Raw genomic sequence first — 103,543 nt, 5'->3', positions numbered from 1 at the left:
GAGATACAGAGTACTGCTGGACATGGAAGCCTCCTTTTTGAAATAGGCTAAACTTAATTTTAAAGTTTTCTTATAAATGGCTTTTGGTTGCGCTTGTAGAGTCCCGAGATTATAGTCTTCTGCATCAGTTCATATAAATTTACTTAAAAATTAATGGATACATCTAACTTCACAGGTAATTTTATGTAATTTACAATATTATATAAACTTATGCGGAATACTATATGTGATATGCAGACCTTATATTGCTTCCTGATCACATGTTCCAGCATCCGCGCACCAAATCGATATCTTGCATGGGCTGCTCTTACAATACCTGCCTCATTCTCGTCGTAAGGTTTGCAGGGACGACCAATATGCTCTCCCAGTAAAGGTTCCCGTCCAGACTCTCTGTATGACTTTATGATCTGTTGAACCCTCCTTTGTGACACCTTCATGTCCCTCGCAATCTCTTTCGTGGCCACACCTTTGCGGTTCTGGCGAAGAATACAGCGAACCTTCGCCTGGGTCAGCTTCATATTCCGGACTATTACGCCGGAGTTAGATGAGACGCGAAATAATTTCGGGACTCCACAGTTCAACATATGTGGATATGAAGTGAACCGCAAAGTATCTATTCCTTCAGATCAAGGAAATGGCGTGGATCGCATGTCACTACAATGGAATCTGAAAGATGTGCATGTCATGAGACATCTCTTTGCCATGTTTTCTGTGCTCATGCTGGTCCTGATATGTCTCAGCGTGTGCCCAGCATCCTGCGGAGGCAACCGCACCCTGACCCAGCACTCGTATCTCTTTGTCAACGGATACATGGACGAGACGAAGATATACGAGACAGACTACGGGTTCAAGGGACAGAAGCTTGTTGTTGGTACAAGGGGCAGCGGGACAGTCTCGAGGAGGCAGACGATCGACTTCTGGAGCAGCAACACATCAGATGAGAGCGAGATGTACTTCAACGAATGGGGTTACTTTGAATACCATCCGTACTCAGAGGGCCCATCTGAGAGCGATCTGAAGAACGCGCTCTGCGCAAAGAACTACGACATCGGCAGTGTGGTCTCGGAGAGCTATTCATCGATAAGGGATCTCGTCAAGGACACCACAATATACCAGAGCGAGAACGTCTCGCTCTACCAGATCAACTCATATCTCCACGGCACTGCCAGGATAGGGGCGAGGTTCGTCAACAAGACCGACAAGACGACAAACATGCTCATGGGCGGCCTCTATATTGGCGAGGTCAATATACGAGAGGAGATAGAGGTGGGCGAGAATCCACCGCTGACGCTTCCATGCGTCTGAGCTGTTGCCTCCGGCCCAGATCCCTATCCGGTGGCTGTATTTTTGCTGGAATTCGCTGACATGGGCGTCACGAATTCCACAGGCTTTTGATTTCGATGATGCTGACTGTGGAGGAGGGAGATGATCGTAGTCTACAGCAGGGGCTTTGAGGAGCGGTACCCCACAAATCCTGTTGAGCACCCTGACAGGGTCAGGCTTGCAGCTCAGGAGCTATCAGGGTATGAGTTTTTCGAGCCAGCTCCAGCGAGCCACGGGGAGATCGCAGCGGTCCATACCGCAGGCCACATCGAGCGCGTGAGGCTGAGAGGGCTCTACGAGGCTGCGGCTCTTGCAGCAGGTGGCGCTGTTGCAGCCGCGAGGATCTCTCTTAGAGAGCCGGCCTTCGGGCTGATCCGCCCGCCAGGACATCATGCATCCTCCGACCACTCATGGGGCATGTGCTTCTTCAACAACATCGCAATAGCTGTGAAGGCCATCAGGCAGCATGTCCAGAAAGTCCTGATCCTGGACATCGACCTGCACTTCGGCGATGGGACTGTGAGCATATTTCGATGGGATCCGGATGTCAGCGTCGTCAACATCGGCGCCATCGATGCGAACTTCGATTACATAAAGCTCGAGAGCGATGGATACATCGAGCAGGTGGAGAGAGCGCTCGAATCCCACGAGTACGATATCATAGGCGTATCAGCCGGATTTGACACATACCGGCTGGACTGGGGCGGCATACTCGATATGGACGACTACAGTAAGATCGGCTCCCTGATAAGAGACGCATCTGAGGAGAGATGTGGTGGGCGCAGATTCGCAGTTCTCGAGGGCGGGTACCACCAGGATCTGAGATACTGCGTCAGGAGCTTCGTTTCGGGATTTGAGTGATCTCTGAAGGATAGTGGTCTTCTGCCTGCGTTCCTATGGTTGAATGCAGAGCTGCGATCTGAACTGCACCCATCAGAAAAGGCTCAAATATCTTTGGCTCAGGTTTACTGTGAGGACAATCACATGCATGATTCAGAATATGTCGAGAGGCAGCTTCGTGAGCTAATGCTCACAGGCTATGATGAGAATGTTAGGGCAGAGCTTGAGTCCATCCTTGATGGCATAAACGAAAGGGACTGCAGGATCTCGGAGATGCTCGATGAGCTTCTTGAGGAGGTCGACAGGCTCCTGCTGCTGATGGATGAGCTCGGCCTTGATGAGGATTAGGGTGGAGTGTGTTGGACAGACTGCCGGACGTTCAGGCCTGTCACCCCGCATACCCGATCAACCTCACAAGGGTCGGGGTGACGGGAGTGAAGAAGCTCGTGAAGGTCGAGAGGAGCGGTGAGAGGCCCATCGTTCTCATATCGAACTTCGAGGTGTTTGTGGATCTCCCATCGAGCAGGAAGGGCGCGAACCTCTCGAGGAACACCGAGGCCATCGATGAGGTTCTGGAGGAGGAGATCTCGAGGCCTGTTTACGAGATAGAGGAGCTCTGCGGCAAGATCGCCCTGCGTCTGCTCGAGCGGCATGAGTACGCGACGAGGGCTGAGGTGAAGATGAAGAGCGAGTACATAGTGAAGCGTCAGACCCCTGCGACGATGGTGAACTGCCAGGAGGTGGTTGACATCTTCGCGGAGGCGAGGGCCACGACATTCCCCGATCCACACGTCAGAAAGCTCGTCGGCGCTGAGGTCATCGGCACCACAGCATGCCCCTGCGCCCAGGAGATAGTGAGGGAGCAGATGCGCAGGGATCTCCTCAACCTCGGCCTCAGTGCGGATGCGATCGAGGACTTTCTGGCAAGGGTTCCGGTGGCAACGCACAACCAGCGTGGACGCGGCAGCATATCGATAGAGGTCAGCGACAGGAAATGCGTCTCCATAGACCGCATAATAAGAATCATAGAGGAGTCGATGTCCTCGAAGGTATACGGCCTGCTGAAGCGCCCTGATGAGGCTCTTGTCGTATCGCGGGCACACATGAACCCGATGTTCGTGGAGGACTGCGTCCGGGAGATGGCCCAGAGGGTCGTCGCAGCGTTCACCGATCTCCCAGATGACGCGGTCGTCACGCTGAAGCAGATAAACGAGGAGAGCATACACAGACACAATGCGTTCGCCGAGCGGGTGGCAAAGATGGGAGAGCTGCGGGCGGAGCTCGCTGCGATCCAGGAAACGCAGCGCTGTGCTTCTCAGATCTAGAAGATCCCGCTCTTCCGCCGCTGTTATCAGATCGGATACGCAGCTTACAGGCAAAACGATAAAGGAGCCTTCGTCAACTACTCCGGCCTGAAGACCGGAGCTTGTAACTGATGCATATGCACCGCTACAATAGGCTGGTTGACAGCAGCCCTGGATGCGATATTGATCGCAGCGATGTGGTCAGCGAACCCAGCGAAGCCGCACGACTCACATCTAAAATCGTCTCTGGCAGGACGGTTGCTCTTGGAAACGTGTCCGCAGGAGGGACAGGTCTGCGACGTATGCTTCGGATCCACGAACACAACTGGCACGCCAAGCAGTTTTGCCTTGTAGAGGATGTATCTCTTCAGCATATCAAAACTCCAGGCGTGTTTGTCGCGACGCTGAGCCATCCCAACCGGTGCTCTCCGGATGCCCTTGAGGTTCTCAAGAGCGATCGCACGGAGAGTGTCTTTGGCCTTCACGACTATATGCCTGGAGATGCAGTGGTTGACATCTCTGGTGAACCGCTTCACCCTGCCGGAGAGCTTCTTGAGATGCCTTTTAGCAGACCTGGTACCCACACTCTGGAGTCTGGCTCTGAGCGAATCAAGTCGTTCTCTGGTCTCCAGAAGCTTCTCGCCGCTGTGTATCTCGCCATCGGAATCGACAGCGAGATACCTGATTCCGAGATCGACACCGAGCACACCCCTGGGCTCGTAGGGAGTCTCCTCTGGAGCTTCAACGACAGCGGCGAGGTAGAAGACACCGTTTCTGAGTATAAGATCTGCCTGGCCACGGACTCGATCCATCCGAGCTTTCTGGTAGTCACCGATCCTGACGGCGATGAGCTGTCTGCCTTCAAGCGTTGTCAGCGAGACCGCCTCAAGTCCCTTCCAGGAGAGTATTCGCTGATCGTAAACAATCGCGCCATCAGGCCGAAACTGTGGCTTAACAGATCGGTCTCGCTTGTATGCCTCAACAACCTTGGAGATCGCTCTGACTGTGAGCTGTGCGGAGAGACCGAATCGCTTCCTAACGTCGTAGTAAACTGCCTTATGGACCTCGATCTTGTTGGCCTTCCCGATGGAGTACGCTACTTCTGCGATGTAGTTACAGGCCTCGTTGAAGCGGTGCATCGTCTCCAGAAGGATCCTGTACTGCTCCTCGTCTGGATCGAGCCTGATCATCAGAGTCTGAAGCATTGTATTGAGAAATATGTTCAGTTTGTATTAAAATATTTCGGGGTATCTGTGTGGGGTACGCTCCTCCCCGCCCTGAATGGCGGGGTTTCTGCTACCCCTACACCCCAGGAGGTTCTATGAGATCATGACAGACAGGATAGGGCTAATAGGGGAGAGGATAAACACTCTCCTGAAAGAGAGGGGAATAATCGCGAGATGCGAGCTTCTTCACAGGATATACCAGGCGGTTCGCGAGGCGCGTCTGAGCGATGCCGAGATGGATGTACTGAAAAGAATGGTGGGGGAGAGGCCGGCGCCCGGGATATTCTCGAGCATAATGAGCGGGCATCCGGTCTTTCACGACACGCCAAAGCTTGACAGCTTCATAGTGATGCATGGCAGGATCTTCCACTTCCCGCTCTCGGGAAAGTACGACAAGCCGGACTTCGAGAGGGCATACGAGATATTTAAGGGATCAAGGAATGAGCTGCTGGATCTCGTTCGCTCCAACCTGGAGGACCTGACGGCAGATTTTCTCACACGTGCCGGGTACTCGCTATCTCTCAGAGGTCCGGGCAGGCTCACCTTCGTGAAGGGAGAGGACAGGCTGGAGGTTCTTGTCTATCCCAGGATAGGCATGCTCGATGTTGAGGAGTGCATACTCGCGTCTGAGCTTTACGACGGCATGGCCGCAATCGTGCCGCATGAGGAGAGCCTGGAGCCATTCATGTCGTTCTATCAGAAGCATGCGGGCCTTCTCGATGAGAAGGGTGTGCAGATATGGGTGGCCAACATGGAGGAGGGCACTGTCGATCCATTCATAGGGTTCACGACAGATCCTGAGATATACATGGGTTTCAAGAACCCAAAGCTCGCATCGATGGTCAGATCTAGATGGAGGTTCATCAGATGAAACACCCGGACCGTATCTTCTCCTTCATGGAGGTGGATAGCGAGGATGATCTCGTCAAGGCGATGACAGAGCACACATGGCCCCTATGCTACGGATTCTACCACGGCGATCTCCTGTATCTGGGGGACGGCGACAGCGAGGACGCCCAGGAGTATTCAGTGGTCAGGATCGAGAGGACCGAGGGACATCATGGCATTGTGGGCACAGAGATCGGCAGGATCACATCCCGGGATAGGGATGATGTGCGCAGGGTCATACGCAATATGAAAGCAGGTGTGCACAGCATGAGCAATCCTGTCAGAATACAGGTTGAGCCCAAGTGGCATCACAGCTGTCAGCTCTGCAGGCTGGAGGACTGAATCAGGATCATTCGTCTGATGGGAGCAGTGTGCTGACGTGTATCCTGCTATCCGGATCGTGCAGCAACGCACACGCTTCAGCTAACTGATAAGCATCCGCTGTTTCCCAGCCTGAAGGCGAGAATTTCAGATAATGTGGGGGTTTTAATGAGAGAGAGAACCGTTCTGCTTGTTGTGTGCATAACAATCTGCCAGCTTGCCGGCGTCGTTGGATCTTACTTCACAGATCTATCGGTCAACACATGGTACACGACGCTGGTCAAACCTCCTTACACACCGCCCGGATGGTTCATAGGAGTTGTCTGGGTGATTCTCTACACGCTAATGGGCATATCGCTGTTCCTAGTAGTTGACTCGAAGCCTGAGGCTGGAAGATTGAAAGGCGCCCTGGTACCATTTGGCGTTCAGCTTCTTCTGAACATCCTGTGGTCCGGAGCTTTCTTCGGACTGCGCTCGCCGTTGTACGCGCTTGTCGTCATAGCTGCACTCTGGCTCTCGATAATAGTAACCATGAGAAGATTCTTTGAGATCTCACAGAAGGCTGGCGCTCTTCTTGTGCCCTACATCTTATGGGTGAGCTTTGCAGCATTCCTCAACTACACGATCTGGAGGCTGAACTGAGCAGATAGCTGCGCCGATCTTTCGCCCTGCTGGGAAATTGCAGTCTACAGACAAATATAGCCCATCGAGATCGCTCAACGAAGGTAGACTGCTTAACGTACTGCTGGGGAATTATCTGGCACTGTCAGGGTCCCGGATTTGCGACACTGCCGGTAAAACAGTGCGGGGGAAGGGATTTGAACCCTTGAACTCCTGCGAGAATAGATCTTGAGTCTATCACCGTTGGCCTGGCTTGGTTACCCCCGCGCTGTGTATTCCGTAGCGGATTTGTTCGATATAAGGCTTTCTGGATCAGATGCCGGGCGCGCTGCTGTGCGATTCCATGCAGCCTTATGTGCTCATGTCTCAGGATCTGCTGCTCCACTGCCTGAAGAGCGTCTCCCAAGCTTCAGCAGCAGCGCTTCATCTCCACGAGCATATCGATCTCACGCTTGTAGCACTTTTCGCATATCCTTCTGGGCCCCAGCTCTTTGTGCATTACCTTGAGAAGGGGCATCCCCTCTGCACCGCATATCTCGCATCTCATACACCACGCTCTGTGCCACGTGCTCTTATGGTTGGCGGCTATAAGCCATCGAACCCCAATAACAGGAAAGATCCTCAAGCGTGCGCTAGCGGGCGAAACCTTGAAAAATTAAGAGTATCTTTCGTGCAGATAAAAATAGGCAGAACGCTCAGGTGCGCTCCCGATCCGTGAGACTCTAAGATCCTCAGACAATCGAATCACGGAGCATGGATTGCTACCGAAATTGAACCGCATCATACGACTGAGAACCACATCGAGATCGAAAGGTGTGCGCTGCTGGATACCCACCGTCACATCTGCAATGCATACACCTCCTCCGGAGCAGGGCGTTTTGCTGCATGGCTCAATATGCAAGGTGGTTGCAATGGCCATCCCTGATTATGAAACAATCATGCTGCCGCTGCTGGAGTTTGCCGCAGATCAGAAGGAGCACTCATTTAGTGAGGCCTTAGATGCGATGGCGAAGAGATTCAACCTGACGGATGAGGAGCGCAATAAATTGCTCCCTTCTGGGAAAAAGACCATTTTCGGTAACCGTATGTTCTATGCGCGAGTCTACCTTAAACAAGCAGGCTTACTCGAATACACTAAGCCAAAGCATTTTCGCATAACCCAGAAGGGCATCGATGTCCTGAAGAGTAACCCAGAGAAAATAGATTATAAATTTGTAAGCCAGTTTATAAAAACAAAGGATAAGGATCTTGGCCACGAAAGCGATGCAAAATTATGTGCTACATCAGTGTGCAGCCCCGAGGAGCTCCTGGATGATGCATACCAGCGGCTGCGTGAGGGCCTTGCTGCAGAGCTACTCAGTATGGTGAAGCAGTGCTCTCCGGAGTTCTTCGAGAAGCTTGTGATAGATGTTCTCGTGAAGATGGGATATGGGGGCACGCGCCAGGATGCGGGCCAGGCAATAGGCAGGGCCGGTGATGAGGGGATAGATGGCATCATCAAGGAGGACCGCCTCGGACTGGATTCCGTCTACATACAGGCCAAGCGCTGGGATGGCACAGTCGGGAGGCCGGAGATCCAGAAGTTCGCTGGAGCGCTGCAGGGAAAGCATGCACGCAAGGGCATATTCATAACCACAGGCCAATTCTCTGAGGAGGCATATGATTATGTGAAGGTGATCGATAGCAGGATCGTGCTCATCGATGGCGAGACGCTGGTCGAGCTGATGATCGATAATGATGTGGGGGTGAATACGGTCAGATCCATTCATATCAAGAAGATCGACCACGACTACTTCTCAGAAGATGAGTAATCCTCACAAGATAGCGCGCAGATCATGTGCTGCGAGCTCATGGCAGCGATCATCCGCCGCGGGTTCGAGACGCTGAGGTGATATCCGGACAACCAGCTCCGGACAAAAGCGCTTTATGCTTGAGAGATCTCTTTCCATCGATGCATGCTGATGTGGTCATCATCGGCAGGGTCCTGACACATGGTGGAGAGAAGAGCAAGATCTCCACACCCTACGGAAACGTCGGAGCGTTCTCCTCGAGGATCAGCGGGAGGGATATCGTTTTCATTTCAAGACATGGAGATGATCATCTTCCGCCCCACCGCGTCAACTACAGGGCGATAATATGCGCCGCGGCATTCACCGGCGCTGATAGGATCATAGCCATAAACACAGTCGGCTCGATGATCTCACCCCCGGGAAGCTTCGTGATACCGAACGACTTCATAGAGTTCACGAAATCCAGGGTCTCCACATTCTACGAGGATCGCGCGGTTCACGTGGACATGAGCGAGCCGTACTGCCCTGAGATAAGGGCTGCGCTGATGGAATCCTGCAGGGCTGAGGGGCATGAGCCCTACGAAGGGGTCTATGTGTGCACAGAGGGGCCGCACCTCGAGACGCGTGCTCAGATAAAAATGCTCAGATGCTTCGGAGATGTGGTCGGGATGACCGGATACCCTGAGGTTGTGCTTGCGAGGGAAAGGGCCCTGTGCTACGCATCGATCTGCCTGGTGACGAACACCGCAGGCGAGGGCCAGATCGATATCGACCAGATCGTGAGCGTCGAGAGAAAATCCAGGAGCGCTCTCGCCAGGATAATCGAGAGGGCGGTCTCGAGGATCCCCGGGCAGAGATCATGCAGATGCAGCAGGGCTCTCGAGAACGCGGAGCTTTAGCTTACCTCCTCAGCGTGTAGACCGGGGCTTCCTGTTCTCCTATAAGCACACTGTGTACCAGAATGGCAGGCACAATTCTGCGAGAGGCATAATCGATCATGGAGGCTCTTTTGTTATTGCTGTGCATCATCTCCAATATCAGAGTATGCCATCTTCCAGCAAATGGAGATCCAGGCCGGCAAGGCTTTTATCTCCGGTGATCCGCTTCTAACAGCCATGAGAGATTATGCCATGATCGTTCCATGCCTCGACGTCAAGGTCGTGGATGGTGTTCCCTCGGTTGTCAAGGGCGTGAAGTTCGTGGACCTGAAGCGCCAGGGCGACCCGGTCGCATTCGCACGCCGCTACCAGGAGCAGGGCGCTGACGAGCTTGTTTTCCTCGACATCACCGCATCCCATGAGGGGAGAAAGACAATGGTGGACGTCGCCAGGAGGGTTGCGGATGCTGTTGACATACCATTCACTGTGGGTGGTGGGATCAGCAGCATTCAGGGCATAAGGGAGATACTGGAGGCAGGCGCGGACAGGGTTGGGATCAACACAGCCGCGGTCAGGAATCCGGATCTCGTAAGGGACGCAGCCAGGACATTCGGCTCAGAGAGGATCACGGTCGCGGTTGACGCCAGGCGGAACACTGAGATCATCCCTGGCGTGAACGTCTACGAGCTGGAGGACGGCAGACGCGGCTGGTTCGAGGTCGTGATCTACGGGGGAAGAGAGCCGACCGGCATGGATGCCATAGAGTGGTGCAGGAGGGTGGAGCGTCTCGGAGCCGGAGAGATTCTGCCCACCAGCATGGACAGGGATGGGACGAACATCGGATACGATCTGCCTCTCACGAAGGCGATATGCGATGCGGTTGATGTTCCGGTTACCGCCAGCGGTGGAGCCTCCACGCCCCAGCACATACTGGAGGCGTTCACGATAGGAGGCGCGGACAAGGCCCTCGCTGCAGGCATGTTCCACCGCGGAGAGTACACCGTCGGCCAGGTCAAGGAGTACCTGAGAGCGAACGGGCTCCATGTGAGATAACGGGTCGTGTACATCATCGAAAATCGCAGCGCTCAACCCGTCCAGACGCATGGGATATCCTGCCCTGGATGTTGATTCAGGCCCACGTCCAGATAACGAATACGGATCGAAATATGCTGGTCGTGGGATCGAACACCTGGATAAGGCGAGAGAATCAACGGGAGTTCTTCAAAACTGGCGCAAACTCCGGTCTTAAGGCCGGAGAGAATGCACCGGTCGCACTTCCTGCAACACGCATTTTAATCGCATGGCCTAGAAAAAATATGTAAAACTGCATGATAATCAGCAAAAAAACAGAGGCTGCTTGGTTCGCAGAACCAGCAAACTCCTTTGTACAAAAGCTGAAGGTTTTCAGACCTTGTGGCCAATCGCGAAGCGGCGCATCACACGGTCGATCTGTATCCTTACCTGATCCCCAACCTGGGTATCCGGGACAAAGATAACGAAGCCTTCAACCCTTGCGATACCGTCCCCTTCACGGGCGATATCCTCGATCTTCACGTTGTACTCGCTGCCAACAGCCACCGGGGCAGAAGGAGCAGAGCCACGAGAAAATCCTTCCTCACTTCTAAACAATTCTTCACCGTCCTTAGCGAAAAACTACACAGAGTTTTTGCGCATTCATAACTCTGAAATACTCATATTAAAACCTTTTGCTCTGCTTGCTACGATGCGGATGTCACAGGTCTTGCAAAATAAGTGCCGGGGGCGGGATTCGAGCCCGCGACTTCCAGATGACCCAGGCGCCTTTGGCTTACCCTATGAGTCTGGCGCCCTAACCAGCTAGGCCACCCCGGCCCGGAGAGAGCCCTCGTTCGAGATCTTACATAAGGTTTGTGCTCAAGCATTAGCTTCAGAAGACTCGGCCCACGATCTCCGGTCGTGTCTCTAAGAGCCGAGCGAGATGGGCATCGAGAGCCTCTGCCGATACGTTCGTGATGCATGGCGCTGGCTCTCAGTGAGCGGGCATCTGGTCTCCCTGGGATAACTATTTCTTGATCGACTCAGAGCATCACGTGATGGAGCTTAGCATCTCTGGATCTGTCAGCGATACCCTCGCAGGAAGGACGGTAGCCCTGGGCGTCACAGGGAGCATCGCTGCCGTCAGGGTTGTCGATCTTGTGCGCGACCTCATCAGACGCGGCGCGGATGTGCACTGCGTGATGTCTGAGGCGGCGCAGGGGATACTGCATCCGCAAGCGCTTGAGTACGCCAGTGGCAACCCGGTCATCACCGAGATAACCGGTCGCGTCGAGCATGTGGAGCTCTGCGGCGTTGAGGGGCGCGCGGATATGCTTCTGATAGCCCCTGCCACCGCGAACACAATAGGAAAGATCGCATGCGGCATAGACGATACACCGGTCACGACCTTCGCGACCACCGCAATAGGAAGCGGAAAGCCGGTCGCTGTCGTGCCTGCAATGCACGAGGCGATGTACCGCCACCCTGCTGTCGTAGAGAACCTGAATAAGCTCAGATCAATGGGAGTTGTGTGCATAGATCCCCGGATCGAGGAGTCGAAGGCGAAGATCGCCGAAAACGCCAGGATAGTCGCTGAGGTCGAGCGGATTCTGGGGCCGGGGGATCTCAGATCCAGGCGGATCCTCGTGACCAGCGGCGCAACTGCTGAGAGCATCGATCCGATCAGGATAATAACGAACCGCGCCTCGGGAAGAACCGGCGTGGAGATTGCGCGCGAGGCCTACAGGCGCGGCGCTGATGTGACGATAATCCACAGGGCCAGGCTGGGGCTGCCCTTTAAGGAGATATATGTCGAGAGCGCTCAGGATATGCTCGACGCTGTCATGGATGAGCTCTCCAGCGGGTACGACGCCCTGATAGGAGCAGCAGCAGTCGGGGACTTCACCGTGGATATGGAGGAGAGAAAGATCAAATCTAGGGATGAGCTCCTCCTGAGGCTGAAGCCGGCCCCGAAGATACTGAGGTCCGTACGCTCGATGCATCCGGATCTCACGATGATAGGGTTCAAGGCGGAGACGTTCGTGAGCGATGAGGATCTGATCAGAAGCGCCCGCGAATCCATGGACGCATCGCGCCTGAATCTCGTGATCGCGAACGATGTGGGTGCAGGCGGGATGGGAACAGACGATAACAGGGTTCTGATTGTAAGAGAGAATGGCACATACGCAGAGGTCTCGGGGAAGAAGAGCATCATAGCGAGGAGGGTGATCGACGAGCTTGTGAGGATCCTGAATGAGAGAGATCGTGAATGAGGGGAAGCGCGCAAACAGCAGCAGTGAGCTGATAGAGAATAAACAGGGCGCAAGCTCCGGTCTTCAGGCCGGAGGGGAAGTCGCCTCACGGGGCGGCAGAAAGGTTGTGGGGACGGTGAGGGCCACGGTCCCCGGGCACGTGACCGGATTCTTCGCAGCAAGGCGCGAGGAGGATCCGCTTGCGTCTGGCTCCATAGGTTGCGGTTTCACCCTCGGGCTTCTCGCAAGGACCGCTGTGAGCAGAGCGGATTCTACCCAGATAATCATCAACGGGCGGCCATCAGATGCGCCGGTGAGCAGGCACGTCGTTGATTCGCTGGCGCCGTCGCCTGTCAGGGTCGAGACTGAGCTGGATATGGTGATGGGCGCGGGCTTCGGGGCGAGCGGCGCTGGAGCGCTGAGCTGCGCATACGCGCTGAACCAGCTATTCGACCTGGGGCTGACGTCGAACCAGGCCGCCTCGGTCGCGCATCGCGCAGAGGTCCTGAACGGCACAGGCCTCGGGGATGTCATAGCGCAGAACACCGGCGGGCTGGTCATACGCATAGCACATGGCGCTCCGGGGAGAGGAGTTGTTGACAGGATTCCCATACCGAGAACAAGGGTCTACGCGGTTGTGAGAGGTCCTATACCGACGAGAGATGTGCTCAGAGATGCGGGTGTTATGAAGAGAATCAATGATGCGGGTGAGAGGGCTGTGAAGGAGATCCTGCGCAGGCCGACTCTGGGGGAGTTCATGCGTCTTTCGAGGAGATTCACATACGAGACCGGGCTGGCGAGCTCATGGGCGATGGATGCCATAGAGGCTGTCGAATCTTCAGGTGGAATGGCGAGCATGATAATGCTTGGCGACTCGGTTTTCGCCGTAGGAGGAGACGAATGCAGGGAGGCGCTTCAAGACTTCGGAGATGTGATCGAGACGGAGATCGTTCAGAGGGGGCCTCTGCTTGACTGAGATACCCAAATCGCATCCAAGATATGCATCACTCATGACCCGCGAGAGGATAGCGGATGGTGTTAGAAACGGGATAACAAGCGTCCAGGGCCTGATCGCGCAGGGCAGGGGTGAGGCGTTCGATTACATCCTCGGGGAGAGGACTATGCGCTCCGCGGATCGGGCAACACTCGCAGCATCAGCAGCTCTTCTGCTCGCGGAGAGGCCGGCGATCAGTGTGAACGGGAACGTCGCAGCTCTGGTCCCCGCAGAGATGGTGGAGCTTGCATCTCTTCTGAACGCACCACTGGAGGTCAATCTCTTTCACAGGAGCGAGGATCGGGTGAGGAAAATCGCAGATCTCTTAAGATCTCACGGCGCGAGCATGGTGCTCGGAGAGAGGCCGGACTGCAGGATACCGGGGCTGGAGCACAGCCGCGCGCTGGCCACGAGAGGCGGCATATACGATGCAGATGTGGTGGTGATTCCACTTGAGGACGGGGACAGGTGCGAGGCTCTCGTGAGGATGGGGAAGACAGTGATAGCAGTGGACCTCAATCCTCTCTCAAGGACATCCATGATGGCCAGCATCTCGATAGTGGATAACATAACAAGAGCTGTTCCGAATCTCATTGGAAAGATAAGATCGCTATCAGGATCCACCAGAGAGGATCTCCAGGCGGTACTCAGTGATTACAGCAACAGGAGCACACTGAGAGATGCTATTCTCGAGATGCGGGAGTATCTAACCGCAAGAATGAATGAGCTTGATAGAGAATAGCAGGGCGCAAACTCCGGTCTTCAGGCCGGAGTAAGCCCGTACGCAATATAGAAGGAGCAACGATCGAGATGAGATCTGCTTACAGGTTCCGGTTGTATCCGACTGAGGCTCAGATCAAAAAGCTAGAGGATACGCTGGAGACCTGCAGGCAGCTCTACAACGATGCTCTGGCAGCGAAGAAGGAGGCATGGGAGGACGACCGCTACAATCTGACGTACTATGAGATGGCAAGGCAGCTATCAGCGAACCGCAAGAAACATCAAGCTCTCAAAGCTGTATACGCCCATGTTCTCCAAGACGTCCTCAGACGTGTTGACAAGGCGTTTCAGAACTTCTTCAGGCGGGTTAAGAACGGAGAGACACCAGGATATCCACGATTCAAGGGCAGGGGATGGTACAAGTCGTTCACTTATCCGGATGCCGGTATCGGCTACAAAATCGAAGGATCGAAGCTCATACTCTCCGGTATTGGCGCTATCCGGATATTCAAGCATCGAGAGATCGAGGGCAAAATCAAGACATGCACCATAAAGCGCGACACCACCGGTGCATGGTACGCGATATTCTCCGTCGATACAGAAGAGGAACCGCCCAGGGTGGAACCAAGAACCGCTGTAGGTGTTGATGTGGGTCTGAAGAATGCTGTGACGCTCTCGACTGGCGAGACGTTCAGCTACCCGCGATATCTCGTACAGATGGAGAAGAAGCTAGCAGCAGCACAACGGAGACTTTCCAGGAAGATCAAGGGCTCGAAGAACTGGATCAAGCAGAAGCTCAAGGTTGCCAGGATCCACAGAAAGATCAGGAACCTCAGAGACGAGTTTCTGCATCAGGTCTCGAAGAAGCTCGTGGATAAAGCGGATCTCATCATATTCGAGAACCTGAATATCAATAACATGGTAAAGAACCACAACCTCGCGAAACACATCTTAGATCACTCCTGGGGTCGATTAATCCAGTTCACCACTTACAAGGCTGCGAGGGCTGGTAAGTCCGTTGAGCTGGTCGATTCCAGGTACACGTCTCAGCGATGTTCAGGTTGTGGTATTCTTGTGCCTAAGACGCTGAAGGATCGAGTCCACGAATGCCCGCGATGTGGGCTCAGGCTGGATCGGGATCTCAACGCGGAGTGGCTACTGAAGGTAGCCACTGCTTCTACGTTAGTAGAAGCACGTTGAACATACTCACCCTCGGACTGAGGGGTAGAGCCTGTGGAGATGCTGGATAACCGGATCTGTGAATCAGGAAGCTCCGGCCTTCAGGCCGGAGAGGAAGTCACAGCGCAGATTGCTCAGCTGTTAAGCAAATCTAAGAGATCATGCGCGGGTCGTGGTCTCGATAACAAACATGCTGTCAGAAATAGGCGTGCGCTAGCACTGTGGTGCATGAATCCAGCAGGGTCGCAGCTGGATTGGAAATTACATGAGCACATGACCCACAAAAGAGTTCAGCTGCATCTCTGAGCGTCCGCAAACAATATCTCTGAGATCATCTTGTGATCACATCATGGACAGAAAGCAGCTGGAGATAATAACAAGCACCGGCATGGTTCTGGCACTGATAGCCATGCTGCTTGCAATACAGCTCGTGTTCCCCGAGAACATGAGGCCCACAGGTTTCGTCGGAGCTGTGGCTCTTTACATGATCCTGATGTCGCTGATCGGACTAAGGCTTGCCGGTGCAGGCCAGCAGATCTAAATATAATAATAATCATCACATCCCTGAGGGTTAGAGATGGTGAAGTTCCTTGAAAGACTGATGGGCAGGCCTGCCACAGATGAGTATGTGGAGGTGGATCTGGGCCAGTTCGAGGATGAGCCCGAGAGGCCCAGTGCGTATCTCAGAGTGGCCGAGCTCACGTCTCTCGATGTGCTGCCGGAGATAAAGCAGGAGATACGGTCACGCAACATACTGCTGGTTGATATAGCGCCCATGAAGAGGGACAAGGCATCTCTGGACAGGGCGATAGGCGAGCTGAGAAAGATAGTCGAGGATATGGCTGGAGATATCGCCGGAGTTGGAGACGATTTGGTCATTATAGTTCCGAGCGGCATAAGGATCGACAGGGAGAAGGTTGTGGGAGGAAGAGATTGAAGCTCAAGACGAAGGCGAGCTGCCCCATGTGCGGGGCGACGATGGAGTTCAACTGGGAGACGACAGAGCTGCCGTACTTCGGGGACGCCCTGATCATTGCAGGGGTCTGCGAGTGTGGCTTCAGGCACAGCGATACCATGCTTCTGAGCCAGCGCGAGCCGTACAGGCACACCCTTGTTGTGAGGGAGATCGAGGACCTGAACGCCAGGGTTCTGAGATCCTCCAGCGGGACGATCCACATACCCGAGATCGGGGTGGATATAGAGCCAGGATATGCATCTGAGGCCTACATAACAAACATCGAGGGCGTTCTTGTAAGGGTGAAGAACATCGTCGAGTTCGCAACGAACGCCGCGAGGCAGGCCCAGGATGCGGAGAGGACCGCAAGGGGCGAGGAGATCCTCTCGAAGATAGAGATGGCGCTCAGGGGCGAGTTCAGCCTCACGGTGATCCTGGAGGATCCGTTCGGAAACAGCGCCATAATATCGGATCACGCTGTGGCAACCCCTCTGTCCATAGAGGAGGCCAGCACCCTCAAGACAGGCATGATAGTTCTCGATATCTCTGAGTGAGCATGCTGATACTCAGTGGCGGCACCGGCACACCGAAGCTGCTTCGCGGTCTCGTGAGGGTCATCGATCCAGAGGAGATCACGGTTGTTGTCAACACAGCCGAGGACCTATGGATCTCCGGAAACCTGGTCTCCCCTGACCTGGATACCGTCCTCTACACGCTCGCGGATTTGATCGATGAGGAGAGATGGTGGGGCATCAGGGGGGACAGCTTCATAACGCACACCCGTTTGAAAGAAATTGGGGTGAGGGAGAGGCTCTCAATAGGCGATGCAGACAGGGCGTTTCACATACTCAGATCAGATGTCATCCGCAGAGGAGGCACGCTCAGCGATGCCACTGAGAAGATCAGAGAAGCGCTGGGTATCAGGTCCAGGGTATTCCCGATGAGCGATGACAGCGTATCCACCATAATCACGACGCCACTCGGCGATATGCATTTTCAGGAGTTCTGGGTCGAGAGGCGGGGTGAGCCAGAGGTCATTGGCGTTCGATTTGAGGGGATAGACGATGCAAAACCCAGCAGTGGATTTATCGAAGCCCTCCGGAGGGAAAAGACAGTCGTAATCGGGCCCAGCAACCCCGTGACGAGCATCTGCCCGATCCTGTCGCTGAAGGGCGTGAGGGATGCGATGGCAGATAAGATCACGGTGGCGGTGAGCCCTCTCGATGGCGACAGGCCGTTCAGCGGGCCTGCAGCCAGGTTCATGAGGGCTGTGGGGGTCGAGCCAGACGACGCGGGCGTCATCTCGATCCTGGGAGAGGTGGATCATTTCATAGTGTCAAGGAGCAGCAGCTATCCCGGAAGATGCATACGCATAGACACGCGCATGGATAGCATCGAGGAGAGCACAAGGCTCGCGAAGGAGATACTGAGGCTTGTGGGATGAAGGAATCATTTTCATCTCATGAACCGCCAGTCTTCATTCCTCTCAGTTTCTGTATAAGCCTGCGCGAATGAGACTGTTCGCGTGAGAACACAGGTCTGCAAAGTATATACCAGGGCTTGTAGCGATCACTCACATAAGAAGGAGAGCACATGTTCATAGGCGTCGACCACGGGACGAGGGCGATAAGGTTCGCGAATCATCATGGAGAAGGCATTGCAATACCAAGATCCGAGGCCGGATCCCTCAGACCGGAGGAGATACTGGAGAGGATAAAGGATCACTTTCATGCCGGATCGTTCGATCTTGTTGCGCTCTGCTACTCGATGGGCGACGGCATAACGCGCATAACCAGACTCCAGGATGCTGAGAACAGGGGGCTCGCGAGGCTCAGCGGCGCCGGGATCGAGGTCGGGGGTGGCACAAGGGTATACGAGGCCATGGCGATCTCCGGCTGGCCGGTCGTCCTGCTCCCGGGCATACACAGAGGCTCCAATACAGATGTGAGAATGAAGGTCTTTTCTCATGGAGCGAGCCCTGAGAAGGTCGGCCTCGGGTACTACGTCGTGCGCAGGGGCGTGGAGAACGCTGTGATAGCTGATGCCAGCTCCAACACAGTCACGATCGGCATAAACGATGGGAGGATCGCAGGGGCGATAGATGCGCCGATATTCGCCCCCGGCCTGCTGCAGGGGCCGCTGGATGTCGATGCGATAAGAGCTGTTGATGATGGAAGGATGACAGCGAACGAGGCATTCTCGCATGGCGGGATCCTGAGAAGGATGAATCTCTCAGATGAGCATGACGATCTCGCGCTGGAGATCCTGGCACTCTTCGCAGCGATGGAGATGAGCGCGATGTCCATTCTCCTCAAGGACCTCGGCGCTGGATCTCCGGATATGTTCCTTGCAGGAGATCCAGCTCCAAATATCGCTGAGCGCGTCTCTGAGCTTCTCAGCGTTGATGTCATTCCTCTACCATCATTTGCCTCTGCCACGGGCTGCGCCTGGATCGCAGAGGATATATCTGCAGGGATGAGATCCATCATGGGGATAGATGTTGATGAGCGGGTCTTCGATGGGAGTGGATGAGTGGCTGGAGGTGCTTAAAGAGATCGAGGAGATGGCAAGGTCCTCTGAGAGCAGCGTGACAGCACATGCCCTTCTGCACAGGGTGGAGGCGCTTGCAGGGCGTGAGGATGTGCCGCCCGAGCTGGAGGGCAGGCTGGACATGCTGCTGATGGAGCTGACAGAGGCATCGAGGGACGCATGCACAAACACGAAGTGCCCGCATTACGGAAAAAGATGCAAGATGCGATAAATACGGGACGTGGGCCTTCATCCCCATGGGGATCTAGCCCTGAGCTACAAGACCTACCTCACGCCCGACCGGCTGTCGGACCACTTGTTTGATAGCCATGGCAGCGCAACGACCAGGACGCCGAATATCACCACAACAAGCACATGATCCATGATGCTCATCGATGTCACCTCCTGAGAGACAGAGCTGTACACCCTGCGATCCACTAGAACTTAAACCTTTTGACATGATTGATAACTTCTTCAGAGATTGTTTGGCACAAAAGAGATAATCTATCATTATTAATCATGATTTTGATAGCCATCATAAAGCTGGTGAACCGCCTGCTGGCTCACATCCTTCTGGCGGGATGTTCTGTGAGTCTTAAACGGGACCGCGGATGCGACCTCTCTCCGGCCTGAAGACCCCGATCTGGGCTGTGTACTCGGATTATCGAACCCAGCACCAGGTGACATCGCAGTATTTGTGATCTGCTGTGCTAGTGAGTGCTGATTACTGAGATTCCATTCATGATTCAAGCGCACGACCGGAGCTTGCATCTGCTATCCATCAGCGATTCACACAGCCCTAATCGACCCTCGCCACATCCGATATCTCGTCTCCGGGCTTCACGTCCATGATCTTCACGCCCTGTGTTGCCCTCCCCTGCACCCTCACATCGGATGCAGCTATCCTGATCATCACCCCTTCCTTCGTGGTTATCAGGAGGCCGTCGTCGTCTGATACTGTAATTGCGGCCACCACATCCCCTCTCCGCGTATCTATGTTCTTGACCCCCTTGCCGCCGCGCCTCTGGAGCGGATACTCGCTCAGATCCGTCCTCTTTCCGTACCCCTGCGTGGTTATGGTGAAGAGCGTCTCTCCCTCTCTCACCACATCCATGGAGATAAGCTCATCTCCTTCAGAGAGGTTTATCGCCTTCACACCCATCGATCCCCTCCCGCTCGGTCTTACATCACTCTCCTGGAACCTTATCGCTTTGCCTTTCTTTGTGGCGACGATCAGCTCCCTCGAGCCGTCTGTGAGCCTGGCAGCCACAAGAGAGTCCCCGCGAAGATTTACGGCCTTGATCCCGCCTCTCCTCGGATTGCTGAACGCTCTCAGCGGCGTTTTCACAATGCTGCCCATGCGTGTAGCGAGCACGATGTATTCATCCGTGCTGAAGCTCCCGACAGGTATCGCCTCTGTGATCCTTTCGTTCTCCTCCAGCTGCAGGAGACTGGCTATCGACCTGCCTCTGGATACCTTGGAGACCATCGGTATCTCATAGACCCTGAGCCAGTGCGCCTTGCCCTTATCTGTGAATATCAGGAGGTAATCCAGCGTCGATGCTGTGAATATGTCTGTGACGAAATCCTCGCTCCTTGTCTCGGCCCCGATGCTGCCCTTCCCACCTCTCCTCTGCATCCTGTACACGGAGAGCGGCTGTCGTTTGATGTAGCCGTTGTTCGTTATTATCACCGCGACCTCCTCCTCCTGGATGAGGTCCTCTGGCCTCACATACTCCACAGACTCCACTATCTCCGTCCTCCTGTCATCGCCGTAACTCTCAGCCAGCTCCCTCAGCTCATCCTTGATTATATCGAGGACCTCCGCCCTGCTCGCGAGTATTCCCTTCAATCTCGCGATCGTGGCCTCAAGCTCTCTTGCCTCGGATGCGATCTTCTCCTGCTCCAGACCCGTCAACCTCTGGAGCCTCATGTCCAGAATCGCCTTAGCCTGCTCCTCGCTGAGCCCGAATCTGGCCATGAGCAGATCCCTGGCCTCTGAAGGTGAATGCGAGCCCCTGATGAGAGCTATGACCGCATCTATGTTTCTGAGGGCGATGAGAATTCCAGCGAGTATGTGCGCTCTTTTCTCTGCCTGATCGAGCTCGAAGCGGGTCCTCCTCTCGATCACCTCAGCCCTGTAGTTGATGTAGTGCTCCAGGGTTTCCTTAAGAGTCAGCGTCCTGGGCTGGCCGTCGACGAGGACCAGGTTGATTATGCCGTATGTGGTCTCGAGCTGCGTGTGCTTGTGGAGCTGGTTGAGCACAACCTGAGGGTTCACGCCCTGCTTCAGCTCCACGACCAGCCTTATCCCCTCCCGATCAGACTCATCCCTGATCTCCGAGATGCCAGCAACCCTTTCCGTCTTGACGAGCTCCGCGATGTCCTCAACGATCTTGGCCTTGTTTACCTGATAGGGAAGCTCTGTGAATACTATCCTCGAGCCCCTGCGCCCCTCCTCTATCTCGGATCTGGCTCTGATCGTTATCGTGCCCCTGCCTGTGGCATAAGCGCTCTCTATGCCGCTCTTCCCCACGATGTATCCGCCAGTTGGAAAGTCCGGGCCCCTGATGAAGTTCATGAGATCCGCTACAGATGCATCAGGGTTCTCGATCAGGTGGATCAGCGCGTACACGACCTCCCTGAGATTGTGGGGCGGGATGTTCGTCGCCATTCCGACAGCGATGCCCGTGGATCCGTTGACGAGCAGGTTCGGAAGCCTGGAGGGGAGCACGGTCGGCTCCTTGAGAGAGCCGTCGTAGTTCGGCACGAAATCCACGGTATCCTTCTCTATATCTGCAAGCATCTCGCCCGCGATCCTCGAGAGCCTGACCTCTGTGTATCGCATCGCAGCCGGCGGATCCCCATCGACCGAGCCGAAGTTTCCCTGGCCATCTATCAGGGTGTATCGCATCGAGAAGTCCTGGGCCATCCTGACCATGGTGTCGTAGATCGCTGCGTCGCCATGCGGGTGGTACTTACCCATCACATCGCCGACGATGCGGGCGGACTTCTTGTAGGGCTGATCGAATGTGACACCCTGCTCGTACATGGCGTAGAGGATGCGCCTGTGGACAGGCTTCAGGCCGTCCCTGACATCGGGAAGGGCCCGCCCGACTATCACGCTCATTGCGTAATCTATGTAGGAGGATTTCATCTCCTCTGTTACATCGACATCTATCTCTGCCATGTGATCACACGTCCAGGTTTCTCACTTCTCTCGCATGCGTCTCTATGAAGATCCTTCTGGGCTCCACCTGCTCCCCCATAAGTATGGAGAATATCTCATCGGCCTCGACAGCATCCTTCAGCGTCACCCTGAGAAGCGTTCTCCTCTCCGGATCCATCGTAGTCTCCCAGAGCTGCTCCGGGTTCATCTCGCCCAGGCCCTTGTACCGCTGGACCACAGCCTTTCCCTCCTCCAGAAGCTTTGCGAGCTCCTCATCCGAGTATGCGTACCTTACGCTCTTCCCCCTTCTGACCTGGTACAGCGGCGGCTGGGCGATGTACACATAACCTGCCTCTATCAGGGGCTGCATGTATCTGTAAAAGAATGTCAGGAGAAGCGTGCGTATGTGAGAGCCATCAACGTCTGCATCGGTCATTATGATGATCTTGTGGTACCTGGCCTTTGTTATATCGAAATCATCGCCTATTCCGGTGCCGAGGGCTGTTATGAGGTTCCTTATCTCCTCGTTCTTGAGCATCTTGTCGAGCCTGGCGCGCTCCACGTTCAGTATCTTGCCCCTGAGCGGAAGGACTGCCTGGAAGTGTCTATTGCGGCCCTGCTTCGCTGAACCGCCTGCTGACTCTCCCTCGACGATGTACAGCTCGCTCTTTGCGGGATCGCTCTCCACGCAGTCTGCGAGCTTTCCCGGGAGTCCTGATGATGCCAGCGCGGTCTTCCGCCTCGTGAGCTCTTTTGCCTTCCTGGCCGCCTCGCGGGCGCGCATCGCCTCTGTCGCCTTATCGACTATCGCCTCGGCCACCTGCGGGTTCAGCTCGAAGTACTCCATCAGGCCCTCAGAGACGAGGGATTCGACAATGCCGCGAACCGCGCTGTTCCCCAGCCTGGTCTTGGTCTGGCCCTCGAACTGCGGATCGGGAAGCCGGACGCTTACCACCGCGACCAGCCCCTCCCTCAGGTCGTCTCCTGTGAGCTTTGCGTCCCCCTTCAGGAGCTTCTTCTCCCTGGCGAAGTCATTTACAGTCTTTGTCAGCGCTGCCCTGAAACCGGAGAGATGCGTTCCCCCCTCCCGGGTGTTGATGTTGTTCGCGAATGTGAACACGGACTCGTTGTAGCTCGTGTTGTACTGCATCGCCACCTCTACAGACACACCATCCCTCACCCTGGAGAAGTAGATCGGGTTCGGATGCAGCACCTCCTTGGATCTGTTCAGGTACTGAACGAAGGAGACTATGCCACCATCGTACTGGAACGTCTTGCTCCTGCCGGATCTCTCATCTGTTATGCTGATCCTGAGCCCCCGGTTCAGAAATGCGAGCTCCCTGAGGCGCGATGAAAGAAGATCGAAGCTGAAATCGGTGACCTCGAAGATCTCGGGATCCGGTTTGAACCTCACAGTGGTTCCGGTCTTCTCAGAAACGTCTGTAGCCTGAAGATCTGATACAGGCCTGCCGCGCTCGTATCTCTGCCTGTATACCCTTCCATCCCTGCTGACCTCGACCTCGAGCCACTCTGAGAGGGCGTTGACCACTGAAACGCCAACGCCATGCAGCCCGCCGGAGACCTGATACGTGTCGTGGTCGAACTTTCCGCCAGCGTGGAGCACAGTCATGACTATCTCCACGGCGGGCCGGTTGTACTGCGGATGAATGTCGACAGGAATGCCACGACCATCATCCTTAACCGAGACAGAGCCATCCCCATGGATGACCACGGAGATCTCCTTGCAGTAACCGGCCATCGCCTCGTCCACGCTGTTGTCTACAACCTCGTAGACAAGGTGATGAAGGCCCAGCGCATCCGTGGATCCTATGTACATCGAGGGCCTGTGCCTGACCGCCTCAAGCCCCTCCATCACCTTGATATGGCTTGCATCATACGTCGTCTCGCTCAAAACCGCCGAATCCCCCTGAAAGCTGAACCAGAACCTTTACGGGCTTCTACAATATGTATCTAATCCTGTAGTATAAAGCATGCCAAAAGCGCCCAGCCAGGGCGATTCTGCTTAAGTGACTTCTTTCCCAAGAGCAGGGATTTCTGATCACACTATCTTAGGGAGCATCATCTGCAGGAGCGAACTTGGTGCCGTAGTATATTATGCCCCTCTCCCCCTCCTTTCCGAGTATCCTGAAAACAGGCCTGACACGCATGCCTATTTTCATATCCTCAGGCGAGCAAACCACCTGTCCTGTGAGCTTTGGTCCCTCGTCGAGCTGGATTATCGCCAGGTTGTACGGAGTGAGCCTCTCGAAGTCCTCTGTCGCGCTGTATATCGTCGTGTATGTGATCACGGTGCCTGTACCCCTGAACCTGTGCTCCTCCATCTGGCCCGTTCGCCTGCAGTTCGGACAGAGCGTCCTTGGGGGGAAGTAATACTCGCCACAGCTCTTGCAGTGCGTTCCTATCAGGTTGTACCTCTGGGGTATGCACCTCCAGAACCTCGGAGCATTTGTCGTCGTGGTCTCACCTCGAGAGTATGTGCACCAGTGCGGTTCCTCCGGAGCCGCCGACGTTGTGCGTCAGACCTATCTCAGCATCATCCACCTGACGCTTTCCAGCCTCGCCTCTGAGCTGGAGCACGATCTCGTAAGCCTGCTTTATTCCCGTGGCGCCCACCGGATGTCCGCATGCCTTCAACCCACCAGAGGTGTTGACTGCGACATCCCCTCCAATGGCGGTCCTCCCCTCCTCTGTCGCAGCTCCGCCCTCGCCCTTCGGGAAGAACCCGAGATCCTCGATTGCTAGGATCTCCCCTATGGTGAAGCAGTCATGGACCTCCGCCACATCTATATCCTCTGGGGTTAACCGCGCCTGAGCGAATGCCTTCTTAGCTGCGTAGACCGTCGCGTCCAGCGTTGTTATGTCTCTCCGGTCGTGGAGCGCGAGGCTGTCGCTCGCCTGCGCGCTAGCCAGGATCCTGATGGGCGTGTCACAGTACCTGGATGCGATATCTGATGGCGCGAGGACAAGAGCAGCCGCTCCGTCGGTTATCGGCGAGCAGTCCAGGACCCTGAGGGGATCTGCGACCAGCGGGGAGCTCACCACATCCTCCACCTTTATCTCCGTATGGTACTGAGCGATCGGATTCATGTGGCCGTGGTGATGGTTCTTCACAGCCACCTGCGCGAGCTGCTCTCTCGTCGTGCCGTACCTGCGCATGTGAAGCCTCGCGATCATCGCGTACAGCGCTGGAAACGTCGCGCCGAAGAAGCACTCCCACTCCCTGTCTGCAGCTGCCGCAAGAGCGTCAGCAGCAACGCCGCTGGAGACATCGGTCATCTTCTCAACGCCGGCTGCTATGACTATGTCCGCGTATCCGCTGGCGACCGCCAGGAACGCCTCCCGAAGGGCGAGACCGCCTGATGCGCATGCAGCCTCGACCCTGGTCGATGGGATGTGCAGCCTTGAGAGACCCGCATAGTCAGCTATCAGAGCACCTATGTGCTCCTGCTCCACGAACCTGCCGCCGCTCATGTTTCCAACATAGAGAGCGTCTATGGCCTCGCCTGCAACTCCAGCGTCCTCTATCGCGGCGATGCCTGTCTCCACGACCAGATCGCGCAGGGAGCTGTCCCAGCGTTCGCCGAACCGCGTGCATCCGACCCCGATGATTGATACAGCCCTCATAGTCTGAGCTTCCCCTTGTGCTTCGCGTATCTCGCGTAGTCGATGTACTCAGCTATTGCTATGTAATCCCTAACGCTCGGGGCACGATCTCTGACATCATTTATCCTATCCGTGACGACGATGCTGAATGCATCGCTTCCAGCGCCGGAGCCGAAGCTGGTGACGAAGATGCTCTCCCCCGGCTTCGCCTGGTCGAGCGTCGCCGCCAGGCCTATGAGGGTTGAGCCGGAGTAGGTGTTTCCTATGAGCGGAACCACAAGCCCTGGGGCGATCTGCTCCTTTGTGAATCCGAGCTTCGCCGCGACCCTCACGGGGAACTTCCCGTTTGGCTGATGGAAGACAGCATAATCGTAATCCTCCGGCTTTCTCCCCAGCATCTCCATTAGCCCTCTAGCGGCAGATGTCACGTGCTTGAAGTATGCCGGCTCACCTGTGAACCTCCCGCCATGCTCCGGATACGGCATCCCCTCCCTCCGCCAGAAATCCGGAGTATCGGTGGTGAATGAGTAGGTGCCCTCTATCTCCGCGATGAGATCCCCGGCGCCGACAACATACGCTGCACCGCCAGCAGCTGCTGTGTACTCCAGAGCGTCTCCAGGTGCGCCCTGGCTCACGTCTGCGCCTATGGCCAGCCCCAGCTCTATCATGCCTGACCTGACGAGACCCATGCATGCCTGCAGAGCCGCTGTGCCTGCCTTGCAGGCAAACTCCATATCAGCAACTGTATGAGAATGAGAACAGCCGATCGCCTCGCCGACGATGGTGCCGGTCGGCTTAACAGCATACGGATGGCTCTCAGAGCCTGTGTATATCGCGCCTATCCTGCGCGGATCGATATTCGCTCTGGATATCGCGTTTCTGGCGGCCTCAACAGCGATGGTGGCGGTATCCTCATCCAGATCGGGAACCGCCTTCTCGTAGACGTTGAGGCTCCTAGCGACATCCTCCACCTCTCCCCAGACCCTGGCAATCTCATCGACCTTTATCCTGTACCTCGGAATGTAAACACCGTAGCTGACTATACCGACGCCCAAGTGATCCCCTCTCATATCCTGCTCAGGCTGCTGGATAGCTCCTCTGGCGAGAGCAGCGTGGTAAGAAGGGGTATGTTCTCCACCCTTGCGATCTTCACAGCCACCGGATCCACGCGCTCAGCCTCTATGCCCTGGAGGATGACCGCCCCTGGCTTCAGGTTTGACACCCTTATCGCGACCAGCGGCGATCTCCCCCTTGTGACACCTGTGAATATAAGCGCTCTGGCCGTGCTCCGGCCATAGATCTTGTAGAACTGCTCGGGCAGAAGCTCCAGTATCGCCTTTATGCTATCGATTATCGTGTAGCCGTTGATCTGCACATCCGTGCTTCCGCATATAAGAGTCGCATCGATCTCTGCCATGAACTCCGCAAGCGTGACCGGCCTGGCATACTCGCAGACAGAGCATATCGCGCTGAGTCCCACCATATCCCCGAACATGCTCTCGTATGCGCGCAGAACGTTGCATCCTCTCAGCTCGTCTATCTTGAGAAGCGCATCGATGATCTTGCTGACGATCAGTATGCCTGGTGATCGTCGCCTGCCGCTCTCGTAGTCGCTTATTACGCTTGGTGATATGCCCAGGTAGTTAGAGAGCTCTGTCTGGCTTATCCCGAAGTTCCGGCGCCACTTTCTGAGGGTCTCGCCAGGGTTCTGGGAAAGCGTTATCTCGCCGGCGATCTTTTCGGCCAGCAAGCCCCTGATGTTTGAGAACTCACCCTCAGAATTCATGCCAGTTAACTCGAGCAACTAGAATATAAAGATGGCGAAATGTCGTTCGTCATTTAACGAAAGTGAAAAAGGACCCCAGAAGAGAGATGCGCCGACCGGGATTCGAACCCGGGTTGTAGGCTTTCTTCGGGATGCTTGGAAGGCCCAAGTCATAACCGCTAGACCATCGGCGCGCCCGCCACTCTATCTCATGCCAGACTTTTAATGCTTTCGATTGAGCGCATCTGGATCGCTTACTAGGTTGATTCATGCGCTAGATACAACTGCAGGGAGAGTCATGTTATTACAGCTGCTGTTCACCCGCGTACAGCCTGAATGCGATTTACGCAGATGCTCCCAGCCGGTTCAGGCGCTTGCGTATCGCGTCAGCAAGTCTGTTCTCAGGGTCGACGAGCTCGTACCTCACAGAAGTCGATGGTTTGTTTATGCGTATCACGCGGCGCAGATCAACCGGCGTGGCGATGACCACCGTCTCGCAGTCACATCTGTTGATGCTCTCCTCGAGCTCCTCCATCTGCTCCAGGTAATAGCCCAGCGCTGGTAGGGCATCTTTGATGTGACCGTACCTCTCTAGCGCCTCACGGATGCTTCCAACAGCAAACGGCCTCGGATCCACGATCTCCGAGGCGCCGCAGATCTCCGCTGCGATCCTGCCTGCTCCTGAATGCATGCCTCCGTGCGTCAGGGTTGGGCCGTCCTCGATCACCAGAACCCTCCTGCCCCTTATGAGATCCGGATCCTCCACGCTTATGGCGGAGGCGGCTCTGAAGACCCCTGCCCTGGGATTGAGCTGCGCAGCGTTTCTCTCTATGAACAGAACAGCATCCTCAGAGGCGGTGTTCACTTTGTTTATCACTATTATGTCAGCGCATCTGAAGTTGATGCTTCCAGGGTAGTGTGTGAGCTCATGCCCGGGGCGCATCGCGTCCGCCACGGTGATCCAGAGATCGGGTCTGACAAAGGGAAGATCGTTGTTCCCTCCATCCCAGACTATGATGTCAGCCTCCTTCTCCGCCTCTCCGAGCACCCTCTCGCAATCCACTCCAGAATATACAGCTGTGCCCCTCATGACGTGAGGTTCGTACTCCTCGCGCTCCTCGATGGTAAGGGGAGCAAGATCACCGGGAGATGAGAACCTCTGGACCGCGCGGAAATCCCTGTACGGCATGGGGTGCCGGATCACCACAGGATTCAGACCTGCGGATTTCAACACATCCACCACATACCGTGCGGTCTGGCTCTTTCCCGCGCCGGTCCTCACCGCGCACACTGCGACAACCGGTTTTGATGAGCGGAGCATGGTTCTCCTGCCCACAAGCTCGAAATCCGCACCGCAGGAGAGCACTCTGGCTGCGATCTCCATGACCTCCTGGTTGCTGAGATCGCTGTACGAGAGAACGCATCTATCCACCTCCAGCTCTCCGATCAGTCCTTCGAGGTTGCTCTCAGGGAATATGGGTATGCCCTCAGGATACAGCGGACCTGTGAATTCTGATGGATAGACACGAAATGCGATATTCGGTATCTGGGCGGCCGTGAACCCGACAACCAGATGCGTGGGATCTGAGCGATAGAGCACGTTGAAGTTGTGGAAGTCCCGCCCTGCTGCCCCTAAGATCAGAACCCTCTCTCTGGACATGGTCTTCTGTGGGTGATTCACAACAATAACTTTTTCCAAGGAGGTCGAGTGTAGCAGGGCGCTAACTCCGGTGGTCATCTCCGCGAATTACCGGAAAGCTGAATCGAACTGGGATCTCTGGATCCGTGAAGCCTCCTTTTTCGCCATTCTCACCATTCCGCTAATTCATCCGAATGAGCCAAAATCAAGCTTGCAATAGCTCACGCTTAGCGCAGCGGGTTTCTCGACTGATGCTCCGAAACCGCCCTGGCGATCCGGACGAACTCATCAACACCGAGATCCTCAGGCCTCGCGTCAAGTATCGCGGGGTCGAGATCGAGCATAACATCATCAGAAACGCCTATCGATGCCAGCGCGTTCTTGACCTTTTTCCTTCTCTTGGTGAAGAGATCCCTGCTTATAGCGGAGAACATCGATTCGTCGACCTGCTCCCTGTCAGCCCTCGGCCTGAGTCTAACAACAGATGAGCTGACATGCGGCATGGGCCGGAACGCGGACCTTGGGACGGTCTCAAGGATCTCGACATTCGCGTAGTAAGAGACATTCACGCTCAGCCTGCCGTAATCCCTGGTTCCGGGGGATGCGAGCATCCTCTCCACGAACTCCCTCTGGTACATCAGCACCATGAGATCGAAGGGATTTCTGAGCAGCCTCAGAGTTATCTTTGTCGAGATATGGTATGGGAGGTTCGATACGACCTTGTTGTACTCCGGCAGATCCACTCGGAGCGCATCGCCCTGGATCACCTCGACATTGGGGAACATATCCTCAACGTAACGGGCTAGTTCAGGATCCGCCTCTATCGCGTAAACCCTGCCGGCCCTCGCAGCCAGGAACTCCGTCAGGCTCCCCCTGCCCGGGCCTATCTCCAGCACCCTGTCTCCTGGCGATATATCAGCGTAACCGGCTATCCTCTCAGCGATCCCTCTGTCCACAAGAAAATGCTGCCCTGCCTTCATCCCGACCCCTCTGAGCCACTCCACCTGTATCTCACGGCCTTCTGCGGGCCTCGACAGGCTTCGGCTCCTTCGGCTCTGCTGTGAAGACCCTGTACTTGATCCGGTCGTCCATGAGCTCCTCCTCGATACGCTTCGCTATGAGCTTCTCAGGATTGTGCAGACCCTTCACCCTCTCAGACAGGTCCTTAAAGCTCTTGAAAGGGCCTTTTTTGCGCTCGTTGAGTATTGCCCACATCAGCTTCTTACCTATGCCCGGGAGCAGCTCCAGACCGTGCATCCTTGTTGTGATGGGTCCGGCCTCGTTGAAGTACCTGATGAACCTCTCCTCGTTATCGAGCACTATCTTCTGGATCTCATACCCGAGCTCGAGCTTGGCGCTGTTTGTGAGATCGCTGTAGCTGATTCTCCTGTTCACGCGCTCGATCACATCGCGCGCTGTCAGGTCCACGCGCTGCCCGACCGTCGGGACGACCCCCTCCTTCGGGGTCATCTCCATCAGAACGAAGTTTCCCTCGCCCACTGCCTGAACAAGCGGCCGCTTCTGGTAGCTTGTTATGGCCTCCGAGACGTGCCCGTAGGGGAGATAGTCGAGTATCCGGGCTACTGTTTCCCTCTTTGGAGGCCTGGCATCGGGCAAGAGAGACTTACCCCCTGCGCACTATATCGAGAATCGCGTCCAGCTCTTCCTCTGTCAGCGAGAACTTCTCCTTCGCGTAGATCGCCCTGAGCTCGTCCCTGGTCACGGGCCTGAGGTCCGCTATCTTCACAGCTATCTCGGGGGTAACCTTCTCAAGAGCCAGGAGAGCTTCCACGAGCCGCCTGCTATCCTCAGGTGTGCCGTGGGAGAAGAGCTCTGCATGGCGCATGGCCCTTCTGAGCTCGTACCCAAGCTCCTCGGGCTCGCCAGACCTTTTCTCCCGGATCTCGTTGAGAAGCGCATTTACCTCTGCTATCGTGAGCAGTTCCTCTTTCAGAACGTCCTTGACTATCATCTTCTACTTCTGAGCAGCAAGGTGCTCGGGTAATGCTATAACGAGCTTCTTTGCGTTCTGATCCGGGACCTCCAGCACGTAAGCTCTCCCTCTCCTGCCCACCACAGTCCCTGTTCTGCCATGAAACTTCGGGTGCGGTACTCCCTTGTGTATGCTGGGATCGATTATTATGTGAACCCTATCACCAACGGCGAAATCCTGTATCGCCCTGACCACAGGAGAGATACCCCTCTCCCTGACGCTCTTCTTGAGCTTGTCCCTGGTGTTCTTACGAAATCCGTGTGATTTTGGCATCGGACACTCCACCTACATCTATTACATCCAGCTCCACGACCCTGGCGTCTGATCCTAGAAGCTCCGCAAGGCTGGGCCTCGTCCTGCCACCGTCCCCTGATATCAGCTCCTTAACGTAGAGGCCGCTGTCACAGCGGACGGTTATTTTCGCCATCCGGCCGTTAAGCTCTTCCAGCCCGGCGCTGTGCACCGCCCTCCTGCGGACCTTATCCGCCCTTCTGTGAGAGACGCGAGTTGGCGTACGCTGTTCTACAAAACCTACCAATTTGGAGAGGGCGGATTTAAGCTTTTCTTCATCCACCTGCGTGGAGATCTCCACAAGAGCCTCATAGGTCTTCTCGAACCTCTCATTCTTCACGGTCTCGACCATGGACCTATCGACAAAGATGAGATCACTGACCTCGACCTTGCCGCTGCACCGTCTGTTTATCTCATCCCTGAGAGCGTTCAGATCCAGATCCCTTTTGCGTGGGCGCACGACCTCTACAACAAATGGCCGGCCGCTGCCGAGCATCCTGGCGTCTATGTCCTCTCTTCCGGCGCCATGAAATACGGTATCCTCAGCATCTGCCGCCTCCACAATCGGACCTCTTATGAGCTCATCCACAGACTCCCGGTACATTCGCCCCGTGTTGCCGCACCTCTCGCAGCCCTTCCCGCCACAGACCCTGCACGGCCACCTCGTCTGCGGAAATCCGCGCTGGAGCTTCCTGTACCGTCCGTAGATGTAAAGCGGCTGGATCTGTATATCTATGTGCCCATCTGTGAGATGGAGATGGACGACGATATCAGGATTGCTGAGATCTGGCTGCTTCCCGGTCTTCAGTGCTATCAGCTTCCCGACCTCGCGGTTGATCTCCGACTTCATGGGCTCTGCGTGTTTGGAGCAACCATCAGCGAGCAGAAGCTCCTCGTTCTCAGCAAGAAGACCACTCATGAACGTGCCGACCAGAAAACGGCTGAATTCTATTCCTCTGAATGCATTCACAGCTCTGTCTGCCAGATCCTCCAGGCGCTCCGGATTCATCTGCCCGAGACAGACCCAGCAGGTTTCATCCCCGCCCTCGACCCCGAGCCTGAGCCTGGCCTGTTTGCAGGAGGGGGCCAGCGCTTGCAGCATCTCTCTGGACCTCTCAGAATCAAGTAGGTCTGCGATCATCACCATGAACGTCTTCATGGAGCGCCCGCGCTCTATGTTCGTCATGCCCGTACCAAGCATGGCGAATTGCCTGCCAAAGCAGCTGTCACATATCGGGCCGAGGCGGAGGATCCTCATGGCGGTCGAGATGATATCGGCTGCGATGCAGCTATCATTTTGATTTTCAGAGGGCATAACACCATCTTTTGTTTGTAAAATTTTGTACACGCTGAGGGTGAGATTCGAACTCACGCGGTGCGATGCACCACTGGTTAGCCTGTTCCTTACGGAACCTCAAGACCAGCGCCGTAGGCCACTTGGCTACCTCAGCCCATCACATTTTCCGGGCAAGAGGGTATTAATATCTACCGCTTATACATCCGTCCATGCTAATCCGCAGCGCATCCATCATTCGGAACGGGTCTCTGCTGAAGAACATCGACATTCTCATCGAGGGGAACCGGATCTCCGAGGTTGGAAGGGATCTGAGACCCAATGATGATGAGGTCATAGATGCAAGAAACATGCTCGCAGTTCCAGGTCTGGTGAACAGCCACACGCATCTGGCCATGACGCTTCTAAGAGGCTATGCCGATGACATGGAGCTCATCCCATGGCTCCGGGATAAGATCTGGCCGCTCGAGGCCCGGCTGAGGCCATCTGATATCCGAGCGGGGGTGAGGCTGGGATGCCTTGAGCTGATAAGGTTCGGGGTGACGTGCTACAACGACATGTACTACTTCATGGATGAGACCGCTGCTGCGACGAGGGAGATGGGAATCAGGGGTGTGCTCTCAGGCGTGCTCTTCGATATGCGACCTGAGCTTCTCAGGGATGTCGAGCCGTTCATAAAAAAATGGAGGGACGATGATCTGATAAAGCCGGCAGTGGGACCGCATGCCGTCTACACATGCTCAGAGGAGACTCTTCTCAGGGCGAAGGAGATCGCGGAGAAGCATGATGTCATGGTACACATCCACCTCTCGGAGACCAGGGAGGAGGTCGATACATTTGTCAACCAGCGGCACATGACCCCCGTGGAGTTTCTGGAGAACCTCGGTTTTCTCAGCGAGAATGTAGTGGCAGCGCACTGCGTTTGGCTGACTCCAAGGGACATGAGAATTCTTGCGGAGAGGCGTGTGAACGTCGCCCACTGCCCGATAAGCAACCTCAAGCTCGCATCAGGCATCGCTCCGGTCGCGACACTCATCGAGCAGGGGGTGAATGTCTGCCTGGGAACGGATGGGGCTTCGAGCAACAACAACCTGGACATCTTCGAGGAGATGAAGGTTGCAGCCGTGGTCCAGAAGTGCTCGGTGGGACGTTCAGCAATACTTCCTGCAGACGCTGTCTGGCGGATGGCCACAGAGAACGCATACAGGGCATTCTCCCTTGATATCGGCATCAGGCCGGGAGCGCTCGCAGATCTCGCCTTGATCAACATCAGGAAGCCATGGTTCACTCCAGAGACATCGATGCTCTCACATCTTGTCTACAGCATGCCTGGAGAGGTAAGCTGCACGGTATGCAATGGAAGGGTGCTCATGAGGGATGGCGTGATCGAGGGCGAGGACAGGATACTGGACGAGGCGCAGCGCTGCTACGAGAGGCTGATATCAGAGGTGTAGATGCATATTCTCCTCGAGAGCTCCGGCCGGCATGGATATTTCGCAACGCTCCTGCACCAGATTGATTCCAGATCCCTCCAGAGAATCTCCCCGCAATTAAGTTAAAATAAGCGAAGATACAACCACCCAACGCCGGATCTCCGGCCTGTGGTGGGATCGGATGATATGATGCAAGGACCACAGCGGACGCGACATGAAATAAAAGGATGCTTCACGCGTTCGCGCCATGACCTTGCTGATCGATCCCCGCCCAGAATGTAAGCGTCTAGGCGTATCTCATCTTGATATCTTCTTGTGGCAGAACCACCAGTCGTAGCAGTCGTACATCTTGAGCCTTTCCTTCGCAGTCTTCTCGTCTGCAGGTGGTGGTATGATGACCTCATCTCCTATGAGCTCGTTGTTCGGCCAGTTCGCCGGCGTTGCCACCTTGTTCTTGTCCACAACCTGGAGAGCCTCAACGACCCTGAGGATCTCGTCTATGTTTCTCCCGACCTCCTGTGGGTAGTACAGTATCAGCCGTATTATCCCGCTCGGGTCCATTATGAACACAGCCCTCACAGTGTTTGACCCCTTCCCCGGATGTATCATGCCGAGCAGATCAGCGACCTCTCCCGTGTCCGCTATGATCGGGAACTTTATCTCAACCCCCATCTTCTCTCTGATCCACTCCGTCCACTTCATGTGTGAGAAGACCTGATCGACTGAGAGGCCCACGAGCTCGCAGTTGAGCTTCTTGAAGTCCTCCCGGCGCTTCTGGAACGCTATGAACTCTGTTGTGCATACAGGCGTGAAGTCGGCAGGATGGCTGAAGAGAACAAACCACTTGCCTGCGAGATCATCCGGCAGAGTCATCGGACCGTGTGTGGTCCTAACCTCCATTCTCGGAAGCCTGTCCCCGAGGAGAGGCATCCCAAAATCAATCTCATTTGTGCAGCTCATACGAGATCCCCCAACCAAACCGCTGCTCACGCTGCCATTGCAGCCTCAGGCAGCATGATGTGTGCTGCGGTCTCAACGCCGAAATTCCGATCGGCGGTTTTGATACGAGAACACCGACTGTTAGCCCCAGCGACAACTCCCCACAGATGCATCCGGCACGGACATCTGACCGCAGTTTGCAGCTGTATGATTTTATCAAGCGAATAGCTATAAATCTTTTGGGACGTTTCCGGTTTATGCACGATCTTAGGTAATGTACTGTATCATTGAGATCCGCAGCGTTCACTTCGGCCAGACTCATGGGATATCTCACCCATGGCTCTCGGTTTCAGCAGGATCATTCAGCTATTCGAGCACACCACCCAACCTTACGAGTGGAGCGGTAAGAACCCCGATGTTCAGTCAGATATGTCCAAGCCTTGCAGTCAGATCTCACTGGCTACGCATTCGTATCATTGTGATCAACAGCATTTAGCCCCGCAGGGTTCATGAGGTGCTATGCAAAAGACTTCGATTCCTGTCAGCTCCTTCATTGCTTAGCTCACACGACCACATCACTTTGGCTTCAACTTTCCTTCCTCCTCGAGCTGTCTCTTCACCTTTGCCCAGATGTGCTCCCGCTTGTAGATATCCCTGAGGAGCTTTATGTCCGGGAATGATATCGCCTCCCCCATGCAGAGATTTGCACATGTATTGCAGCCAACGACACATTGATTTGGCCTTGCAACCACAGGTCCATCCTCTGTCCAGTCATACACGTTCATCCCGCAGTTCATGCACATCCCGCACTTCACGCACTTTTCGCGATCTATGGTGGGATGCCAGCTAATCATCTCTCTTGGATATCCAACCAGCCATGCCATGCTTCCACCAAGATCAAATCGATATTTTTCGATTTAAAGCTTTCGAGAATCAAAGCATATTATTTTTTATAAATAAAAATTTTAACTTTGTTGTACTCCATCTAATAAAAAACTGCTCGTTCCAGATGTCGGTAATGTTGGATTTTAAGTAACAATGTTAACGATAACAGTGTGAATTTAGACCCACAAGAGTGCAAAGATTTAAATCGAAAAAAATCGATTCACAAAATTGTGGCTCTGTGCCACCTGTTGATAGCATTTCTGGTGCTGTCAGGAGGGATGTGATATGAATGGAAGATTGTGGCAGGTATACAGGCCTGTAATCGTACTTCTGATTGTTATAACGGCTCTTGCGATCTGGTCCTACCTTTCCGGAGGGGATCGGCTGAGCGGCGTGCCGCTGCTGACTCCTCTGAGGGGCATATTGCTGATTGTTGTCGGCCTAGTGGCTGGCTTCCTCGGAGGGTTGATCGGAACTGGCGGATGCAGCATAATGCTCCCTGTTATACACTTCTGGATGGGCTACCCAGCTCCCATCGCGATTGGCACGACAATCTTTGCAGTTATCTTCACTGCCACCTCTGGAGGGTATGGACATCTCATACGGAAAAACTTGGACAGAAGGGCGACCATCTGGCTTGCAGGCGGTGGCATTCTTGGCGTGATCTTCGGCTCATGGCTTTTCACCATTCTGGTGGAGCACATCGATCTAATGCAGCTGATTCTGGGTCTGGCGTTTCTGCTGCCCGCAATCAGGATGATCTACGAGGGCATCGGCCGCTCCAAGCCAAAGCAGGAGGGCAGTACAATCCCCGGCGGAAGCAGCGGCTTTGCAGTCTTCGGCTTTGCGATCGGCATTCTGACCGGAATAGTGGGGCTGGGTGGGGGATACGCGCTCGTCCCAGGGCTGATATACCTCTTCGGCGCTCCTGTGTACATCACCATGGGAACCTCGCTGGCGGTCATGATACCGATGGCGGTCGTGGCAGGCGGCATAAAGCTCGTCCAGGGGTTTGTCGCGCTCACCACCGCGCTCATCCTCGCAGCCGGAACTATCGTGGGAGCGCAGATCGGGGCCGCGGTCATCAAGAGGTTCAGGCCGAACACGCTCAAGCTGATATTCGGCATATACTTCCTGTACGTTTCGCTGAAGTTCATAGCAGCATACTTTGGAATAGCGATATGGTGATTCAATGAGACGTGCTGAAAACCGAAAAATAGCGGTCCGCCCTGTGGAGGGCGGGTTCCGGATTAACCGAAGAGCGCACCGAGCCCCTCGATGCCGCTCTCCTCGGCCTCTTCCTTCTTCTCCTCTTCCTCTGCCTTGGCTGCAGGCTTCTTGGCCTCGGTCTCTGCGGCAGCCGCAGCCGGGGCGGCAGCTGCTACCGGCATGGCGGTCGCCTGGGAGAGTATCTTGTCGATATCGACGCCCTCAAGCGCCGAGACCAGGGCCTTGATCCTCACCTCATCAGGCGCCACACCGGCTGCCTCTAGGACCTTCTTTATGCCATCATCGCTTACTTCTTTGCCTGAGCTATGTAGTAACAGTGCTGCATATATGTATTCCATTAAACTCACCTTTATCTAACCAAACAGAGAACCCAGCCCTGCGGCCGCGTCCTCCTCTTCCTTCTTCTCCTCTACCTCTTCGACAACCTCTTCCACCTGCTTCTGCTCCGGCGCGCTCTCGCCTGCAGACATCAAGCTCGCAATCGCCTGAGCATTGGCATGTGCCTTCATTATGACAAGATCCATCATGCCGGGGACGGGTATACCGCGCTCGGCCACCAGATACCTCGCCCTGGATGCTGCACGCTGAACGATCGGGGCCACGGTGTGGGGCGTCACGTAGGCCACCTCGACTGCGAAGGCAAGAGCCTTTCCAGCAGCCTCAGATATGTCCTTAAGAACCGCATCCACATCCAGTGTCAGATCCTCTGCGGCGAAGACCAGCCTGTCGCTGTAAGCAGCCCGGAGCTCCAGGCCCACAAGCTTCGGATAGATCTCCATGAGCTGGAGGACCTCTGCCACCTTGGGCGTTATCACATCGCCCTTCTTCGCGAGCACAACCCTCTGGTTTATCACCACCTTGCCGCCTTTTATTGCGGCCGGGATCCCAGCGCTCTGGAGCTTTCCCACCATCGGTCCTGGTGAGAATGATGTCTCGCCGCTCTCGACCACTATATCCATGGGCGCAACTGCACCGGCCTTTATGGGCATCGGGCGCTTCTCTGCGTCCAGCATCTTCTTGAGCGCAAACGGATTCGCATCCGAGAATATCAGAGCAGTCTGGTCCTCGATGTAATCCGCAAGCGGCCTGATTGACTCATCGGATTTCAGTATGGCCCTCCGGGCGATGTTGTTGTTGACAACCCTGACCTCAGAGAGGGGCCTCAGGATGCCGCGAATCCTCTGAAACTCGCTTGCCGGAAGCTCGCGTATACCTGCGACGCCCACGACACGGCTGCTCTTTATCCGCTCCACCAGCTCGTCAACCTCTCTCAGCTTCCATTCAGGCACGCGAGCTACGTGGCGAACATCTGCTGACATCTAGATCACCCTCACCGCTGGACCCATGGTCGTCTTGACGTATACTGACTTCAGGTTGTGACGACCATCCTTCAGGGTCTGCTCCAGCTTTGTGATTACAGACTCTATGTTCTCTGCAAGCTGCCTGGCGTCCATGTCTCTCCTGCCCACGGCTATGTGGAATGTCGGCCTGTCTCTTGACCTTATCCTGACGATGTTCTTGAGCCTCGTGACCATCTGTGCGACATCCGCATTGGGCGGGAGTGGCGTGGGCATCTTTCCTCTTTTGCCTAGAATGGGTCCGAGGGTCTTGCCGATGACCGGCATGAACTGCGTCTCGGCTATGAAGAAATCGTATTCATCCGCCAGCTTTCTCGCGTTCTTCCTGTTCTCCCCCAGAAGCTTCAGCTCCTCCGGGGGTATCACGTAGTCGGCGCCAGCGTTCTTCGCCTTGAGCGCAGTATCTCCAGCTGCGAAAACAGCGATTCTGTTCGGCCTTCCACGCCCGTGCGGGAGTATAACTTCAGCATCGATCCTGTTGCCGGGCTGTGTCAGATCTATGTTATGGAGATTTATGGCAAGATCGACGCTCTCCTTGAATCCCCTGGGCGGGGCCTCGGAGATCGCCTTTTTAACCGCCTCTTCGATATTCTCTTTCATTCAGATCATCCGTAGTCCACGACTTTTGGTCTTCTACGGCTCCAACGATCGCAATCTATGAATTAGCCTCAAAGAGGTGATCGTAGCTGCCAGATGCAAGCGCCTGCTGCACCTCTTTTGAGGTCATGCCATCTATCTTTATCCCCAAAGAGCCGCAGGTACCGACGATCTCCCTGACCGCGCTCTTCAGGTTCTTCGAGAGAAGGTTCCTTCTCTTTATCTCTGCGATCTTTATAACCTGATCCATCGATATGTTACCAGCAAAGCTCTTCTTGTCACCGCTTCCCTTCTCGACCCCGGCCTCCTTCAGTATCAGAGCCGATGTTGGAGGCGTGCCGACCTCTATCTCGAACTCGGTCCTGCTCTTCACCTTTATCTTCACAGGAACCTGCATGCCGTTCAGATCCTTGGTCAGCTCGTTTATCTTGGCGACAACAGCTGCTACGTTGACACCGAGAGGTCCAAGCGCCGGGCCAAGGGGAGGTCCAGCAGTTGCCTTGCCACCTGATACCAGCGCCTCGACGACATTAGCCAATATTGTTCACCTCTGAGCCTCTTCTTTGCTAAGGACTCTTACGTGATCTCCTCTGACCGTTATGGGTATGGGCACCATGGCCTCGAAGAGCTCCACGGTTATCTCCTCTTTGGCTGAGTCGACCCGCTTCACCCTTGCCATCTCGCCCTTGAACGGACCGGAGATCAGCTCCACAATGGCGCCCTCACTTATGCCAACGACCGCAGGCTTTGGCGTCAGGAAGTGCTCTATCTCTGCGAAGCTGGATGCGCCTTTTATCACAGAGCGCGCATGTGGAACCCCCTGGATAGCCTGCTCCACTATCTCTGGGGCCGAAGCCTCCACCAGTACGTAGCCCTTCAGCACATCAGGAACGAGTATCGCCCGTATGTCCAGCTTGTCCTTTCTCGCTATCTGGGCGACCAGGTTCGCGACTGCTCGCTCCTGATTTGCTGTTGTCTTGACTACGTATATGCTGGTCTCGGACATCCTCAGTCTAGAGGATAAACCATATATAAAAAGGTTTGTGACCGCTTTGCGCTTTACCGAATGTCTGGATCCAGAAGATCGAGGGCTCCAGGTATCCTGATTGGATCCATGATATGCGCATAGCTTATATCCCAGCGGATCTTCGCATACCTCAGGATTCCCGGCGCGAAGGAGGTCGCAGAGTTGGAGGAAGACCAGAGCGTTCTCGACCAGTTCGTCCCGTTCTGCCCGAAGTGCGGGAACGAGTGCCTGCCCAAGGAGCTGCGGCGGGCTCTCGATGCCCAGAGCTGGAAGAAGATAATCGTTGAAACTATATACTATTGCCCCAGATGTGATAACTACTGGAGCGAAGGTCTGGTGGAAAAGGGCTATAAATGATCTATCTATACTATACAGATATGTTCATGGGCTACAGCTTCGGCCCAGAACACCCGCTGCAGCCAGCGCGGATCATGCTCACCTACAGGATGATCGAGGAGTACGGGTTCTTTCTCGGATACGATACAGAAGTTCAGGAGCCGTACTACGCGAGCGAGAGCGACCTCCTCATGGTCCACGATCCAGGGTACATCCAGGCGGTGAAGGATGAGAGGCCGGATCCGGCTCTCGGCCTGGACGAGCCTGACACCCCGATTTTTCCAGGAATTTACGACGCCAGCGCGCTGATCGCCGGAGCCAGCATCGAGGCCGCAAAGCGTGTTGCTTCAGAGCCATGTGTGGCATTCAACCTCGCCGGCGGTCTCCATCACGCATTCCCTGCGAGAGCGTCTGGATTCTGCGTGTTCAACGATTGCGCCCTCGGAATTCGCGCACTTAGGAAGCGCTTCAAGAGGGTTCTATACATAGATATCGATGCTCATCATGGCGATGGCGTGCAGTACATCTTCTACGAGGATCCGTCAGTACTGACGATATCCATTCATGAGTCCGGAAAGTACCTCTTCCCAGGAACAGGATTCGTGGACGAGATCGGAAGCGGTGAAGGATACGGCTACTCAGCGAACATACCGATGCCGATGAATGCGGAGGATGAGTGCTACAGGTACGCCTTCGAGTCCGTCATCCCAGCGCTGTTCAGATGGTTCAGGCCTGACGCGGTTGTCGCGCAGCTCGGCGTCGATACGCACTATGCCGATCCCCTTGCGAGCCTCGATCTCACGCTTGAAGGCTACGGCTATCTCGTTCGCAGGATAAAGGAGCTCACAGATGAGTACGCGAATGGGAGGATGCTCGCACTGGGCGGTGGCGGCTACAACCTGGAGGTTGTGCCGCTCGCATGGACGCTTGCATTCCAGACCCTGCGGGGACAGGAGATGCCGGAGGAGCTCCCGAAGTGGTGGGTCGATGCGATAATGAAAATGATAGGGCGACCCCCGCTCTCCCTTCCGGATCGGCCCAAGACGAAGAGGGATGTCCCAAGGGAGCTGATCGAGACCGTGGCAAACCTGAAGAGAAGGCTGACGATCATACACGGCGACATATTCTAAACGCGAGGCCACTCAATGATCGCAGTGGAGGGCTCGGTCAGGGTGGACACAGACGGGGTCTTCTACAATCCCAGAATGAGAACCAACAGAGATATCTGCGTCGCGATGGCCTCAGAGCTCGGAATAAAGGAGTACCTGGATGCGTTCTCTGCCAGCGGCATACGCGGCATCAGGGTAAGAAAGGAGGCGGGCGTCGAGCGGGTTGTGATGAACGACATCAGCCCTTCAGCATGCCAGCGCATCCGGGAGAACCTTGCTCTGAATGATATCTCAGACTGCGAGGTGACCTGCGAGAGCGCCAGTGCTATCATGAGCAGGAGACGGTTCGAGGCGATCGATCTCGATCCATTCGGCTCCCCCGCGCAGTTTCTGGCTCCTGCAGCATCCTCCGCGAGATCGTATCTGTTCATAACGGCCACGGATACCGCTCCACTCTGCGGGGCGCATCTCCGGAGCGGCATCAGGAAGTATCTCGCGGTCCCTCTGAACACAGAGTACCACAGGGAGATGGGCGTGCGGATCCTGATGGGAGCTGTGATAAGAGAGCTGGCGAGGGCTGACAGACGGGGGATACCTCTGCTATCATACGCCACGGAGCACTACGTTCGCCTGCATCTGCGAATAAAGAAGGGCGCGCGCGAGGCTGATGAGGCACTAGAGTCCATGGGATACGTCGAGCACTGCTTCGGTTGCGGAGGCTGGAGTTTGAGGATGGGAATGGGCTGCACATCCTCTGGCACGTGCAGCTTCTGTGGAGGAAGGACCTGCACTGCAGGGCCTCTCTGGCTTGGCCCGCTTCACAATAAGGATACCCTAAAAGCAGCTCTGAACAGACTCGATCCTGAGAGCAGGGCCCACAGATTAGTATTACTATGCTCTGAGGAGGTTGATGTGCCGTTTTACTACGATCATCATAAGATCTGCAGGAGGCTGAGAATCACACCGTCGAAGGTCGAATCCGTCATATCAGATCTGCTGGAGCATGGCTACAGGGCTTCCAGGACGCACTTCACGGGAGTTGGTATAAAGACCGATGCTACTTTGAGGGATCTGGTTTCTCTGCTCGCCTGATGGGATGTTTGAGAATCCAGCACCAGATCTTTCCTGGCAATCGACCGGATCCAATCCGGAAAACACGAAATCTGGCAGGAAGATCTTCAGCCCATAATTGAGAACCTAAAAGTTAATAAGGAAGAAGGTATATGATAATGATAACTGTAATGCTTCGAGAGCATTGCAGGCATATGTACATGTGGCACGAGGTCGCGTTTAATTACCCCCTTCATTGCTACTCCCTTTCGCATCTCGTGCCATCCCTTCTTCTTAAAGAGGTCACATGCGTCTGCTGATCTACTTCGTGCTTGGTGGGGCCATCACAGCGCTCGTCGTTCATCTCGGCAGCTCAGGCCGCGGGACGCTCTCAGCCTTCATCGCCACGTTTCCCGTGCTCACAGCCCTCACATTCATACTGATATCCATGGAGGGGAGCAGCGCTGATCTCTGTGAGTATGCGAGAGGCCTTCTGCTTTTCACGCCTGCCTGGATTGCCTATGTCCTGACCGTGCTGTTCACCTTTGAACGCCTCGGCGTCTGGCTGTCGATAGCACTGGGCATGGCAGTATACGCGGTGGCGTCGTGGATTCTGAGAACAATCATTATGCACTAATATTTATACTACTATTGTATTTTGCTACTATCATCCTTTGCCTGCCACCCTACTATCATCATTAATACCAACTTTCTTTTTCAGAAAAGAATAAATATCATGTATATGCAGCCTCTAGCCCATGAGGGTTGCTCTAGTTGGTGGTACAGGGGATATCGGTAATGGGTTTGCGGTTCGCTGGGCCCCGCATTATGATGTGATCATCGGGTCCAGAAAGGCGGAGCGGGCCCAGGAGAGCGCGGCAGAGCTCAGCAAATACATGCGATCTCTGGGAATCGAAACGGCGATGCATGGAGCAGATAACGCAAACGCAATCAGGGATGCAGACGTCGTCGTTCTCTGTGTTCCTCCAGAGAGCCTGAGCATGGTGACATCTGAACTCAGGGATTGTTATTCGGACCAGATCGTGATATCGCCTGTGGTACCCATGGCACGCACGAACCACTTCGAGTACAGGCCGCCTCCAGAGGGATGTGCAGCGTTTCTTGTAAAGAGATCACTGCCGGAGAGCGTGAGGGTCGTCTCTGCGTTTCACACTATACCGGCCAAGTCTCTCATGGACGCTGAGAAGATCCTCCGGTTCGATGTGCCGATATGCGGTGATGATAAAGATGCGAAGGATGTTGTGGCAGAGATGTGCAGAAGGATTCGCGATCTGAGGCCGCTTGATGCCGGCCCGCTGAGCGTATCGCATCAGGTCGAGGGGCTCACGCCGCTTCTGCTCAACATCGCGCGCCTGAACAAGATGCGCCGCGTCGGCGTGCAGTTCGTCCAGGAGGAATGAGAGCAGCGGATGCATCCGCTGGATGAGCCCGGCCACAGGATGGTGCTTTTCACGATCTCAGACATTCCAGCACGCCCGCCATGTGGCGACGCATCCCGTGGCCGCATCAAACTGGTTTTCTTGCGGATATCTTCAGGCTGCACACCGACTCTGAGAGATCGGCGCTGCTGGTGCCAGCAGGCAGGCACTCGACCGGGAATGGAGACTCCCCGAGGATCGATACATCCTCAAATCCGGCAGATCGTATCGCATCGATGTACTCCTCCACAGTCACCGCGCCTGCGAGGCATCCTATGTAGGCCTCCCTGGATCTTCTCACCGTCTCCGGAATCTCTTTTTTAAGCACAACATCTGATACAACCATCCTGCCTCCCGGCTTCAGGACCCTGAAGGCCTCCCTGAAGGCTCTGCGCTTATCCGGAACAAGGTTTATCACGCAGTTGGATATGACGACATCGACGTATTCATCAGCGACCGGCAGGTTCTCCAGCTCTCCCTGCCTGAAGTCCACGTTCCTGTATCCGCCCTTCCGCGCGTTTTCCCTTGCCCTTTCCACCATCTCGCTGGTCATGTCCACCCCTATGACCATTCCCTCGGGACCAACGGCTCTTGCCGCCAGGAAACAGTCGAAGCCAGCACCTGAGCCCATATCGAGCACGTATTCGCCCCTCTTCAGGGAGGCTATGGCCACAGGGTTCCCGCATCCGAGGCCCAGGTTCGATTCCTGCGGCGCAGCGAGCATCTCCTCATCCGTGTATCCGATCCTCCTGCTTATCTCCGCTGCGGATCCTGTTCCACAGCAGGAGCTCGAGCAGCACGATGCCTGTTTCGCGATCCGTGAGTACCCATCCCTCACGGCCTTCTTGATCTCTCTTTCTCTGAGCATGTCAATCATTTCCGACACCACTTTTGGGGCGTGCACCCTAACGGGCCACGAAAGTGGCAGTACTTTCTGTTGAAGGTACTGGGATATAAAGCAGCCACTCTGCATCATGATAGAGAGCAGCAGGGCGCAAACTCCAGTCTTCAGGCTGTAGATGAGATCACACATGCTCAGGTCGCCAGGAGCATCCAGAGCCGCTGCAGATCCCCGGTGACACAGGCGGGATACCCCGGCAGGCTCAATTTCGACTAAAGACGAATCGATCTCACGAGCACTCTGATGATTCCGTCATTTTCCCTACCCGATCTACGACGAAAAGCTTATTATGCGATCAGATCCCTCTGCCATGGACATAGGCAAGTGACGAATTCGAGGAGGTTGTATCTTGCTGATGAGGTTTCTATCAATAGGCGTGCTGTTCGCGCTCATCATCGGTGCTGGGATGTGCGAGGATCAGGCCGTGGAGGCGGGGAATGCCACCATGAGCATGGATAATGTGACACTGGATGCGAATGCGACATCGAATGTGACTGCTGAGGCGGCTCCGCTGAGCCTCCAGTACATCTGGTCCCTGAGCCTGAGCAGCGGGGAGCAGATAACAATGGCGCTGAACCAGAGCGGGTCTGAGCTCTTCGGCTCTGCAAAGTACGAGGGCGCTGAGCCGTGGAACGGCGTTGTTGTTGGAACCGTGAACGGCAGCAGCGTGGATCTTGTTATGACAGCGCTGAAGGGCAGGACTCTGGTGCCCATCGTGCTGAAGGGCAGCTATTCAGAGGATACCATTACAGGCACCTACAGCGTGTACAGCCCGACGGGTCCTGTAGATAACGGAAAGTTCACGGCGATGTGGATAAATCCGGACACATCTGTATACACGCCTGCGGTCATCGCTGAGGCTGCACCGCCTGCGCCGGCTGCTCAGACGAATGTGACAGAGACGGAGCAGACCACAGCAACAAAGCCGACACAGCTGAGCACGAGGAAGTTCTTCGATGTGACCGAGAAGAAGGAGGAGATCTTCTCATCGCCTGCCAGCATAATACCGCCAGGAATAGGCATGGGCGCCGGTCTGTCGTAAGGAGATTCAGGCTGCGGGGCACCGCCCCACCATTTTTTACCTTCATTCACTATGTAGCTCTGCCCGCTTTTCTGAAGGCCATGGTTGCCGTTTCTTCTCTCTCACCCTTCCGCACTCCCCTCCTCGATTCGCCTCTTCGATCTGGCAGCCTCCTCTGCAATCTCCGATCTCCCCAGGACTCTGGCCATCGACTCTATGGCCTCCAGGTACCTGACGATCTGGTCCAGGTAGTTTATCAGATCCCCCTCGTATCCGTAGATCCCGTAATCGTCGCTTAAGGCGTCCAGGATCTCCTTCGGATCCTTTCCTTCAGATCTCATCTCCAGAATCCTCATCGAGACTGCCCGCTCCACACATCCGCAGTACGGCGCCTCCCTGCAGTTGCATCGCATGAAATCCCTCGCGAACCTGAGGCACTCCTCCTGTATGCTCCGGTCGAGCCTGAGGAGATCCGGGCTGGAGATCAGATCGAAGAACGATCCCTGGAAGACCCTCTGGGCCACAGGCATTCTTATCCTGAATGATATCTGGTCTGCCGCCCTAAGGAAGAGGGCATCGAACTGCTCGAGATCGACAGAGATCTCCAGAGGGGATTTTCCTGCTTCCATGCCTTTTACAACAAGATCCGCCTGCTCCGGGCTCAGGAAGTGCGCTGCCACCACCCTGCCGAGCCTTGTTGGGGATATGCCCCTCACGAGATCCCTCTCGCGAAGGAGATCTAGGGATCTATAGAGATCGTCGAGACCGATCGTGAGCCTGTGCAGCTCCCTCAGCTCGTCCATGGACCTGGCGACAGCTGTGTTTGCGAGAACCTCCTCGAGCTGCTGCTGCTCCTCGTAATTTGGGGAGACGTCCTCAACAGAGCTGCTGAGAAGCCTCAGGGCGACCTCATCCTCGCTCTCGGTTCCGCTGTAATGCCTCCCGGGCTCTGCGAGTATGTACACGAGACCCCTGTCATGGTACCCGGGCCTGCCTGCCCTGCCCAGCATCTGGTTGAACTCATGGACGGTGAGCCATTCGATGCCCATAGCAAGCGTCTCGAATATCACCTGGGATGCAGGAAAATCCACACCTGCTGCCAGCGCAGATGTCGTGACGACCGCATTGATCTTCCCCTGAGCGAAGAGCTCCTCAATCCTCTTCCGCTCATGGTACTGAAGACCCGCATGATACGCGACGGCTCCTGGAATCGACTGTGCGAGCGAGAAGCACTTCTTCCTGGAGTTCGTGAATATTATCGTCTGCCCTTTGTATCCCGTTGAAGACCTCACAGACGCCCCGGCGCCCACAAGTTTTCTTATCAGATGCAGCTTATCCACTGGCGACGTGAAGATCAGGTGCCTCTCTATGGGCACGGGCCTTATCTCGTACTCGACCAGCTCCGCGCCGAGCCTCTTTGCGAGAGCTGCCGGATTTCCGACGGTCGCTGAGAGGTAGATGAACTGCGCCCGGGGAGCGACGAACCTGAGCCTTGCGATCATTCCTGCGAGCCTGTGGCCGCGCTCGGGATCCTCGAGCATGTGGACCTCGTCTATGACCACCGTCCCTATCCTGCCAAGGCTCCTGCCGCTCCGGAGAACCTGGTCGATGCCCTCATATGTTCCGACGATGATATCTGCGTCAAGATCCGTCGGCAGGCTGAAATTCCTTCCAAGACGTATGCGGCTCACGCCCACCTTTATTGATGTCCTGAACCCCAGCTCAGAATAACCGGAGAGCTGCTCGAACTTCTGGTTGGCCAGGGCGACCAGCGGGACGAGAAAAAGGAGCTTTCCCCTTCCCTCGATCAGGTTCCTGATGCCAGCGATCTCCCCGATCAGGCTCTTTCCTGTAGCTGTCGCCGATACAACAAGAAGGCTTCTTCCCTCGAGGAGCCCCCTTCTCACAGCCATCGCCTGGACGGGCAGCAGATTGCTGAGCCGTCTCTTCAGATGATCCCTGAGCTCTGCGGGGATCTGGATCTCATCAAGGCTCAGAGATGCGACCTCCTCAGAGGCGGGTATGACATCGAACCGCGTGAGGTCCGGGTCTATCCTCTGGAGGTTGAGAAGATCCATAACCTCATCCAGGTCCCGCCTCCTCGCAAGTATTCCCGCAAGATACCTTCTCCCGGATCTCCCGATCCCCCGGAACTCAGCCTCCCGGTTTATCTCATCGACCGCGCATCTGTAGCATATTCTGGAGCCCCTGTAACTCACAGAGTCCTCTCCGAGAAGCGTGACCCTTCTTCTTCCAAGACAGTGCTGGCATACAGAGACCCTGCGGTGCTTGAGCTGGTATGCATTCAGAAGCTCGACGAACCTCTGCTCCAGGGGTCCGTCTCCATCGACCACAAAGATGCCCCTCGCCTTCCGGAGCAGCTTCACAGAATCGTCTGGGGGGAGATACCTCTCGGTATCTTTCTTCACAAGAAACTTGTATGGTCTCGGTCCGCTCGGGGTATCCTTTATGCGCAGATACCCCTCGAAGACAACCCTGTCATCCTTTATTGGCAGCAGAAGAATCCTGGATTTTTCAGCCTGCACCAGAACGTTCAAGCTCATCCTGTCAGGGTGAGGTCGACGAGCTCATACTTAATACCTTCTGACTCCAGCCTGTTCAGGATCCCCGGGATCTGCTCATCGACGCTCACTATTACTGAGGAGACTCCATGGTAGGCGGCCTCGACCACCGCCTCCTTCGAGCCGAAGAAGACATCCGGCTCCCTTCCGACCTTTCTCAGGGATATGAGAGCCTCTATCCCCAGCGCCCCCACAAGACCCTTCTCTGGGATCAACCCAGCGAGAGTCTTGAGATCGACACGCCTGCTTCCGCCAAGCTGAACCCTTGGAACCTTGCAGATCTTTATCCTGCCCTCCTCGAGGCTTATTAGACCTCTCAGATCAGAGACCCCGACATCCTCTCCCCTGGAAGCATCGGAGATCGCTATGCCGCTGGCTTCAATATTGGGGCGATAATGTGTGGCGTACAGGAGACCATCCTCCATCACAAGGGTCACACGCTCCCCCTCTGAGATATCGTCCCTCGCGATCGCAGGCCATACAGAGACGTGGTTGATGATCTCCTCCATCACGACCCTGGCATAGCGCTTGAGCTCAGCTGCGCTCTCCAGGAGCCACTCAACTCCTCTCTTCGTTATCCTGTAGCGCATCCTGCCGTCTGTCTCGACGAGGCCGTCTGCGACGAGCTCCTTTATGTACTCAGAGACAGCCTGCGGTGTCACGCCGAGCTTGTCGGCCACCTCCTTCTGCCTGACGTTCGGCTGATGTGCCGCGATCTCCACAAGTATCTGGAACCTGGAGCTGTCCCGTCTGGACTGGAGAACATTTGGCATCTGAATTCATCTCCAGATGAAAGACCTGCGTCTGGGATCATTCCTCAGAGAGCTCTATCCTCTGACCTCTCACCGTCAGCCCCTTTGCACGTTTGGCAGCTGCTTTCAGGTACACCTGACTCTTTCCGAGATCCCGCGAGAGCGTTGATATCGACGTCACGCCTGAACGGACCTTCTCCCTGAGCTTTTCTGTTATGTCCCTGAGCTCCTCATCAGACATGAATGTTACCCTGATGAGATCGCTGAGATCCTCCATGGACGAGAAAAAGTTAGCCTGCACCCTCGAGAATGCCGAGTGATACTCCTTCTCAGGGCTCTTCCCAGGCTCCGGCACCCTCCACTTCGTCTCTATCAGGCCGCTCTTCCGGAGAAGCTCTATGGACTGGCTGACGCTCTCGTTGTCTCCGAAGATCTCAACAAGCTCCCTCTCAGTGAGCCACTGATCACAGAGCTTATCGAAAACCCTTTTGTGAGATTCAGAGCCAAAAACCTGAAGCAGAGGGACCAGATCAGATGGATCGTTAATGATCCTAGTTCTTTTCCCGTTCACAGAGCATCCCAGGCTCTGTTTTGGAGCTTACACCACTTAAAGCTTTTGAGAGAACAGCCAGGATGCACACTTTTGGGTAGCATGTGGAGGATCTCCAGCAGGATGTGCATCGACAGATATAGATGCATGGATGGTCTCATGAGGTGAGAGGTACAGGAATGAAGGTAGCATCTGTTGTCGGGGCGAGACCGAATTTTGTAAAGCTCGCGCCCCTTTCCAGGGCTCTGAGGGAGAGATTTCATGAGGTGATAGTTCACACAGGCCAGCACTACGACTACGAGATGGACAGGATATTCTTCGACGAGATCGGGATCCCTGAGCCGGACCACCATCTTGGAGTGGGGTCCGGCAGCCACGGCAGGCAGACTGGCGAGATGCTGGCCCGCATCGAGGATGTTCTAGTGAGGGAGGATCCAGATGCGGTTGTGGTCTTTGGGGATACGAACACAACGCTTGCTGGAGCGCTGGCTGCTGCAAAGCTTCACATCACCCTGGTTCATGTGGAGGCTGGACTCCGCTCATACGATCGCAGGATGCCGGAGGAGATCAACCGCGTGCTCGTCGACCACTGCTCCGACATCCTTAGCTGCCCCACAAGGACTGCTGTGGATAACCTCCGGCGTGAGGGGATTGTTGATGGCGTGTACCTGACAGGAGATGTTATGGTTGATGCGATGAACCTCTGCATGGACGTATCAAAGCGCTCGACGGTTCTTGAGAGGCTGGAACTCAGGCCCAAGGAGTACATCCTGGCTACGCTCCACCGTGCGGAGAACACCGATGATGAGATGAGGCTCAGGGAGATCATCGGGGCGTTCAAGGACATCGGAAGCTGCCTGGTATTTCCCTGTCATCCCAGAACTGAGAGAAGGCTCAGGGATCTCGGTCTCTGGGATCCGCTGAGGGAGAGCATAAAGGTGATAAAACCGGTGGGATATCTGGATATGCTCCAGCTCGAGAGGAACGCGCTGAGGATACTCACAGACTCGGGTGGTGTGCAGAAGGAGGCGTATATACTCAGAGTGCCATGTGTTACGCTCAGAGATCGCACCGAGTGGGTGGAGACCGTGGACGATGGCTGGAACGTCCTCGCCGGAGCCTCCAGGGAGAGCATAGTGAGGCATGCAAGGGGATTTGTACCGACCCGCTCGCAGACCCACGTTTTCGGAGACGGAGATGCGAGCCGGAGGATTGTGGATGCAATGGAGAGCTTTATGGGCTCACGCCGCGGTCCTGCTCGCTAGATCACCACAAGATCCAGAGCTTCAAAGGGAGTGGACGTGTCTGATGAGAACATTCATCCTGATTCTGGTTGTTCTGCTCGTATCTCTCACAGCATTTGCGAGGCCTGACCTCGCAGTGGAGAGCGTGAGCTCAGAGCTTGACGCCGGAAGGATCTGCAGCATGGTTCTTAGCATCAGGAATGCTCAGACGAATGCCACGGAGGAGACGCTCTACACATTCAACAGCTCGGATGCTTTATGCCTGGTATTGAGGGCGGTCAGCCACGATGACAGGCTGAGGGTTCTGAGCGAGCCGCTGCATCTTGGCTCTCTGCGTTCCGGGTCTGAGATGACAGTGGAGATTGATGCACTCGCGAGCGAGGATATCGGCGTCTATCCGGTGGATATCATGCTGAGCTACATGTGGCTCTCCGGCGTTGAGAAGTCCGGAGGGGCGTCTCCGGAGGTGTATTTCCTTTACGAGAACTCCACAGATGTTTTCCCTGTTGAGGCGAAGGTCGTATCAGGTCCGGTTCTCTCCATGTTCCCAAGCGAATCCTCTCTGGAGATCCGAAATCTGGGCGACAGGACAGCGAAGAATGTGAGTGCGCGAATCGAATCCCCTCTGGTTCTGAGGAGATCCGGAATCGAGCTCGGCGAAATACCTCCCGGGAGATCGAAGAGGATTGAGATCCCCAGACTGGATGTAGAGCAGCCTGTGGTGTGCAGGGTGAACTACACATCTGGATTCACAGAGATCAGCACAGAGCTGGCGACTGTGGTCCGGGTGCGCCATCTCCCGAATGTTTCGATTATGCTGCTGGTGCCTGTGATCGCTGCGGCGCTTTACGTGATGCTGAGGAGAGATGGGCTGAGGAGGATTATCAGGCGGTAGGTGATGCATTTCATCCGTATTCCGCTCTGAGTCCCGCTGTCCCGGTCCCCCATAAATTCCATGGATGTGTACGGTATTGAGGGTCGGCTCATCTCCGCGAATTACCGGAAAGCCGGATTGATCCGGATTTTCGGTATCGGTGAAGCTTTCATTTTTCGCCATTATCACCAATCCGCTAATTCACATGGATGCGCATTGAGGGGCATCACTGTGGGTGCTGCTGAAGCGCCTTCTTCAATTTGGAGCTGAGACCTCCTGCTCCTGAGTGATGCACTGGGGCAACAGATATAAACCATCAGATCTCTCAGCTTGAAGTCGTGCCGGGGTGGCAGAGCGGACAAGCTCTGGGCCGTGCTCCAGCGGCAGAGGTCCATACGCGGCAGGCTCGAGACCTGTTGTCCCTTCCAGGGACGCTTGGGTTCAAAATGGCGCGGACGCTGAGTCCACCATGAAAATCCCAACCCCGGCGCCAAAATGATATCCTTCATCGGGGAGAGTAACCATCATGGCCAGATTTCCAGAGGCAGAAAATCGAGTTCTGAACGTCAAGATATGCATGCGCTGCAACGCGCGCAACCCGGTCAGGGCGACACGCTGTCGTAAATGCAGGTACAAGGGCCTCAGGATGAAGTCCAAGGAGAGCAGAGGATAAACGGGTCTATGCTCAGAAAGCGGGTCGAGATAGGTCCTGTGGAGTCGGAGCTCTGGGATGCGGTGGAGTCGCATGGCTCTGCACACCTGACCCTGATAGATCCGGCATCGCAGGATCCGGAGCGTGCTGCGCAGATGGCGAGATCTGCAGCGGATGCTGGCACAGCAGCTGTTATGGTCGGCGGATCTGTCGGTGCCACAGGCTCCGTTCTCGACAGCACTGTGCGCGCCATAAAAAGATCTGTGGATCTGCCGGTGATACTCTTTCCGAGCAGTGCCGCAGGCCTTTGCGATACCGCTGACGCTGTCTTCTTCATGAGCCTTCTGAACTCGAGGTCCACGAATTATCTTATAGAGAACCAGGCGCTCGGCGCACCGATCGTCTCCAGATACGGACTCGAGGCGATACCCATGGGATACATAGTGGTGGAGCCCGGGGGTACGGTCGGATGGGTCGGTGATGCCAAGCTCGTTCCGCGCAGAAAGCCTGAGATCGCGGCTGCGTATGCCCTCGCGGGGCGGTACCTCGGGATGCGGTTAATATACTTAGAGGCAGGCTCTGGCGCAGATTCGCCCGTGCCCGCGAACATGGTCTCTGCGGTCAGGGATGCGATAGGCGATGCAATTCTTGTTGTTGGCGGCGGGATACGCGACGCGGAGAGCGCCAGGAAGCTCGTGGCTGCGGGCGCGGATCTGATAGTCACCGGCACGGGCGTCGAGCAGTCAGGGGATGTTTTCGGGTTTGTGAAGAACATCGTAACTGCAATACATGTCTAGAGATGCCATCGTCGGTGCTGTCAGAGCTCTTGGGGTTGACGGGCTGCTTCTCGTGGGAGACAGCATCTGCGATGCCGATATCTACTATGCATCGAGGTTTCTTTCCAGCGACAGGTTCGCTGTGCTGATCACAGACATGATTCATCTGCTAGTATCCAGCATGGAGAGATCGAGGGCCTCAGCAGAATCAAAGGCGGATGTGGTGGAGACGACAGGCGATTACTCCCTGAAGTCAAAGATCGAGGAGCTCGGGAGTGTCGAGAAAGCATACATGAAGGTCCTCGAGGAGTTCGTCTCGGAGCGCAGGATCTCGCGATTGGGCATGCCTTCAAATGCCCCCGCGGGAATTTACAGAGGCCTCTCTGAGCGGTTCGATATTGTTCTCCTGGAGAGACCGTTCGAGCACATCCGCGCTGTCAAAACGCCAGAGGAGATATCCGCGATCGCAGATGCCCAGAGGGCATGCGAATCCGCAATGGAAGTTGCAATAAATCTCATAAAAAAATCGGAACCATCCGATTGCATTCTTGTTTTAGATGGCGCGCCTCTCACCTCTGAGAGAGTGAGGGGCGCCATCGATCTCAGGCTTGCAGAGCTCGGATACGAGACCCTGGACACCATAGTCTGCGGCGGTCTCATGAGCTCAAATCCTCACTCAAGGGGCAGCGGACCGCTTCCTGCAGATATGCCGATAGTCATAGACATATTCCCGCGATCGAAGATCAGCAGGTACTTCGCGGACATGACCCGCACGGTCGTCCGCGGCGAGCCGTCAGCGGAGATCGTGGAGATGTATCAGGCGGTGAGAGCAGCTCAGGAGGCTGGGCTGAGGTGCATAAAGGATGGTGTGAGCGGAGCTGATGTGCACGAGGCTGTGTGCAGGACATTCGATGATTTCGGATACACAGAGCGCGAGGATGCTGGATTCATACACTCAACAGGCCATGGCGTCGGGCTGTCGATACATGAGAGTCCATCCCTCAGCGAGCACGGAGGGGTTCTCAGATCAGGCAATGCCGTCACCGTTGAGCCCGGGCTTTACTACCCGGATACCGGCGGCGTCAGGCTGGAGGATCTTGTTGTTGTCAGGGCAAACGGCTGCGAGAACCTGACCTCCTTCGGGAAAGAGCTCGTGATCCGGTAAGTGGAGCGGTTCTAAGCTCCGGTTCTGCACTGAGCCGTATCGTCTAGGAAACGTGACGCCTGGCGAATCTGTGTCATTTGACCGCTCGTATCAGACGCGTGATACTCTGCCGATATGAGCCACACTCTTTAGTCTCAGATGTAATGCATGAATTCTTCAACCCAACCACCATTTGTGACCGGAGACTAGATAGACTTATATCTGCATAGCGTATTTGGCCATCAAAACCATAATGGTGATTCGATTTGAGCCTCTTAGATCATGTCGACCCGGAGATATCAGCGGTAATACGCAAGGAGCTGGAGCGGCAGAGAAGCACCCTGGTTCTTGTCGCTGCGGAGAACTTCACAAGCCCTGCGGTGATGGAGGCACAGGGCTGCGTGATGACCAATAAGTACGCTGAGGGCTATCCGGGAAAGAGGTACTACCGCGGCTGCGCATTCATGGACGAGGCCGAGAACCTCGCAAGGGAGAGGTGCAGGAAGCTCTTCGGAGCTGAGCACGTCAATGTACAGCCGCACAGCGGCTCGCAGGCGAACATGGCCGCGTACTTCGCCACACTCAGGCCCGGGGACACCATAATGGGCATGAACCTGGATCATGGTGGTCACCTTTCTCACGGATCCCCTGTCAACTTCTCGGGAAAGCTCTACCGTGTGGTTCCCTACGGAGTCAGCAGGAAGACGGAGATGCTTGACTACAGCGAGATCCTGGAGATAGCCAGGGAATGCAAACCCAGGATGATAGTGTGCGGCGCCTCTGCGTATCCGAGGATCATAGATTTCAGGGCCATGCGTGAGATCGCCGATGAGGTCGGAGCGCTGCTGATGGCGGACATAGCCCACATCGCGGGTCTGGTCGCTGCTGGCGTCCATCCGAGCCCGATTCCATATGCGGATATCGTGACGACCACAACACACAAGACCCTCCGCGGGCCGAGGGGCGGCGTGATAATGTGCAGGGAGGAGCTGGCCCAGGCGATAGACAGGGCGGTTTTTCCGGGAATACAGGGCGGACCGATGATGCACACGATAGCTGCGAAGGCCGTCGCATTCAGGGAGGCGATGACCCCCGAATTCAAGAGGTATCAGGAGCAGATAGTGAGAAACGCGGCGGCTCTTGCGGGCAGGCTCATCGAGAACGGCTTCGATCTCGTGTCCGGCGGCACAGACAACCACCTCATGCTCGTCAAGCTTCTGAAGGAGAACATAACCGGAAAGGAGGCAGACGAGGCCCTGGAGAGCGCTGGCATCGCTCTGAACAAGAACATGATACCCTTCGATCCGAGGACTCCGTTCGTGACAAGCGGGATCAGGATCGGCACGCCTGCGGTCACGACCAGAGGCATGAAGGAGAACGAGATGAGGGAGATAGCGGACCTAATAACAGAGGTCATCCGGGACATAAGAAACCCTGCCACCATAGACTCGGTCCGCTCCAGGGTCAGGGCTCTCTGCGAGAGGTTCCCGCTTTATCCTGAGCTCGGATGATGGGGTGATCTCTTGATAATAGATGGAAAGGCGCTCGCGTCAGAGATCGAGTCAGAGGTGAGGGAAAGGGTCGAGAGGCTCGGCCTCAATCCGGGCCTGGCCACGATACTGGTAGGGGATAACCCTGCATCTCAGATGTACCTCAGAATTAAGCACGCTGCATGCGGGCGTGTTGGCATAAGATCGGAGAACGTGGTGCTTCCGGTAGATACAGACGAGGTCACCCTCATAAAGACGATCCGGGAGCTGAACAGGAAAGAGGATGTGCATGCTATACTCCTCCAGCTGCCGCTGCCCGGACACCTCGACCCGAGGAAGGCCATGATGGCGATAGATCCGGAGAAGGATGCGGATGGATTCCATCCGGAGAACATGGGCGCTCTCCTTCTCGGCGCGGAGCGTCTTGTTCCATGCACCCCAAAGGGGATAATCTACGCGCTCGAGCGTCTGGGAGTGAGGATCGAGGGCGCAGAGGCTGTTATCGTGGGTCACAGCAATGTGGTGGGGAAGCCGCTCGCAGCCATGCTGCTGAACAGAAATGCCACAGTCCAGGTCTGTCACGTCTACACGAAGGATCTGAAAGAACACACCAGAGACGCTGAGATACTCGTCGTAGCTGCAGGCGTCCCCAGGCTCATAAAGGCGGATATGGTCAGGGATGGAGCATACGTCTTCGATGTGGGTATAAATAAGGTGGACGGCAAGACGGTGGGAGACGTCGATTTCGATGCCGTCAAGGAGAAGGCTGCTGGCATAACACCGGTGCCAGGAGGCGTTGGACCGCTCACCGTCGCGATGCTCATGAGTCAGACTGTTATGGCTGCAGAGCTCTCGCTCGAGAGGCGGAGATCATGAGCCTGGTCATCGCGTTCTCCGGCAGGGAGGCTGTGATCGCAGGCGACAGGAGGAGCATAGCGTTCGCCGGTGATTGCAGGACGCTTGAGGAGGAGCTGTACTCTGGAAAGATACATGACGATGAGGATCTGCTCAGGAGAGCTGAGGAGCTCTCTGCGACGATATACATCTCCGATGGCAGGGAGAAGGTCTGGCGTGATGGGGATGTGCTTGTTGGCGAGGTGACTGAGGTCTCCGTGTCCAGCAGCAAGCGCAGAAGGGTGTATGTGACATCAGGAGCGTATCTCATCGTGGATGTGATCGACGGTAACGCCAGGATCTCCGGAAGAGGCGGCGTCTCGCTCATCATCCTCGGAAACAGGCACACAAGAGATGCCGCTGGAAGGGCGCTCCAGAGTCTTGGGAAGATCAGTGCTGATGCGATCGCAGGAGTGATGAAGGAGGTCAGCGCGGGAACCGCGACCATGAGCAGGGAGCACACGATTCTGAGGGTGACGGCGTCTCATAAAGACCCTGCATCCATTCTCATGCAGACATTCTCGAGAGACTGCGAGAAGATGGGCTGGAGGTCATGAGGTCTGCTGTTATACTTGCAGGCGGAGAGGGCAGACGGATGGGCGCAGAGAAGGCATCCGTCATGCTCTGCGGCAGGCCCCTGATATGGCATGTGATTGAGAGAATATTCGATGCGGTCGATGAGGTTGTTGTCGTCTTGAGAGATGACGCACAGGCGAGGCGGCTTGAGGGCGTGATTTCCCGGTGCAGGGTGACGATCGATCGTACGCATGGCGTGGGGCCGCTCGCAGGCCTCCAGGCCGGAATGGATGCTGTACGGGGGCGATACGCGTTCGCAGCAGGCTGCGATATGCCCTTTCTAAATCCTGATATAATAGACGGCCTCTTCTCGCTCGCTGAAGGACGTGACGGCGCAGTTCCTCTCCTGAATGCACTTCCTGAGAGGCTGCATGCAGTTTACCTTGCGGGGCGGTTCGAGGAGGCCTGCAGAGACGCAATCACAAGGGGAGAGGGCAGGATATCAGCCGCACTATCAGGGCTCGATATCAGATTTGTGGATGCTGAAATGTTCAGGGGCGTGGATCCAGATCTCCTGAGCTTCTTCAACGTCAACACACCAGAGGATCTCAGGAGCGCGGAGAGCATCATGAGAAAAAGAGCTGCTTAGAGGCGCTCCAGGCTGCTGTGACGGATCCTTTGAATCATGGGGCTTTTTTTTCATAATGGCCTGCTTACCCAACAGCTAACACCGGCTCGTCCTTGAGCTCAGCGGATTGGCAACCGATAGGCAGGGTCTGTTTGACTGGGAGGATATTCATCCTCGCCTCCCGAGAGTTCAACCACATGATTCGCACCTTTTCGGCACGTTTCTCTGCGGTTACCTCACAACCGCCCGAGCAAGATACAAAATCCAAAAAAGTATATGTAGCTTGATCTTTAAAGAACTCATAAGCCCTGTTACTCCAGGAAGTTGCATCACATGTATTGCAGTGCAGAAGTGGCTGCGGCTCTGAACCGCCTGGCACAGGGCGTGCGCGGAGACAGGATCGAATCCGTTCGAACTTTCGCTGATTTGGATCCCGCTGCTCCCTCAGGAGGATCTCACATGAGACACGTTCTTCTCTGTATGGCCTTCATGGCAGCTCTCATCGTATCTGCATCCGGACAGATTTCCAGCACGACATCATGCTGGATGTGCCCTGTATGTGGTGATGTTTATTCGCTCGAAATCAGCGTGCCGGCCGGATCTCAGTATTATCAGACGACTCTGGGAAGCATAATGAGCCTGGACCCGAACAATCCGGACTGGTACTGCCCAACATGCTACACTCTCGGTATGCTCACCTTCGCCGGAAACTTCGTGCTCGTTCCATGCGAAGATTTTACAGAAGATGAGACCGAATACGCCGGTGAAGAGAGCAGTGAAGAGACTGGCCCTGCTCAGACTGACCACATATCTCCGCTGTTTAGCTCGCAAATACCGAGCAATGCAACTGGGTTCTCCAGAAATCTCAGCGGCAGCGTCCTGATGGTTGTGGCCCCTAAAAACTACCAGGAGAGGGAGCTGAACATCCCGAGGGAGGCCTTCGAGAGGAGCGGTCTGGATGTGGATGTGGCCTCGAAGGGAGTCACCACCGCCACCTCCATGGGCGGTGAGAGCGTGTCCGTAGATGTCGATGTGAGAAGCGTGAATATCTCAAAGTACAGAGCTGTGGTGTTCGTTGGGGGGATCGGCATTGAGGAGCTGAAGCTGCATCAGGACAGCGATTACGTGAACCTTGCGAGGAGCGCATACGACAGGGGGATGATCGTGGCCGCGATCTGTCTGGCTCCGAACATACTGGCGAGCGCAGGGTTGCTGACAAACAGGAACGCGACCTGTGCGGACAGCACATATCTGATCCAGAAGAACGTGAACTACACAGATGCGCCTGTTGTTAGAGACGGATCGATAATAACAGGCAGAGATCCCGGTTCGTCAGAGGAGTTCGCGGAGACCATCATCGCTGCTGTATCTGAGCAATCCCGGTACACAACAGGACAGGTCACGGAGAGTGGCGGCGCGCTGACGCTTGTGGGCGTAGGCGCATCATCTCCGAAATACAGATGCACGGTCTGCGGCTATGAGTACGATCCAGCGGTCGGAGATCCGAGCCGGGGTATCCATCCAGGGACGCCATTCGATGAGCTGCCAGCAGACTGGAAGTGCCCTCAGTGCAGCGCTTCGAAAGACAAGTTCGTGAGCGATTGATGCTGCTTGACATACATGTGGATATGGTAGAATTACTCTAAACTTAATATAATACTAGTGAGGATTCCTAAAAAACCCAGTATTTTGGTATAAAACTTCTTTGATAAAAGCATGCAGAGACATGCCAAGATCATTTAACAGGAGGTTAATAGGAATCATCTAGTATCCTGAATGGACTGGTCATATGAAAGGCGTTAGAGATACAGAATGCAGAGGAGATGCCGGTAAGGCTGCGCGATGAGAAGGATGACCGCGTAAAGGCGCTGCTTGTTTTTCTCAATGCGATAGCGAACTACCATATCGACTTTGAGTCTGCGTCACGATGTGCGGGATGGTGACATCGACCTGAGCTATGCTAAATCATGGATACAGCGGTTTCTCGGAGCAGTAGGTTATACAGAGCTTATGCGGATAACTATAATCGAAGTGCTCTTCATCGCCTCATTTATCCCATGCCAGACGCCTGTGCTATGGGTATTAGGAGAGGAGGCGCCTGCCCCAATGCAAGCGCCAGATGGCATCGCTCGAGCCTTTATCCAGCATATCGGGAAAACCTGAGACATCAGGTAAAGGAGGTCAAGTCGCATGCCAATGCTACGTCATCTTACTTGGTAATAAAGATTTTGATTGTAGTATTACAGAACCACGTGAGCCGGGATCGGACGATCGTGCTGTTGAGATAAGCAGTGTTTGACCTCACAGGAGGCAAACCAGTGGAGCAGATTCCTGAATGGCTGTTCTGTGATTCAATCGAACAACCCACATCTGGCGCACTGTCTCTCAGGATTCCTTGCAACTGCAACCTATAAGTAGTATGCATACCATATGGTGTGCATGCTTCCTCCTTTGCTCCTGGATATCGCGGCAGCTCTGATCGGGGCTGGCATACTGATAAGCGTCATAAACAACCGCATGGGCTCTGTGAGCATAGGTCTCGGATCCGTGACTGTGGGCGTTGTGCTTCTCTCGAATGTGCCACAGGGCTGGGAGATGGTTGCCATCGGATTCTTTGGCATCGCTGTGCTTGCGGGCCTCTGGATGATCTCGGTCGGCTTAAAGCGAACTAAAGGAGAGTGTTCCTGAAGCGTTCCCCATTATCAATACCTGCGCTGGGATCGTCTGATCGTATCGAATTCAACCGAAATCTCGTGTGAGCTATGGCGCGAGGTCGTGTAATTAGATCATTGAAACCAGCAGCAGGTGACATCGCAGAATTTGTGATCTGATGTGCTAGTGAGTGCTGATTCCTAAAGTTCCATTCAGTGATTCAAGCACACGACCTGGCGCGATAGCTCCGATTACCATACACCGGCTGAACGCGCATGCACCAACATGTTACACGTTCTCTCCCGATCCAGAGCCCCATGCCGCCCTGTATGAATGAGCGAGTTATTCCCAGCTCCAGCACTCACAAAAGAGATCGATCTCCCCATACCTGGTATGGATGCCCCTTGGTCAAATAAAATGGTGAACACATCGGGATGTCGTATATTCTCTAGGCGAAGATTATGGCGCGAGCTCTCCGCTGTTCTGCATCCTCCTTATCTGATTTTTGACTGCCGTCTGCGAGTACCCCACCAGGCTCGCGATCTCCTTTACAGATGGTCTTGGATCAAGTTTCCAGAGCTGCTTTATCTTCTCCAGAGCCTCTTTATCATCTGAAAGCCGCGTTCTTCTCGAGATGCTGCCCTTGGTCATGGGATTGCCTGCTGTATCCGACTCATCATGGACAAATCTCAGAGCCTTCGGAGAGATACCCTGAAGAATCAACTCAGAGGCCAGCCTCTTGAGGGTCTTTCGCTGGAGTATGGCCTCCGCCTCAAGCCCCATGTAAGCCTCAGGCGTTATCTCGATCCTGGTATATCGACCACTCGGCATCGAAACAGATCGCCTCTTGTAAACTGGAATACAACAGCGTTAACAGAATATCAATAGTAGTCGAGGATGGATATGATCTTTTTGGTTGAGCAGGTATCTCGCTGCGCACCTGTGCCGATGAGATCGACGGTGCGACCGCACAGGATTCACGATGCATTTACGCCAGCGATCTTCCGGTTCACAGGGGATCGTCCGGTGATCTGTACCATGGCACGTGATCCGCCATCGCACATGCTCTCTGTCGCCCCACAGTTTGAAGTACAATGCGGTACTCTGTAAAATCCATGATTCTCGGAATATCAGGCAGCCCGCGCAACAGGGCCACGGAGCATGTCCTCTCCAGGGCGCTGGAGATGCTCAGGGAGAGCGGATTCGAGACAGAGCTGTTCTCTGTTAGAGGGAAGAACATCGGGTTCTGCAGGCACTGCGACTACTGTCTCAAAAACAAGACATGCGCGATAAAGGACGACATGTACGAGCTGTATCCTCTTCTCAAAAATGCGAGGGGACTGATATTCGCAACCCCGGTGTACAACGGCGGCGTTAGCGCCCAGACAAAGGCGGTCATGGACAGATGCAGGGCGCTGGTTGCAGCTGACTTCGACTTCTTCAGGGGAAAGGTTGGCATGGCGATAGCAGTGGGCGGTGACAGAATAGGCGGCCAGGAGGCGGCGATATACCAGATCATCACATTCTACATCCTGAACGGTGTAATTCCCGTGGGCGGGGGATCATTCGGGGCGAACCTCGGCGCCACATTCTGGTCGAGGGATACTCTCGAGGACGTGCAGAAGGACGAGGAGGGGTTCAGATCCCTCAGAAAGACCGTGCGCAGGTTCGCGTCTCTCCTGAGGGATTTTGAAGAGATATCAGCTAGACGAGCAGCACAGCGATGATGCCTGTGAGAAACACGCCATCGAATGTCCCAGCGCCGCCGATCGAGACCACCGGAGCGCCGAGGCGCTGAATCCTGTTGAGGTTGAGGATATCGGCGCCGATGAGCGTTCCCAGCGTCCCGCTGACGTATGCTGTGACGAACTCAAGCTCTCTGGGTCCTCCTGCGATCATGATCACAGCCAGTGATGAGAGTGCTGCTATGAGCGGCGGGAGAAGGGCAGGCGTCACTATGCCCAGGCCGGGGACAGGTCTGGCGATCCTGTGCACAGCAAGCGTCACAATAGCAGTGGCAGCTGCTGCATAGGCCAGCGCGTGAGAAAACACCAGAAGCAGATACGCAGATACAAGGATGGGGATCATCGCGCCACCCACATTCAGAGCCACTGTGGTGCTGTTGTAAACGGTCTCATAGATTGGGATCCTGTAGTTCACCCCGAAGACCCTGATATATGCTGTCCTCGTCACGGGTATCTCTGATCTTATCTCTCTAAAGGGAATGTTGATGCTGCTTCCGATCAGTGAGGCGAGGAGCAGAAGAAGCGCATCATGCCATGAGAACCCCAAGCGTATAAAGGCTGTCTGAAGCGCGCCGACGAACAGGAGGGATACGACCAGGAATACGAGCAGCGCCAGAACAGCCATGAAGAGAAGTGTCAGAGGAGCATAGAACAGCCGGCCGTTCATGTATCCCTCTCTGACATCTTTATATAACAATCTTTGCCTGTGGTTGATCGCATGTACAAACTGGTCCTGCTCAGGCACGGCCAGAGCAGCTACAATGCTGAGAGGAGGTTCACCGGCTGGTCGGATCCGGATCTCACGGCGCAGGGAGTGATGGAGGCGAGGAATGCGGGCAGGATCCTGCGAAGGGAGGGATACACCTTCGACATCGCCTTCGTCTCGATGCTCAGGCGCGCAATAAAGACGCTCTGCGCGGTACTGGATGAGATGGATCTGCTCTGGATACCCGTCAGGAAATCCTGGATGCTGAATGAGCGGCACTACGGTGAGCTCGAGGGTCAGGTCATAGAAGATGTTCCCGATGAGCTGAAGCGGTACAGGCACAGCTTTGATATCCGGCCGCCAGCTCTGCCAGAGGACGATCCCAGACATCCGCGGTTTGACAGAAGGTACAGAGATCTGGATAATCCCCCAGCAGGAGAATCGATAAGGGATGTCCAGGAGCGTCTTCTGATCCTCTGGACTTGCGAGATAGCTCCTGAGATCCTCTCTGGGAGAAGGGTCATAGTGACGACGCACGCGAATGTCATCCGCGCTTTCATGAACTACTTAGAGGGAATCCCGACAGAAGGTCTGGTGGTTCCCAGGGGAAGGCCAGTGGTCTACGAGCTCAGCGACCGGCTCGAGCCCATCAGGAGGTACTGGCTGTAGCACAAGGCCAGCTGTCTGGTCCAACTGTCCATCATGGAGCGCCAGGTCGAGCGGTGCTGATCCCCAGGATGCAGATCACGAGGCGCATTCCGGTGCATCTCACCGCTCAATGAGCTGTTGTAGACCTCATATTACCCTCGTATAAGAGGTACGTTTAAATTCAGCATCGTCAGAGATCAGGGTGATGAAGCGAGTAGGATTTGTGCTCCTGCTTCTGCTGGGAGTGGGCTTGTGCACAGGGCTGGCAGTGGCAGAGCTCACTGCGAGCCAGTGGCTTGATAGAGGAAGCATCGGCGTGGGCGATACAGCAATGGTCACACTCAACCTGATGTATGTTGGGGACAACGCGACACATGCAAGCGTGGTGCCATTGATTCCATATGGATTGAGGACTTCGGGCCCGGGAATGTACATGGTCACGCTCTATCCGGGCCAGCCGGAGACGGTCTCGTATCCGGTGATGGCAGAGCAGCCTGGATACTATGATGTGATATCCTCAATATCATACACAGAATATGGGTTCATGCGCGAACTCCAGATGGTATCACCACTGCTCGTCGTCGGTCAGAGCCCGGGGTCTCCGCCACCAGCTGCTCCACCCAGCGGGCCTGGGGATCAGCCTCCTGCAGAGCCCGGGATTTCCAATGATACGCAGCCAAAGCATCAAATGTAACTCCAGTGACTATGGCTCCGCGGTCTGGTAATGTCACAATACAACAAAAAGATCAGAATTCATGCAGGCGCGGGAAGAGCTTCGCTGCAGAGTTTCCCCGGCATCTGGGGATCGTGCCTGTGCATGCGTAGACGGGGAGATTGTCACACCATAAGAGATGAGATCACTCTACCGTGACCTTCTTGACCCCCTCTATCTCCTTCAGAAGCGTGACGAGCTCGCCGGGGATCTTTCCCTCTGTGATGATTGTGAGCTTCGGATCCTCCACAAAGAAGGGATCGTCAGATACCGCCTGGCGTATGCTCAATCCATGCTTCGCCACAGCTATGGCAACGTTCCCCAGAAGGCCGGTCTGCCTCGCATCGACAGGCGTGATCTCGATCACGCCGAGCCCGAGCACAGGAGCGACATCCGCCAGGAAAGGCACAGATCTCACGTTTTTGAATACCTTCCAGAGCTCGGGATCATCGCGAATGGCCATCGCTGTGGTGTCGACCACTCTTCTATCAACATCGAGCTCTTTGGCTATCTGCGCGTGAGGAATCTCTATCGAGCCGGAAGCGACCCTGCCGCGCTCATTTATCTGGAACCCCCTTGACAGGATCAGCCGGACGACCTTCTCTTGAGCAGGATAGCGCCTGAACTTGCTCAGGATCTGCTGCCACATGGAAGGCGCCTCCTCAGATGAACATCTCTCCCGGAGGCTCTTTAACATCGCGCTTGATGCGCTGGAGCGCATCCATCAAATGACGCCGCTCCACAAATCTGGAGTCCTCGATGATCGCATGATGGAGCGCCACCTTCAGGATCTTTTCCACGAGGTCTCTTCCAGAGAAGCCCTCCGTCAGCTTCGCGATCTCTGCGAGATCTCCCCTGACCTCCAGCGGCATCCTGCTGGCGTTCCTCCTGAGTATCTCCAGCCTCTCCTCATACGAGGGAAGCTTGAACTCGATCTCCTCCTCGAATCTCGATCTTATTGAGGGATCGAGGAGCTCGACCTTGTTAGTCGCAGCTATCGTGCAGACGCCGCGTCTGGATGATATGCCATCCATCTCTGTGAGCAGGGCGTTCACTATCTCTGAGACATCGCCCCTGAGATCCTGGTAGCGCCTGTCCAGTGCTATGGCGTCGATCTCATCTATGAATATGATACATGGCGCGAGCTGCTCAGCGCGATCATAGAGGTTGTGGATCTGCCTTGCCCCCTCGCCCACAAACTCCCCGATCAGCGATGTCGATTTCACCGGCAGCATGGGGACATTTGCCTCGGTGGCAAGCGCTCTGGCTATCATCGTCTTGCCTGTACCTGATGCGCCGTAGAAGAGGATATTGCGCGGGGCCCAGCTGCCGAACCTCTCAGGCTCCTCAAGGTATCTCTTTATAACCTTGACCTTTCTCTTCGCATCGAGCTGACCGACAACATCATCGAATGAGGCGGGCTCCACCACAGCTGTGGGCTCTATCCGTTTCTCCACAACTATCGTTGTATCTGCCCCAATCACCGCCTCTCTGGGGTACACCTTCACGACCTTGAATGCGAAGTCTGGATAGAGCCGCCTGTCGAAAAGGTACGCCCCGGCCCTGACAAGCTCGCCGTACCACTGCTCCTTCGCGTACCTCTCGAAGAGCACCGGATCCGATACGACAGGAGACTCCTGGAACGTGCTCTTCAGGGGGTACCCAGCAGGTCTAAGAAGCAAAAACCTCGCGCCGGTGATACGGTTTCTCTCAGTCTTTCCGCCCAAGCCCTTTACGCCGGTCTTCTGGATGGATCGCACAGATAATAACTCCCTCTTAAGATAGTTAAATGTATTGGATGCGCCCAGTGCGATGGTCACCCGCACTGAGTGCATTCAGATCTCGTCGAACCAGAAACTCGCATCTGACATGCACGATGCCAGAGCTCGTCATGCAAATAGATTTATCACAACCTCAAATCACGATCCATCCTGTATCGAAGATGTTCCAGCTCGGTCCGATGGATCCGAGGGTGTTGTTTGCTGCTATCCTGAACGACGACCTCGTCTGTGCGAATTTCATGTTCCTCTCCCAGTTCTGGCCGAAGTCTGTGATGTAATGCGGCGCAGGGACGCTGCCGAGCACAACCGGTGCGATCTTCTCTGATGTGGCAGCTGGCTTTCCGGCAATTGGGAGGGGCTCGAACCAGAAGCTCTGCCCCAGGAGGGGATGGTATCCCAGGATGGGCTGCCCTGTCAGGTTGATGGTGTATACAGGCTTGCTGAACTGTGCCACGACCTCCCCTGCGCTGGGAGCATAGTTCATCCAGACCGCACCAGCCGAGCCGAGAACGATCGAACTCACGAGAATTACCATAAGCATCTTCTTCCACATTGCAATACCCCACAGTTTTCTGCACATCTTTACGAGTGAGATGGGATCATGAGATATATAGATGTGCCTGAGATCCGCGCAGATGCACCATTGAGCTGGCCGCGGCAGGACCGCTTTGCAGCCAGGGATATTCAGCACGTAGGCAAAACAGATAGCCTTGAGGGACCTCAGCAGCACTGCCTGCACAACTTACTCACACTGTGATGGTCTCTAGATACAGGTCAGCATCAGAACAGCCCGCAGCTCCCGAGATGACAGGGATCCTGGAACCCGCAAGTTCTGCAGGACAGCACCAGTCGACTGCCGATGAGGTTTTGGGGTATCAAAGCCAGTTTTTCCTCTTGAAGTATAAGACCGTGGTCACAACGACCGATGCCATGAGGATCAGCGTGGCGAAGTAGCCGTACCGCCACTCGAGCTCCGGCATGTACCTGAAGTTCATACCGTAAATGCTGGCTATCAGTGTTGGCAGCATGAATATTATTGTTATTGATGTAAGAATTTTTATTATGTTGTTGAGCTCATTGCTTGCGCTTGAGAGATGGATGGAGATCATCTCTGATAGCATATCACGCATTATCTCTATGTTATCTATGACCTGTATCGTGTGGTCGTAAACATCTCTAAGGTATATTATGGTGTTCTCATGGATTAATGGAGACTCGCCCCGCTCGAGCCTGGTTATAACCTCCCTGAGCGGCCAGACTGATTTTCTGAGGAATATCATCGAGCTCTTGAGCTCGTAGATCTCCCTCAGGTTCTCCTCAGAGGGCTCCTCCACAAGCACTGACTCGAGCATCTCTATCCTGTCGCCAAGGCGCTCCAGTATGTAAAAGTAATTGTCAACAATCGCATCAAGGAGCACATACGCGAGGTAGTCGGTGCCTCTCCTTCTTATCTTCCCCTTTTCGTTCTTTATCCTCTCCTTGATGAGCTTGAACACATCCCCTCCGCTCTCCTCAAAGGTTATCACAAAATTGGAGCTGAATATCAGGCTGAACTGCTCGGATGTTATCTCGTTCGCTATCCTGTCGTAGTAAAAGACGCGGAGCACTATGAAGATGTAGTCACCGAAATCCTCCATCTTGGGGCGCTGGCCTGTTATGATATCCTCGATCGTGAGCGGATGTATATCGAATATCTTGCCGAGCTTCTCCATGGTCTCGGTGTCGCGAACTCCATTCACCTTGATCCATGTGACTGTGGGCTTGTATCTGTATGGCGCACACTCCTCGACGCTCTTGACCTCTTCCTCCTGGAACTGGATCTCATCGTAATCTATGACCGTTATCCTGGCCTTCTCTGGTACACCGCGTGGCTCATACCTCTCGATAAGCTCCATCGGGTCGAGGTCTATCTTGCTAACCTTTCTGGCTGCCAGGTCCTGCATCGGATACAGCCCCCGTAAGTTCTCAGAACAAGGACGATATTCTCGAACCTTATTGTTTCCAGCATCAAATAGTTTTCTGTCCACCTGCGGAGACTGGTACGGCTGTGCAGTGTACCAGACTCATGTGCGGTTAAGGGTGGGCTTACTGATAATACATGAGAATCAGGTTGTGTACTTGAATAGCTGAACAAGCTGTCAGGAACCAGCGCTCACCGGCACTAATGCTGCATGAACCCCCAAGAGGTCGAATCCCTCTTAATTCAGCGATACGAGTATACAACCGAGAATCAGGTTGTGTACTTGCATCATTGAAAATCCGCAGCACTCAGTCCATCCTCACGAATATCTTGTTCATGGCTCTCGAATACAGCAGAATCGTTCAGCTATTCGAGTACCCCGTTATCCCCCGCACGACCCACGACCGAATGGGAAGATCCCAGAAATCGGCGTCCTTAAAGCCCGCCTGGATGCGGTCGTTCACGCTGGAGGCATCGAAACGCTTATAAATAGCTTTGTCATATTACCGACGCGGGCCGGTAGCTTAGTCAGGTAGAGCGAAAGGCTCTTAACCTTTAGGTCGGGGGTTCAAATCCCTCTCGGCCCGCTAAGGGGCTGTGGCCTAGCCAGGTAGGGCGACGGGCTCCAGCGGTATGATTGGATGATGAGCAACGGGTCTGCTGAGCCATCCCGACGGGGATGGCGTTGATGATCCGTTGGAGCACTGAGATGATCATGTGTTCTCAGAATCGGAGAGACCCGTCGATCGTGCGTTCGAATCGCACCAGCCCCACCTTTCTGACGGCACTGTTAAATACGATGCTGCACATTCTCCAAGTGGTGCTGAGATGTACTCGGATATCCTCACGATGTGCTGGTCAATAAAAGAGGTCAACAAGAACCTTTCAGATAGAGAGCCGCTGATGGATTACACCGTGCGCTATCTGAAGAATGCATGCTCCCGTCTCGGCGAGATGCTCATCCACATCGACTCGCAGTCTCCGGGTGAGGAGATCAGCGTCAGGGACAGGGGCGGAAGGGAGAGGCGCTTCTCGCTCAAGGAGATCGCAAAGATGCTGCTTGACGCGAAGAAGGTCATTGAGTTCAACCTCATCGATAACATCGAGTCCTGGGCGCGATCAAAGGCGTGATAAGCGCCATTTTTATGCTTTTGAGTTGAACCACCCCATCCGTAGGCTAACGTCCATCATGAATCGATCCGCAAGCTGCTGATATCAAAACGCCAAATGCACTAAGTCATCAAATTTTCTGGAAGTTGCGCTGGGGCTCCTGTGTAACAGATGCAGGGCGGATTTTCATCTCCCTTCTCTCATCGATACCAGGGCGCCTGCCAGAATCACCGGCCCTGTGAACTCGGATCTGGCCCGTGTGGAGTCGACGAAGATGATCTGATCCGTGAGCACCGGCGCGCCCAGTGCGGCTGCACCGCATATCAGCAGCATCGTTCTGAAGAGAAGGTTGCCCGATACGCCATCAGGCGCAAGCACGAGATCATCTCCGCGCGCCGACTCTATCAGTATGCCCCTGTGGACTGCGTTGACTCCTCCCTCCCTGAGCCGCGCTGCCACGAACTCGCCGTGCGCCAGGCTTGTGTCCACTTTGCTGCTCCTGCCGACATCCTCCAGCCTGCCGCCTGAGAGAACCGACACCCTCGGCTCCACGCCCATCGTTTTAAGAAAAGATGCCCCGCGCATGGCAAGCTCCAGCTTCTCCTGCAGGGTATCGCCCTCATCGATGCCGACCGGAGCTAGGAAGAAGGCCCACCCACCGAGCTCCAGCAGGGCCATCCTCATGACATCTATCCCGACCCTCGAGAGGGCCCTCATCGTCCTTGTGGCGGATATGTTGCCCCTCACCGCCCCGTCGATCTCCGATCTCATCAGAAGACGGATCAGATCATCCTCAGGTGAGTCAGAGCGGATCAGCTCGATGCCCTCAGGGGCAGCATTGCCCACAGCGACGATCTCAGCGTATCCTCCCGCTGAAATGAGGCTCTCGAGAACATCCCTGCCGGGGTTCACCAGCCCTATCCCGATCCTGGCCCTGCGGCTGCGCGCTTTTTCCCTCAGGAGATCTATGAATCCGCGATCCATGTTGCCCCTCAGTTTATGCCTGTAACGCGATCTCTCCCGAAGTCGAAGAGAACCGCTCTTTCTTTACCACCAACAATCTCAAGCCTTCTCTCCTCGATCACCCTGCCGATCCTCGCAGCACACAGCCCGTGTCTCCTGAATACATCCACGACCTCATCTGGATTTCGAGTCGTCACGACAAAACCCATGCCAGGGTACATCTTCAGCCAGTCCGCGAGGTTCAGCGATTCAGGCACCGGTATCGAGTCGATCTCAACCTCCGCGCCGACCCCGCTGGTCTCGAGCAGCATTCCGAGGGTCCCGAGCATCCCAGGATTGCTGATGTCCTTGCCGGCCGTGACGAGTCTTCTCTCCCCGAGCACACGCATGGAAGAGATCTGGCGCGTAAGAGTCTCCCTGCCCTTTTGGCTGGTTGAGTCGAAGTTGATCCTGAAGCTCGGGTGAACTCTCCCGTCGAGATCGACCCCTACCACAACAGAGTCGCCAGGCTCCGCGGTGCTGCTCAGTATCACCCCGTCCTTCCTCGCCTTTCCGAGGATGGCCACGTCGAGTGCGCTGTATGGCGTGTCCGGATGAAGATGTCCTCCGACTATCGGTACACCAAACTTCTCGATCCCCTTCTCGACCCCACGCAGGACAGCATCCGCGACCTCAGGAGAGTTGACGGAAAGAACATCCACCATGGCGATCGGTGTGCCCCCCATGGCAGCTATGTCATGAACGTTCACCAGAACTGCGCAGTATCCGGCCCATTCGGGATCTGCATCCATCAGCACCGACCATATCCCGTCTGCTGCAAGGAGAAGAACCTCATCGCCATTGTCTATGACTGCAGCATCCTCGCCGAAATCCGCTATCACCTTATCAGAGATGGATGGAAAGTACCTGAGCATATCGCCAATGCTTCGCTTCCTGGTTATGCCCACGAAGCTCCTGAGCTCCGATACCAGAGACTCCAGTGTCATTGCTACCACAGAATCGCTCCTATCAAAAATAGATGCCGGTGGCAAGCTGCTCCCTAGGGTCAGATTTTCCATATCTCCTCGTATGAAGCTCCACAGGAAGCGTTGGTGTGTTGAATATGTATGCGATCTACAGATATCGAAAATTCTGAACTCTGTAAATATAAGTATATAATCTAATTTTGTTTTTTGCAATTAACAAGATGACGTAAGTTCAAGTTCACACTGGAAGCAAAGGGGTAAGTGTATCAAAATATCTCTGGAAGCTGCAGATGAATTTGGAACAGTACGACCTTCAGGCTCCGGAAATGCATGATGGCATTGGTGTTTCTCAGGGATGCGGTGGTTATATCTTGTAGGATAGCGGAAGAATGCTTATGGTAACACTCATAATAGATAAGAACGACCTGAGGGATGCCAAAACCGAGGTCTCCAACCTTGCAGGTGCATTCTTTGCGGGCACAAGCCCCCTCATACGGCCTTTCATGGACATGCTCGAGTCGATAGTTCCGGCAGACCAGCAGGGTAGGGGGACCAGCTATCTGATCAGCGCCCTCAGATACCACATAAGATCGATACGTGCAGATGAGAACGGAATAAGGGTGGAGAGCGAGATGGGCGCTGTGGATATACCGCGCACGGTGCTCGAGGAGCGGGTCAAGGAGCGGTATCCTTCGTTCGGTCACGACTCTCTGAACCTTCCAGGGCTGCTGTTTCTGCAGAGCGGCCCGGCGGTATACGCTGCGAGCGTGAGCAAGCTGCGAAAGGTGCACAGGATCGTGATTCCTGAGGGGAGACGAACACAGCGATACATATTTCATGTGATTGTAAGATCCCTCGAGGCAGATCAGGATGTGATAAGGATAGAGATAGATATGCAGAGGCTGCCGCAGATAGACATGACAGAGGAATCAACGAACCCACTGTGAGCACTGCAGCAGAGATCCATTAAATCCAATGCAATGCTGAAAGGACACATGAGATGCCCAATACAGGCTTAAAATGAAAATCATAAAAATAAATGAATGTGAATGCAGATCTCCACATCCACTCAAGGTACTCAGCTGCCACATCTGAGATGATGGATCTGGACACCATCGCGGCTGAGGCGCGCAGAAAGGGCATACACATCGTTGGCACAGGCGACGCTCTCCATCCGGAATGGCTTGAGAATCTCAGGAGGCTTCCAGAGAGGGACGGGATTCTCTGGCATAACAGCACGACCGGATTCGTCGTGACAGCCGAGGTTGAGGATTTGAAGGGCGTTCACCATCTGATTCTCATCCCCGATCTCTCAAAGGCTGAGGAGCTGAGGGAGATCTTCCGGAAGAGCTCGAGCAACATGGACACCGACGGCAGGCCAAGAGTCCTCCTGAATGGAGCTGAGATCGCTGATGCGTGCATCGACGCGGATTGCATCATAGGGCCGAGCCACGCGTTCACGCCCTGGACAGGGATCTTCGCGCATTACAGATCTCTTAAAGAATGTTACGGAGATCGAGCTGATGATGTTTCCTTCATAGAGCTCGGCCTCAGCGCTGACTCGGACTACGCGGATCGAATAAGCGAGCTGAGGGACAAGACCTTTTTATCGAATTCAGACGGCCATTCACCATGGTCCAACAAGCTCGGAAGGGAGTTCAACCAGTTCGATCTCATGGATATCAGCTTTAAAGAGATCCGGCTCGCGATAGAGCGCAGATCGGGACGCAGGCCAATTCTAAACGTCGGATTCTACCCTGAGGAGGGAAAGTACAACAGAACCGCATGCACGAGCTGCTACAAGCAGTACACGATGCAGGAGATGGACGAGCATCTGGGGCGCTGCGGATGTGGCGGATCGATCAAGCTCGGCGTCAGGGACAGGGTTGAGATTTTAGCTGATCTGCCGCATCCGGTGCATCCGGATCACAGGCCTCCGTACATCCACATAATCCCGCTGGCTGAGATAATCGCGATGGCACTCGGCCACAGGAGTGTGTTCACAAGAGGCGTGAGAAGGATATGGAGCGATCTTGTATCAGAGAGGACAGAGATAGAGGTGCTCCTGCACGCGGAGATATCTGAGCTGAACACGGATGAGAGGGTTGCAAGGGCGATAGAGGCATTCCGATCAGGAGATGTCGTGGTGACGCCAGGTGGCGGCGGAAGGTACGGGAGGATTTCCCTCCCCCCTCCCGGAGCCAGATCCAAGCCGTCAACCCCATCCCAGAGATCGCTTCTGGATTTCTAACTGCAGCACTGCAAGGATGTTCTGTTCATAGCATAAACCCATCGCCCATCAAATCCACCTGCAGCCCTGACAGGAATGTCTCTGCGCAGGGCATCCCTCACATCAAGCCTCAGAGTTATAACGAGAGAGTCACCGGCTCTCAGCACATCCAGCCTCCACATCAGCAGATCGTTTCTGATCTCAGGCACCGGATACACGCCCAGAACCCTCGATCCATTCGGAACCGCGGCTGTGATGTGCACAGGAGAGAGATCCCTGATCCCGTCGTTCTGTATTTTCAAGGTGAGACGCATGACGTCAGATCTCTCCATGTATGCGTCCGCGGAGATGCTGATGTGCGGCGTTCCGTATCTGTGCGAGGCAGGCAGGCTGATGCTTCTCCGCATCGTGTAGTTTCCGATGTAGATATCGCTCAGATGAGATTCCATGAGGTGTGTGTCGGTGAATGCCATTCCGGAGAAGTTCACGCTTGTCTCAAGCCCTCTGGATGTGAGCACAGTGTCCTTCTCGATCCTCGATCCGGAGTACTCCTCACTTATGCTCTGCAAACCCCTGATCCAGGCACCAGAGCGCCATCCAGAGCTGCCCTCAGCGCTCAATCTCTCTTTGATGGATCCGCAGCTAATCGATCCCTCCGAGATGTATATTCCGGAGCCAGAGGTGTGAAGCGACAGCGATCCATAACTCAGGGCGGATACAAGCGTGCCGTTCCCTAGGTAGGAATGAACGTAGCTCCCGTACTCCCCGTGCTCCTCAAACCGCACTGATATGTTCGATATGCCAGAGTGATGATCATGCGCACTCAGCGCCCCTGTGATGTTCGAGAGCTTCTCCGCGAGAATGCTGCCGGATCCGGTGAGATCCCTCTCAAGAGAGACCACAGTGCCGTTGGAATCTGCAATGGCAGCGATGCTGCTGATCTCCCTGTCAGCCCTGGAGAACGACCTCATGCCCCCGTGTGTGGCTCTGTTCGAGATCTCGAAGTAATCGCTCCATGGAGAGACAAGCGCAACAGCCCTTCTGTAGACATCGCCTTCGTACATACCGCTCTCCGATGCCTGGGATCTCGAGATCCTGATGGATTGGTTTTCTGTGCTTATGGACATCCCCTCCTGCGAGCGTAGGGATCCGCTGCCGTGCTCTCTCATCCGGAGCTCTGCTCCGCTCTCGGCTGCAATCCACACTGTGACGCAGTCACCCGCAGAGAGATTCCCGGAGAAGGCCTGTACGCAGTTGCGCAGCGCAGCCCCCTCGAAGCCAGACGTGCACTCCCTGTATGTCCTGGTGAACCCCATCCCCACAACACTCCCTGCCATATCGAAGTGCATCTCGCTCCTGGGAAGGATCCCGCTGATTCTTATCGCAGTGCACTCACCAGCACGGAGACGGTCGATATGCCACATGCCATCTGGAGCAGGTGCAGGATCTGCATTCTGTATTATGAATCCCGGATCCGGGATATCCTTCACAGTGATGTCACTGAGATCTGCATCAGACGGGTTGCAAACCCTGATCTCATACTCTATCTTCTCGCCGCGCCTGCACTCTGTGCACGACGACCGTTTTGTGACAGAGATCTCTTTCTTTGGGGCATGAACATACGTGGATACCTCTGCAGATACCGGCAGCGACTCTGAGCTCTCCAGGGTGAAGATTGCCCTAACCACATCTTCTCCCTCCACGAGAGCGCTGATGCTTATCGTTCTCTCATCTCCAGGCATCAGAGTGCTCTCTGACCAGAGGCTCTCTCCGCCCGTGGAGGCGACCGGCATGGGGATAGCGCTGATGATGCGCACGTTGGAGGATAGCAGGGCTCTGAGGGTTACGTTAGTCGCCTTCGTGGCTCCTGTATTTCTGTACCTGACTGTGTAGATCAGAGTTTCACCACTTCTAACGCGCTGGGGAGATCCTGTTGCATTGATGGAGAGCTGCGGGGAGATCAGAACCGTTCTGGCGGATGCATTCTCATCATGCCCCTCGAACGACATTGTAAATGAGGTCTCCACAGATGTCCCGTTCGCAGCCCTTCCAGCTTTGGTGACGATTCTTATGACGCCCTCATCTCCGGGATGAAGCACATCCGGAAGCGCACACCCTGACCAGATGCTTCCGTCAGGGGTGCACGGCAGCGGGCTTGATGATACGAACTGGAGATGCGGATCATATCGTGCCTTGAGAACAGCACCCCTGATATCCCTCTCACCGATGTTTCTGTAGTGGACCGTGTAGTTCACAAAACCGCATGCAGTCTCCGGCGCATCCACGCTCAGGTATGATGATCCGACGATGAGCTCGGATGATGCAGATGCGCTGTAATTACGCCCTCCGCTTTCAGCGCTCGACCATGCGAGTCTCGACTCTGAAATAAAGTGACCGTCGGAGAGCGCCACAGCGTCGTACTCCAGCGATGCGCTCTCTCCGGGCTCCAGCCTTCCGATCCTCCACAGAAGTGAGTCCACACCGATCTCAACATTCCCCCTATCTGGAAACGTTCTCACGCTATCCGGCAGGATCCCCACTCCAGGAGGAATGCTCTCCCTCAGAACCACATTCCAGGCGTCGCATCTGCTCTCCGGCGAGTGGTCGATCCTCACAGAGCACCTCACTGTACCGCCTCTCGCCAGGCTCTTCAGAGCCGGCGTCTTCGTCACGGCCAGCTCTGGCTCGGCGATCTCCACCGGCCCTGTCGCCACTGATATGGATCTTCTAACGTTATTCGAGAGCCAGCTCAGCTCCAGGACCGCCCCGGGCTCATGATCATCGACGGTTGATCTCAATAAGAGCTCCACAGTCATGGCCCGGATATCCCCGAGGTACCAGCACATCTGATCCTCGCGGATGACCTCCTCCAGCGGATCGAAGCTCATCATCAGGCTGGATGCATTGTGCTTCAAGCCCCGAAGACTCAGGTTCATCCACGCATCCCTGAGGGAGGGAAGCTCACCGTAAAAGCGAATCACGAGTTCCTCCCCAAAGCTCCTCCTCACAGGCCCCTCAGGCTCGCATCTTATGCTCATGTTCTCCACAGCAACATAAGCCTCTGCGGTTCTGTTGTAGGAGTCGAGATCGTTCCAGCGCCCTGATCTCTCGTTCGGGTCGTCCCCCTCCCTGCTCGACCAGTAGAGCCTTGCAGCACCTCCAATGCTGCCTGTGGTGCCCACAAGAATCGTGTATGTTACTGTGAGGGATTCACCTATCCCCAATCTCTGAAGGGACCACACCAGATCTCTGCCTACCTGCTCGAAGCCCACCGGCCGGCTCGTGTTGATACCGGCGAGTCTCGCACCCTCGGGTATGGTATCAACGAGGAGAGCATCATACGCATCAGATCTGCTCGTTGTATCGTGAGATATCGACAGCGTGAACGTCACTGCATCTCCCACGATCGCATATGATGGAGCGTGCTTCTCCACGGCAAGCAGCGGCTCCACGACCTCTATGCTCCCTGCCCTGCTGTCGGTTCTCTGTCTCGATGAGCCATCGTAGCTCTTCCATGTTATCCTGGCTGCTCCTGGGATGAGGAAAACACCGTTTCTGTTCTCCCTCCGGTTCGCGACGATCACGCTGTACCAGATGTCCATATCGTTATCTTCCGTGTTGTTCAGATCGCCGAAGTAGAGGACAAGCGTGTTGTTATCATGTATCTGGATGTCATTCGGAGTGAATCCACCGGTCCTCAGGCTAGACGGATCGTAGGTTGTGCCAGAGGGGAGCATATCCGTGATGACCACATCCCTGAGGATGGCTCCCGGGAGGTTCAGGTGGATCTTGTACGTCACAGAGTCTCCAATGGCACAGCTCCTGTTCGTATCCGGCGTCTTGGATATGCTAACGTCTCCTGATACCGTGATCTTCGCAGATGCAGTTTCATCATAGTTATTGAGACTCGTCCCGCCACCCCACCGCTCATTGGGATCCTCCCCAGGCTGGCTCGTCCAGGTCACAGAGGCTCCGGTGCTCAAACTCTCCCCTGATACCACCGTGTTTCTCACCCTGAGAACAAGTCGCAGGGTTTCAGCAGCCCCAGCGGGAATTATGTCATAGGTGCATGATATGCTTCTCCCGTTAACGGCCACCTCAGGATTCGTGCTCTGCAACTCAAGCCCCTCCGCAATCATCACTGTCAGGTTGACATCATACGCATCACTTGATCCCGTGTTCCTCAGGGTCACGACCTGCTCGATGATGTATCCCGCATGAACGTTCGTTCTGTTCGAGCTCAGGGTGATCTTCATGTCGGGCTCTGTGATGGTGATCGATGCGGTAGTGTTTGTTGAGCATATCGTCCCCATCGAGTCCTTCCACGTGGCCTCAACTCTGTTCAGAAGCACCGTGCCATTCTGGTTTGTGATGGTGTTCCTGACAACCGCATGAACCTCAAAGACGACCTCACCCCGTTCCTTATCCCCAAGATTCCATATCAGAGTCCTGCTGTCAGGGCGCGCCGGCGAGGGGATGTCACCCACACATTTGATGTAATTGAGACCCGAGGGGAGGAGATCTTTGATTGAAAGTTCATTAACATCCTCACACAGCTCAAGCCTCACAGAGAAGACGACCACATCGCCTATGGTTCTTCTAGAATCCGGCTCCACAATGACCGTCAGCTCAGCGCTGCCTCCGAGAGGTTCGTATAAATCCTGAGCTATACTGTCAACTGTATAAACAGATGAAGTATTTCCGGCTGATGATCCTGAAGATAAATGTAATGCAACACAGAGACATGCGACTATGATGATAGTAATTATATGAATGGTCTTAAAACACGCATAAAGATACAGACAAGAACTATCAAAAATTAATTTTTTAAATAATGTTTTATTTTCAGATCTGGCCCTGTAGACACACATGATGTCACCCCACCTCCTGAGTTGCATCATCTGCCCTGTTACAGGCAGATTTACCGTTTTTAGATAATCATATCACACAAACACTATGAAATTACATCCCCATGCAAATAGAACTGGCAATGATCAGCATTTAACCCTTTCCGAACTCTGTAAACATTGACAGATAATTTTTATAATGTTATCTGACAAATGATGCTCAAGATACAAAAGATTGCCATGTTCTGTGTACATTCAGGATCCCCATCTGAGGTTGATTCTGTGTCTGGTCATAATGCCGAGAGGATCGCCAGACATCGATCGTCCGAAGAGCCCGTGTGGCATCATGCGAACCGCTGAACCCGAGATGTTCGCGAGGTCGTTTTTGCGCTCCGGTCTCTCCATGGATCCAGCGGTCTGGCAGATAAGCATGAAGGATCGTCTACCGGTATCGTTGAGGTCGAAAGCATGTGATATCACAGGATCTGTGATCCATTATACAAATATCTCCGGTTTCTGGTCATGTATTCGGATCATTGAAACGCTGCATGCGACATTAGAGGCGTGCCAAAAGGATGAGAGCGTTTGAGATGCGGGTTGGTTTCGTCCAAACACCCCGACAAGGAAGGTCAACCCTTCCATGTCGTGCTCTCATGGTAAATCCGCAGCACTCAGTCCAGCCGGACTCATGGATATCCTGTTCATGGCTCACGAATACGCAGAATCGTTCAGCTGTTCGAGTGCGCAACCAGATTTCTCATTCAGTGCCTCGATCCCAAGAGCGATCTATTGAGCCCGCAAAATGCGCATCTGATTCTTCGGGTTAATAGATGATTCATCGAAAGGCTGATATCCCTGGTCATATTCGAGGATATCGATGCTGAAAATAGGGTATGCATCTCTGAAGAGCCCTGTGGCCATGGTATGCCATGGAAACGCTTGCCCGCCGGATGTGGGTCTTGCAGTCCTTGAGGGCGTAGAGGAGAGAGATGACATCGAGGCGCTCGTCAGAGATGCAGGTGTGCCGGCTGTGCTGTCATTCAGATCAGCATCCCCTGAGGGGCTCATGGAGGCCTCAAGGATCGCAGCCAGGATGCATGCCATCATCGAGATCGATCTCTCTGATAGGGATGCCATGGATCTCATAAGAACATGCGGCCTGCTGAGGCTGATCAAATCCGCCGGCGCCGCAACCTCTCTTCGCATCTCTCCGTCGGCTGTGCTCCCCAAATCTAACCCTGGTGCGATCAAGAGTCTGAGATCCGCAGGGCTGGATCTGATCCACCTCGATCTGAGAGGCTGTGATGGATATGCAACATCGATTCTGAGGAGCATCTCAGATGCCAGAGGTCCAGGAATAATGGCCCTCTCTGATGTTAGATCCTTCGAAGATGCGAAGCGCCTGCTCTCAATGGGCGCGGATGTGATCTCGCTCAGCAAAACCACAGACGAGGAGTTTGCGAGATGGCTATCCTCCGCCCTCAGGAAGTTTGAGGATATCACAGGATGGTACAATGCCCCGAAGCACATATGCGCCGGCGGCGACCTGCGAGGCCTTGCGTTCTGCTGCCCTCCGGTCAAGCCATGCCCTGTTCATGGCGCCCTGAAGAGGCTTGGAATAACGCCAGAGGAGTTCGTGCGGCGGAAGCTCGATCTTGCGAGAGGAACTCCTCTCGAAAAGGGAGATGGGACGTGCTTCGGCAGCCTGATATGGTGCTGCAAGATAACAAAACCCTGCTACATGAGGGACGCGGCCCTCAGAAGAGCAGGGCTGACGCCGAAGGAGTACATGATCCTGAAGAGAGGGGTCGCTGAGGGGCTGCTGCGTTGAATGCACGTGTGCAGCCCTCAGCTACCGTGTAATGAGATGAAGATTGAGATGAACATCATGGATCCGGACAGGATCGCCCAGCTGGCCCAGATGGCCATGCTGCTGGAGCTCTCCTCGAGCCCGAAGCCCGGAAATGTCGACAGGTGCCATGATTACGAGGACGTGAGCTTCAGCCACTTCGTCGCGAGCGCGGTGTTATCATACCCTTCATTCAGGAAGGCTGCATCTGGCGCCTCGGATATAGGCAAGCTTATTTTAGATACGGTCTCCGCATGGCGCGAGTGGGGGCTGAAGGGGAACACGCACTTCGGTGAGATTGTCCTGCTCATACCGCTCGCATCTGCAGCATCCAGGCCCGGACCGCTAAGATCGGAGATACTCAGAGTTGTGGAATCGACCACTGTGGAGGATTCGATCTGCTTTTACAGAGCGTTCGAGCTCGCAGGTGCCAGGGCGGCTGATGTTAATGAGATGAGCCTGAAGGATCCGAAAGCTGTTGATGAGATCGCAGCGAGAGGCATGCGGCTTATAGATCTCATGCGCATCTCCCAAGGGCACGATCTGATAGCTAGGGAGTGGGCCACCGGATTCTCGAGGAGCTTCGAGCTCGCGGATGCTCTCTGCGAGATGATTCCTAGGCACGGGCTGAACAGAGGTGTTGTTCTCACTTACATGACCGCGCTCTCAGAAGAGCCGGACAGCCTTGTGGCTTCCAAATTCGGGATCGATGTCGCTCTGGAGGTCTCCAGGATGGCAGGCGCCGCTCTTAGATCTCATGATGTCATCTCGAGCGCCATGGAGATGGACAGGGTGCTGATCTCGAGGGACATCAACCCTGGCTCCACAGCTGACCTGATAGCATCATCTTTATTTATCGCGCTGATGAGGGGCCTGAGGTTCTGAGGAGATACAATGGATACAGATGCTATTCTTGATGAGCTTGGCATACTTCCAGGCATAAACGAGGTCATAGTCACAACCGAGCGTGACGGCGTGCCGAATGCAGCACCCATAGGGATAATAAGAGGAGAAAGCATAACGGTCCGTCTGTTTCTCGGGACGCACACATATGAGAACGTCCTCGCCACCGGCCAGCTTGTGGCAAACGTAACCCATGACCCGATGATATTCGTGGAGGCCGCTATGTCTGATCTAGGAGAGGGGTGCTTTCTAAGAAGAGATGGAGTGCTGACTTTAAGGGACGCCGAGTCATGGGCGCTCTTCCGGTGCAGCCCCTACAGGACAGACATAATCATGCCAGAGCTCGAGTTCGTCAGGGGAGAGGTCATCAGAAAGGATTTTCGCGCCATCAACCGCGGTGTATCATGCGTGATCGAGGCTGCAATTGCAGCTACAAGGTACAACGCGCTACGTGTGGATTCCTACCTCGAGGAGATAAGAAAGCTCAGGAGAATAGTGCAGAGGTGTGGAGGACCTAGGGAGATCGCGGCCATGAAGCGGCTAGAGGAGCATCTGGCCGCCTCTTTCCCGTGAGTGGGGATTCTTCTCAAGCCTCAACAGATGCGTCGAAGATGTGATGAGTACATTCAATACCCCATCAATGTGTACCTCTCCGGAGGCTCAGCTAGCGGATACGGATCGTCCTCCAGGCCAACGCTCTTGCCCCTGTCCAGTATCCCATCGCTGTTCCTGTCCTCCCCATCCCAGCCGTGCCAGTAGTTGCCCATCCTGCTCTCGAAGCTCCTGCCTCGGTAGCTGTACCGGATGCTTGTGGGGGAGCTCCAGGAATTGCTCGAGATGTACGAAACAACATCGTTTCTGTTCTGAACGAAGCTGTTGAGGTAGATCTGGTTCTCGCTCGACTCCATGGGGTACATGCCCTCATCTAGCGCCAGCCCGTTGCTGTTGTGCGATATGATGTTCATCCTCAGAACGTTCTTCCAGGAGCGTGAGAGCACAATTCCGCTGTTGCATCTAGAGATGTTGTTCCTCTCGATCTTGTTTCCATTCGAATTTTCCAGGCGAATCCCGCTCCTCGCGCCTGTGACGTGGTTTCCGGAGATCTCTGTTTCATATGCCGCCTGGAGCCTTATGCCCTCAGCTGCGTTGTCTATGCGGTTGCCATCCACAACGCCAGTCTTCGAGGCGTTCACGAGAATTGCGGTATCGGCTCCGGTTATGCTGCTGTTGGACATCCTGAATCCGGAGGATGCGGTTATGTGAATTGCTCTGGGCACCCCATCGAACGAGTTCCCGATCGCCGCAAAACCATCAGACGCCTCGACGATCACACCGGAGCTGCTCTGCCTGAGGGTGTTGCCCTTGAGCATGGAGTCCGGGGAGCGGATGAGATGAACGCACAGATCGCCTCTCTCGATGGTATTCGCTGATATGCCTGTGCTTGGGGAGGCGTTCGCCTCTACTCCAAGTCTGCATCCTGTGAGGTTATTCCCGGCAACGAGATTCCCACGGCCCGATGAGATCGACATCCCTATGAGCATATCAGAGATCGTGTTTCCGGCGAGGGTGTTGTTCATGGACCTCTCAAGGATGACTCCTGTCTCGCCACCGCTTATCCTGTTTCCTTCTGCGATATTGTGCTCAGAGTCCTCCATGTGGAGCGAATGCGGGCTGCCGCCCATATCATTCCCGCTTATGGTATTGTTCCTTGAGCCCCTCAAGCTCAGCCCGCCGATCTCGTTCGATCTCAAATCATTCGATGAGATCGTATTATTATCAGAATAGTATATCAGAATCCCGTAGGCATCGTTCATCCTGAGGTCGTTCTCGGTTATGCTGTTGTTCCACGAGCTGTAGAGGTACACAGCGTAGTCGTTCGTCCTTGCGGTGTTTCTGGATATGGTGTTCCTGGAGGAGAGGTATGGATATATGCCGTAATCGTTGTCCTCGAGGATGTTGCCATCAACAGCGCATCCATGAGACTCGGATAGCACTATGCCGTAGTCGTTCGTATATGCAGTGTTGTTTCTTATGACGCAATCGCTTGATCTGTAGGCCTTTATCCCGCTTCCGAGGTTGTAGCTAGCATCATTGCCGTCCACGAGATTCCCGCTCGAACTCAGAATAAGTATGCCGGCATTGTTGTTCTCATGCACCCTGTTCATTCTCAAAGCATTATAAGAGGATGCGGCCACGATTCCGGCGAAGTGGCATCCTGTTATGTTGTTATCAACAGCAGACCCATTACCGCCGAGGAGGAGAACTCCGGTGAACGAATCGCTAACATTGCATCCGGATATGAGGGCGTCCTCTGAGAGAACTCTTATGCCAGCGGCTCCCCACCCGCTCGCGTTCGTTATGATGAATCCGCTCACATTAACGCCATTCGAGGAGACAACAAAACCATCCCGGCCGCCTCCGTTCAGGAGAGGAAGGCCCTCTCCGGAGTCGATTCCGCGTACACTGATGGACTTTGTTATGTTCACGCTCTCCGCGTAAACACCGCTCAGCACCTCTATCACATCGCCATCCTCTGCCATGGCAAGGGCCGCCTGGATGCTTGCGAAATCAGCGTCTCCGTCATCATCAACCCTTATCACGCGCCCCTCAGACGGAAGGACGAGAAGCAGCATGATTGCACATAGCATGAGCCTCATCGCGATCTACCACACCCTCTCATGATACCATCGGTCTGATATGCTTTGAGCTGCGCGCATAAAGCATACGGCAACAGCCCTGTAATGTTCACCCCACATCATAAATAGTTATCCGATGATGGTGGTTGTGGGATATTTCCCTACATTTGGGATCGGCAGTCGGATGTGAACCAGAAAGTGCGGTGCCATCAAATGCCACTCTCGGCGAGAACAAAGATCAAACCAAAAACCATGAACACGATGCCCAAGCCCGGACTCGAACCGGGGACATTCAGATCTTCAGTCTGACGCTCTCCCAACTGAGCTACTTGGGCGATGGGCTCGATGCGATTCGAACGCATGACCTCCGCCATGTCAAGGCGACGTCATAACCAGCTAGACCACGAGCCCACTATCCAACTTGATCCACTATCGGTAAATAAATCCTTCGGTTCCTGCTGTGATGGGTTGTGTACCACAGGTTCTGGACGGAGAACGTCCGTGAAATTGGCATGAGCTGCATCATTCGATCCAACGCCTCTGGTCTCTTTCCTCACTCTGTCCAGCCTCTACGGAGCGGAACCCTGTGAGCCCCCTCTCCATCGTGGACTATGCACACGCCTGTCGGTCTTTCCGGTCGGTCCGCAGCTGCAAATCCTGAGAACCTCGATCTGACCTCCCTCTCCTCCATTATCTCTGAAATGAGACGCCTCTTCAGCTCATGGGCGATGTGCAGCGCCTCTTCATCATCCATCTCCATCCCCAGGCCCCTGCACTCTGACACACGCAGCTCATCGCCGTCGAGATAGAACGGATACGTCCTGCAGATATCAGGGCGTGCTGGGTATATCCTGCACGATCCTGATGCAGCATCGTAGTACGCGCATCTGTTCCCTGAGCGCCTCAGCATCCACTCGAGCGTGTGGAAGTTTCCATCGCTGTCCCAGACGCCGGTCTTCGGGGGCTCGACCACCTCCAGCCATGGCTGGTCTGTGTGAGCGATTACCCTTCTCACCTCTGAGGGGAAGACCAGGACCTCAGCATCCGGGCCGGTGCAGCAGTCACCGCAGCGCTGGCACCTGAACCCCATCGTTTTTATCCTCTCAGCCAGCTCCTCGAGTGATATCCTCTCGGCCCTCTCCAGATCACTCATCTCCTGCATATCTCCAGGAAGTTATCGAAGACCTTCTCCCCGTGCTCTGTGTGTGCGACCTCCGGATGCCACTGGACGCCGTAAAGCGGCCTGCTCTCGTGGCAGATCGCCTCGATCTCGCAGATCGACGAGCGCGCGATAACTCTGAATTCTTCTGGGCAGATGGTCACCTGATCCGCATGCGAGGCCCATGCCATGAACCTGCGTGGCAATCCTTTCAGAATACCATCCTCCTCAAGGACCTCGATCTCGACGTTCGCATACCCGCCGACCCTGCCGGTCTCGACTTTGCCCCCGAAAGTCGCAGCCATTATCTGAAGCCCGAGACATATGCCGAGAACAGGAATATCGAGCGTTCGCAGGTACTCTGAGCACCTACCCGCTCTCTCCATCGACGGACCTCCGCCGAGGATCAGGCCATCTGCAACGATATCCTCAACAGGCGTCTCGTTTGATACAATCCTGGTCTCAACCTTATCTCTTATGCTTCTGTGTATGAGATGATTGAACTGTCCGTAGTTGTTGACCACGAGTATCTTCATCCGGGATTTACTCGGAGGTTTTGAAGATAACCTTTGTGCTGAACTGTAGAGTACGCCCATATCCCGCCCGCAACCACTAAAAAGCCTGGGAACAACCCAGCTGGCATCATGAGGCCGGTGGTTCTTATAATAATGGACGGCTATGGGCTCTCCGAGGAGAAAGAGGGAAATGCAGTTGCAGGCGCCCATAAGCCAAACCTGGACAGGCTCAAATCCCTCTACCCTCACACATCCCTTGGCGCATCAGGGCTCGATGTGGGGCTCCCCAGAGGGCAGATGGGAAACTCTGAGGTGGGTCACCTGAACCTGGGCGCAGGAAGAATAGTCTACCAGGATTACACGCGCATAAGCCTAGCCATCGAGCAGAACAGGCTGAGGGATGTGAGGCAGCTCGTCGATGCGATGGTGACTGCGAGGGACTCGGGGAGAAACCTGCACCTGATGGGCCTGCTCTCGGATGGCGGCGTTCACAGCCACATCACACACCTCTTCGCGCTCCTAGACATGGCAAAGGAGCTCGGGGTCGAGAGGGTTTATGTGCACCCCATACTCGATGGCAGGGACGTTCCACCGAGGAGCGCTCAGATCTACGTATCACAGCTCGAGGAGAAGCTCGCCCGGATCGGCATCGGGAGAATCGCCACCATATCCGGGCGCTACTATGCGATGGACAGGGATAAGCGATGGGATCGGACCGAGGCTGCGTACAGGGCCATGACCGAGGGTGTGGGGATCCAGGCAGCCACCGCAGAGGAGGCGGTTCGCATGGGCTATGAGCGGGGCGAGACCGATGAGTTTCTCAAACCAACCGTGATCGATCCGCAGGGGCTCGTCCGGGAGGGGGACAGCATGATCTTCTTCAACTTCAGGCCCGATCGCGCCCGCCAGATAACCAGAGCTTTTGTGCAGCCGGATTTCAGGGAGTTCAAACGCATGTATCTCAGACCGTTTTTCGTCTGCATGACACAGTACGATGAGAGCATCGACGCTCCGGTCGCATTTCCTCCTGAGTACCTGAAGGAGACTCTCGGCGAGGTCCTGAGCAGGGCCGGCCTCAGACAGCTCAGGATAGCAGAGACGGAGAAGTACGCGCATGTCACATACTTCTTCAATGGAGGGAGAGAAGAGCCGTTTACCGGCGAGGACAGAATCCTGATACCATCTCCTAAGATACCGACGTATGATCTGAAGCCAGAGATGTCTGCGCCGGAGGTCACGTCCACGGTTGTGGAGCGCATCAGGTCAGGGGGATATGATGTTGTGATCATGAACTACGCCAACCCTGACATGGTCGGGCACACCGGTATATACGAGGCGGCTGTGCGTGCCGTTGAGGCTGTCGATCGCGGCGTCGGCACTGTCGTCGATGAGGTTCTCTCCAGAGGCGGGGTTGCTCTCATAACCTCAGATCACGGGAACGCGGAGAAGATGCTGGAGAAAAGCACAGGAGAGCCGCACACAGCGCACACGACCAACAGGGTGCCCTTCATCCTGGCCGGCTGCGATGATGTCAGTGGGCTCAGGGATGACGGGATCCTCGCGGATGTCGCGCCCACGATGCTCGAGCTGCTTGGCATAGAGAAGCCCAGCTCGATGAGCGGCAGATCGCTAATAAAAAGGGTCGATCAAATGGATTGATATCACGAGTGCACTACGTCCATGACGGTGCCGGTGCCGGTCACAAGAGCTGCATCTCCATTGGTGCCGAACCTGCTATAGCTTCCTGTGATCGTGTTGTTCTCCTGCACCAGGGTCAGCTTGTAGAGCACATTCTCCCTGTACTTCTCGCCGTCGAACACCTGGATCAGGTCGAGGCGCACATCCTCTCCTACCGAGCCCCTGGCCTTGAGCGGGATCGTCGAGTTCCCCTCAAACAGGCTGCCTGTACCGTAAAAGACCGTGCCAACAGGATACAGCAGAAGCTCCACATGTCTGCCGTCGGAGAGGTTCATGCTCCAGCTCCCGCTCAGGTTGATCTGCGCCCGCTGTTCCACAGCACTGGTGCTCTCTGCGGTCGTGTTGCTCTCATTTGCCGCAGAAGCATTGCCCGTCGCGCTGGTCGTCTTGACCGGACCTGGCTCAGGCATCGACATGTCTGGCTTTGTTACGGGTTTCGGCATGCCCATGTTCGGCCTCTCAAAGCCGACTGGTGTGCCTGTGTCTGATCCTATATCATAACCACCAAGCCAGTTCACGCCGCCTGTCCCTGTGGGGCAGCCAGCATTAGCGGCCCCGGCGAGCACAAAAAGCATGAGCAGAGCCGATATCGCTATTATGCGCATGGCCTCTAATCATACCCTCCAGGCTTTAAAGCTTGCCATCAGCCATGCCTTGTGGATGCCGTTGCTCTGTGCTCCCTGGACAATTGGCATTCGGCCATGCTCCTTTTTGATCACCGCTCACCAGCTTCGATATCTCAGATGGTGGTTTGTGAGCTGTTATCGACCGGATCATGCATCCGTATCATCAGGACCAACCACATGCCGCACATCATGATGTCAGTGAATACCGACCCCTAACAGGCTGCTCATCGTGTTGGGAGCTTGGATTACTGAATGCTTATGGTGGAATCGGCATCCAAGAACGAGACTCAGAATCAGCCGGATGGATGATGGTTGCAGGTCTCAATGATTCAAGCTCACGAAAGACCATCAATTCAGGCACAAAACCACGAGACAAGTTCAACAATCATAATAATTTATTTTAGGTTAAATGATATACATTGTATTTATATTTTATTTATGTATATCACATGTTCTCGGACAGGCTCGAGAGCCTGTTGATCAGCCAGTTGGTCATGAATCCCGTGAGGAAGCATACTAGCATTGTCGAGAAGACGGTGTCATCGGATTTAACATTGAATGCGATGAGGCCGCTGCTGAAGAGCAGGTACGCCATGTAGCCGAATATCATGCTGAGAAGCGGTATCGTCGTGTACCAGATCCGCTTGTACCTGACCACCATTCCCTCTCTCCGGAGATCGTCCACAACCCCTGTGAGTATCTGGGAAGACGAGCCGAGTCCGGCAAAGAAGGAGCTCCACAGCGGTACCCCCAGAATCCTGATATCAGAGTAGCCGTATATCAGCGCTCCGAAGATCATGGCAGAGAGCACTCCGTAGAGCACCGCGTAAAGGCCGTAGAGCTTGAAGAAGAAAGATACAGTCCTGGAGCTGTGAATGCGCAGTCCGCGTATGTTGTGCTTTGCCTCGTTGATCGCGCTGGTCAGCTCATACTTCGCCCTGTCGTAGTATAGGAAAGCATCCGCGTAGTTGTCCTTGCTCATCTCCTTGAATGCCAGGACGTAGAAGTCATAGCTGTTCTTGACATCTATCGAGCTTCTGTGAGCAGCCTGCAGCATCCTTCTCAGCCTTCGAAGGGCCTGGCCGAGACCCTCCGGCGATACTTCCTCAAGAGCGTCTTTTGCTTCCACGAATAAATTTACTTCAGTAATAAGGATATATAGTTTTCCATCGAAAGTTAAATCAAATGATAATAATATTAATAATATTTTCAGCCGCTGCATGAACTTCCTGCCGGATCTGGGAGCCTCATGATACTTCTACCATTCGATTCGACGAATGAGTCGTGCACTCGTATCATGAAATCAGAGATATGCAATCACGTGGGGCTGGTGCAGCATTATGCAGGTGCACGCTGACCCCTGAGAGCCTGTTCAGCTATTCTGGCAGACGACCGACGAATGGGTAACGCGATGATGGTGCACTCATAGTGATACGAGCTCCCCGCCGGGCCTGAAAAGCCACGAGGATTGCTGCCGGAGGCATCTTGGATCCCACCGCCTGCTAACACTGCGGCTGGCACAGCAGATCGATCGCTATCTCTTCAGGATTCACCGCATCGTGTATCCGCCGCGCGAATAGAAGAACGTCGGTGGTGTCGTGTAGTAGAACGTCATGCCCCTGAGCCCGTAAACGTTTACGTCCCACCATGGATCGATGCCGAAGTCTGCTGGATCAAATGTCGTCTTAACGAGATACGAGTAGGCAGGGTAGCCATACACTGGGTAGTATGTCCAGGGGCTGTATCTGTAATATGGACTGTAAGGCAAACGGTCTACCGGATAAACCCAGCTGTACTCCCAGCGGTAGCTGTGCGTCAGAAACGGGTTGTACCAGGGAGACAGCCAGTCGTACTCCAGTTTTATCTCCTCCGCCAGGCACGGCAGAGCTAAAATCGCCAACGTCAAAGCTACAAGCATGCATCTTTTTATCATAACCCCACTCACACAGAAGGTTTTGCACCATTAATACTTATGGCTTTCGACGATACTGCCTGGATTGCTGAACCATTCTTTGTGATACCCTCAGCTCCCGCGCAATCCCTTTCGTGGCCACACCTTTGCGGTCTTGACTAAGAACCTAGGAACCTTCGCCCGGTTGGCTTCATATTCCGGACTGTGACGCCGGAGTTAGATGAGACGCGAAATAATTTCGGGACTCCACAAAGCAAAGCCGCTTGGAAATTCTTTTATAGAAGATCAAATACTGTGATCCTGCGATAGTGGAGGCGAGCTTATGGCTGCGTTAGGAGGAGTACCGGTAATCATACTCAAGGAGGGCACCCAGAGGGAGTCTGGCAGGGAGGCGATTGAGAACAACATAATGGCCGCACGTGCGGTCGCAAATGCCGTGAAGACAACCCTGGGGCCGAAGGGCATGGACAAGCTTCTTGTTGATGCGCTTGGGGATGTCACGATAACCAATGATGGGGTCACAATACTCAGGGAGATGGAGGTCCAGCATCCAGCTGCCAAGATGGTCGTGGAGGCATCTAAGACCCAGGACAAGGAGGTCGGAGATGGCACCACAACAGTGGCCATACTGATAGGCGAGCTGCTGAAGCATGCAAGGGAGCTCATGGAGAAGGGTCTGCATCCCACGGTGATCGCACGAGGCTACAGCCTGGCAGCAGGAAAGGCTGTGGAGTTTCTGAACAGCATAGCAAGAGACGTCTCGGAGAAGGACAGGGAGCTTCTGGAGAAGGTTGCCATAACCGCGATGACCGGAAAGCTCGCCGAGACACCGAGCCACAAGGTCGCCAGGTACGCTGTCGATCTCGTGCTCTCCACAGTTGACAAGTTCAACGGGAAGACCGTTGTCGATCTTGACAATGTGATGGTCGAGAAGAGAGTTGGCGGCGGGATCGAGGACTCTGAGCTCGTCCAGGGTGTGATCATAGACAAGGAGAGGGTCCACCAGAACATGCCGACAAGGGTGGAGAATGCGAGGATCGCGCTGCTGAACGTCCCGATCGAGAGAAGGGACACAGAGACGAAGGCAGAGATTTCGATCACATCTGGCGATCAGTTCCAGCTCTTCATGGATCATGAGAAGGAGGAGATCAGGAAGGTCGTGGATAAGGTGATAAGAAGCGGCGCCAATGTGGTCTTCTGCCAGAAGGGCATCGACGATCTAGCACAGCACTTCCTTGCCAAAGCGGGTATCATGGCGTACCGGAGGATGAGAAAGAGCGATCTTGAGAAGCTATCGCGCGCCACAGGAGGCAGGCTCATAACGAATCTTGATGAGCTGAAGCCCGAGGATCTCGGCGAGGCGGCTCTCGTCGAGGAGAGGATTGTGGGCGCAGGACCCATGACCTTTGTCACAGGATGCAGGAATCCCGGATACCTGTCACTGATACTCCGCGGTGGAACACAGCAGGTCGTCGACAGCCTTGAGAGGGCGCTGGATGATGCTCTCCACGCCGTTGCCACAGCGATCGAGAGCGGCAAGCTGCTGGCCGGAGGCGGCGCACCCGAGACTGCTGTGAGCATAAGGCTGAGACAGTATGCTGCCTCCCTGAAGGGCCGAGAGCAGCTCGCGGTCGAGAAGTTCGCCGAGGCGATAGAGGTTGTGCCAAAGACGCTCGCAGAGAACGCCGGGTTTAATCCGATAGACAAGATGGTCGCTCTGAGAAGCAAGCACGAAAAGTTCGGCAGCACATACGGGCTCAACGCATACACCGGAGAGATCGTGGACATGTGGGATATCGGGGTCGTCGAGCCCCTCAGGGTCAAGGTCCAGGCGATATACTCCGCAACAGATGCAGCAAACCTCATACTCAGAATAGACGATGTGATCGCCGCCAAGAAGAAGGAGGAGGGCGAGGAGAAGGAGGGCCAGATGCAGCAGGGCGGAATGGGTGGAATGGGTGGAATGGGAGGATTTCCACCTGGGATGATGTGAGACCACCTCACATCCACTTATTTTTGTTGACCTTATCTCCGGCCTGAAGACCGGAGTTTGGCCCTGCTGCTCTTTATCGAACATGCTCAATACTTTTGGGTAAATCGCATTCTCAGCAGGGTATCTTATGAGTGACCGGTTTGGATGGTAGCGATTTCGTTTGATCAGTAATTCAGGGACCCTCATGATGGTGAGAATATTCGTATCCTGTTCTATCGCACGCAAGGAAGGTGTTAAAAAGCGACAGATCAATACTTCATGGGATGATCCGGACTCTTGTAGTTTATGATAGCAGATACGGCTCGACCGAGGAGGTCGCACGGACGCTCTCGCTGATACTCGGCCCCTCTGATGCTGTTAGGGTCGGCGAGATCCAGCCGGAGCACAGGAGGTTCGATCTCTTCGTTCTGGGCGCGCCCGTGTACAAGGGTGTTGTCAGCCCGAACCTGTGGAACTTTGTGAGGGAGAACCTGAGCTGGTTGCGCGAAAAGAGAATCGCGCTCTTCACCACATCCATAGACAGGAAGGATGGGGAGACAAACCTGGAAAGTCTAAAAAAGATGATCGGAGACAGCGTATTTCTCTCGAGGGCCCTCGGCGGGAGGATGTGCATCGAGAGGCTCAGCTCGAACGATCTCCTTGGAATGGAGTCGTTCTGCAAGAGGAAGGGCTTTCTCTTCCAGGACATAGACACGCTGGTCAGGGAGGAGGTTGTCGAGTTCGGGCTGGAGATAAAGAGAGCGAGAGACATGATCTCGCCCAGAATGCCAATAAACGAACTCCGGAGGCTGATAGATGCGTTTCTGGCATCTCACAGCACATGCACACTTGCAACAGGTTATGGTTCAAGGGTCAGGGCGACGCCTCTTGAGTACCTCTACAGGAATGGCGCAATCTACTTTCTGAGCGAGGGAGGGGAGAAGTTCGCGAACATAATGCTGAACAGCAGGGTCTCAGTTGCGGTCTACGATCCGTATGAGAGCATGAGGGATGTTGCGGGTATACAGCTCTCCGGACGGGCATGCTTTGTCGAGATGGGCAGCGATGAGTACAGCGACGTGCTCAGGCAGAGGGGGATAAGCCAGAGCACAATCTCATCGCTCCCTGTGCGTCTTCACATGGTCAAAATCGTGCTGGAACGAGCTGAGCTTCTCTGCGCCAGGCTGAAATCCAGAGGCTACGAGATAACCCAGATCTATGACTTTCCTGAGTTCGGAGCGATATGATCTGGGTGGTCTCAAGCTCACCATATCGTAGAGCTGCAGGGGGCACGAATGGCAAACTCCTTCCAGCCAGAAGCGATTGACCCGTCAAATACACGGGGCTGATGAACGGAGTTGCCGCCACCCATGCATCCATGCTCGCGTACTTGTGCCATTGAGTCCAGATGCATGCGGTTCTGTGCATTATGCCGGTATGCACCGATTCCTGACAGCCTGCTCAGCTATTCGAGCACACGACCGCGCCCAGGAGTTTCTATGAAGACAAAGAAAGTCGCGCTGAGGAGTGATTACCTGCTCGGATGAGCTCTCGGGTCGCGCATCCTCACGAGCGGCTTGGCGAGATGTCTTCTTGCAGACGGCGGGACCTCGTAGAGACCCTCCTCGATATCCCTTGGGAGATCCACGACCTCAGGCTCCATGGATCTCGTCCTGCACCTCCTGCACCTGTATCCCTGGCCGGCTCCGGCAGACTCCATGCGCCTGCCGCATGCGCAAAGTGGCGGCCTCGATCTCCTTTGCTTCTCCAGAGAGATTATATCGATCTTCTCCAGGTTAAGCGTGCCGGACTTCATGGAGCCGTAGACCTCTATCAGATCTCCAGGAATCAGCGATCTGACGATCTTTCTGAAGCATTTCGTCGGCTCGAACGCGGCGCACTCAATTTTCCGCTCACCCAGATCAAGGGGGAAGAAGACGTGCCCGCCCTCGATCGCTCGCGGCTCCCCGGCAACACTGCCGCGCAGCCTGTAGCTCCTGTCATCACGGAGACATGCATCGCGGCCCCTCATATCTATGATGTGCGCATCCGTCCCCTGGTTTGTGACGTACATCACAGACCTCTCAGGCGCCTCGGATCTTATCATGCTGAAAGCTCTTCTTATCGCATCGGGATCGTCACCGCGAATCCCGAAGAGCACCGGATCGGGCGAGTGAGGGGAGAAGACTATGCGCCTGTTCGAGTAGTCCACAGTATCCCAGGTTGCAGGATACGTCGCTCTATCCGCCTCCCATATCGAACCCTCATCGAGGATTCTCGGCGTCCCCCAGAGCTCTCTACGCCTGTAGGCTATTAGCTCGTATGTGGAGTCATCGAACTCGGATCCGACGGCTGCGAGCGCGCCTATGAGACCCCTCTGATTCTTGAAGCCGCGATGCCATATGCCCTCGGATGTAAGTATCCCCTTCGCCTCCTCGATCTCCAGGATCTCCGTGACCGCCCTTCTGTAGAAACGCCTCATCTCTTCAGTGACCCTCTCTGCAATCACGAGCCCAGGGTTCGTGTTTGTTCCAGAGAGATCCGAGAGCTCCAGGAGAGTGTCCAGGGCGATCTGCCCGATCCTCTCAGGGTCCTCTGCCTCCACGGGTATGGCGATGGCTGCATTTCCCCTGGTCTTGTATCTCGCACACGGATTGAGGCGCACAAGCTTTGGTGTGCAAACATGATGCCCGCTCGCCCTGAGCCTTTCTATGAGAACCGCGGCGAGATATGTCGTGCAGAAGCCCCTCTCGGAGTCCGTGTCATCTATACCTATTATAAGCATCTCCAAACCACATCTGCCGATTCCAGAGAATTGTCACTGCCGGCCACAGAATCGGATGCGTCCATAAATAAGCCTTTGGCTCAGGACTCCACACTCAGGAGCACACAGGAGTTTCTCTGATGTGGCTCCTTCCTGTGATTCAGCGGATCGATAACCTTTCAGAATGAGGCGAAGTAAACAGCAGATGGCTGGATCCATCAGGTTCTCCTCTCCGACGATTCGACCAGACGAGCCTCTGATGTAATACCGATTGTGGACCGGGATCAGCGAGTGGCATGTTGGTAATAACATGGCTCGAAATGGACCGCAGCCCTCGATGTCATAATCCTGCAGTGCTATATGCAATCGATCTCCGTGATACCGGTCAACCAAAACACTTATATCTAACTTTTTGTTACTAACCATCAGTTATGATTTCGCGGTAGGGTGTTCGGCTTGGATCCGGTCGAGCTGCTTGATGTTCTGGGGAATGAGAACAGGAGGCGCATACTTCAGCTCCTCTCGTTCCGGCCATTCTACTTCAACGAGATAGCCAAGAGGCTCGATGTCGGACCGAAGGCTGTGATAGATCATCTTGGTGTTCTGGAGGCAGCCGGGCTGATCGAGTGCTACAGGGATGATAGGAGGCGCAAGTATTTCCGGCTGGCGAGAAATCTCGTTCTGGAGGTTGCGCTGGCGTCGCACTCATATGGGGTTAGAGCGTATGCGCTCTCCGGTCCATCAGTGGAGAGGGAGTCGGACTGCCGCGATCTCAGAGCGATACACAAGGAGCTCTCGGCGCTCGCGGCCGAGATGGACAGGCTCAGAATGATGATGGCAGATGTGGCAAACAGGGAGCTGGAGCTGCGCCAGAGGGCGATGAGAGCGATAGAGGAGTGTGCGACCGATGAGATCGAGGCGGAGCTGCTCTTCTCTCTCCTGTCAGGCAGCTCCACAGAGGAGAAGCTCGCCGAACGGCTAAAGATGCCAGCACCGCTCGTGAGAGAGTCGCTCGCAAGGCTTGAGTCGAGAGGGCTGGTGCGCTTCGAGAATGGCTCCTGGAGCATTTGAATCCGTGAGGAAGATCGCCGATGAATGATCAGATAGTTCTCAGAGTGGCAGAAGCATACCACAGGGATGCGGGTAAGAGCATAGCCAGAATCAGCCTGGATATCATCAACAGGCTGGGCCTGAAGAACGGCGACGTTGTTGAGATACAGGGCAGGAACAAGGTATGCGCACTGGCATGGCCCGGAAACCCAGGCGATGCACCTGACATAATAAGAATCGACGGAAACCTGAGATCAAATCTCGGGGTGGGAATAGACGACAGGGTCTCCGTAAGACGCACTGAGGTGAAACCTGCAAGAAGGGTGCTGCTAGCTCCGACCAGAAGCATAAGGCTGATAGGCGGACCGCAGTATCTCCTGAGGATCCTGGAGGGACGACCGGTCACAAAGGGGGAGCAGATAAGGATAGAGATGATCACAAACTCCCTGATAATGGTGGTTGTGAGCACAACCCCTGCAGGTCCTGTCGTCATAACAAGAGACACGGTCATAAACATAACAAGCGAGCAGATCGAGGGGTTCCAGTTCAGGGATGTAACCTACGAGGATATCGGCGGCCTGAGCAGGGAGATAAGAGCGATACGTGAGATGGTTGAGCTGCCCCTCAGACATCCGGAGGTATTCCAGAAGCTCGGCATAACGCCTCCAAAAGGAGTGTTGCTTCACGGGCCTCCAGGCACCGGCAAGACTCTCATCGCCAGGGCGGTGGCAAGCGAGACCGACGCGACCTTCACAGCCATATCCGGGCCGGAGATAATGTCCAGGTACTACGGAGAGAGCGAGCAGCGGCTAAGGCAGATCTTCGAGGATGCGCAGAAGAGCGCGCCATCGATAATCTTCATCGACGAGATAGACTCGATAGCCCCTAAGAGGGAGGAGGTCGTGGGAGATCTCGAGAGGAGGGTTGTTGCACAGCTCCTCTCGCTCATGGATGGTCTCACATCCAGGGGGGAGGTGATAGTGATCGCTGCGACAAACCGTCCGAACGCCCTCGACCCTGCTCTGCGGCGCGGCGGCAGGTTCGACAGAGAGGTCGAGATAGGGATACCCAATAAAAGCGGCAGGCTGGAGATCCTCTACGTGCACACGAGAGGAATGCCTCTCGAGGAGTCCCTGGATCTGAGCGAGATCGCTGAGATGACGCATGGATTTGTTGGTGCAGACCTCGCATCCCTCTGCAAGGAGGCTGCGATGCACACAATAAGCCGGATACTTCCAGATATTGATGTCGAGGAGGAGATCCCGCCCGAGATCCTGGATCAGCTTAAGGTGAGCCGCGATGATTTCCTCGCTGCAATGAAGAAGATCGAGCCGAGCGCGATGCGCGAGGTTCTTGTGGAGATCCCCGAGGTTCACTGGTCTGACATTGGCGGCCTGGAGGAGGCGAAGCAGGCACTGAGGGAGGCTGTGGAGTGGCCGATAATGTACCCTGAGGCCTTCGAGGCTGTTGGCATAAGACCTCCCAGAGGGGTTCTCCTCTACGGCCCTCCGGGCACAGGAAAGACCATGATCGCCAGGGCGGTCGCAACTGAGTCCCAGCTCAACTTCATAAGCATAAAGGGGCCGGAGCTCATGAGCAAGTGGGTGGGCGAGTCGGAGCGTGCTGTCCGTGAGGTGTTCAGGAAGGCAAAGCAGGCAGCACCTGCGCTGATATTCTTCGATGAGATAGATTCGATAGTTCCCGCGAGGGATTCTGGCAGGGACTCTCACGTCACGGAAAGGGTCGTGAGCCAGCTGCTAACAGAGCTCGATGGTCTCGTCGAGCTGAAGGACGTCGTCGTCCTCGCGGCCACAAACAGGCCGGATCTGATAGACCCGTCGCTCCTGCGGCCCGGCAGGTTCGACAGGATGATATACATACCGATGCCGGATCTGGCTGCGCGAAAGAAGATATTCGAGATATACATGAGAAGGATGCCGGTGGCAGATGATGTTGATATCGATGATCTCGCTGCCAGAACAGAGGGATACACCGGCGCGGACATAGAGATGATCTGCAGGGAGGCAGGCATGCTCGCCCTGCGGGAGAAGATCCAGCCCGGCATCAAGCGCGAGTCACTGCTGCTGGAGCAGATCCAGGTGAAAAGGGATCACTTTGAGAGGGCGTACCAGAACATAAAACCGCACATGCCGCCGGAGACGCTTAAGGAGTACCTGAAGATAATGGAGATGTTTGGCAGCGGCTGAGTGGATTTCATCAGCAGAGGTGGCTGTTTCCTCAGCACTTCGCCAGGGTGTGGCGGCTCGATGCGCAAAGGGGCTGTACTCGACGGCGATGGAATCTCAGGCCCCTCTGCATTTGATTTCAGGGTGCCACCGAATACTTTCGCACTGCATGGCTAACGGCTTCATATCTGTACAGCTACTACTAGCTTAACCGCTCGTCACCGCTGTTACTGCTACTCCCGGACGGGCGGATCTATCCCCCTTCTTTATAATCCTCATCCCTGGGGTTTGACGGACCGGCCAAGACCGCAGAAAGATACGAAGTCGATTGCCTGGGGATACCAGAGATCGCCACTCCGACCACATGATACCATCATCAAATTATGGGTCTGTGAAGCACGGATTGGAACCTTGTGTCTAGGTCTGATGCAATTTTGGCCAAAATTTTGAAGATATCCAGAGAGATCGCTGATATTGCCTCTCCTGCTCTTCTCGCGAGCTCTAAGAGAAGGTCGCATGCCAGGCTCATGATATGTGATAGAGCACCCTTTGAGATCTCAAGAAGGCGCTCAACAGGCAGAACTGTATTCAATTTTTCATTACTTTGTGCCCAGATGTAAAGACATATGATTACCACCATGATGACAAGAACAATAGCGGATTTCCTCATTCAGGAGACCTCTTCGCGTCCGACATCATGATCTCTGTAGTTTGATGTATAATAATTTTTTGTATAGCATTATATCTGCATTAAGTGTAACCTCGGCCACGCCGCAATGAAGAATGTCGCGTTCTCGAATCACCGAACAGCCTCGCAGAATACCCCGGGAACGAATTCAGCAGGAAAATGCTGTGTTGGATAACCTCCCGTGATGACGTCTCAAGATATCGATTCCAGTCTATTCTCCATGTATTCCTAAAATCGTCTTCTGCTTGCGGATTTTCATGACTTATCCAACACAGCACAGGAAAACAAAAACCGCTCTTGTGCATCCATCAACTCGGAGGTCATGCAAGGCTGTTGCTGAGAGCACGCATTCAATCCACGCGAGCGCATAGCAGTACCGCTATCTCTCCGAGCAAGTTATCAGATGGAAAGGGCGAACAAAACATCCCATCCAATGTCCTTCAGAAGCTGCTGGCCTCACTCCGTGCAGTTAAGGTATAAGGCTGCTCAGGCTTTCAGGAATACAGGCAGCTCAGGCATATGTAAACCAGAAGCATGGACATGCCCAGGAGCATGGCCGCACCAATAATGGCGATCTTCATCACAACCACCTTCTGTATGATGAGGCTCTGGAAGAACTATTCAGATCGATAAGTCATGCAAAGCGGAACCTCATCGCCTGGTCTGGCAAGACCTCCTGCTGATGATTCGGCTTGGACGAAAACGATGCGAACGCCAGATAAAAATGCGTTAGCTGTGTAAAGCATCCGCTGCGGGAAGATTCCATAACCTTTTGCCTCCTTATGTGTATCCCCATTCAGAGCTCGCATGCAGGAAATCGCAGATTCGAGATCCAGCCTGGAGCAGGTTATCTTTTGTAAATTTTTGTGGATAAATGAGTACGAATCTCAGATAAGTATTAGAAATAATTATAATAGATACTATAATATAGTATTCATGCCTGTCTGTTTTTCGGGTCTGCAGCCTGCTGATCGGTTCAGGCAAGGGCTTCGCGGGAGAATGTGGGGTCGTGTTCGCGAAGTACCCGGGACCGAGCCGCGCTTTCATACCTTGAAGCCTCTTCTCGAGATCGTCTTCGAGACAGTCTTATTATACAGACGTTCTCGCTGGTCACATGGTGTATTTGCATGGGGCGCTGCTGTAGTCGAATTCTGATGCATTTTTAGGTGGCTTCACCAGCCACGTTCTCTGGGCACCATGAGATCCGATCCAGCATCTCCGATCTGCGCATCACATCTCATGCGAGACGCTTTTATCGTCATCCTGATAATCCCCTTTCATGAGATGCTTAATTCCATGCGTCATGATGCTCCTGGTCGCACAGGCGGCTGCGCATCCTCTTGAGGCCAGCGGAAGGGTGAGCAGCATATCGAGCGGTGATACGTTCATGGTGGATGGTTTCGGCCTTGTTCATCTCGCCGATGTGCGTGCGCCGGATGTCTACACAGCAGATGGCGTCCATTCAAAGGAGTTCACCATGGAGAGGCTTCTGAACGTGCAGGTCTTTCTTGATATCGATAATGTAACAGGCTACCAGCCCGGTGGAACAACAGAGTGTCTCGTATACCTGTCCAACCCGGATGGGACTCCGGATCTGAGAAGGCTCTTCAACAGAATCATCGTGGAGGCGGGATTCGCGAATCTGCACGATGATGATAACGAGTTCGATCCAGCCTCGTGGTGATAGAGAGTAACAGGGCGCAGTGTAACTGAGGATCACATATGCGCGCTAATCACATGCTCCCGGATCAGGCCCTCCAGAAAACCAGCTATTCCTCCAGGGTAGCAGGCCTCGAGCGCATCTAGCTCTGCCATCATCCTGCCATCGAGGCCGGCGCTCCTGAGAAGATCTCTGTACTGCTTGTCGGCAGCTTTCTTATCAGCCCTGACCATCGGGATGTGCAGCCTCGCGACCTGCTCTGGGGTCAGGGCCATGTGTGTCAACCGTATACCTGAACCGGAGACAGCATCCTCCAGAGCGCGGACGAAGGATAGACCCGATGGGCTCAGATCTGCCATGCAGAGAAGAAGCGCCTCCCCCCCTCTTGCTCCAGTGCGCGGATCCCGCAGGGCATCATCCAGCCGTGCTCCGCTCACCGATACAAGGGTTATTCCATACCTGTTGCAGACCGGCCAGATCAGCGGGTTGAGCGCAGACCGATCTATCCAGAGCTCAGCATGTGCTCCTGATGGTCTGTAATCGGGAGCGAGCACATGTATGCCTGGTACCTCTTTCAGAAGCGCATCCCGTGGAATGTACCCCAGCTCAGATGCGAGCGTGGCCCACTTGACCAGACGGCTGGCATCGCTCTCATCAAACTGCCTCGTCACCCGTATCTCGCCCACAAACCCTCCGCATATCGGGTAGTCGGGTTCAACTCTGCGAAGAGCATAATAGAAGAGAGATCTCACAGTCGTCCTGGGCCTGTTGAATTCTCCAAATACCTTAGCAACCCACCTGCACTTTGTTCTGCACGTCTCGGTCTCGACAAAGGGCTCTGTCATCGATGCCATTCTCTTATGCATGCACCTATAAACCTGCCTGTCTCAGGCAGAACGCAAATCATCCGTTAAATCAGATGGACGGGTCGGGGTGTGCACCCACAGCTTCCTGAAGGCACCCAGCTCTCCGAATAGGATACTGAGGAAATGGTTCCCGAGATGGGCGCTTCTTGATAAGCTGCTCTTGAGCAGCGATCAAATAAATTTGATTTAAATAATCCACCGTTGATTTAATATATGCCCAAACAGACTGTATACTCATGTCAAGATGGATACACCCGGATTTCGACTTCAGGCCATCGCGGCCTCTCTTCATGTGCATAATCTCAAACACGCATGTGGGAAAGATCCCAGGAGTGAGCGCAGCCGGCGTAACGCCTGAGCTCACCTTCTACACACCAGGCGCGGATGCTGAGCTTGTCGAGTTCAACAGGATCGTCACAATGCCAGGGCTTCCGGAGACGCCAGGCGGATGCCCGACGCCAGGCATAATCACAAGGGCTGCGCTGAGCATGACCGGTGTGCCGGCGCTCTTCGTTGCCAGCGGTCTGGATAAGAAGCCCGCTGTTCCGTATGTCGAGCTTGGTGGCGCGGCGGGCGGAGATATACGATACGCTCCAGGCGTGCCTGAGGCTCCTCTTATAATGGAGAGGGCCGCGCTGCTAGGAAGAAAGGTATCGGCCCTCTCGGACTGCATATTCATCGGAGAGTCCATAGCCGGAGGCACGACCACAGCTCTCGCAGTGCTGCGCGCCATAGGATACGACGGGAGCGTGAGCAGCAGCTTCGATGCGAATCCGATCGAGCTCAAGATGCAGATCGTCAGGGAAGCCCTTAGGAGATGCGGTGCAGAGCCAGGGGGATTCAGAGATGACATCATGCGGGCGATCGTGGAGTTCGGAGATCCGATGATCCCATGCGCTTTAGGCCTTCTCAGAGGCATCGGCTCATCCACGCGGGTAGTTCTCTCAGGTGGAACCCAGCTCGCTGCGGTGCTGCTTCTGGCCAGGCGGCTTGGGATCGAGGGCGATTTCTCGATAGCCACGACGAAGTATGTTGCAGACGACCCAAGCGCCAGCTTCAGGGATATCGTCGAGGATTCAGGATGGCCGTACTATGTCGTGGATCCCGGCCTTGAGAGATCCAGAATCCCCGTGATCCAGGCGTTCACGAGGGGCTTCGTGAAGGAGGGGGTCGGCGCAGGAGGGGCAGCGCTCCTAGCGGGCATCCTCGGCGTAACGCAGGAGAGGCTGGTCGAGGAGACCGACAGGGTGCTAATGACGGTGGAGCTTCCAGGGTGCGCATCCAAGGCATGAGCCTCTCTAGGGGTGTGACAAAGAGAGGGCGATCACCATCGCATTTCTATTGTAAAGATGCATGCACCATTATATTTTATAAAAATTATTTTAAAAATGAATATATCTTTTCGATGCATATTGCGTTGAGTTAATTCAAGTGCTTTTGCGCAGAGAGGCCATCGCACATCAAACCTCAGACAAAATGAGCAGGATCTGCGATCAGGGCTTTTAAACAATACGGCAAACACTCCTCCGCTGCGCGCACCGATGATCCAAAGGGATTTATCCGGATCACATCTGTATTTGAAGCACCGCTTAGAGGGCTGAGACATGCAAGACAAATGCGATAAGGCATGCGACAGGTGTGATGCGCGCGGGTCCTGCACAGATGAAGTGAAGCGCATGATGAGGATAAGAAGAAAGATGCTTGTGGGAAGCGGCAAGGGGGGTGTGGGCAAAAGCACTGTGGCAGCGTATCTCGCGATCTGGCTGGCGAAGAGGGGTTACACTGTCGGCTTGCTCGATGCGGATATAACGGGACCGAACATACCAAAGCTGCTGGGAATAGAGGAGGACCATCTAACAGTTGGACCTGATGGAATACATCCTGCGACCGTTGGCAGCATCAAGGTCGTGTCGATGGCTCTGATACTTCCGACATCCGGGACCTCGGTTGTGTGGCGTGGGCCGATGAAGATGGCTGCAATAAAGCAGTTCATCTCTGATGTCTGCTGGGGGGATCTTGACTACCTGATCGTGGATCTTCCGCCTGGAACAAGCGACGAGCCCATAAGCCTGGTTCAGCTGATACCGGATCTGGATGGAGTTGTGGTCGTCACAACACCCCAGGAGGTCGCCATTCTAGATACGCAGAAATCTGTCGACATGTTCAGGAAGATGAATGTGCGCATAATAGGCATGGTCGAGAACATGAGCGGTCTCGTGTGCCCGCACTGCGGGGGGAGGATAGATGCATTCGGATCTGGAAATGGTGAGCTCTCTGCCAGAGATATGGGTGTTGAGTTCCTGGGATCTGTTCCTGTGGACCCGGAGCTTAGCATGCTGTACAGATATCTTGATGGGACTGAGATGCGCTCCCCCGGGTTCAGATCGATGGATTCGATCGCATCCAAGATAGCCCGTGCGCTTGATAGAGAGTAACAGGGCGCAAACTCCGGTCTTCAGGCCGGAGTAAGCCCGTACGCAATATAGAGAAGCAACGATCGAGATGAGATCTGCCTACAAGTTCCGGCTGTATCCGACTGAGGATCAGATCAAAAAGCTAGAGGACACGCTGGAGACATGCAGGCAGCTCTACAACGATGCTCTGGCAGCGAAGAAGGAGGCATGGGAGGACGACCGCTACAATCTGACATACTATGAGATGGCGCATCAGCTATCAGCAAACCGCAAGAAAAATCAAGCTCTCG

Annotated in this window: 102 protein-coding genes, 9 tRNA genes and 2 pseudogenes; 62 read left to right on the top strand and 51 right to left on the bottom strand. The window is 54.9% G+C overall.

Features of this window, described 5'->3' with window-relative positions; genetic code table 11:
• Window positions 1-143: 143 nt before the first annotated feature.
• A complete protein-coding gene (locus QFX31_RS03520) occupies window positions 144-518 on the bottom strand; it encodes a helix-turn-helix domain-containing protein (protein WP_348530751.1) in 375 nt (124 codons plus the stop codon).
• A 184-nt stretch (window positions 519-702) separates the two neighbouring features.
• On the opposite strand from QFX31_RS03520, the gene QFX31_RS03515 reads away from it, so the two are divergent.
• The 4 genes from QFX31_RS03515 to mptA all read left to right on the top strand — a co-directional run bounded on the left by QFX31_RS03515 (window position 703) and on the right by mptA (window position 3,488).
• Window positions 703-1,305: a hypothetical protein gene (locus tag QFX31_RS03515; RefSeq protein ID WP_348530746.1), complete on the top strand. Its 603-nt coding sequence runs from the start codon at window positions 703-705 to the stop codon at window positions 1,303-1,305.
• Between the two features lie 120 nt (window positions 1,306-1,425).
• Entirely contained in the window at window positions 1,426-2,184 is a 759-nt protein-coding gene (locus QFX31_RS03510; RefSeq protein ID WP_348530745.1) for a histone deacetylase family protein, read from the top strand.
• A 123-nt stretch (window positions 2,185-2,307) separates the two neighbouring features.
• Window positions 2,308-2,511 carry a hypothetical protein gene (locus QFX31_RS03505; protein WP_348530744.1) on the top strand — a complete coding sequence of 68 codons (204 nt, stop codon included), beginning with the start codon at window positions 2,308-2,310 and terminating at the stop codon, window positions 2,509-2,511.
• Window positions 2,512-2,522: 11 nt separating this feature from the next.
• Window positions 2,523-3,488 carry a GTP cyclohydrolase MptA gene (gene mptA / locus QFX31_RS03500; RefSeq protein ID WP_348530743.1) on the top strand — a complete coding sequence of 322 codons (966 nt, stop codon included), beginning with the start codon at window positions 2,523-2,525 and terminating at the stop codon, window positions 3,486-3,488.
• Window positions 3,489-3,565: 77 nt separating this feature from the next.
• Here mptA and QFX31_RS03495 read toward each other — a convergent pair whose 3' ends face one another.
• On the bottom strand, window positions 3,566-4,672 hold the full coding sequence (locus QFX31_RS03495; RefSeq protein WP_348530742.1) for a transposase: 1,107 nt from the start codon (window positions 4,670-4,672) through the stop codon (window positions 3,566-3,568).
• 124 nt (window positions 4,673-4,796) lie between these two features.
• Here QFX31_RS03495 and QFX31_RS03490 point away from each other — a divergent pair, with 124 nt between their 5' ends.
• The 3 genes from QFX31_RS03490 (at window position 4,797) to QFX31_RS03480 (ending at window position 6,544) form a co-directional block, all read left to right on the top strand.
• A complete protein-coding gene (locus QFX31_RS03490; RefSeq protein WP_348530741.1) occupies window positions 4,797-5,564 on the top strand; it encodes a hypothetical protein in 768 nt (255 codons plus the stop codon).
• Window positions 5,561-5,923, top strand: a complete 363-nt coding sequence (locus tag QFX31_RS03485) for a hypothetical protein (protein ID WP_348530740.1) — start codon at window positions 5,561-5,563, stop codon at window positions 5,921-5,923. Before QFX31_RS03490 ends, QFX31_RS03485 begins: the two co-directional genes overlap by 4 nt.
• A 147-nt stretch (window positions 5,924-6,070) precedes the next feature.
• Complete coding sequence (locus QFX31_RS03480; protein WP_348530739.1) at window positions 6,071-6,544, top strand: TspO/MBR family protein; 474 nt, start codon at window positions 6,071-6,073, stop codon at window positions 6,542-6,544.
• Window positions 6,545-6,705: 161 nt separating this feature from the next.
• Here QFX31_RS03480 and QFX31_RS03475 read toward each other — a convergent pair.
• Window positions 6,706-6,790 (bottom strand) — tRNA-Leu (locus QFX31_RS03475).
• A gap of 142 nt (window positions 6,791-6,932) precedes the next feature.
• Entirely contained in the window at window positions 6,933-7,070 is a 138-nt protein-coding gene (locus tag QFX31_RS03470; protein ID WP_348530738.1) for a hypothetical protein, read from the bottom strand.
• A 301-nt stretch (window positions 7,071-7,371) separates the two neighbouring features.
• On the opposite strand from QFX31_RS03470, the pseudogene QFX31_RS03465 reads away from it, so the two are divergent.
• From QFX31_RS03465 to hisF, 4 genes and pseudogenes are all read left to right on the top strand, one after another.
• Window positions 7,372-7,695, top strand: a pseudogene (locus QFX31_RS03465) (winged helix-turn-helix domain-containing protein); the annotation flags it as partial.
• Between the two features lie 114 nt (window positions 7,696-7,809).
• A complete protein-coding gene (locus tag QFX31_RS03460; RefSeq protein WP_348530750.1) occupies window positions 7,810-8,334 on the top strand; it encodes a restriction endonuclease in 525 nt (174 codons plus the stop codon).
• A gap of 140 nt (window positions 8,335-8,474) precedes the next feature.
• A complete protein-coding gene (locus QFX31_RS03455; protein WP_348530737.1) occupies window positions 8,475-9,212 on the top strand; it encodes an MTAP family purine nucleoside phosphorylase in 738 nt (245 codons plus the stop codon).
• 216 nt (window positions 9,213-9,428) lie between these two features.
• On the top strand, window positions 9,429-10,244 hold the full coding sequence (gene hisF / locus QFX31_RS03450; RefSeq protein ID WP_348530736.1) for an imidazole glycerol phosphate synthase subunit HisF: 816 nt from the start codon (window positions 9,429-9,431) through the stop codon (window positions 10,242-10,244).
• Window positions 10,245-10,595: 351 nt separating this feature from the next.
• Here the strand turns inward: hisF and QFX31_RS03445 are convergent, their stop codons facing one another.
• Entirely contained in the window at window positions 10,596-10,820 is a 225-nt protein-coding gene (locus tag QFX31_RS03445) for a TRAM domain-containing protein (RefSeq protein ID WP_296608268.1), read from the bottom strand.
• Window positions 10,821-10,944: 124 nt separating this feature from the next.
• Window positions 10,945-11,042: transfer RNA gene (locus QFX31_RS03440), tRNA-Met, on the bottom strand.
• A gap of 221 nt (window positions 11,043-11,263) precedes the next feature.
• Between QFX31_RS03440 and coaBC the strand changes: the two genes are divergently transcribed.
• From coaBC to QFX31_RS03390, 10 genes are all read left to right on the top strand, one after another.
• Window positions 11,264-12,478, top strand: coding sequence for a bifunctional phosphopantothenoylcysteine decarboxylase/phosphopantothenate--cysteine ligase CoaBC (coaBC, locus tag QFX31_RS03435; RefSeq protein ID WP_348530735.1), 1,215 nt, complete (start codon window positions 11,264-11,266; stop codon window positions 12,476-12,478).
• Window positions 12,459-13,433 carry a pantoate kinase gene (locus QFX31_RS03430; protein ID WP_348530734.1) on the top strand — a complete coding sequence of 325 codons (975 nt, stop codon included), beginning with the start codon at window positions 12,459-12,461 and terminating at the stop codon, window positions 13,431-13,433. Before coaBC ends, QFX31_RS03430 begins: the two co-directional genes overlap by 20 nt.
• Entirely contained in the window at window positions 13,426-14,193 is a 768-nt protein-coding gene (locus QFX31_RS03425) for a 4-phosphopantoate--beta-alanine ligase (protein WP_348530733.1), read from the top strand. The genes QFX31_RS03430 and QFX31_RS03425 overlap by 8 nt, the downstream gene beginning before the upstream one ends.
• Before the next feature lie 68 nt (window positions 14,194-14,261).
• Window positions 14,262-15,371, top strand: a complete 1,110-nt coding sequence (locus tag QFX31_RS03420) for an RNA-guided endonuclease TnpB family protein (RefSeq protein WP_348530732.1) — start codon at window positions 14,262-14,264, stop codon at window positions 15,369-15,371.
• Between the two features lie 328 nt (window positions 15,372-15,699).
• Window positions 15,700-15,891: a hypothetical protein gene (locus QFX31_RS03415; RefSeq protein ID WP_348530731.1), complete on the top strand. Its 192-nt coding sequence runs from the start codon at window positions 15,700-15,702 to the stop codon at window positions 15,889-15,891.
• Between the two features lie 36 nt (window positions 15,892-15,927).
• Window positions 15,928-16,287, top strand: coding sequence for a cell division protein SepF (sepF, locus tag QFX31_RS03410; RefSeq protein ID WP_348530730.1), 360 nt, complete (start codon window positions 15,928-15,930; stop codon window positions 16,285-16,287).
• A complete protein-coding gene (locus QFX31_RS03405; RefSeq protein ID WP_348530729.1) occupies window positions 16,284-16,859 on the top strand; it encodes a ZPR1 zinc finger domain-containing protein in 576 nt (191 codons plus the stop codon). Before sepF ends, QFX31_RS03405 begins: the two co-directional genes overlap by 4 nt.
• Before the next feature lie 2 nt (window positions 16,860-16,861).
• Window positions 16,862-17,749 (top strand): 2-phospho-L-lactate transferase, encoded by an 888-nt coding sequence (gene cofD / locus QFX31_RS03400; protein ID WP_348530728.1) that lies wholly within the window; start codon window positions 16,862-16,864, stop codon window positions 17,747-17,749.
• 149 nt (window positions 17,750-17,898) lie between these two features.
• Window positions 17,899-18,837, top strand: coding sequence for a methanogenesis marker 12 protein (locus QFX31_RS03395; RefSeq protein WP_348530727.1), 939 nt, complete (start codon window positions 17,899-17,901; stop codon window positions 18,835-18,837).
• Window positions 18,809-19,066 (top strand): hypothetical protein, encoded by a 258-nt coding sequence (locus tag QFX31_RS03390; RefSeq protein ID WP_348530726.1) that lies wholly within the window; start codon window positions 18,809-18,811, stop codon window positions 19,064-19,066. Before QFX31_RS03395 ends, QFX31_RS03390 begins: the two co-directional genes overlap by 29 nt.
• Before the next feature lie 567 nt (window positions 19,067-19,633).
• Here QFX31_RS03390 and gyrA read toward each other — a convergent pair.
• The 14 genes from gyrA to QFX31_RS03320 form a co-directional block, all read right to left on the bottom strand.
• Window positions 19,634-22,024 (bottom strand): DNA gyrase subunit A, encoded by a 2,391-nt coding sequence (gene gyrA / locus QFX31_RS03385; protein WP_348530725.1) that lies wholly within the window; start codon window positions 22,022-22,024, stop codon window positions 19,634-19,636.
• A gap of 4 nt (window positions 22,025-22,028) precedes the next feature.
• Window positions 22,029-23,915, bottom strand: coding sequence for a DNA topoisomerase (ATP-hydrolyzing) subunit B (gene gyrB, locus QFX31_RS03380; protein ID WP_348530724.1), 1,887 nt, complete (start codon window positions 23,913-23,915; stop codon window positions 22,029-22,031).
• A gap of 157 nt (window positions 23,916-24,072) precedes the next feature.
• A complete protein-coding gene (locus QFX31_RS03375) occupies window positions 24,073-24,447 on the bottom strand; it encodes a Zn-ribbon domain-containing OB-fold protein (protein ID WP_348530749.1) in 375 nt (124 codons plus the stop codon).
• Window positions 24,448-24,484: 37 nt separating this feature from the next.
• On the bottom strand, window positions 24,485-25,648 hold the full coding sequence (locus QFX31_RS03370; RefSeq protein WP_348530723.1) for a thiolase domain-containing protein: 1,164 nt from the start codon (window positions 25,646-25,648) through the stop codon (window positions 24,485-24,487).
• On the bottom strand, window positions 25,645-26,682 hold the full coding sequence (locus QFX31_RS03365; RefSeq protein WP_348530722.1) for a hydroxymethylglutaryl-CoA synthase: 1,038 nt from the start codon (window positions 26,680-26,682) through the stop codon (window positions 25,645-25,647). The genes QFX31_RS03370 and QFX31_RS03365 overlap by 4 nt, the downstream gene beginning before the upstream one ends.
• A gap of 11 nt (window positions 26,683-26,693) precedes the next feature.
• The gene (locus QFX31_RS03360) at window positions 26,694-27,413 is read right to left on the bottom strand and encodes a helix-turn-helix domain-containing protein (protein ID WP_011696556.1); all 720 of its coding nucleotides are present in this window, start codon (window positions 27,411-27,413) and stop codon (window positions 26,694-26,696) included.
• An 87-nt stretch (window positions 27,414-27,500) separates the two neighbouring features.
• A tRNA-Gly gene (locus QFX31_RS03355) sits at window positions 27,501-27,586 on the bottom strand.
• A gap of 149 nt (window positions 27,587-27,735) precedes the next feature.
• Window positions 27,736-29,052 carry a cyclic 2,3-diphosphoglycerate synthase gene (locus QFX31_RS03350; RefSeq protein WP_348530721.1) on the bottom strand — a complete coding sequence of 439 codons (1,317 nt, stop codon included), beginning with the start codon at window positions 29,050-29,052 and terminating at the stop codon, window positions 27,736-27,738.
• A 206-nt stretch (window positions 29,053-29,258) separates the two neighbouring features.
• The gene (gene rsmA / locus QFX31_RS03345; RefSeq protein ID WP_348530720.1) at window positions 29,259-30,035 is read right to left on the bottom strand and encodes a 16S rRNA (adenine(1518)-N(6)/adenine(1519)-N(6))-dimethyltransferase RsmA; all 777 of its coding nucleotides are present in this window, start codon (window positions 30,033-30,035) and stop codon (window positions 29,259-29,261) included.
• 7 nt (window positions 30,036-30,042) lie between these two features.
• A complete protein-coding gene (locus QFX31_RS03340; RefSeq protein ID WP_348530719.1) occupies window positions 30,043-30,648 on the bottom strand; it encodes a DUF655 domain-containing protein in 606 nt (201 codons plus the stop codon).
• 7 nt (window positions 30,649-30,655) lie between these two features.
• A complete protein-coding gene (locus QFX31_RS03335) occupies window positions 30,656-31,003 on the bottom strand; it encodes an RNA polymerase Rpb4 family protein (RefSeq protein ID WP_348530718.1) in 348 nt (115 codons plus the stop codon).
• Between the two features lie 3 nt (window positions 31,004-31,006).
• Window positions 31,007-31,297: a 50S ribosomal protein L21e gene (locus tag QFX31_RS03330; protein WP_348530717.1), complete on the bottom strand. Its 291-nt coding sequence runs from the start codon at window positions 31,295-31,297 to the stop codon at window positions 31,007-31,009.
• On the bottom strand, window positions 31,272-32,630 hold the full coding sequence (locus QFX31_RS03325) for a tRNA pseudouridine(54/55) synthase Pus10 (protein WP_348530716.1): 1,359 nt from the start codon (window positions 32,628-32,630) through the stop codon (window positions 31,272-31,274). Before QFX31_RS03325 ends, QFX31_RS03330 begins: the two co-directional genes overlap by 26 nt.
• Window positions 32,631-32,662: 32 nt before the next feature.
• Window positions 32,663-32,766: transfer RNA gene (locus QFX31_RS03320), tRNA-Ser, on the bottom strand.
• Between the two features lie 55 nt (window positions 32,767-32,821).
• Here QFX31_RS03320 and QFX31_RS03315 point away from each other — a divergent pair.
• Window positions 32,822-34,063, top strand: a complete 1,242-nt coding sequence (locus QFX31_RS03315) for an amidohydrolase (protein WP_348530715.1) — start codon at window positions 32,822-32,824, stop codon at window positions 34,061-34,063.
• Between the two features lie 276 nt (window positions 34,064-34,339).
• Here the strand turns inward: QFX31_RS03315 and QFX31_RS03310 are convergent, their stop codons facing one another.
• A complete protein-coding gene (locus tag QFX31_RS03310; protein ID WP_348530714.1) occupies window positions 34,340-35,002 on the bottom strand; it encodes a peroxiredoxin in 663 nt (220 codons plus the stop codon).
• Window positions 35,003-35,556: 554 nt separating this feature from the next.
• Complete coding sequence (locus tag QFX31_RS03305) at window positions 35,557-35,865, bottom strand: ferredoxin family protein (protein ID WP_348530713.1); 309 nt, start codon at window positions 35,863-35,865, stop codon at window positions 35,557-35,559.
• 286 nt (window positions 35,866-36,151) lie between these two features.
• On the opposite strand from QFX31_RS03305, the gene QFX31_RS03300 reads away from it, so the two are divergent.
• Window positions 36,152-37,054 carry a sulfite exporter TauE/SafE family protein gene (locus tag QFX31_RS03300; RefSeq protein WP_348530712.1) on the top strand — a complete coding sequence of 301 codons (903 nt, stop codon included), beginning with the start codon at window positions 36,152-36,154 and terminating at the stop codon, window positions 37,052-37,054.
• A gap of 62 nt (window positions 37,055-37,116) precedes the next feature.
• Here the strand turns inward: QFX31_RS03300 and rpl12p are convergent, their stop codons facing one another.
• The 5 genes from rpl12p to QFX31_RS03275 are packed head-to-tail and all read right to left on the bottom strand — an operon-like array spanning window position 37,117 to window position 40,057.
• Complete coding sequence (rpl12p, locus tag QFX31_RS03295) at window positions 37,117-37,434, bottom strand: 50S ribosomal protein P1 (RefSeq protein WP_348530711.1); 318 nt, start codon at window positions 37,432-37,434, stop codon at window positions 37,117-37,119.
• 15 nt (window positions 37,435-37,449) lie between these two features.
• Window positions 37,450-38,415 carry a 50S ribosomal protein L10 gene (locus tag QFX31_RS03290; RefSeq protein WP_348530710.1) on the bottom strand — a complete coding sequence of 322 codons (966 nt, stop codon included), beginning with the start codon at window positions 38,413-38,415 and terminating at the stop codon, window positions 37,450-37,452.
• Window positions 38,416-39,054 carry a 50S ribosomal protein L1 gene (locus QFX31_RS03285; protein ID WP_348530709.1) on the bottom strand — a complete coding sequence of 213 codons (639 nt, stop codon included), beginning with the start codon at window positions 39,052-39,054 and terminating at the stop codon, window positions 38,416-38,418. It abuts the gene before it with no gap.
• A gap of 55 nt (window positions 39,055-39,109) precedes the next feature.
• Complete coding sequence (locus QFX31_RS03280) at window positions 39,110-39,592, bottom strand: 50S ribosomal protein L11 (protein WP_348530748.1); 483 nt, start codon at window positions 39,590-39,592, stop codon at window positions 39,110-39,112.
• A gap of 3 nt (window positions 39,593-39,595) precedes the next feature.
• Window positions 39,596-40,057 (bottom strand): transcription elongation factor Spt5, encoded by a 462-nt coding sequence (locus QFX31_RS03275; RefSeq protein ID WP_324304492.1) that lies wholly within the window; start codon window positions 40,055-40,057, stop codon window positions 39,596-39,598.
• Between the two features lie 183 nt (window positions 40,058-40,240).
• On the opposite strand from QFX31_RS03275, the gene QFX31_RS03270 reads away from it, so the two are divergent.
• The 5 genes from QFX31_RS03270 (at window position 40,241) to npdG (ending at window position 43,994) form a co-directional block, all read left to right on the top strand.
• Entirely contained in the window at window positions 40,241-40,435 is a 195-nt protein-coding gene (locus QFX31_RS03270; protein ID WP_175265909.1) for a hypothetical protein, read from the top strand.
• A gap of 20 nt (window positions 40,436-40,455) precedes the next feature.
• A complete protein-coding gene (locus tag QFX31_RS03265; protein WP_348530708.1) occupies window positions 40,456-41,544 on the top strand; it encodes an acetoin utilization protein AcuC in 1,089 nt (362 codons plus the stop codon).
• Window positions 41,545-41,559: 15 nt separating this feature from the next.
• A complete protein-coding gene (locus QFX31_RS03260) occupies window positions 41,560-42,615 on the top strand; it encodes a tRNA (guanine(10)-N(2))-dimethyltransferase (RefSeq protein WP_348530707.1) in 1,056 nt (351 codons plus the stop codon).
• A 265-nt stretch (window positions 42,616-42,880) separates the two neighbouring features.
• Window positions 42,881-43,210 carry a DUF3147 domain-containing protein gene (locus QFX31_RS03255; RefSeq protein WP_348530706.1) on the top strand — a complete coding sequence of 110 codons (330 nt, stop codon included), beginning with the start codon at window positions 42,881-42,883 and terminating at the stop codon, window positions 43,208-43,210.
• Window positions 43,211-43,331: 121 nt separating this feature from the next.
• Window positions 43,332-43,994, top strand: a complete 663-nt coding sequence (gene npdG, locus QFX31_RS03250) for an NADPH-dependent F420 reductase (RefSeq protein ID WP_348530705.1) — start codon at window positions 43,332-43,334, stop codon at window positions 43,992-43,994.
• A 106-nt stretch (window positions 43,995-44,100) separates the two neighbouring features.
• On the opposite strand, the gene arsM is transcribed toward npdG, so the two are convergent.
• On the bottom strand, window positions 44,101-44,889 hold the full coding sequence (gene arsM / locus QFX31_RS03245) for an arsenite methyltransferase (protein WP_348530704.1): 789 nt from the start codon (window positions 44,887-44,889) through the stop codon (window positions 44,101-44,103).
• Window positions 44,890-45,268: 379 nt separating this feature from the next.
• On the opposite strand from arsM, the gene QFX31_RS03240 reads away from it, so the two are divergent.
• Window positions 45,269-45,955 (top strand): hypothetical protein, encoded by a 687-nt coding sequence (locus QFX31_RS03240; protein WP_348530702.1) that lies wholly within the window; start codon window positions 45,269-45,271, stop codon window positions 45,953-45,955.
• Between the two features lie 101 nt (window positions 45,956-46,056).
• Here the strand turns inward: QFX31_RS03240 and QFX31_RS03235 are convergent, their stop codons facing one another.
• The 3 genes from QFX31_RS03235 to QFX31_RS03225 are packed head-to-tail and all read right to left on the bottom strand — an operon-like array spanning window position 46,057 to window position 49,839.
• Window positions 46,057-48,498, bottom strand: coding sequence for a DUF5814 domain-containing protein (locus QFX31_RS03235; protein ID WP_348530701.1), 2,442 nt, complete (start codon window positions 48,496-48,498; stop codon window positions 46,057-46,059).
• The gene (locus QFX31_RS03230; protein WP_348530700.1) at window positions 48,495-49,289 is read right to left on the bottom strand and encodes a MarR family transcriptional regulator; all 795 of its coding nucleotides are present in this window, start codon (window positions 49,287-49,289) and stop codon (window positions 48,495-48,497) included. Before QFX31_RS03230 ends, QFX31_RS03235 begins: the two co-directional genes overlap by 4 nt.
• A gap of 37 nt (window positions 49,290-49,326) precedes the next feature.
• Window positions 49,327-49,839, bottom strand: coding sequence for an ArsR family transcriptional regulator (locus QFX31_RS03225; protein ID WP_348530699.1), 513 nt, complete (start codon window positions 49,837-49,839; stop codon window positions 49,327-49,329).
• Between the two features lie 158 nt (window positions 49,840-49,997).
• Between QFX31_RS03225 and wecB the strand changes: the two genes are divergently transcribed.
• From wecB to QFX31_RS03160, 13 genes and pseudogenes are all read left to right on the top strand, one after another.
• Window positions 49,998-51,083 carry a UDP-N-acetylglucosamine 2-epimerase (non-hydrolyzing) gene (gene wecB / locus QFX31_RS03220; protein ID WP_348530698.1) on the top strand — a complete coding sequence of 362 codons (1,086 nt, stop codon included), beginning with the start codon at window positions 49,998-50,000 and terminating at the stop codon, window positions 51,081-51,083.
• A 43-nt stretch (window positions 51,084-51,126) separates the two neighbouring features.
• Window positions 51,127-51,957 carry a hypothetical protein gene (locus QFX31_RS03215; RefSeq protein WP_348530697.1) on the top strand — a complete coding sequence of 277 codons (831 nt, stop codon included), beginning with the start codon at window positions 51,127-51,129 and terminating at the stop codon, window positions 51,955-51,957.
• Between the two features lie 319 nt (window positions 51,958-52,276).
• Window positions 52,277-52,429: transfer RNA gene (locus QFX31_RS03210), tRNA-Ser, on the top strand.
• Window positions 52,430-52,462: 33 nt separating this feature from the next.
• Window positions 52,463-52,609, top strand: coding sequence for a 50S ribosomal protein L40e (locus tag QFX31_RS03205; RefSeq protein WP_296608974.1), 147 nt, complete (start codon window positions 52,463-52,465; stop codon window positions 52,607-52,609).
• 8 nt (window positions 52,610-52,617) lie between these two features.
• Window positions 52,618-53,385 carry a geranylgeranylglyceryl/heptaprenylglyceryl phosphate synthase gene (locus QFX31_RS03200; protein WP_348530696.1) on the top strand — a complete coding sequence of 256 codons (768 nt, stop codon included), beginning with the start codon at window positions 52,618-52,620 and terminating at the stop codon, window positions 53,383-53,385.
• Window positions 53,378-54,529: a Xaa-Pro peptidase family protein gene (locus QFX31_RS03195; RefSeq protein ID WP_348530695.1), complete on the top strand. Its 1,152-nt coding sequence runs from the start codon at window positions 53,378-53,380 to the stop codon at window positions 54,527-54,529. The genes QFX31_RS03200 and QFX31_RS03195 overlap by 8 nt, the downstream gene beginning before the upstream one ends.
• A gap of 245 nt (window positions 54,530-54,774) precedes the next feature.
• The gene (gene glyA, locus QFX31_RS03190) at window positions 54,775-56,019 is read left to right on the top strand and encodes a serine hydroxymethyltransferase (protein WP_348530694.1); all 1,245 of its coding nucleotides are present in this window, start codon (window positions 54,775-54,777) and stop codon (window positions 56,017-56,019) included.
• 12 nt (window positions 56,020-56,031) lie between these two features.
• Window positions 56,032-56,874, top strand: a complete 843-nt coding sequence (locus QFX31_RS03185) for a tetrahydrofolate dehydrogenase/cyclohydrolase catalytic domain-containing protein (RefSeq protein ID WP_348530693.1) — start codon at window positions 56,032-56,034, stop codon at window positions 56,872-56,874.
• Window positions 56,871-57,449, top strand: coding sequence for a DUF2121 domain-containing protein (locus QFX31_RS03180; RefSeq protein ID WP_348530692.1), 579 nt, complete (start codon window positions 56,871-56,873; stop codon window positions 57,447-57,449). Before QFX31_RS03185 ends, QFX31_RS03180 begins: the two co-directional genes overlap by 4 nt.
• Window positions 57,446-58,057 carry a molybdenum cofactor guanylyltransferase gene (locus QFX31_RS03175; protein ID WP_348530691.1) on the top strand — a complete coding sequence of 204 codons (612 nt, stop codon included), beginning with the start codon at window positions 57,446-57,448 and terminating at the stop codon, window positions 58,055-58,057. The genes QFX31_RS03180 and QFX31_RS03175 overlap by 4 nt, the downstream gene beginning before the upstream one ends.
• 312 nt (window positions 58,058-58,369) lie before the next feature.
• A pseudogene (locus tag QFX31_RS03170) lies at window positions 58,370-59,386 on the top strand (DJ-1/PfpI family protein); the annotation flags it as partial.
• 78 nt (window positions 59,387-59,464) lie between these two features.
• The gene (locus tag QFX31_RS03165; RefSeq protein WP_348530747.1) at window positions 59,465-59,641 is read left to right on the top strand and encodes a rubredoxin; all 177 of its coding nucleotides are present in this window, start codon (window positions 59,465-59,467) and stop codon (window positions 59,639-59,641) included.
• An 834-nt stretch (window positions 59,642-60,475) separates the two neighbouring features.
• Entirely contained in the window at window positions 60,476-60,724 is a 249-nt protein-coding gene (locus tag QFX31_RS03160; protein WP_348530690.1) for a hypothetical protein, read from the top strand.
• 423 nt (window positions 60,725-61,147) lie between these two features.
• Here QFX31_RS03160 and QFX31_RS03155 read toward each other — a convergent pair whose 3' ends face one another.
• On the bottom strand, window positions 61,148-61,519 hold the full coding sequence (locus QFX31_RS03155) for a winged helix-turn-helix transcriptional regulator (protein WP_348530689.1): 372 nt from the start codon (window positions 61,517-61,519) through the stop codon (window positions 61,148-61,150).
• A 284-nt stretch (window positions 61,520-61,803) separates the two neighbouring features.
• Here QFX31_RS03155 and QFX31_RS03150 point away from each other — a divergent pair, with 284 nt between their 5' ends.
• The gene (locus QFX31_RS03150; RefSeq protein ID WP_348530688.1) at window positions 61,804-62,415 is read left to right on the top strand and encodes a flavodoxin family protein; all 612 of its coding nucleotides are present in this window, start codon (window positions 61,804-61,806) and stop codon (window positions 62,413-62,415) included.
• Here QFX31_RS03150 and QFX31_RS03145 read toward each other — a convergent pair.
• Window positions 62,393-63,100 carry a DUF1614 domain-containing protein gene (locus QFX31_RS03145; RefSeq protein WP_348530687.1) on the bottom strand — a complete coding sequence of 236 codons (708 nt, stop codon included), beginning with the start codon at window positions 63,098-63,100 and terminating at the stop codon, window positions 62,393-62,395. The two genes, QFX31_RS03150 and QFX31_RS03145, sit on opposite strands and share 23 nt — an antisense overlap.
• A 51-nt stretch (window positions 63,101-63,151) precedes the next feature.
• Here QFX31_RS03145 and QFX31_RS03140 point away from each other — a divergent pair, with 51 nt between their 5' ends.
• Both QFX31_RS03140 and QFX31_RS03135 read left to right on the top strand, forming a co-directional pair.
• Window positions 63,152-63,808 (top strand): 2,3-bisphosphoglycerate-dependent phosphoglycerate mutase, encoded by a 657-nt coding sequence (locus QFX31_RS03140; protein ID WP_348530686.1) that lies wholly within the window; start codon window positions 63,152-63,154, stop codon window positions 63,806-63,808.
• A gap of 184 nt (window positions 63,809-63,992) precedes the next feature.
• Entirely contained in the window at window positions 63,993-64,481 is a 489-nt protein-coding gene (locus QFX31_RS03135) for a hypothetical protein (protein WP_348530685.1), read from the top strand.
• A 163-nt stretch (window positions 64,482-64,644) separates the two neighbouring features.
• On the opposite strand, the gene QFX31_RS03130 is transcribed toward QFX31_RS03135, so the two are convergent.
• The 4 genes from QFX31_RS03130 to corA all read right to left on the bottom strand — a co-directional run bounded on the left by QFX31_RS03130 (window position 64,645) and on the right by corA (window position 68,223).
• Window positions 64,645-65,148, bottom strand: a complete 504-nt coding sequence (locus QFX31_RS03130) for an amino acid-binding protein (RefSeq protein WP_348530684.1) — start codon at window positions 65,146-65,148, stop codon at window positions 64,645-64,647.
• 13 nt (window positions 65,149-65,161) lie between these two features.
• Entirely contained in the window at window positions 65,162-66,259 is a 1,098-nt protein-coding gene (locus tag QFX31_RS03125) for an AAA family ATPase (protein WP_348530683.1), read from the bottom strand.
• A 154-nt stretch (window positions 66,260-66,413) separates the two neighbouring features.
• Window positions 66,414-66,860: a hypothetical protein gene (locus QFX31_RS03120; protein WP_348530682.1), complete on the bottom strand. Its 447-nt coding sequence runs from the start codon at window positions 66,858-66,860 to the stop codon at window positions 66,414-66,416.
• Window positions 66,861-67,155: 295 nt separating this feature from the next.
• A complete protein-coding gene (corA, locus tag QFX31_RS03115) occupies window positions 67,156-68,223 on the bottom strand; it encodes a magnesium/cobalt transporter CorA (RefSeq protein ID WP_348530681.1) in 1,068 nt (355 codons plus the stop codon).
• Between the two features lie 530 nt (window positions 68,224-68,753).
• On the opposite strand from corA, the gene QFX31_RS03110 reads away from it, so the two are divergent.
• The 3 genes from QFX31_RS03110 (at window position 68,754) to QFX31_RS03100 (ending at window position 69,371) form a co-directional block, all read left to right on the top strand.
• Window positions 68,754-68,827 (top strand) — tRNA-Lys (locus tag QFX31_RS03110).
• A 4-nt stretch (window positions 68,828-68,831) separates the two neighbouring features.
• Window positions 68,832-69,013: transfer RNA gene (locus QFX31_RS03105), tRNA-Trp, on the top strand.
• A gap of 55 nt (window positions 69,014-69,068) precedes the next feature.
• Entirely contained in the window at window positions 69,069-69,371 is a 303-nt protein-coding gene (locus tag QFX31_RS03100; protein WP_348530680.1) for a hypothetical protein, read from the top strand.
• 165 nt (window positions 69,372-69,536) lie between these two features.
• Here the strand turns inward: QFX31_RS03100 and mtxX are convergent, their stop codons facing one another.
• Together mtxX and QFX31_RS03090 are read right to left on the bottom strand one after the other, a co-directional pair.
• Window positions 69,537-70,334 carry a methanogenesis marker protein Mmp4/MtxX gene (mtxX, locus tag QFX31_RS03095; RefSeq protein WP_348530679.1) on the bottom strand — a complete coding sequence of 266 codons (798 nt, stop codon included), beginning with the start codon at window positions 70,332-70,334 and terminating at the stop codon, window positions 69,537-69,539.
• A gap of 8 nt (window positions 70,335-70,342) precedes the next feature.
• Complete coding sequence (locus QFX31_RS03090; protein ID WP_348530678.1) at window positions 70,343-71,299, bottom strand: methanogenesis marker 2 protein; 957 nt, start codon at window positions 71,297-71,299, stop codon at window positions 70,343-70,345.
• Between the two features lie 374 nt (window positions 71,300-71,673).
• Here QFX31_RS03090 and QFX31_RS03085 point away from each other — a divergent pair, with 374 nt between their 5' ends.
• Together QFX31_RS03085 and QFX31_RS03080 are read left to right on the top strand one after the other, a co-directional pair.
• On the top strand, window positions 71,674-72,225 hold the full coding sequence (locus tag QFX31_RS03085; protein ID WP_348530677.1) for a hypothetical protein: 552 nt from the start codon (window positions 71,674-71,676) through the stop codon (window positions 72,223-72,225).
• Window positions 72,226-72,317: 92 nt separating this feature from the next.
• A complete protein-coding gene (locus QFX31_RS03080) occupies window positions 72,318-73,529 on the top strand; it encodes a TIGR00375 family protein (protein WP_348530676.1) in 1,212 nt (403 codons plus the stop codon).
• On the opposite strand, the gene QFX31_RS03075 is transcribed toward QFX31_RS03080, so the two are convergent.
• Entirely contained in the window at window positions 73,526-78,124 is a 4,599-nt protein-coding gene (locus QFX31_RS03075) for a hypothetical protein (RefSeq protein WP_348530675.1), read from the bottom strand. The genes QFX31_RS03080 and QFX31_RS03075 overlap by 4 nt on opposite strands.
• Before the next feature lie 1,108 nt (window positions 78,125-79,232).
• Here QFX31_RS03075 and QFX31_RS03070 point away from each other — a divergent pair.
• The 3 genes from QFX31_RS03070 to QFX31_RS03060 are packed head-to-tail and all read left to right on the top strand — an operon-like array spanning window position 79,233 to window position 81,680.
• Window positions 79,233-80,186, top strand: coding sequence for a methanogenesis marker 9 domain-containing protein (locus QFX31_RS03070; RefSeq protein WP_348530674.1), 954 nt, complete (start codon window positions 79,233-79,235; stop codon window positions 80,184-80,186).
• A 48-nt stretch (window positions 80,187-80,234) separates the two neighbouring features.
• Complete coding sequence (locus tag QFX31_RS03065; RefSeq protein WP_348530673.1) at window positions 80,235-81,089, top strand: triphosphoribosyl-dephospho-CoA synthase; 855 nt, start codon at window positions 80,235-80,237, stop codon at window positions 81,087-81,089.
• A gap of 9 nt (window positions 81,090-81,098) precedes the next feature.
• Window positions 81,099-81,680 carry a DUF447 domain-containing protein gene (locus tag QFX31_RS03060; RefSeq protein WP_348530672.1) on the top strand — a complete coding sequence of 194 codons (582 nt, stop codon included), beginning with the start codon at window positions 81,099-81,101 and terminating at the stop codon, window positions 81,678-81,680.
• A 53-nt stretch (window positions 81,681-81,733) separates the two neighbouring features.
• Here QFX31_RS03060 and QFX31_RS03055 read toward each other — a convergent pair whose 3' ends face one another.
• The 5 genes from QFX31_RS03055 to QFX31_RS03035 all read right to left on the bottom strand — a co-directional run bounded on the left by QFX31_RS03055 (window position 81,734) and on the right by QFX31_RS03035 (window position 85,438).
• Complete coding sequence (locus QFX31_RS03055) at window positions 81,734-83,764, bottom strand: NosD domain-containing protein (RefSeq protein WP_348530671.1); 2,031 nt, start codon at window positions 83,762-83,764, stop codon at window positions 81,734-81,736.
• Window positions 83,765-84,005: 241 nt separating this feature from the next.
• Window positions 84,006-84,078 (bottom strand) — tRNA-Phe (locus QFX31_RS03050).
• Between the two features lie 2 nt (window positions 84,079-84,080).
• A tRNA-Val gene (locus QFX31_RS03045) sits at window positions 84,081-84,154 on the bottom strand.
• 142 nt (window positions 84,155-84,296) lie between these two features.
• On the bottom strand, window positions 84,297-84,896 hold the full coding sequence (locus tag QFX31_RS03040; protein WP_348530670.1) for a YkgJ family cysteine cluster protein: 600 nt from the start codon (window positions 84,894-84,896) through the stop codon (window positions 84,297-84,299).
• Window positions 84,893-85,438: a GMP synthase subunit A gene (locus QFX31_RS03035; protein ID WP_348530669.1), complete on the bottom strand. Its 546-nt coding sequence runs from the start codon at window positions 85,436-85,438 to the stop codon at window positions 84,893-84,895. Before QFX31_RS03035 ends, QFX31_RS03040 begins: the two co-directional genes overlap by 4 nt.
• A 108-nt stretch (window positions 85,439-85,546) precedes the next feature.
• Here QFX31_RS03035 and gpmI point away from each other — a divergent pair, with 108 nt between their 5' ends.
• Window positions 85,547-87,076 carry a 2,3-bisphosphoglycerate-independent phosphoglycerate mutase gene (gene gpmI / locus QFX31_RS03030; RefSeq protein ID WP_348530668.1) on the top strand — a complete coding sequence of 510 codons (1,530 nt, stop codon included), beginning with the start codon at window positions 85,547-85,549 and terminating at the stop codon, window positions 87,074-87,076.
• 2 nt (window positions 87,077-87,078) lie between these two features.
• On the opposite strand, the gene QFX31_RS03025 is transcribed toward gpmI, so the two are convergent.
• From QFX31_RS03025 to QFX31_RS03015, 3 genes are all read right to left on the bottom strand, one after another.
• Window positions 87,079-87,720, bottom strand: a complete 642-nt coding sequence (locus QFX31_RS03025; protein ID WP_348530667.1) for a hypothetical protein — start codon at window positions 87,718-87,720, stop codon at window positions 87,079-87,081.
• A gap of 466 nt (window positions 87,721-88,186) precedes the next feature.
• On the bottom strand, window positions 88,187-88,870 hold the full coding sequence (locus QFX31_RS03020) for a hypothetical protein (protein ID WP_348530666.1): 684 nt from the start codon (window positions 88,868-88,870) through the stop codon (window positions 88,187-88,189).
• A gap of 420 nt (window positions 88,871-89,290) precedes the next feature.
• Window positions 89,291-89,641 carry a hypothetical protein gene (locus QFX31_RS03015; protein ID WP_348530665.1) on the bottom strand — a complete coding sequence of 117 codons (351 nt, stop codon included), beginning with the start codon at window positions 89,639-89,641 and terminating at the stop codon, window positions 89,291-89,293.
• Window positions 89,642-89,975: 334 nt separating this feature from the next.
• Here QFX31_RS03015 and thsB point away from each other — a divergent pair, with 334 nt between their 5' ends.
• Together thsB and QFX31_RS03005 are read left to right on the top strand one after the other, a co-directional pair.
• Window positions 89,976-91,646: a thermosome subunit beta gene (gene thsB / locus QFX31_RS03010; RefSeq protein WP_348530664.1), complete on the top strand. Its 1,671-nt coding sequence runs from the start codon at window positions 89,976-89,978 to the stop codon at window positions 91,644-91,646.
• A gap of 263 nt (window positions 91,647-91,909) precedes the next feature.
• The gene (locus tag QFX31_RS03005) at window positions 91,910-92,872 is read left to right on the top strand and encodes a flavodoxin domain-containing protein (RefSeq protein WP_348530663.1); all 963 of its coding nucleotides are present in this window, start codon (window positions 91,910-91,912) and stop codon (window positions 92,870-92,872) included.
• 284 nt (window positions 92,873-93,156) lie between these two features.
• Here the strand turns inward: QFX31_RS03005 and QFX31_RS03000 are convergent, their stop codons facing one another.
• Window positions 93,157-94,410: a tRNA(Ile)(2)-agmatinylcytidine synthase gene (locus tag QFX31_RS03000; protein ID WP_348530662.1), complete on the bottom strand. Its 1,254-nt coding sequence runs from the start codon at window positions 94,408-94,410 to the stop codon at window positions 93,157-93,159.
• 435 nt (window positions 94,411-94,845) lie between these two features.
• On the opposite strand from QFX31_RS03000, the gene QFX31_RS02995 reads away from it, so the two are divergent.
• Together QFX31_RS02995 and QFX31_RS02990 are read left to right on the top strand one after the other, a co-directional pair.
• The gene (locus tag QFX31_RS02995; protein WP_348530661.1) at window positions 94,846-95,460 is read left to right on the top strand and encodes an ArsR family transcriptional regulator; all 615 of its coding nucleotides are present in this window, start codon (window positions 94,846-94,848) and stop codon (window positions 95,458-95,460) included.
• A gap of 20 nt (window positions 95,461-95,480) precedes the next feature.
• The gene (locus tag QFX31_RS02990; protein WP_348530660.1) at window positions 95,481-97,646 is read left to right on the top strand and encodes a CDC48 family AAA ATPase; all 2,166 of its coding nucleotides are present in this window, start codon (window positions 95,481-95,483) and stop codon (window positions 97,644-97,646) included.
• Window positions 97,647-98,001: 355 nt separating this feature from the next.
• Here QFX31_RS02990 and QFX31_RS02985 read toward each other — a convergent pair whose 3' ends face one another.
• Window positions 98,002-98,295 (bottom strand): hypothetical protein, encoded by a 294-nt coding sequence (locus tag QFX31_RS02985; RefSeq protein ID WP_348530659.1) that lies wholly within the window; start codon window positions 98,293-98,295, stop codon window positions 98,002-98,004.
• A 1,297-nt stretch (window positions 98,296-99,592) separates the two neighbouring features.
• Here QFX31_RS02985 and QFX31_RS02980 point away from each other — a divergent pair.
• The gene (locus QFX31_RS02980; RefSeq protein ID WP_348530658.1) at window positions 99,593-99,997 is read left to right on the top strand and encodes a hypothetical protein; all 405 of its coding nucleotides are present in this window, start codon (window positions 99,593-99,595) and stop codon (window positions 99,995-99,997) included.
• Between the two features lie 32 nt (window positions 99,998-100,029).
• Here the strand turns inward: QFX31_RS02980 and QFX31_RS02975 are convergent, their stop codons facing one another.
• Entirely contained in the window at window positions 100,030-100,818 is a 789-nt protein-coding gene (locus tag QFX31_RS02975) for a hypothetical protein (RefSeq protein ID WP_348530657.1), read from the bottom strand.
• Window positions 100,819-101,075: 257 nt separating this feature from the next.
• Here QFX31_RS02975 and cobT point away from each other — a divergent pair, with 257 nt between their 5' ends.
• The 3 genes from cobT to QFX31_RS02960 all read left to right on the top strand — a co-directional run.
• Window positions 101,076-102,131, top strand: coding sequence for a nicotinate mononucleotide-dependent phosphoribosyltransferase CobT (gene cobT / locus QFX31_RS02970; protein WP_348530656.1), 1,056 nt, complete (start codon window positions 101,076-101,078; stop codon window positions 102,129-102,131).
• A gap of 312 nt (window positions 102,132-102,443) precedes the next feature.
• Window positions 102,444-103,274, top strand: coding sequence for an Mrp/NBP35 family ATP-binding protein (locus tag QFX31_RS02965; protein WP_348530655.1), 831 nt, complete (start codon window positions 102,444-102,446; stop codon window positions 103,272-103,274).
• Between the two features lie 67 nt (window positions 103,275-103,341).
• A partial coding sequence (locus QFX31_RS02960) for a helix-turn-helix domain-containing protein (RefSeq protein WP_348530654.1) occupies window positions 103,342-103,543 on the top strand: 202 nt, incomplete at its 3' end.

The organism is Methanothrix sp. (assembly GCF_030055635.1).
GTDB lineage: Archaea > Halobacteriota > Methanosarcinia > Methanotrichales > Methanotrichaceae > Methanothrix_B.
Note: the sequence above shows the minus strand (reverse complement) of the source record. Positions and strands in the feature narration are given on the sequence as shown.

Coding starts and splice junctions, on each gene's coding strand:
- QFX31_RS03520 (WP_348530751.1), bottom strand. CDS start 518: ATGAAGCTGACCCAGGCGAAGGTTCGCTGTATTCTTCGCCAGAACCGC.
- QFX31_RS03515 (WP_348530746.1), top strand. CDS start 703: ATGTTTTCTGTGCTCATGCTGGTCCTGATATGTCTCAGCGTGTGCCCA.
- QFX31_RS03510 (WP_348530745.1), top strand. CDS start 1,426: ATGATCGTAGTCTACAGCAGGGGCTTTGAGGAGCGGTACCCCACAAAT.
- QFX31_RS03505 (WP_348530744.1), top strand. CDS start 2,308: ATGCATGATTCAGAATATGTCGAGAGGCAGCTTCGTGAGCTAATGCTC.
- QFX31_RS03495 (WP_348530742.1), bottom strand. CDS start 4,672: ATGCTTCAGACTCTGATGATCAGGCTCGATCCAGACGAGGAGCAGTAC.
- QFX31_RS03490 (WP_348530741.1), top strand. CDS start 4,797: ATGACAGACAGGATAGGGCTAATAGGGGAGAGGATAAACACTCTCCTG.
- QFX31_RS03485 (WP_348530740.1), top strand. CDS start 5,561: ATGAAACACCCGGACCGTATCTTCTCCTTCATGGAGGTGGATAGCGAG.
- QFX31_RS03480 (WP_348530739.1), top strand. CDS start 6,071: ATGAGAGAGAGAACCGTTCTGCTTGTTGTGTGCATAACAATCTGCCAG.
- QFX31_RS03470 (WP_348530738.1), bottom strand. CDS start 7,070: ATGAGATGCGAGATATGCGGTGCAGAGGGGATGCCCCTTCTCAAGGTA.
- QFX31_RS03455 (WP_348530737.1), top strand. CDS start 8,475: ATGCATGCTGATGTGGTCATCATCGGCAGGGTCCTGACACATGGTGGA.
- hisF (WP_348530736.1), top strand. CDS start 9,429: ATGAGAGATTATGCCATGATCGTTCCATGCCTCGACGTCAAGGTCGTG.
- coaBC (WP_348530735.1), top strand. CDS start 11,264: ATGGAGCTTAGCATCTCTGGATCTGTCAGCGATACCCTCGCAGGAAGG.
- QFX31_RS03430 (WP_348530734.1), top strand. CDS start 12,459: ATGAGAGAGATCGTGAATGAGGGGAAGCGCGCAAACAGCAGCAGTGAG.
- QFX31_RS03420 (WP_348530732.1), top strand. CDS start 14,262: ATGAGATCTGCTTACAGGTTCCGGTTGTATCCGACTGAGGCTCAGATC.
- QFX31_RS03415 (WP_348530731.1), top strand. CDS start 15,700: ATGGACAGAAAGCAGCTGGAGATAATAACAAGCACCGGCATGGTTCTG.
- sepF (WP_348530730.1), top strand. CDS start 15,928: ATGGTGAAGTTCCTTGAAAGACTGATGGGCAGGCCTGCCACAGATGAG.
- cofD (WP_348530728.1), top strand. CDS start 16,862: ATGCTGATACTCAGTGGCGGCACCGGCACACCGAAGCTGCTTCGCGGT.
- QFX31_RS03395 (WP_348530727.1), top strand. CDS start 17,899: ATGTTCATAGGCGTCGACCACGGGACGAGGGCGATAAGGTTCGCGAAT.
- QFX31_RS03390 (WP_348530726.1), top strand. CDS start 18,809: ATGAGCGGGTCTTCGATGGGAGTGGATGAGTGGCTGGAGGTGCTTAAA.
- gyrA (WP_348530725.1), bottom strand. CDS start 22,024: ATGGCAGAGATAGATGTCGATGTAACAGAGGAGATGAAATCCTCCTAC.
- QFX31_RS03370 (WP_348530723.1), bottom strand. CDS start 25,648: ATGAGGGCTGTATCAATCATCGGGGTCGGATGCACGCGGTTCGGCGAA.
- QFX31_RS03360 (WP_011696556.1), bottom strand. CDS start 27,413: ATGAATTCTGAGGGTGAGTTCTCAAACATCAGGGGCTTGCTGGCCGAA.
- QFX31_RS03350 (WP_348530721.1), bottom strand. CDS start 29,052: ATGTCCAGAGAGAGGGTTCTGATCTTAGGGGCAGCAGGGCGGGACTTC.
- QFX31_RS03335 (WP_348530718.1), bottom strand. CDS start 31,003: ATGATAGTCAAGGACGTTCTGAAAGAGGAACTGCTCACGATAGCAGAG.
- QFX31_RS03330 (WP_348530717.1), bottom strand. CDS start 31,297: ATGCCAAAATCACACGGATTTCGTAAGAACACCAGGGACAAGCTCAAG.
- QFX31_RS03325 (WP_348530716.1), bottom strand. CDS start 32,630: ATGCCCTCTGAAAATCAAAATGATAGCTGCATCGCAGCCGATATCATC.
- QFX31_RS03315 (WP_348530715.1), top strand. CDS start 32,822: ATGCTAATCCGCAGCGCATCCATCATTCGGAACGGGTCTCTGCTGAAG.
- QFX31_RS03310 (WP_348530714.1), bottom strand. CDS start 35,002: ATGAGCTGCACAAATGAGATTGATTTTGGGATGCCTCTCCTCGGGGAC.
- QFX31_RS03305 (WP_348530713.1), bottom strand. CDS start 35,865: ATGGCATGGCTGGTTGGATATCCAAGAGAGATGATTAGCTGGCATCCC.
- QFX31_RS03300 (WP_348530712.1), top strand. CDS start 36,152: ATGAATGGAAGATTGTGGCAGGTATACAGGCCTGTAATCGTACTTCTG.
- rpl12p (WP_348530711.1), bottom strand. CDS start 37,434: ATGGAATACATATATGCAGCACTGTTACTACATAGCTCAGGCAAAGAA.
- QFX31_RS03290 (WP_348530710.1), bottom strand. CDS start 38,415: ATGTCAGCAGATGTTCGCCACGTAGCTCGCGTGCCTGAATGGAAGCTG.
- QFX31_RS03285 (WP_348530709.1), bottom strand. CDS start 39,054: ATGAAAGAGAATATCGAAGAGGCGGTTAAAAAGGCGATCTCCGAGGCC.
- QFX31_RS03275 (WP_324304492.1), bottom strand. CDS start 40,057: ATGTCCGAGACCAGCATATACGTAGTCAAGACAACAGCAAATCAGGAG.
- QFX31_RS03265 (WP_348530708.1), top strand. CDS start 40,456: ATGTTCATGGGCTACAGCTTCGGCCCAGAACACCCGCTGCAGCCAGCG.
- QFX31_RS03260 (WP_348530707.1), top strand. CDS start 41,560: ATGATCGCAGTGGAGGGCTCGGTCAGGGTGGACACAGACGGGGTCTTC.
- QFX31_RS03255 (WP_348530706.1), top strand. CDS start 42,881: ATGCGTCTGCTGATCTACTTCGTGCTTGGTGGGGCCATCACAGCGCTC.
- npdG (WP_348530705.1), top strand. CDS start 43,332: ATGAGGGTTGCTCTAGTTGGTGGTACAGGGGATATCGGTAATGGGTTT.
- arsM (WP_348530704.1), bottom strand. CDS start 44,889: ATGATTGACATGCTCAGAGAAAGAGAGATCAAGAAGGCCGTGAGGGAT.
- QFX31_RS03240 (WP_348530702.1), top strand. CDS start 45,269: ATGAGGTTTCTATCAATAGGCGTGCTGTTCGCGCTCATCATCGGTGCT.
- QFX31_RS03235 (WP_348530701.1), bottom strand. CDS start 48,498: ATGAGCTTGAACGTTCTGGTGCAGGCTGAAAAATCCAGGATTCTTCTG.
- QFX31_RS03230 (WP_348530700.1), bottom strand. CDS start 49,289: ATGCCAAATGTTCTCCAGTCCAGACGGGACAGCTCCAGGTTCCAGATA.
- wecB (WP_348530698.1), top strand. CDS start 49,998: ATGAAGGTAGCATCTGTTGTCGGGGCGAGACCGAATTTTGTAAAGCTC.
- QFX31_RS03215 (WP_348530697.1), top strand. CDS start 51,127: ATGAGAACATTCATCCTGATTCTGGTTGTTCTGCTCGTATCTCTCACA.
- QFX31_RS03205 (WP_296608974.1), top strand. CDS start 52,463: ATGGCCAGATTTCCAGAGGCAGAAAATCGAGTTCTGAACGTCAAGATA.
- QFX31_RS03200 (WP_348530696.1), top strand. CDS start 52,618: ATGCTCAGAAAGCGGGTCGAGATAGGTCCTGTGGAGTCGGAGCTCTGG.
- QFX31_RS03195 (WP_348530695.1), top strand. CDS start 53,378: ATGTCTAGAGATGCCATCGTCGGTGCTGTCAGAGCTCTTGGGGTTGAC.
- QFX31_RS03180 (WP_348530692.1), top strand. CDS start 56,871: ATGAGCCTGGTCATCGCGTTCTCCGGCAGGGAGGCTGTGATCGCAGGC.
- QFX31_RS03175 (WP_348530691.1), top strand. CDS start 57,446: ATGAGGTCTGCTGTTATACTTGCAGGCGGAGAGGGCAGACGGATGGGC.
- QFX31_RS03160 (WP_348530690.1), top strand. CDS start 60,476: ATGCTTCCTCCTTTGCTCCTGGATATCGCGGCAGCTCTGATCGGGGCT.
- QFX31_RS03155 (WP_348530689.1), bottom strand. CDS start 61,519: ATGCCGAGTGGTCGATATACCAGGATCGAGATAACGCCTGAGGCTTAC.
- QFX31_RS03150 (WP_348530688.1), top strand. CDS start 61,804: ATGATTCTCGGAATATCAGGCAGCCCGCGCAACAGGGCCACGGAGCAT.
- QFX31_RS03145 (WP_348530687.1), bottom strand. CDS start 63,100: ATGAACGGCCGGCTGTTCTATGCTCCTCTGACACTTCTCTTCATGGCT.
- QFX31_RS03140 (WP_348530686.1), top strand. CDS start 63,152: ATGTACAAACTGGTCCTGCTCAGGCACGGCCAGAGCAGCTACAATGCT.
- QFX31_RS03135 (WP_348530685.1), top strand. CDS start 63,993: ATGAAGCGAGTAGGATTTGTGCTCCTGCTTCTGCTGGGAGTGGGCTTG.
- QFX31_RS03130 (WP_348530684.1), bottom strand. CDS start 65,148: ATGTGGCAGCAGATCCTGAGCAAGTTCAGGCGCTATCCTGCTCAAGAG.
- QFX31_RS03120 (WP_348530682.1), bottom strand. CDS start 66,860: ATGTGCAGAAAACTGTGGGGTATTGCAATGTGGAAGAAGATGCTTATG.
- corA (WP_348530681.1), bottom strand. CDS start 68,223: ATGCAGGACCTGGCAGCCAGAAAGGTTAGCAAGATAGACCTCGACCCG.
- QFX31_RS03100 (WP_348530680.1), top strand. CDS start 69,069: ATGTACTCGGATATCCTCACGATGTGCTGGTCAATAAAAGAGGTCAAC.
- mtxX (WP_348530679.1), bottom strand. CDS start 70,334: ATGGATCGCGGATTCATAGATCTCCTGAGGGAAAAAGCGCGCAGCCGC.
- QFX31_RS03090 (WP_348530678.1), bottom strand. CDS start 71,299: ATGACACTGGAGTCTCTGGTATCGGAGCTCAGGAGCTTCGTGGGCATA.
- QFX31_RS03085 (WP_348530677.1), top strand. CDS start 71,674: ATGGTAACACTCATAATAGATAAGAACGACCTGAGGGATGCCAAAACC.
- QFX31_RS03080 (WP_348530676.1), top strand. CDS start 72,318: ATGAATGTGAATGCAGATCTCCACATCCACTCAAGGTACTCAGCTGCC.
- QFX31_RS03070 (WP_348530674.1), top strand. CDS start 79,233: ATGCTGAAAATAGGGTATGCATCTCTGAAGAGCCCTGTGGCCATGGTA.
- QFX31_RS03065 (WP_348530673.1), top strand. CDS start 80,235: ATGAACATCATGGATCCGGACAGGATCGCCCAGCTGGCCCAGATGGCC.
- QFX31_RS03060 (WP_348530672.1), top strand. CDS start 81,099: ATGGATACAGATGCTATTCTTGATGAGCTTGGCATACTTCCAGGCATA.
- QFX31_RS03055 (WP_348530671.1), bottom strand. CDS start 83,764: ATGAGGCTCATGCTATGTGCAATCATGCTGCTTCTCGTCCTTCCGTCT.
- QFX31_RS03040 (WP_348530670.1), bottom strand. CDS start 84,896: ATGAGTGATCTGGAGAGGGCCGAGAGGATATCACTCGAGGAGCTGGCT.
- QFX31_RS03035 (WP_348530669.1), bottom strand. CDS start 85,438: ATGAAGATACTCGTGGTCAACAACTACGGACAGTTCAATCATCTCATA.
- gpmI (WP_348530668.1), top strand. CDS start 85,547: ATGAGGCCGGTGGTTCTTATAATAATGGACGGCTATGGGCTCTCCGAG.
- QFX31_RS03025 (WP_348530667.1), bottom strand. CDS start 87,720: ATGCGCATAATAGCGATATCGGCTCTGCTCATGCTTTTTGTGCTCGCC.
- thsB (WP_348530664.1), top strand. CDS start 89,976: ATGGCTGCGTTAGGAGGAGTACCGGTAATCATACTCAAGGAGGGCACC.
- QFX31_RS03005 (WP_348530663.1), top strand. CDS start 91,910: ATGATCCGGACTCTTGTAGTTTATGATAGCAGATACGGCTCGACCGAG.
- QFX31_RS03000 (WP_348530662.1), bottom strand. CDS start 94,410: ATGCTTATAATAGGTATAGATGACACGGACTCCGAGAGGGGCTTCTGC.
- QFX31_RS02990 (WP_348530660.1), top strand. CDS start 95,481: ATGAATGATCAGATAGTTCTCAGAGTGGCAGAAGCATACCACAGGGAT.
- QFX31_RS02985 (WP_348530659.1), bottom strand. CDS start 98,295: ATGAGGAAATCCGCTATTGTTCTTGTCATCATGGTGGTAATCATATGT.
- QFX31_RS02980 (WP_348530658.1), top strand. CDS start 99,593: ATGAGATGCTTAATTCCATGCGTCATGATGCTCCTGGTCGCACAGGCG.
- QFX31_RS02975 (WP_348530657.1), bottom strand. CDS start 100,818: ATGACAGAGCCCTTTGTCGAGACCGAGACGTGCAGAACAAAGTGCAGG.
- cobT (WP_348530656.1), top strand. CDS start 101,076: ATGTCAAGATGGATACACCCGGATTTCGACTTCAGGCCATCGCGGCCT.
- QFX31_RS02965 (WP_348530655.1), top strand. CDS start 102,444: ATGCAAGACAAATGCGATAAGGCATGCGACAGGTGTGATGCGCGCGGG.